The organism is Variovorax sp. GW821-FHT10D07 (genome assembly GCF_059415325.1).
On record NZ_JBWKMZ010000013.1, the window covers coordinates 114,299 to 228,324 of the forward strand.

Sequence of the window (114,026 nt, forward strand, 5' to 3'; positions counted from 1 at the left end):
CCTTCTAGCCCGCGCACTTTTTGCAGCACCCGAGTCGACCATTGGTCAGCGTACAAACCGTGAGACGTCTTACTCCCTCTCAATGCCTGAATATGAGGAGCGTGTACGTGCCCTCCTATCTAGCAGTTATCGCCTCGCCTCTGTAAAAGAGGTTGAGCTGATAAAGTTTGACCGCGTGGCAGGAATATTGTGGGACAGCTATCTACTTGATACCGAAAAAAAGATGGCCAATGGGGGGCTTTATGAGTATATTCGTGGCGCGGCCTCCAAAGCGGCTGAAAATGTGGCCCGCATCGCAGCCATTTTTCAATGCTTTGATAGCTGGGCGGAGGAAAGCACCTTACCCATTTCTGAATCAAATTTATCTCTGGCCATTGAGATAGTAGACTGGTATCTGTTTCAGCAAATAAAATATTTTTCCTATCACACGCCTCCCGAGCAGGAACGGGAAGCAATTCTACTTTGGGCCTGGCTTTGGCGAAATGACCAAAGTCAAAACGTGGTCCGTTACGTGGAGAAATCAAGAATTGCAAAATCTGCTAGCCCCCACTATTTGCGCAAGGCTGCTATCTGGCAGCGTGCACTAGATTTGCTTGAAGAGCGGGGATATATAACTTTAAGATATGAAGGTTCCAGCGAGCTGGTGGTATTCGAGCGTTACGCCCCAGCACCTAATGGTTCCATATTAGAGACGATAGTTTCTAGGTGAGATGGTAAGCTGACTGCCATGACTCGGTCACGTTGCAAAAAATCGACTACGAACACTCGTCGCGTGGCGAAAGTGGCGATTTTCGCCATTTTCGCCAGCAGGCTTTTGACACTTCAGTTTTTTTAGCGGCCAGCTTTTCGTTCCGCGGCGATGCGCTCTCTGCCAAGGGCCCCAATCACACGCAGCCGCGCGGCGCCCAAGTGCCGTTCTGGGTCAGTTGATCGACCTTGGTCTTTGAGGCTCAGTGCGGAAACTTTGATATCGTGACCGCACGCAGCAAGATGGTCATTCTGCAATGCTGCCCAGAGGGCGCGGCGCTTTCTCAAATCTTCCCCCATTTGCTGGGGATGACGCCCGCCAGTTAGCTTCTTGCAGCCCCCGAGTGCGGGGTATTCAGGATTTGCCCTTTTAAAGTACGCCGCCGGCGTACGCTCTATACCATCATCACGTCTGTCGCAAAACATCACGTGTGCGTGCGGTTGCTCGACGCCGCCGATAGAAGCCATAGGTGCGTGGATTGCATATTGGTAGGGCCGGCCATCTGAGCTCATTCGAATGAACGCCTCCAGCAGCGCAATTTGTTGCAGGCGTGTTAGCTCTCGCGGCAGTGCAAGGACGACCTCACGGTAGGCTGAACCGTTAGCACGCTCGTGGATGTCCGCATTCTTCCAAAGTGCTTTAGAAGAGCGGGCCCAGTTAGGAAGATTGCCGGAACCTGTCGCAACAAGGTCCTGCCTTCCGCGCGAATGCTTGCCTTCTCTAGTGATGTAGTCAGCGTGGTTTGCCGCTTGACCTTTTCTTCCGCTTTTTTCGTGGAAATGAAAACTCGCCATTTACTCTTCTTCCTGTTTCAATGGGAGAAAGGTTAAGTGCGCATGCCTTTTCCTTCCCCCCGCTCATGTGCTCTCGCAAGAGAGCTACATGAAGAGCAAGGATGATCTTTTTTTATTGGGAGTCTGACTGTGGTTTCATCCAAACCATTTTGATTGGATGTGAATGATTGCGGAATTTATCCCGCAGTCACTTTGAATCCATGGACTTCAAGTTAAATGTGCAGACTCGAATTTTTCTTTTCGGCACTAGTTCAATGCCGAGAACTGTGCCCTGCACTTAAATTATGGTTTTATCTACGTTCGGACAACAGTTCGGTTCCGCTGTCCGCCCTTAGGCAGCCTAAGCTAATCTGTCTCAAAGCGCAGTGAAAGCTTTTGGTTCACTCATCTTGATTTGCATCTGCAGTGCCTAGGAGTATGGTTGTCACCACGCCAAGTATTCTTGGCGGACAGGTGCATCAGGCCGCAGCTGATTTTGCAACCTGGATCATGTCGTGGACACTAGCATCCGCATTTCGGCCGACATGGCTGACGAACCTCTTCAGATCGCACTTAGCCGCGCCGAAATCCGCGCTGTCGTTGCTTATGCGGCCGCCTGTGCCCGACCCGCCTTGGCAATCTTCGAGCGCGACCACCCTGGTGACCCTCGCCCCCGCGCGGCGATCGACGCCGCGCAGGCATTCGCCGAAGGCGCCGAGCGGACGAAATCAATCCGCGACTGCGCCTGGGCCGCGCATCGAGCCGCGCAAGATGCTCGCGATGCCGGGCGAGCGGCCGCAAGCGAAGCCGCGCGCGCGGCGCTGGCAGCGGCTGGTGCCGCATTCCTTCACCCCCTTGCAAAAGCGACCCAGGTCAAGCACATCCTCGGATCGGCCGCTCATGCGGCACGCGCGCTCGAGCTCTCCGCAGGGGACGCCGCGCACGTCGGTACCGGTCACATCGCGAAATCGCGAGCTCATGCGGACATGGTTGTGGTCGACGTCCTTCGGCGCTACCCCGCGGGCCCGCCTGGGGGCGGACGCGTGGGGGAATTGATGCGCCAGTTAGAAGGATCGCTGAGGCCCGAGGCAGGAACGGGCTAGACGCTTCCGCACGCAGAGACCGTGAGTGGTATACGTAGGCGTTTTGTCTTGACGTGGCCCCGCCAGTTGGTATTGCACCGGCCGTACCACCCACGATAGGCTGTCCTCATCCCCGCTGTCTTGACGGCGCGCACGGCAACTACTTGGTAAACGACTGGCCATTCTCATCTTGACTGACAGCCTTCGGAGGCCGCTAGACTTCCGCGATCGGCCAGGACCGCACATTTCCATTAGCCTCCCACTTCTCACAGGAGCACGAACCTGATGAAGAGCCGCATCATGTACATCGAAGCGAAGTCGGGTGGGCTGACCGGCCCAGCTCGCATCGGCCGAGTCGCCACCTCCAAGTCTGGCGCAACGCTGTACTACGGTGGCAAGGCTTTTCGTAGCCTCAAGGGGAGCGGATTCAAGTCGAACTACTTCGACGTTGAGACAGGCGAGCATTACTGGATTTCAGGACCTCGAAGGGACGGCAAGGACGCTCTGTACGCCACGCATGTTCGGCCCGTCATCGATGACGGTGTCCAGGACGAATACTGGTCGAAGGTCCGCAGGGTTGCCCCACCGTGCGAGGGCCAGAAACAGGTCGCTTGAAAATTGGCGCTCAATGCAAGAGGCAGAATGCGGCCAACAGCGGACACCTCACATGAACGCGCAAGCAGCGACACACCAAGCATCTCCGGGCGGCTGGGTTTCCTTGCTCTGGAATCAGAGCGCGGGGCAGGGGCGAGTTCATCCTGACGACGCAAGACACCTTCCAGCGGCGGGGGTGGGCCCTTCCTATGCCTTGGGCGCGACGCCACCTACGTCACCATTGACACCCCTTCAGGTCCTGCTCGTGTGGAGCCATTCTCTGTAGTCGTGTTACCTCGGCCGCCCGCCTTACTGGTCGGTTCAAAGGCCACTGTGAGGAGTGAGCGGGGCCTGTCGCCGCGTACTGCAACGGTAGTGAGCCTCGGGTGGCATTTCAAAGAGGCGAAGTACACCTATCACCTCGATGGGACGACCAAGCGGTACAGCGAGGACGACCTCGAAGCTGCGGCGTAGACGTCCGCGCCTTCGCCCCACCCCAACCACTGCGAGCGACCGCTTTTCGCCGAGCGCAAGGGCCGCATCGGGCCCGTTCACGACGGCGACGCGACCGGCTACAGTCGGCCAGAAGCAGACTCTCGCCACTGCCTCTCAGTTTTTTGCAGTCAACTTTCCTTGGCGTTCACACCCCGGTTACATTGGCCTTGACAACCTCTAGGCACCATTCGATGCAACGACGCCGCGCTCTAACTGCTCTATTGCTTTTGGCCTCCATCACAGGGCACGCCCAAGATACGACCGCTTCAGCCGAATCAGTCGACAATTTGATGGTTGTCCTGCGAGAGTTGCCGAATCAGAACAGGCAGACTGATGCGCTCGTCGCAATCGGCAAGATCGAAGGGACGTTGCCAAACGGAACCAAATTTGTGGAGTATCCCGCCTGGTTTCAATACATCGGCGATATGCATATCCGGTTTGTCTTTGACAGCCCGACTTCCATGCGTAGCGCATCGATGAAAGACTTGGAGCGCTTCGGTCTCTCACCTGAGAAAGCGGTGGCCGTCGCCATAAATAACGTCAAGAGGGTCTACGGCAATCCTTCGTCCGTCCCATGGAACGACCTGCAGCAAGTTAAAGGTAGAGCCCCTGATTTTGATAGCAGTTATCTTCTGGACCGTGAGTTCTGGAGAGGCATCAGCAGAGACCACCGAGACGGCATCGTCGTCGCCGTCGCCAAGCGCGGTGGCCTGTTGTACGCACCATTATCAGACGCGAAGGCCGTTGCTGGCCTCCGCAAAAGCATTGCCTATTTGCATCGCAGCAGTGAAAAGGCGCGCATCTCCTCAGCGCTCTACCTTTTCAAAGATGACAAGTGGTCGGTATTTCAACCGCCAGTTCAATAGTGAACGACCTGGACTGCAATCTGCCACTACCGGTCCTTCATTCAACATACTCGAACTCATGCAGTTAATCCGAAAGTACTATCGAACGTACAACGAGAGTCATGAAGGAACTCCTGGACTCTTCTATTGCGAAGTCAGTGACGACATGATCACTCGGATGATCAACGGCTTTGAGCATGAGCTGTGGTGGGCAACCCCTAGCGCTCATAACAACGAGCAGTATGACTTCACGACCCGTCCCGAATTTCCAGAGGCCGGTATAGAAAATCTGAAAAGGGATGCTGCCCTCACCGAACTGTCCCTCGCAGAGTTTGAGGACGTATGGCGCCGTGCAACGCGACAGGCTTGAGCCTCTTTAGAGGCCTGCAATCTGCCTCGCCCCGCCACTTGAGCGACCAGGCGAGAGGCCGCTTTTGGGGCGAATCGAACTTCGGCTTCGGGCCCAAAGCTGCCTGTCGCAATGTGCCCGAAGCAGACGTTCAATGAGATGGCACCGCGTCAAATACGCGAAGCTGCTCACGCATCCAATCGACGTACTCTTCGGGCGAAATCGGATCTTCTATGTTTGCCCATTCCGGCCAGACTCTTACTGACATCCTCGCCCAGTCCTCGGCGAGGCTTCGAACTCTCGGGTCAACAGGGTACATCTTCACGGCTTCCTGCAATGCGGCTGCCGCCGCGGAGACGTGCGACCAATGCCGGTCACCGGCTACACACGCTCGCGCTGCATCTATGAGCTCCTTGAATTCCTCAAGGCGACGCGAGGACTGAGGTGATTTCATTTGCTACGTCCGCTTCTGGCCGAATCCTGCTACGAAACCGAGACGGACATTGCACAAAGCGGCCATCGAAGTCGTCCTAGCAGCGGTGATTTTCAGTCTCACACCACTGGGGCCTTTGGAAAGTGCCGCCTGTACTTCTCGACCCATTCCAGGGTCAGTTTGTCTGCCCGGTTTGTCCCGGTCTCGATCACCGCGCCATCGGGGTCGAAGATGGCCCATTCCAGAGCGCGCCCAAACTCACTCAGACGCTTCTTCACAACGACACCATCTTCGTTCCACGTCGTCCCCCAACCGTGCCCCATACCTGCAAACGCAGTCCATTCTTGGCTGAGTTGCCCGTTGTCATGCCACCATCGGCAGTAACCATGCGGAAAACCGTTTAGGCAAGGACGCAACGATTCAACCTGACCGTTGCCGTAGTAGGAGATCGCGATCCCGCTGAAAGGCTCGCCTCGGTAGACAAACCCGTGGTCGTCATCATCGAGCTCGTCGAGGTCGACGGTGAAGTCCGGTACGTCTTTGCTCCAGTCAAACTCATCTGCGTCAGTCATGCAGGTTCCAGTAATCAATGCCCGCTCTTGGCCGTCAGGCGACGTCAGGACTGCGAAAGTATGACGCGTAGAAGTCGTCGGCGTGCTCCCACTCGTCCTCGAAGGCATTCAGGCAGTGCCTGTAGTACGGTTCTCGACGCCAGTCGTTTTGAGCCACCACCTCCCTGTGGCGCTGCTCAAAGGCTAACTTCACCGCTGTCCAGCGAAGAGCATGCATACACACTTCTACGAACTCAGGAGGCGCGTTCGCCGTCATCTCCAAGAAGGCTTGCTCGAAACTTGGCTGGAGGTGGGGGTGGCTACGAATGATGGTCAGTGCTTCCGTGGTGAATGGAAGGACGTCAGGCGCGTTGAACGTGACGTCGAGCTTCACACCAGCAGCCTTGGCTAACTCCACTACTTGCTCGACAGGTGTCACATCGGCCTCTACAACGCGAAATATGAAAACAACCCGGGAACGACAGCTTTTGGCAGATAGCGGAAGTCTAGCCGCATGCGCCTGCCATCGGTCAAGATGGGATGGCCGATCGCTTACTCCTACGTCTCCTTCCCTTCTGGGATCGCCTTGTGTCTAAACTCCCTGCCCTATAGAGCATCAAGTACACCCTTACGCGACATGAACGCTAAGGGAATCGCTGAAGGCCGTTGTCCACAGAATCCAACGTTAGTGCCATGAATCTGACCGAATTTCTTCGATTGATCAAATTTACACCTCACGCGTCCATCGTGAACTCTTGGGATTCGTTCGATGAGTCGGGAAACGTGATGATGCAACTCTGGGAGGAACCAGGGCAGTGGGTTCACAACAGTCACCCGATCCCCGGAGCGTACCTAAGAGTGAATTGTTATGACGAGAAAGAATTCCAGGAGAGCGGGCACCGCGTGCCGGTGGGATACGCAGGCCGCCTCAGAGCGATCGCGGCTATCGAGGCGGGGGCTATCGGGTTTGCGGCGATCTCAGCGGCACCTAAGACTGGACGAGGGCCTGGGGCATGGGGCATGGGCGAAACATGCTAACTTAGAGCGCGTTTATCCTGTCTTGTCCGTCGATCGAACGCAAGACAACGGAGATGTTTTTGTAATTCTTGGCGCCCCAATCCCGACTCGTGAGCTTGGGGGGTTAGCAGCTGCGTCGAATTTTTCTGTTCAGACGCAACGCTAAATCTTCTGGGACGCACTAAGTCTCATCTTGAGACAAGGATTCCCTTCCGGCTGGCCGCTGGCAACGCGGCCGTTTCCCGCCCCTTACGCTGCAAGCTGTTCAGCAGTCTTACCTGCAGCCAGTGCTGCTTTGAACCAAGCCGGTCGAGGGCCGCGCCCGCTCCACACGTTGCCTTGGTCATCCTTGAACTTGGGTCCGCGCGCCGCTCCTGCACCCTTCTTCACCTTGGTCGCCACGCTCTTGGCAGGTCGACCTGGCTTCTTCCGGGCGACCAAACCTAGTTCATCTGCGGTAAAGCCATAGACACCGATCGCCTCCTTAATCCGCGAGAGCACGTCAGCAGCCTCCTTTTTCCGAAGCGATTCAGCCTCTTTTTGGAGTTGAGCAATCTGAGTTTGGATTTGGAGGAATGTTTTCGACATGTGTCCGTTTGGTTGAGTGAGTAAAGAGACTTAATCCCAAACGTATCGCTTGGGTTTAGCCATCCGATCGGCAGCGCCAGATAGCCAATCGTACGACAAGTCTAAGCCCAATTATCCAAACTACAAAAAACGCTATTGAAATTGCCTTCTATAAACCTATCCAAAAGTCCTTGATAGGTTACTAATGTGCTTAACACCTGCTCTCAAAAAGCGCACGATTATGGTGCGCCTATTTTTGCCTACGGTCCACAAATCCTCCCTAGGAGGAAGATTATCCGGACTGTCCTGCTCCAGTGCAAGAAGCCGAGTTAGGGTTGGCGAGCGCAATCTGGATTCGGTTTGATGTGCTAGATCTCACCCGAGTCCCAATGCTGATCGTCAATCGCCAACCCTCACCTGCGGCGCAAGCTGTACAAGCAGAACCGTTTAAGTAACGAAGTTAGGCAGCGACAAATGCCACAAGCAGATGACCGCTGGCACTAAGTCAGTACAGCCTGGCGGGCGCGTTGCACCGCATCGATGACCTCCTCGACGTCAGCCCGCACACGGTAATCCACATCCACATGCGCGTACTGGATCACCCCCCACTCGTCGATCACGAACGTCGCAGGCACCGGCAACACCCACTGCCCGTTGCCATTGAGCACCGGCAGGTTCACACCACCCGCCCCATACAGATCCACCAACTCCGGCGCCAGTGTCATCCCCACGCCGAAGCCGTGCGCCGCCTCAAGGCCCGAGTCGCTCAGCACCGGATACGCCAGGCTGTTCTTGCGCGCCGTGCTCATCGAGTTGTCCGGCGTCTGTGGCGAGATCGCCACCAGCTGCCCTCCAAGCTCCTGCAGCTCGCCCAAGCGACTCTGCAGAGCTCGAAGCTCCAGGTTGCAATACGGGCACCAGCCCCCGCGGTAGAACTTCACAACCAGTGGCCCTTGCCTCCACAGCTCACCCAGACGCACTGGTCGACCCAGTGCATCCGGAACCGTCACATCGGGGGCCGCCTCGCCCACGCGCAGCGCGCGATCCTCCAGCCCCATCGCTCGTAGATCAACGATGAAGGTATCTAGCTGTGCTGCCGTGGGGGCCATGTCGTTCTCCTCGAAGTACTGTCTATCCGCTGTCTATTTTTTAAGCAACCGCGGGGAAGTCCACCGCCGTGTCGTTGATCCGGTTGAACACGTTCGTGAACACCGTCACCGCGATCGCCAGGCTGATGTCCACCAGCTGCGCATCCGTGTAGCCAGCCGCCTTGATCGCGGCGAACTCTTCCTGGCTGATCGTGCCGCTGGTGCGAACCAGCTTCGTCACAAACCGCAGCAGCGCGTCGCGCTTGGCGTCACCCGTCGACACGCCGTCGCGGATCGCCTTGAGCACGTCTTGCGGCAACCCGGTGAGCTTGCCCAGCAGGCTGTGCGCAGCCACGCAGTAGTCGCAGCCGGCCACCTTGCTAACCACCAACTTGATGGTTTCCTGGTCTTGCTTGCTCAGCGAGCCCGCAGCCAGCGCGCTGTCTGCTTGCAGCACCGCCTTCAGCGCCACCGGCCCGTGGGCGCCGATCGTGGCGAACGTGTTCGGCACGCTCCCCGCAGCCTTGCGGATCTGTGCATAGACTTCTGCGGTCGCGCCGGTGGCCGATTCCAGAGCGGGGGTAACGATACGGGTCATGGTGTTCTCCTTGAGAAACGTTGTTGCGATGGGATGTACTGTAGACCTCCAATGTGAGACAGTTAAGAACGCAAAACATCAATAAAAGACGAAATCGTCTCATATCCACGCCCGTCTAGCGATCTCTTGCACTCCTCCCGTGAACACCCAGACGGCAAAAAACCGAGGCCACAGGACTCGGTCTTATCGAATTTCAGAGGGAAGGAATGGCGACCGCCGCGTGGTCTCACCAGATCGCGTCAGATCGATTAGGCGCGTTGAAAGCGAGCGCCTAGCGCGCAGCCTGGCACCAACTTGTCGACTTTCGACACACTCAACAGAACTTGAATGCTGCCAAGCCCATGCAGACGTTCGGAGGACTCAATCCTGGGTTGTTGTCCCGCCGCCAGCTTGGCCAACCTTTGCAGCTTCCATCTCCTCCAGCAAGATGGGCAGCGCAAGTTCGTAGCTCGTCATTCCCATCACGCTCGCGAGCTGCATAACCTCGAGCAACTCAGCCGGCTCAGCTCCAAACTTCAGAGCGTTCTCGATGTGGACATGGGTGCCTGGCACGTACATGTGCGTCGAAGAGACGTCCACGGCGATGTACATGAACTCCTTGACCTTGGGCTCCAGAACACCGCCAACCCATGGAACGGAAGAAAAGGTTGTGAATGCCTGGAAGAACTCCGGATCGAGCGCGAGCGTTCCATCCCAAATCTCGCTCCAATAGCCACGCTTTTGCGTGAACTCCGCCTTGATCCTCGCGCGTGTGGGTTCAGAGTTCGACAAATCCAACGCTTTGTCGGGGTGAGACGCTAGCTTCTGAACCATGATCGGTACCCCAATCACACAGGCATGGACCCCAATGACGCTCACCAACTCGAGCGTCTCCAGGAGTTCGGCCTGGGTCGCTCCGTGTTTCAGCGCAGAGCGAATAGCTTCCCTGATCCCTGGCTTATGAAGGGTCGTCATCGAAGCGTTGAGCGCCAGCCTCACCAGGGCTTTGACTTTTGGCGGCAACGGTCCTGCGACATGAGGCCTCTCCGCGAACTTCACATACGCGGTAACGAAATCTGGTGATGTTTCAAGTAGCGGGTCGAGCGTGGCTGGCCAGTAGCCACCCTTGTCCTTGAAGTCCCGAACCAAGGCTGCAATGTTTGTCTTCATAGAGACAGAATACTGTCGACAGTCGTCAGAGTCAAATTTATGAGCATCACGTATATACTGAAGCGATGGATCTAAAGGTCGAACGCTCACTGACTTTGACCGAGGCGATCATCGAACGCGTCGGCGAAGCGATCATCACAGGCGAGTTCAAGCTTGGCGAGCGCCTCGTTGAAACGGAAGTCTCCAAGCGCTTGGGGGTGAGCCGCGCACCGCTGCGCGAAGCACTGCGCGTGTTGGCCGCGGAGGGATTGGTTAGCCTGACCTCCGGTCGAGGCGCCTTCGTTGCAAGCCCTACCAAGCAAGCCATCGAGGAGATGGGTGTCTTTCGAGGCTTGATCGAAGGAACGGCCGCAAGGCTGATTGCAGCCAAGGGAAGCCCGGTGTCGTTGAAGCGACTCGATGCACTGCGTGTGTCGGTCGAGCAAGCTCACAAGGCGGGCAATCACAGCCTATTCCTGACCCTCCACTGGAAGTTCCATGAGGCACTGTGCGAGGAATCCGGCAATCAGTTTTTGCTCAAATCTTGGCTTGGGGTAAGCAAGCTGGTTCGTCTCTACCTGCAAATGTCGGTCCACCCTCCAAAGAACGACACGCCTGCGATTTTTAGAAACAATAAGGCTTTCCTTCGCGCGTTGACCGATGGTCCACCGGATAGAGCTGAGGCCCTTCTGCGCAGTCAGATTATTCGAGTGGCATACCAGTCACTCGAACTGCCGATCCCATCGGCGGTGCAAGGCTATGTGACGGTGTTTGTGGATGAGGACGGGGAAGTGAAGCCATACATCCACCACCCCCTGCCAGGCGACCAAGCCTAACCCAGCCTTGCGACGATTCCCCGAAGGCTCTCACTGTAGGGTGGAAATCGCAGCAGGACGTCCGGATCATGCCCAGCCACGATGCTCCCGGCAGGTCCTGCGAGCTTACGTAGGGTGTTGTACCCGTCAATCATCTCCATGACGTTTGCCACGACCGTAAACGGCTCGTTCTTCTCAAAGTGCTCGTAGTAGTGCATCGAGTCTGAAGCCAGCACCACCGGCCCTTGTGCAGTTTCCACGCGCACGCATTGCAAGCCCGGTGTGTGGCCGCCGATCCGGTGGACTGTCAAGCCTTTCGCGATTTCCTGTGTGCCATCATGAAAGTTCAGCTGCCCTTGGAAGTTCAGACGAACGACTGTCGTGACATCCTCGCAGTTGTAGCTGTGCCCAAAGCAATGAACCCTCATGTAGCGACCGGTCGCATGAGCCACTTCCTTTTCTTGAACATGGAACTGCGCATTGGGAAACTTGCCGCTGTTGCCGGCATGGTCGTAGTGGAGGTGGGTCAAGACGACGTCGGTTACCTCCGACGCCTTCACGCCAACCAGCTCGAGTGAATCCACCGGGCAACGCAGAAACTGCCGTCCCCGACGTTCAGCTTCTTCGCGAGTGAAACCCGTATCAACGACGACCGTTCGTTTTGGCGACTTGCAAACCCACACGAAGTAATCCATCGGCATCGGCCCGTCGTGGTCGCCGCCACCCAAAAAGTGCGCCGCACGTCGACCCTCGCGGGTGGCGTACCGGATCGCACTCACTTCGAACAAGTCGTCCTGGCTTTCAGACATCTTCGATCACCATGGGGAAGAGAGAAGGCATATCGTCACAATCCATCACGTGATAGAGCTTGAAGCTCCATGCTGGCCCCGCGACCACCTCAGGAGGGGTGAAAGGAAAGGCCAAGTTTCCTCCCGTCGACAGTCTTCCATCGAATCCGAAGTGCAGGAAGTTTTGCTTGACCACCGCCAAAACGGTGATCGCAGTCGCTGCATCGGGAGCAATGCATTCGCCGAGCAGGAAAACCTCGCGCGGAGGAGTGGCAGGAGGTGTCGGAAAGTCAACCACCCCGTCCAATCCATACCGCCGAAAGCTCAATCTGTACTCTCCGACGTCTGCAGGCAGCACCGCACGCGCCTTCGCCAGCACCCCCTCCAAGATCGAGTCGATCTTCTCGATCACTCTCGGATCTGCCGTCGCCGCCAACAGAATGCCCCGTTCGCCTTCGTAGCTCGATCCTTCGATCTTGACAGTGTGCTGCACACTTGGAACCCACTTGGCCCCGCGACCACGCACGCGGCGCTCATCCACCGCCTCAAAACTCACGCTCTCCAGCGTTACCTTCCCGTCGGGCTCATGTATCACGTAAGGGTCGGCCTCCTCGTACAGGCTGTGGGCGGAAGCAGACATCGGAGTGACAACGCGTCGCTCGTCCATGCTCTCGAGAACAAAGGTGTCCCCCTCTAACGTGCCAAGAATGGGATCTGGCCCGCCCGGGATGCAGCACAACGAGGCGCATTCGATGATCTTGGCCAGATGAATAGTGGGTCCGGCCGGATAGCCGAGCATGAGCGGCAGTGCGGCAAAAATGGCCGTGTCGCAGGAACGGCCCGCTACGACCACATCCGCGCCGGCAAGCAGCGCCCGTTGGAACGGTTCGACGCCCATCTGACCCACGATCGCACGACAAGCACCCGGATCTTGCGCGCTGAGCTCAGGCATGGCGCCCAGCGGTCTCACCTTGCCTGCTTGCACTGCTTCGACCACGACAGACGCATCGAGGTCCGCATAGATCCGCGCCATCCGAAAGCTCAAGCCGTGCTCGCGTGCAAGTTCACGCAGCATTGCGACGACTTTGTTTACCTGAGTCGCGGCCCCTGCCGTGCCCGCCGTACCAATCAACAAGGGAATCCCCGCCGCTCGCGAACCCACCAGCACCCGTTCTAAGTCGAGCTTGGCCATCGCGGCCGATGCTCCCATTTCCCCCGAACCCAGGTAGTGAGGACCCGGATCCACGGAGCCCATGTCACAGCCTACCAAGTGCGGCTTGCGCGCGAATCCGGCACTCAGAGAGCTCGTTGGAATGCCGAAACCCAGTGCCCCCGACGCGCACAGGATTCTTAGCGGGGCCAAGCCCTGCGCGGTGACGACCTCAGCATGAATCTTTTCAAACGAATTCACAGCACAACCTCCAGCAAGGGCCCGTGTTGCTGGGCTCCGTAGACATCTCGGTCGCCTGGCGAACCAGCGATGACCTTGCGAGCAAGGCTGATCTTGATGGCAAGGGCTTCCTTGAAATGCATGACGCGGACCTTTGAAGCGTCTACCCCGTACAGCGGCGCAATCCCCTGGCTGGTGAGCGACGCCGATCGGCATGCCAGGTCATAGAGGTCCTGAGTAGGAAACATCAGGTCTAAGGTAAGGACAGAAGGTCCAGCGTTCTTACTGCGCAGGACCTTTGCGGCATCGATCAGCTTCATGAGCATGTGGCTTCCAAAAAGGCGACCAGTGAAGTCTGGTCAGTCGGCAGCAGTATGCTGACTTCTGTCGACAGTCGACCATTCGGGTAAGTCCGAAGAGAAAACCGATTTTACGTCCTTGTAGTCTGTCGACAGCCGACTGTATAGTTTCCACATGGCGGCAAAAAGTTCGCCATCTCTCGCTCGCAACAACAACTTTTAGGGCGCCGAGGGCGCCAGGAGACAAGCAATGAACAGAAGGACTTTCACTGCCACAGCCGCCGCCCTACTCGCGGGGTCCAGCCTCCCCAGTGCGGTCTTCGCAGCCTCCGACTACCCGAACCGCCCGATTCGGCTGGTCGTGCCCTTCGGAGCAGGAGCCGGCGCAGACGTGCCAGCGCGGCGGGTAGCTAACGAGATCTCAAAAACCCTTGGCCAGACGTTCTTCATCGACAACCGGCAAGGCGCTGGCGGAACCATCGGTACGGAGATCGGCGCAAAGGCGCCCCCCGATGGCTACACCCTGCTCATCGGCACCATGAGCACGCACAGTCTCAACGCCGGGCTGTACAAGCGGCTGGCGTACGACCCGATCAAGAGCTTCGTACCGATCACTCGGATCGCTTCGTTCCCTAACGTACTTGTCGTCCCCGCTTCCCTGGGCGTGACAACCATGAAGGATTTGGTTGAGCTAGCCAAAACGTCCTCCAAGCCGCTTACTTTCTCCTCTTCGGGAGTGGGCACCACGCTTCACCTCTCCGGTGAAATGTTTCAACGTGCAGCGGGGCTAAAACTCCTACACGTGCCCTACGCAGATATGGGCCAATATCTTCCCGACTTGGTCGCGGGAAGAACCGACATGACATTCGGGAACCTGCCCCAGGTACTTCCGTTCATCAAGACCGGTAAGCTCGTCCCGATCGCCATCACAACGCCACAGCGCTCCCCACTCATCTCTAACGTCCCAACCATGGAGGAGGTCGGATTCAAGGATGCAGAAATGGCTGTCTGGATTGGCCTTTTCGCCCCTGCAGGAACACCACCCGATATCGCAGACCAGTTGAACAAGGCCGTAATCAGCGCCTTGAACGTCCCTGCCCTGAAGGAAGCCTACGCACAAGACGGCACAAATACCACCTCAGACCCCAGCCCTACAGACTTCGCCAAGTTTCTTCGGGGCGACGTGACGCGTTGGGTCAAGGTTATCGAGGATGCAGGAATTCCCAAGCAATAGCACTATCGACTCAGCATCCGAAGCAAAAACCCATCGGCGATTCAAGCCTCATGCTTCGGCACGGAGTCACAACACGAACCGCCCACAGGTTTACAACGCAAAGACACGGGATGTCCAATGCCCCAGATGCGCCGCATCTCGTCACTCTAAAACTACAACCCTTTTAGAACGGCTTCCAAGATCGGTCCCTTGGGATCCGCCAACCCCTCGAGTACCGAAAAATGGTTGGCGTTCTCAACTACAACCTGGTGCACGGTCTCTCCCGCATCCAGAACAGCGGATGAATACAGTTCAGTATGCCGAACCAGTTCGGGAAGCTCTCCACCGCCCACTGCCACAATCGTCGACGGGCCACGCGCAATCGTGCGAATCGGGCTGAAAGCCTCAATCTCCATTGCTGACAACAGCAACTTCTCATTGAGCCACGACAACCCGATCGGCTCGAGATCCACCAGGGGACTAATCGCCAACACGCTTGCGATGTGACGATTTGATCGGTGAACCAAACTCAGATGTCCTCCAGCAGAATGCCCACTAAGAATAATTGGGCCTGACCCCAAACCTAGCCGAGACCTGTTGTCTGCCACGTACGCCAGCAACCCATCTATCTCGTCGACTATTTGCGTCATCGTTGCCTCTGGAGCCAGCGTGTACTCGGCCAGCAGTACATTCAACCCTGCGGCCAATGGACCTTGTGCAACAAACGCGAAATCCTCTTTGACCAGGGTCTGCCAGTACCCACCATGGACGTAAATCAGTGTTGGAGCGTCTACCTGCCCTGCGCGCACAAGGTCAAAGCGCTGGCGAACCCGATCCCCATACCGAACATCCCGGGCCCATTCGTTCCGTTCGAAAGCAACCGTGCTCCGCGCTCGAAAGTCAGACAAGATGCTCGGAAAATTTGCCACTGCTTTTGTGTTGTTATAAGCGGCGTCCAAAGCCACACGATCCATGCCTCGATAAATCACCGTCATATTCGATTCTCTCGCTCAAGATCTTCTGAAGAAAACATCCCGCCTACGGTCACCGTGCTGCACATGGGCTAGTTCAACGCCTCCAAAACCAGGGCCGTGTCTGTATACATTCGAAAGCAAATAATCTTCCCGTTCTTAACCTGCCAGTGGTGAGCGAAATCTGCGCGCAGTGACTTTCCGGTTTTTCGATACGTACCTTCGTAGAGCCCGAAGGACACTACCCGATCTCCGTCGCACAAGAATTCGCGTGCCCTTACCGAGAACTTTGCCCAGTCAACGGCCAAGTGACTCAACAGTTTGTCGAGCACCGCCTGTGGTCCTCGCAACGTTCCCGCGTAGTAGGGAAACCGGTCGGGGCCAGTCCATTCGACTGCGGGATCCAGCAACGACAGGGCCCCAGACGTGTCGCCAACGGCAAGTGCCTCATAAAAACCGCGCACTACGTCTATCGCGGGCCTTGAGGCGAGTTTGCTCTGCCGACCTCTTGCGGCATAGACCGCCTGCATGATCTCTACTGCGGAATTCATCAAATGCTCCTTATGAGCGACCAAAGCTAGAGCCGGAAATCTCGTGGAGACTTCCGTATCCTTAGCACTTGTTGTGCGGCTTAAGCGAGGTTGTCGAGGACCTGCAAGCCAAGTCCTCCAAGCACTTGCGCTTGCACGGGCGAGACGTAATCATTGATCGCGTCTGCGCCAAACGCCGCTCCGACCACTACACGAGCGGGGCGCTCTCCCTTTTTCGAGTTCACAAGCTGCGAGACCGCTTGGGCGACATCATGAGGATTCGGTGCATCCTTTGATTGAAAAATTCCCATGAACGTCTCAAACATCTTTCCAGGGATCTCGCCGACAGAACCGTAAGAAGCAATACGCACGCCATCTGCAGGTTGCTGAATGCCTTCATACATCGGGGTCGGATAAGCACTCGGCTGCACCAAGGCCACTTCCACGCCAAACTGGGACACCTCATAGCGCAAGCTGTCCGAGATCGCTTCCACTGCGAACTTGCTTGCACCATAGATCCCGAAAAATGGGAATGTGACGCGGCCCAGGATCGATCCGATGTTGATCACCAGGCCAGCGTGGCTTTCACGCATTGCAGACAACACTGACCTCGTCGTACGCAGAAGACCAAACACGTTCACTTCAAACAGCGCGCGTGCCTGCTCGGGAGTGAATGCCTCGGTAACACCGGCCGAGGCGATACCGGCGTTGTTCACGAGCACATCGATTGCGCCGGTTTCGGCCAGGACAGCGCTCACCGCTGCTGCTACCGATGCGTCGCTCGTGACATCAAGCGCCAACACCTTGATACCCTTTGCCGTCAGTGCTTCCGCGCGCTCCTTGTTGCGGCCAGCCGGGTCTCGCATTGAAGCGAAAACCCGATGGCCTTGCTGCGCGAGCGTCACGGCTGTGTCGTTGCCAAAGCCAGTGCTGGCGCCGGTGATCAGAACGGTCTTGGGGCTGAAATTTGCGGTCATCACGATCTCCATGAGTGAATAAAAAGTAGGAATTGCCCTTTGCCAACGTTTGCGTCTCAACTGCGAAACTTCGTCAATCAGCAATCGCTGTCAGCGCTGCTATATTCGGCGCTGGGCTCATCTCTGATAAGCCAGTACTTTTGGTCATCACTATCTCGAAATTCGAGAGTTCATGGATAAGCTCGAGTCGATTCAAGCCTTCGTAGCGGTCGCTCGCTCGGGAGGATTTTCTGCAGCCGCGCGGGCGCTGGGACAGCCACTTCCAACGATCAGCCGAAAAGTTGCCGATCTGGAAATCGCCCTTGGGGTTCGACTTTTCGAGCGCTCTACGCGCCAAGTCACGCTGACTGACAACGCAGCCCCCTACTTCGAGGCATGCACCCGGCTTTTGGACGACCTGCGCGACGCTGACGAGACGGTGGTTGGCGAATACAGGCTGCCCAAAGGAGAACTGACGGTCACAGCGCCGCTAGGTTTTGGCCAATGCCATCTTCAACCGGTGGCCGTCGAGTTTCTGCAGGCCTACCCAGACATCGATCTGAACTTGGTGCTTGCCGATCGGGTGGTAAATCTTCTGGACGAACACGTAGATCTCGCTGTCCGGATCCAGCAGCTACCGGAGAGTGGACTCGCCGCGCGGCTGGTGGGGTCTATCAAGATGGTTGTCTGCGCAAGCTCAAGCTATCTTGAGATACATGGCACCCCTCAGCACCCTTCTGAGCTCACGGAGCACAGCTGTATCGCATGGTCCACTCTGGGTGCGGCCAAGACCTGGCTCTTCGACAATCAAGGTGTCGACGAGATGTTTCCGATTCGGGCGAGAATGACGACCACGACCCCCGAGTCGGCCACGAAAGCGGCAATCGCAGGTCTGGGCCTCACTCAGATCACCTCTTATCAGGCGGAGAATGGTATTCGCGCCGGATCTCTTGTCCCCGTTCTGCGAACGTTCGAGACGAAACCCGTCCCGGTCAACCTTGTGCATCCCAGCAATCGGCGAGTGCCTCTAAAACTGCGCACTTTCATCGACTTCGCGGCGCCTCGCCTGACAGAGCGCCTGATCGCTGTAGCTCAAGTCCTTTGATTGCTCAGCCGCGTCGAGCATCTGGCCGACACCATCGCATTTCGTGACATGCCTTGGCTCGCCCCGCTATTCCAATCCAACGCTCGATCCAACTACACGACCTCGGCAATACAGATCGCCGAGGCCTCCAGCGCACCCAAGCTATCTCGCAAGGCCATCGCGCTAAGCTGACTTTGAATAGTTTGAAGGGTAGAGAGCCCGTTTTGCCTCATCATCCATCTCCGTTTTGAACGAAATTCCCGTGGCAATCTCTCGTGCTCTCTTTGCCGCGGGACGCGCATTCACACTCTCAAACCAACGTCGAAGACCTGCAAAGCCTTCGAGTGCATCACTCTCACGACCAAGGACAAAGCTGGCGCGATCGATCCAACCCCAGGCGGCAATATCGGCGATCGAGTAACCACTTCGCAACACGAATTCGTTCTCACAAAGATGCCGATCGAGCACCGCGTAGTGGCGCTCGGCCTCTCGTACATATCTGTTCACCGCGTAGGGCAACTTCTCAGGCGCAGCTCGCTGGAAATGCACCGCCTGCCCTGAATATGGCCCGAGACCTGATGCGATAAACATCAACCAAGACAGCATCTCCGGACGTTCCGCTGGGTTGCCTAACAGCTTTCCGGTTTTCTCGCCAAGATACAGCAATATTGCGTTGGAATCGAACACGCGTGCGTCAGCTCCGCCAGGGCCTACGGTATCCACGATGGCAGGCAGCTTCCCGTTCGGATTGATTGCTCGGAACTCATCCGTATGCTGCTCCCCCTTTCGGGTATCGACAGGCACAAGGGTGTACTCCAACGCCGTCTCCTCAAGAAAAAGGGCGATCTTCGCCGGGTTGGGGCCAGGGCCGTAGTAGAGATGAATCATCAAAGACCTTTTCGGGAAGAAATCTGTTTGCTCGTTTTAGATCGATCGCTCCATAATACACCCATCGAGTTGCTGATGAACAGGTAGTCACATGGCAAGGCCACGAGAGTTTGACGAAGAAGCGGTGCTTGGCGCGGCAATGACCCAGTTCTGGTCACGGGGCTATGAGGCCACCTCCATACGAGACTTGGCTGATGGGATGGGCCTGACTACTGCGAGCCTGTACAACACGTTTGGAAGCAAACGAGACCTTTATCGTCGTTCGCTGGAGTACTACCTGGATTGCAGTGTGCGTGATCGGATCGCACGCTGTGAGAGCCTACCTCCACGCGAGGGTATAGAAGCATTCCTAGGCGAGATTGTGAAGCGATCTCTAAACGATACTGAATACCGCGGCTGCATGCTGGTCAATGCAGCACTTGAGGTCTCTCCACACGATCCCGAGTTCCGCCTGGTTGTGGGTGAAGAACTCAAGCACATCGAGGCCTTCTTTCTACGTTGCCTAGAGCGTGCCCAAGCCGACGAGCAAATTGATAAGACGGCCGATGTAAAAAACAACGCCCGTCTGCTTCTCGGCGTTCTGATGGGCATCCGCGTCCTGGCTCGTGCTCGCCCGGAGCGCTTACTCCTGGAGGGCGTTGCGAACACCGCAATTGCTAGTCTTGGATGGGCTCCAACCACCCATTGAGTAAATTTGAAGGTTTCACTAAGAATGATTGACCTTTTCTACTGGCCCACGCCAAACGGGCACAAGATCACCATGTTCATGGAAGAGGCAGGAATCGAGTACACGATTCATCCTGTCGACATCAGCGCTGGTGATCAGTTCAAACCAGAGTTTCTAGCTTTTTCTCCAAACAACCGAATGCCTGCGATTATCGACAGGCATCCTGCTGACGGGCAGGGTCAAATTTCAGTCTTCGAATCGGGAGCTATCCTGATCTATCTGGCGGAAAAGACTGGACTGCTCTTGCCGCAAGATGTTCGAGGCCGCAAGACGGTTTTGGAATGGCTTTTTTGGCAGGTTGGCGGGCTAGGTCCGATGGCCGGCCAGAATCACCACTTTGGCCTCTATGCGCCCGAGAAGATACCGTATGCGATCAAGAGATACGTCAACGAAACGAATCGCCTGTACGGCGTACTTGACCGCCGGCTGAACGAGTGCGAGTTTCTAGCTGGAGACGACTATTCGATCGCAGACGTTGCGGCGTATCCATGGATCGTCCCATGGAAGCGACAGCAGCAGGATCTTGATCACTTTCCAAACCTTCATCGCTGGTTCGAATCCATTCGGGCACGCCCAGCCACAGTCCGGGCTTATCAGAGGGGCGAACCTTTTCAGTCTCGACCCACTGTCACTGAGGAAGGGAAAGCCATCCTTTTTGGGCAGACCTCCGCTGGCCCGAAGACCAACTAACAATGGCTGTCGAGAGAGTACTTCGGCATAGTTTTCACAGATTGCGTGGAAAGGAATAGGTATGCGCATAGCGGTAATGGGTACTGGCGGTGTCGGTGGTTATTTTGGAGCTCGCCTGGCGAACGCCGGTCACGACGTCACTTTCATCGCCCGCGGGAAGCAGCTGGCCGCCATACGAAAGGGCGGACTCCGATTGGAAAGCCCGAAGGGCGACTTGCATTTGACAAACGTCAAGGTGACAGACCACCCAACCGATATCGATGCTGTCGATCTAGTGCTCTTCGGCGTCAAGCTTTGGGACACCGAGGGCGCGGCGGAAGCCATCAAACCAATGCTTCAGAACGAGTCGGCGGTGGTCTCCTTCCAGAACGGTGTTGTGAAGGATGACCAGCTTCGCGCCACGCTGGGCGAGTCGCATGTCATCGGCGGGGTTTGCTACATTGCCGCCACCATCGCCGAGCCAGGTCTCATCCGCCACTCTGGAGCCATGCAAAAGCTGGTCTTTGGCGAATATGACGGAAGGCAAAGTGAACGAGTCACGCGATTTAAGGAGGCTTGTGTTAGCGCGGGTATCGATGTGGAACTCGACAGCGATATTCGTCGCGCGATCTGGAGCAAGTTTGTTTTCTTGGTTGGTCTTTCGGGCTCCACCAGCACGGTCCGCACGCCTATCGGTCCGATTCGCTCTCTTTCTCGCTCACGCGCGTTCTTGCATGATCTGATGAACGAGGTTGTTCAAGTAGCGCGCGCCGAAGGGGTGTTGCTTGCCGAGGACTATGCTCAAGATCGGCTCAAGTTCTGCGACCAGGTGCCAGCCACGATGACCTCATCGATGCATCATGACCTCGAACGCGGAAGCCGCCTTGAGGTGCAGTGGCTCAGCGGAGACGTAGTGGCACGAGGGGAAAAGTTCGGAATACCAACGCCTTGCAACCGCGCCGTGTATGACATTCTTTCAGTTCATGCACAGGGGCATGCGGCATGAGCGCGCTTACGGTCCACAGCGTCGAGGCAACTCTCGTAGTGGTCCCGATGCGTCGCGCGCTTGGCACGAGCGTCATGCGCATCACAGAGGCACCGCTTCTGCTTATCGATCTCTTAACGCACCAAGGCGTCACCGGTCGCGCTTACATCTTTTGCTACTTAGCTGGTGCCGGTGAAGCGGCGCTATCCCTCGTGCAGGATGCAAGTGCCACGCTCGCGGGAAAAAGCGCGGCACCAAACGAAGTTCGTAGGGCGCTCGAGGGGCGCTTCCGGCTACTAGGCATGCGCGGTTTGACATCGATGATTTCGGCAGGCATCGATGTTGCCTGCTGGGATGCTCTCGCAATCCAGGCAGGCCAACCTCTTGCCCGCCACCTTGGCGCCGAACTGCGGCCCATTCCGGCCTACAACAGCAATGGGCTTGGCCTACTCGAACCCGGCGCTGCGGCCGACGAAGCGCAGGCACTCGTGGAGGAGGGTTTTCGCGCAATAAAGATGCGATTAGGTCGGAAATCGCCCGCTGAAGACCTTGATGCGGTTCGATCAGTAAGAGCGGCGATTTCGCAAGAGATAGCACTCATGGCGGACTTCAACCAGGGACTCAACCCACGGGAGGCACTGGAGCGTTGTCGGCAGCTCGATGGCGAAGGCTTGTACTGGCTAGAGGAACCCGTCGCCCATGATGCATATGGTGTCACGCGCGAGTTGGCGCGCAATCTTCAGACGCCAGTCCAGATCGGCGAGAACTTTCAGGGGCCTAGAGCCATGGCACAAGCGCTTGCGGAGAGCGCGAGCGACTTTATGATGCCAGACCTTGAAAGGATCGGCGGCGTCACCGGTTGGATGGCCGCTGCGGCTCTAGCCGATGTTGCTCGGATCGAGCTTTCGTCCCACCTCTTTCACGAGGTCAGCGCGCATCTTCTCGCAGCGTCCCCAACAGCTCACTGGCTCGAGTATGTGGATTGGGCTGCTCCGATCCTCCAGGAGCCCGTAGCGATCGTTGATGGCACCATCTCCCCCTCGGATCGGCCGGGGCATGGAATGGCCTGGGATACTGACGCAGTCAAGCACTATCGTAGAAATTCCACCAAACCGGTTTGACGGCTCTTAGCATGAGAGGCACTGTTGGGTGCGCATGAGCAGCTTCAATGCTTCTGCAGAGGCCCGCCTCCAGGCACATCCCCTCGAACGCCATCTCTCAAGCCGCTAGAAGCTCGCGAGCTTGCTTTCGCAGAATAGTGCGCGTCTGTTGGAGCCGGTTCACCGCCATCCTTGGTTGACTTGTCGGCATACAAAGCCTTCATTACCAGACTTTCAGCCACTGTCTCATACAGTGGTCGGCTGATCATTCTTGACAGGATACTGGCAACCATGGCTGAGGCCATCAAGCTCAGCACCATCGAGTGCCCATCAACCATCTCCATGACGATGATGAACGCGGTAAGAGGCGCCTGAGTAACAGCGGCCAAAAAGCTGGCCATGCCCAGCGCGATCAACGCCGGCCCGAGCTCTGGCGACGACAGTTGCGCCACGGAATCGCCAAGCCCTGCTCCGATAGAAAGTGACGGCGCAAAAATTCCCCCAGGGATTCCCGACCAAGCAGTGAGCCAGGTGGCAACAAACTTCAGCAGCGTGTACAGAGGAGCCACCTCTCCCTGGCCGTGCAGCATGTTCTTTACCGCCTCGGATCCAGCGCCAAAGGTCGCACCACCGGTAGCCAATCCAATCGCCGCTACGGCGAAGCCACAAATCGCAGAGAACCGCACCGGGTAGCGTGCGCGCCATCCATTCAACCGTTCCGCCTTGCGGGTTAGTGAAGCGATCATCAATCTCGCAAACACACCGCCGCTCGCACCACATAGCAGAGTGACAAGTACGCCAGGTCCCACCGCTTTCCAGTTGATCGAAGGAACCTCAATGAGGCCAAAATAGCTGTGGTTGCCAAACACGGATACCGACACCAGACCCGCCAACACGATCGCGGCAATGATCAGCCCACTCGATCGCGTCTCAAGACGCCCGCAAAGCTGCTCGATCGCAAAGACCACCCCGGCCAAAGGAGCGTTGAAAGCTGCGGCCACTCCCGCCGCGCCTCCCGCGACCAGCAGGGACCTAGCATCTATCGACGTATTGGGGGACAGCCAGCAGCGAGCGTGCTGCATGAGGCCCGCAGCGATCTGAACTGACGGCCCCTCTCTCCCGAGCGACAAGCCTGCAGCGAATCCCGCGTTGCCTAGCACGAACTTTGCAAAAGTCAGTCGTAAGGATGCGAACTGGAGGCGGCGCTCATCCGGAAGCGATGGATGAAGAATCGCCCTTACTTGCGGAATTCCGGAACCTCCCGCTCCTGGGAAGTAGCGGATGGTGATCCACACCGTTGCGGCCGTGATCGCTGGTGCCACCAACAAGACGCCCCACGGGCAAGATCGGTAGATCCATGTGAAAACGCCAAACGCCCATGTGCTCGTGAATGCGAACGCTACAACCAGAAAGCCGGCCGTGATCGCGTAACCGAGCACAATCGCTCGATCCATCCAAAGCTTGCCCTGCTTGAACTCGCGCTCCACCTGCGTTTTGAAATCGGGGTCCTGGTCGTCCATGAGCATTTTTACTCCAGCATTAATGCATTATGCTGGTTACTAGGCTGCTTACCCGCTTAGCGGACCGCCCAACTCAGGAACACATTCCAGCCCATTCCACACCCTTCCAAAGCGAGCCAAGGCGGGCGAACTCTCGTTTGTCGGCCTTGGATTGGAGTGCCCCTAGGAGCGGCGAAAATCGCTCGCGCGGCGTCGCGAAGGTGCTTAAAGCAAAGTACGGAAGGTCAGCAGTCTCATGTTGACTGGTCACCGCCCTATTGAGCTGACGATCCACGACTTGGCCACCACCACACTCAGTCCTTGCGAGTGACAATTCTTCGGCTGGGGGATACCGGAAATTAAACTTTCGGCGTAAAAAGCGTGGCCCTTCTGCTCAAAGGAACTACGCCATGCCCGAAAGCACTTTCAACCATCCCCTGTTCGGACCCATTCGGTTCCGTACTGCGACCCAGAACAAGTGGGTGCGAGGTGACCACATCTCATTCATCAGCGGGTTTAACGAGGCGAGGATCACCCCACTGACGATCCCCCAGCTTGCTGAGGTGCCTGGCGCGAACGGTGGCCGCCTACGCTTCTATGACAGTGGCCATGCGCAGCTTCTTAAATCCTTTGCCCAGATTCAAGCCCAAGGCCTACTTGGCCTGGTGAAAACCTGCGCAGGCACGCTGAACAAACGATTGCGCAAGCCCGTTGGAGGAGGCCTGAGCAAGCTCCCATCGAATCACTCTTTTGGGATCGCAATCGATCTGAACTCCGACGACGGTAGCCTCGGTGCATCCATCGCGCCCCTCGCTCCCATTTTCCAAGCCAACGGGTTCCTGTGGGGCAAGTCATTCAATGATCCCATGCACTTCGAGGTGAGCCAGTTCCTGTCCCCCACAGTGCCTCAACCCACAGGAAACACCTGGGCACTGAACCAACTCGTCGCCTGCAGACAGAAGGTTCACAATCGAGGAATACCTTCAGACGCATTCCTGGCCGAATTGATTGAATGGGGGCGTGAAGCCGATGAAGAAATTTTTGTCAAGAATGACAAATTTGATATCTATTCAAGCGTCGCACCGATACTAGGTCCCTGGCGCGGAGGCTCGCATCGACGTGCGGTAATGCTGGAAGTGCTACGAGTACTTGGCGGCTTCGAGAGCTCTTGGAAATGGGACGCGGGCAGAGACCTCAACAATCCAGCCTCGAACACGGACTGCACAGAGGAAGCAGGCATCTTTCAATGCTCAGGAAACTCCATCGGCTTTAGTACGGAACTCAAGGAATTGTTATTGAAAGAAGGCGGAGACGGAAGTTGCAGATCGTTCATCACTACGACAAAAGCAAATCACCGTTTTGCCCTTGAATACTGCGCTCGCCTCCTGAGGTACACCATCAAACATCATGGTCCGATCAAGAACGGGCACATCCACTCATGGCTACGACGCGATGCCGTTGACGAACTGATGCGTTGCATCGATAACGGATAGCGCGCTCCGCGGCGCCTCCTTAGGCGAGCGCTAGCTTTATCCAAACTTCGGCTGCTCGGTCGCCCGATCCGGGATCGCTCGGTTGGCGCCGCGCAGCCTCTGTTCAAGGCCCTCGGATTCCAGTGCCCGTGAGCAGCTCTGCCAGGCAACTTGCAGTTCACCGTCGATCAGGTACTGCTGTCTCGTGCTCTGAGAGGGTGGCATCAGCGGCCTCAGAAGCATGTTGTCGGTCTGCGACATCCGCCTCGCATCGCGTCGCAAAACGGTAGGTCTTCGCGGGTAGCATCGGCGTACTAAATTCCGATCTCTGCGTCCCTCGCCCGCTGCGAAGAGCGCTACTCCCAAACGACAGAATGCAAGCCGCGCTCGCTTACCTAGACGCGTACGCCCGAAAACTCGACGCCACCGAATCGCCCACACAGCTTTGGACAGACGTTCTGAGCTGGCAGTTCGAACAGCATTCGAGACAGCCTATCCATGGCACAAGGCCAGTGGGGCAGCATGTTCAACGCAAGGTGTCCGAGGTACTGCTCAATTCTGGTCAGCCTATCACTAGCGATCATCTCAACTACGGGGCACGTCTACGCGATAACCATCTTCCGACAACAGCGATCGGTGGATTCAAAGGTCTGGTTGTGCTTTCGGCCAACCCGCATTTCGTTCACAAGCGAAATGATTTAGAGATGCAATGGAGGAACTCTATTGAGGGAAATCGCAAATTTTGCGAAGCCCCCTTTGTTCATCACCTGGACTACTTCAAGACAAGCAAGTGGTGGAGCAACGTGGCCCGGTTCGCACACTCCTCGCTCGAAGATCCGCTTAGGCCCGGCGATATCTGGGAATGGGCTGCGGATGGAAACGTTGGAGCGGTCGATCTTCTCCCCTTCCACAGTTCGGAAGACCGAATTACAGGTCTGATACACGCAAATCCGCAGCAAGCGGGTGAGGCGGCTCAGATTCGCATTGCCCTTAAGAAATCAGCCGTCAGTACGGTTCATATGGCTCTGCGCTTCCAGCCCAAGGTCGTGCTTGCCGCATCCCGCTCAGGCGCTGCACTGGCCACGCAAGTGGGGATGGATCTAGAGAATGCGGGCCAGGCTAAAAGGCTGCTTGACCTAGAAGTGTTGTGCCCTCGTGTCACCGAAGTCAGCGGCTTCCGATGGAGTCGCCAAGACCTCCACCGCCTGTACTGCTTTGAAATAGAAGGTCAGAATGGCCGCGTTACCTATCTCTTGACTCTACCTGGTCAGATCTTCTCGGCGGCGGCATCGCTTCAGTCGGTGCAAAGGTATTTGCCAGCGAACATCTATAAGCTTCTTCACTCTCGACCGATAGGTTCAGACCGGTAGGGCGCACCCGGGATGGTCGGCGAGCGGTACGCCCGTGCAGGAGGCGCATCGCAACCAAGCAAGTTCGAACGGCGATATAAAAAATAATTCGATATCGCCGCTTGGCTCACAGCTCGTGGGCGCTTCCTATGACCTATCCCCGTGAGAATATCGCAACCGCAAGCTGCTGCGCGCGCTCTTGGATTTCCGCACTGGCGCTCGGCAGCTCAACCCCGTCCTCACCCTGCGCGTACATGGGGCCGCCGACATCGTCGTCGTAGGGACTGCCGTCCTCATTGATCGCGTGATAGTCGTCTTGCATCAGGTCTTTGCCGTGAAGCTTGGCCAAGTGGAACCAGGTCCAGCTCTCGAGCGGGTCGTCATCCTCAAGTAGATCTATCAGTTCGCGCATCGCAAGGAGGCTACCCTGCTCGGCCGCGATTTTCAGCCACGCCGTGGCTTCAACTGTTCGCCCAAGCCGCTCCGCGGTGCGCACTACCTCCATGGGATCTACGAGCACGCTCGGCTGCTTTAGCTCAAAAAACCTTGGATCCCCATAGTCCCTTGCTGTGATTAGAAGCGCGTCCGCTTGGCCGAGATCGGCGGCGGCCATCAGATGCTCTTTGGCCACACTTCGCGCGTTGAGGGCTCGGCCATATGCGTCAGCCCACTCCTGCTCGACGCCTATCAGCTTGTGGCCGCCCTCCTGGCGATCAAACCAATACTTTCCATGGGTCTGCGAAACTTCCAGCGGCTCGTCGTCTTCTCCCGACGCGAGCAGCGCCATGGCAAGGTGCGCGCGGGCATCAGAGCGGTCGATCGCAGCGCGAAGCGTCTCGCGAACCGCCTCGCTATGCAGTGACACGAACTGCATCTGTTGCTCAGCGAAGCGCGCTTCCCATTCCTCATCGTCCATGCTGTCTGTGTGCCAATCGCCGTCGGCATCAACCCCCTCCACCTCATCGGCGCCCGCTTTTGGAACAAGTCGCTCAGCTCCCAGCTCGTCGTAGCCACCCAGTAGCGCAGAGAGCACCACGTTAAGCGGGAGCAGGCGTAAGCAATGGTCGTTGATCGTCTTCACCACTATCTCAGATAGACCAGCGAGAGATGATTCTGGATGTCCGAGGGTGTGTGCTCGCTGCCTAACAGCTTCTGCGTCCAAAGGCAGGCAAACGGCCAGGGAGGCGGGCATTTGGCACAAGCCCCCCTGCGCAAGTAACGAGGCATAGCTCCCTTGCCCGAGAGCTGCCGCTATCAACTCATGCACATGGGAGCGTGCGAAATCTAGCCCAGTCGCAGCCTTAGCGGCGCGATGAATTTCATAGGTAATGGTCTTCACGTTCATCTCTAGCCTTTCCACGGGAATGCGTTTCGAGCGGACGCACACGTTTAAGGCTCCACGCATCCCCGCTGAGGAAGAGTGAAAAGATGATGACGCTTGAGGAGAAAGGTCCTTTTTCTGCTCGTGTGCAAGCAAGGTGGGCACCCGCATCTATTGTAGAGCGACGTTCTTCGAAAGCGAACTCCGACGAAACCTCCAAAAGACGGCTGCACGCCAGCGAAAGTTAACAGTCACTCTCTCCGTGCTCTACAGAACTCGTTCGCGAACGTTAGCCCGGCGTCAGTGGCCGCAGATCGTGGAGTCTCGACACCGCGCGACGTTGCCTTCAGACACCGACAGCGCCATGGCGACGATCACCCGATTCCGTCGTGCCCCCCAAATTAGGTGATTGACGAGATCCAAAATACGAAATAGGTTCCTCCTTGGAGCGGGGACTTCAGGTGTTGAGCTAACGAGTCCTACGTGAGGGGTAAAGACACTCGACGTACCTGAATGCCCGGCCGGCAAGCTGAACACAGAACATGCCCGTCCCACTCTCTCGAGCATAAAGATTGAGGAGAAATCATTGAAAAAAGCCATGATTGCAGTAGGAATAGACCGTACTGCAAGCCCTGAATTTACTCCACTCAAGGCAGCAGCTGCAGGCGCAGACAAGATCGCTGACTGGGGCCAGCGCCAGGGATTCGATGTCGTAAAGCTCACGGACGCTGCCGGCCCGATCACTGTCTCGAAACTATTCGAAGTAGTCGACCGCTTTGTTTCGCTCCGCGTTTACTCTCAACTCGTCGTCTACTTCTCGGGCCACGGAATACTGCTCGCACCTGATACGGAAGCTTGGCTTATGTCGGGCGCCCTCCAAAATCCTAGCGAAGCGGTAAACCTGACCGGCTCGATAGCCGCAGCGCGAACATCCGGCATCCCGCACGTGGTATTCATCTCTGACGCTTGCCGTTCAATGCCGGCGAATTTCCGCTTCGGGCTACTGACGCCGGGTTCCGTCTTTCCTCCACGAAATCCGGCTGGTCCCGGCCCAGAGGTTGACATCTTCTATGCGACGCTTCCGGGCGACCCAGCTCTCGAAGTTCCCCCTGATCAAGCGCAGAAGGATTTCCGAGGACTGCTCACCTCATGCTTGCTGGAGGCCCTTGAAGGTAATCCTCCATCGCTGGTCGAAACCATTGAGGTCGAAAGTCAGAGGCTCGGGGTCGTTACAAGCAGACGCCTCAAACAGCATCTTCTCCAAGCAGTTCCCGAAGCAGCCGCAAAAGTGGCTATCAATCTGATGCAGGATCCGGATATCCGGGTGGAGTCCGCCCTACCTAAGTATCTCGCCTCTCTAAAATCTGTCGGGCCGACGAATATAGACGCGAATGCTCGAGGAGCTGTCAGTCGCGAAATGAAACCTCCCGCCTCGACGAACCTAGACGATATTGTTCGCTCTGTTCATCGAGATACCCCCTTAATCGACGAACTCACCGCCCCCACGGTACCTTTATTCAAAAGCTGGAAGCGCTGGCTAAATTCCGAAAGTACCTCCGATAGAGATGCGGCCCGCCCTTCCATTCCGAACGTACAAGACGCTCAATCCTCTTTCGAAAAAATAATAACATCTTCGTCACGAAGCTCGTTCGAAACGGGTACCGGTTTTACTTTCTATGGCGTCGAAATAGACTACGTTCGCGTTAGCGACCGCACAGAGTTATGCGACGTGTGGGAAGAAAATGGTGCAACCCAAGCGCGCATCTATGCAGAAGAACTTGACACATGGGCCAATGAAAAGCCGCGAGGCGCACTCGCTAGATTCAAGGATGGTTCTGGCACTTTTCTCTCAGTTCTTCCTGGATATGTTGGAAGTGTTGTTTACGAAAACGGTCGAGTGCTAACAGTCAACTACACGCCCTCCAGCCGTAGCAGAGATCGTCAATCGTATTTATCTAGAAGCAGCAAGATTGAAAGCAGCCGCGCGCTCATGGCGACATTGGCGCGTCATGGCTCCCTAAGGTTTGATCCTGAGACTGCAAACTTGACTGCTCACCTTCTCCGACAGCATAAGGCCCTGGATCCGACGCTTGGACTTTTTGCCGCTTATGCCTATATGCAGGCTGGAAACCATGAGCAAGTTTGGTCTGTATTCGACCATATGTCTCAATCGCGATCACCGTTGCTCTTTGACGTCGCTCTGCTCGCTGCTGTTTCTTCGAGGCATAGGCCGTTCATTGACCTCATCAAAGTTCTCGACTTCGCACCTTGGCTTCCGGTCCTTACCCAGGGCTGGATGCTTCTCGGTCCGTTTGAAGAAAAAATGCCCCCCGTGCTTATGGAAGCGCGGAAGCATGTTTTGCCAAGCCTCTGGACGACATTCGCGCCCGAAGGAATTGACATTCTTGAAAACCACATTTTTGGAGGCAAATTGCAATGAGACTAATCTTTGTACACGGCCGCTCTCAGCAAGGAAAAGATGTTGTCGCCCTACAAAAACTCTGGGAGTCGACTTTTGATCTAGGCTTAAGGAACGCAAACTTGCTGCGCCCATCTCCTTTAACGATCTCTTTTCCGTTTTACGGCGACGAATTGGAAAGACTTTTTATTGAAGCCGATGCGCGCCTATCGACTGGAGTTTCCGCCAAAGGAGGAGATGCACCTGACCCAGAACTCGCGTTCAGACTCGAGCTAGCGACAGAGTTGGCCCAGAATGCAGGGCTGTCTACCGAAGCTATAGATAACGAGACTTCCCCCAATTTCGTAAGAGAACGTGGACCGCTCCAGTGGGGTTGGGTCCACGCAATACTGAAAGCTCTTGACAAAAAACAAGGTGTAGGCGACTTCGTTCTAAGTCAATTCACCAGTGATACATATCTATATTTGAAAAACCGAAACGTTGCAAAATTTATTGACGACATCGTGACTGCGGCAATAGTTGGTGATGGACCATGCGTTGTACTGGGCCACTCCCTCGGCTCGGTCGTAGCCTACAGGTCGCTCACGGCACTGAATGGAAAAGCTGACGTACGAGCTTTTATCACCATCGGCTCACCTCTCGGATTGAACGCTATTAGAAATAATCTCCCGGCCCCGCTATCGATGCCGGCCGGCGTTGCAATTTGGAAAAATGCATATGACGAGCGAGACGTGGTGGCGCTCCGAGCACTTGATAAAAAAACTTGGGACATTACTCCAGAGATTGAAAATTTCGGAGGCGTACACAACCAAACGGATAATGCCCATGGTATCGAAGGATACCTAAACGACGCACAAGTAGCTCGCTGGCTATTCGAGGCCGCGCGTTAGGTCTGGCAATGAAGGTCCTCTACATTGCCGGCCGCCCGGATGGGGCGGAAGAACTCGCTCTGGAAAGAGAGATCACCGAACTGCAGCGCCGCACGTTGCAAGCCAGCGGCGAACCTGCTCAATTTGTATTTCTTCCTGCCGTTCCGGTCGAACATCTTCCTATGGAGTTGTCTCGCCATCGCCCGGACATAGTTCATTTCTCGGCTCACGGCGATTTCGGTGAGCTTCACCTAGCCAGTTCTGCCAACAGGCCGGTCAGATTGACAGGAAAGATGTTGCGAGAATTTTTTAACTACGAGCATCCACCAACGCTGGTTTACTTCAACGCCTGCAACTCCGAGGCGCTCGCAGCCGAAGTGATCACGACCGTCTCTGCCGCAATTGGAACCACGGCTCTCATAACAAATTCGACTGCAAGGGCTTCGGCTCTAGTGTTCTACGATCGAATACTGATGGGATCATCGGTCAGAGATGCCTTTGAAATTGGCCGCCAGATGATGGAGGCTCTCCAGGACCAAGCAGTTTCTTCGGTTCTTAAGTGTCGGAAAGGTTTCGATCCGAAGATGCGACTTCACATCATTCCGCGACTCGTCGCTCGTAGCAGTTCCTCAACGCTTGCGTTCAACAAGAGCGGGTTCCTAAACGTCCAATTCAAACTTATCGGATGTCCCGCCAATACATCTCAGGTCATATTTTTTACGGATGACAAGTCTTTCATTGTGCGTGACCCGAACGAAGACGAAGACGAAGACGACGCCGAATTTTTGGCTCGAGAGTTATGTCAAGTCGTTCGCGATCTTCCTCGAAGAGGTGCTGTTGAATCTGATAGTGCTTGGACCACCGACGAAGATTTCCGCATCTATGCATGCGGAACAACTGCCGGTGGCGAAACTTTTACTGTCTCTTCGACGCTTAGTGATGCGATCCTCGACTACGTCAAATATGCAAAAGACGGGTCATTACGCGCGCGCGAGATGGCGCACATAAACACCATCGTATCCCGACTTCGAAATCCTGACCAGCTAATCGACGAAAAGCCTGCCGAGGCAAAGCTCGCGCAGCCTCAAATTACGCGAACTTCCCAGAAGGGGCCCGCCGCCAAGAAAGCGGCATCCTCCCGTACGCAAAAGAAGCCGGCTTCGCCTGCGGCTCGAAAAAGAGTTCCCGCAAGAAAAATCGGAAAACGATAAGCCTTGTGAAGTCCATTCGAAGTGCTAGCAAAAAAGCAGTCATCCAGTTGCAATCGAGCGATCTCCACAAAGTGAATCAACCGAATCACGAAGTCTAAAAGCGGGAGTATCCTAGACAAGGAGTCAGCGATATCCATGAATCTTTGCAGATCGTTTACTCCTTATCTGCCGCGCACTCGGCCGGCAAGGCACCAGTGGCTCATCAAGCAGTCTGACACACGTAACTCAGCATGAAGCCCTGCTAGCTTTGCTTATTCGCAGCTAGTTTTTTTCGAAGTTCACGTTGAACTAAAGAACTCTCCGGAGGGGAAACATGCAATGGACTTTTGTGCGCGGCCGTCATAGCGGTGTTGCGATCCTTGTTGGCGCGTTGGCCATATCGGGCTGCACCAGCAATCAGCTCTATGAAGGTGGCGGGGACTATCGGTACATCGGAGCGACTCAGGGCGTAAAGATCACTCGCTCAGGCAAAGGTGCTGGTTCTGACGTCACTAAAGTGCCCGGAGAGCAGAACGCCCCTCCCTTCAAGCCTACGCCAGTGCGACTCCCGGCCGCAGTTGAGCAAAAAGGATCGGGCCTCAAGCCTTTTGAAAAAGGTGCGACCAAATCAACCCAAGGGGCGCGTGAGATAAAAAATACGATTCAGTCTAAAAAGTCCGCTGGAACTTCTGAGCCGTCAGGATCAGTTCGTTCTGAGCCCGACCAGGTTGATGAAGAGTTTATATCTACCGAATGGTTCGCCGATTGGGTCGACAAATACCAGAGTCCGGCTCAGAGAGCCAAACTCAACGGAAAATTCGAGAAGGGCGACACTATCTCCATCTACCTCAAGTCTGCGGTTTTTTCCTATATCACCGAGGGGATGTTTAAGCGTGCTTGGTCTCGATACACTCGTCCAAGCGGAAAGATTGCAGGAGAGATTGCAATTATTGCAAATGTAAGCACAGATCAGAGCTTGGCGCCCTTGGTATCGCCTGCCGACGCTTCCAACCCCGGCCGAGTTGTTTTTTACTCCGGCGATGTGGAAGAAAATCAGCCCATTAATCAATCCTTTGGCCCGGTTTTCGGACCTGTCAAATGGGAGGGCGGGCCAATCATGCTGGATGTGACTGTCATCGAAATTGACGAAGAGGAGCGCAAGCAGACAGGTGCAATCATCTCCAGTCTCGCAAAGCTCGGAACAGCCCCGGGAATTAATGCCTCTCCCGTGTCATTGGCTCTTTTGAATACGCTCGGCTCCGTATTGGTACAAAGCAATCGTGACGATGTCATGGGTCGATTTAGAATGCTCCTGACCCCGGACGTTCAAAGTAAAGCATATCTTCCAACGCTTCAAGAAGGAGATTTGGCATTAATTAGAAAATCCAAAAGGGATTTCAACTTTCCTTGGAGGCAAGATTGCTCGGAACAACCCCCCTCTAAGCGAACTAAAACCGGGGAATTTTCTAATATCTGCCAGTGGTATACATCCTATAACCCGGGAACCGGGACTTTTGCTCCGTACAATCGGGATGATAATGAAACAAACTACATGATTTTCACTTTTGTGAAAAACATGCCGGGACCAGATTTGACGCCAACCACGACTACGGCTCAGCTTCTAGAAAAGATTAAAGCATCAAATCCAATCGACCTTCAGAAGCCGCTTGAAGAATTCGTCACTGCGAAGAAGAAAGACGCCGCGGAGAAACAACTACAAGAGCAACTTTCAAAACTTGCAGACATCGGGACCACGGCCGCATATCGCCAGCATGTTGCTAGTCAGATTTCGTTGACGGCACAGTGTATATTGATTCAGAGTTCGGCAGATGCGTCTCCAGATGCACCGTCTCTTGCAGCAGCTTCACTCGCTACCGAGCGGTATTGCCGAACCAAAGAGACATTTAGCAATGTCTTCAAGCTATCTGACTTCGACATCTTGATACGGCGGATCGGGGAAATATGCGAGAAAAACCCCGGGAGCGTCCCCGTCAACAACGCTGGGACGGCATTTTCCCGAAGCGCGCTCGTCGGAACCGGGGCCATCGACTTTTCAAAGCTCGATTCCCTCATGCAACCTAGGCTTAACACTGCTATATCGAAGTTGACGGAATGCGGCGTGGCCGCCAGTTTGTAGAAGGATTGGGCTTAGATATCGTGCATTCTTCTTGGCCGAGCAGACCGCGACCTAATCGCTGAGAGATAGATGTCGGATGATCCGTGGAACGGGGTCGTCGCTCAGGCCGAGGGCTCGCGCGACCGCCGCGACCGTGGCACTAGGCTCCGCGCCCGCGGGCAGAACCCGTGCGGCGGCGCCGCCGCCGCCAATCGCCAGTGTGCCGAGGAGCGATAGTGTTCAGGTGTCCACCAAGTCTTATTGAACGTTGCGGGCACCGGCCAGGCAAGGAAATCGTCTCCACCGGGGAGATGGTCAACCGCATCAAGGCTGCAGTTGATGCGCGCTGCGACGAAAGCTTTTTCGTCATCGCGCACACCGATGCGATTGCGGCCTAAGGCCTGGAGGCAGCGTTTGAGCGCGCTGCGCGGTTTACCGAGGCTGGTGCGGATGCAATCTTTGCCGAAGCCGCGCGCGACTTGCCAACATTCCGCCGCTTCACCGAAGCTTTGAATGTACCCGTGCTCGCGAACATCACCGAGTTTGGTCAAACTCCGCTGTTCAGCGTCGCGGAACTCGAGTCGGCGGGCCTTGCAATGGTGCTCTATCCGCTCAGCGCCTTCCGCGCGAAGAACAAGGCCGCGGAAAGCGTCTACACAGCCATTCGCCGCGACGGCACGCAAGAGGCAGTGATCGACACGATGCAAACGAGAGAGGAGCTCTACGAGCGCATCGGGTACCACGCCTTCGAACAGAAGCTCGACGCGCTCTTCCAAGGCTCGACCGACTGAGCTTGGTCTGGCGGCGACGGGCCGCGCCGCGAATACACGATACATGTTCTTGGCCGTGGCTCGTAGGGTCAAGTGCAGAGCGTATTTAACCCGCTCGGCGCGCAATTCATCCACAACCACAAAGCCCTTGCCCATCTCGGCGCACAGAGCTTTGTGTTGTGAACGGTGCGTGTTACTCACGCCTCCAGTCGCTGCATCGGACGACGCGTGGCGCCTCACAACATAGGTGATAGACGCCGCTCTTGGAAAAACCACCTAAGCTCGTTGCCTTCCTTCACCTTCTTCTCGCTCGCAACTGCGACGGCTTGGCGAGCACCTTGTTCAAGCGCTGCCACTGCCTTCGCCGTATCCGCCTTTGTGCCAGATCGAAGATTCACCCGAAGGCCCCTGGCCCCAGTGATATAGAGCCCTCAGGCCGGCGCCCACCCGAGATAGCGATACTCCCGCCACGCTCCCAGCCTGCTGGAAGCGGTCGACAAAAATACCTCCGGTGCTTTCGACCAATTGGAGGTAGAAGCTGACCTTGTCGCCACTAGCCACATACGAACCAGACCGCCCGGCCGCCCAAGCAGGAAGACTCAAAACGGAAAGGACTGCAATCAACGACGCTCTCATTTTGGCTTGGCTGTCCGAATGTAGCCTTGGCGGTCATTGATCCTCAGACCTGATGGCGTGACTATGTAATAGGCCCCATGCTTGTCGCCAACCTTCACGTACGTGTCACCCGCCACCGCAAGCTCATACTCCCCTCGACTGCCATCCCCATTCAACCGCGTGAGGATGACTTTTCCGTTGATTGTTCGAATCGTGAAGGTCGCATTGAGGTAGCGCGGAGACCCCACATCGTCATACCACGAACCAATCGTCTTGGTTGTTTCCGGCGAGGCAGTCGCAGTGGCGGCTTGCTTCGAGCAAAAGGCCCCCGATTGAAGCTCGCCCGTGGCGTTTTCGAGCGCAGCAAACACGACGATAGTGTGTTTTACTAGCAGCGGGAAGAGGCTGGGAGAGCACGCTTTGATTTCCCACGTCTTCGTTCGCGCAAGATTAGCGATAAAGGCTGCCCTGTTTGTCTTCGCATCTGACTCAGACAAGAGGGCCGGCGAGCTCGTAGAGAATACAACCTTGAACGCGGCATCTCCAGTCTTCCGCACCCCTTTGAATCGAATCGCTCGATCTGGCACCGAAGCTTCAAGATTACGCCCCCAAGCGGCCAAGTCCAGTTCCGCTGCCGATTGCGCAAGGGCGCAAGAACTCGCAACGAGGCACAGCAGTCCTAAACCAAGACAACCTCTGATCCTAGCGTTCATAGCTCCCAAGATAATCACTGCGATCTCCATATGCTATTTCGACGGCATGAAGCGCACTGTCACCTGATGACCACCTAGGCGAGCGTGCCAGTCGCGATGATTCACCTCAACAATCCAGCCAGCGACTCTCCACCGAGCACTACGCCCTTTTAAGGTTGACTGTTCGAAGCCCTTAGGAACTGTGCCAAGAATCTTTTTAGCCACTTCCACCGCAGCCGCGCTAAGCCTCAAATAGGACGCAGATGCTTCGGCTGGATTATTAACATTGAGCATCAGGGAAACATAGAGCAGTTTTTCACCCTCACTTGGCACAGGTAGTGAATAGAAGGCCAGAGTGTTGTTGAGATTGTTCTTCCCAGGCGTTGGGCTTGTGATGTAAGGAGGGCTCGAACACCCATACTCTTCATAGGCTCCAGTAGGAAGCCCCGCCTGAGCTCCGAGTGCACAGAAGCTGCGCGCTGAAAGGTCTGGCTTCATCCCCTGTGCTTGCGCCAGTGGAGATGCTATGACGAGCACCGCCATCACCGCTCCTATGGCTTTTACTTCACGTGCCATAACTAAATAAACTCAAAGCGAAAACGTCTCCCGTCATTGCACCTCCTACGAAAATGACGACGCATCTTAAGCAAATGTCAACGACCTGCACAGAAGGCCGAAAGGGAGCTTTCCACCATCTCGAAGGAGAGGCTACAGCGCCACGGTCTCAAGCGGTCAAAACACCGCAGCCGGTTTTTCTCTAGCCGCCTCCAACTATGAGGTACTTGCGGCCGTCTTCGAATCTACCTCGACTGTTGAGGCGAAAACCTCGCCCCCCGCGGCGGCTTCGGCGGTTCATAGTTTGAAGCGTATTTTGAATCATCAGGCATACTCAAACCCGCGCATATCGCCCTGCGTTAAAGTATTCCGGCAAGCCAGCTCACACGATATCCGTCTTGCGCTGCGTAGCGCTCGATTTCGCAGTTGATGGTCGACGCTGCCTTGCGGAGTTTGGCTGCACCGAACGCATCCGATTCACAAATCAAGGCATGGAAGAGTTCTTCCCTCTCTGCTAGGCTCAATCTATTGGCACCACGCCGTCGCTCCCGAGGTCGAATATCACCGATCTTGGACAAGATGTTCTGGATAGAAGTGTGAGGTCTGCCAAACCGTTGGCCGATCTGGTGAAGGGCCCAGCTTTCCCACATCAATGCCTTCTGGCTACTCGTGTAGTAGGTCCGTCTCCGATACCTCATCTGCAACACTCCTTCTGACTAAGCGGTTGTAAGTGCGTTGCATCGGCCGGTTGAGTCCGCCGGCCTTGCTGGCCTGGCGCGTCACAAAACGGTGCGATCGCCTGCGTCCTAGCGCGAGACGATGTTCTCCCTGCCCAGGCGCTTCCTAGAAATCAGTCGCCCTTCCTCCATCACGGCCAGCAACTGGCTCATACGGCCGGCAGTCAGCCCCAATTGGTCGCGCAACGCGGACTGCTTGAGTGGACCGTGAGCGAGCGCATCCAAGATGGGCTGTGCGCGCAGCAACTGGCCCGCGCGTCCTGAGCGCCCTGCATCGGCCGAAAGTCGCTTGACTTCAAGCAAGTCCCGCATGGTCTTCATGCTCATCGCAAAAGCAGCACCAGCCTCATCCTCAGAGGCTCGTCGGCCCGCGATCGCGCACACTTTATCGAGCAGCAACAAGCTTTCTTCATCAGCCACGCGCTCGATGGCCTGGACCACCCAATACACGGTCGCATAGGCGATCGCCTCCTGCTGCGTGGGAATCAAGCGATTCACCGCATGCAGGGTTTCCAACAACTCAGCTGGATCGATCCGACCCGCAAGCGCCTCGGGCCGCAGGTCAAGTAGCTCAGGGGTAGTAGCCATAGGGTCTAGAGCCGGGACCAAAAGCTGAATTTACAACGATCTATATCACTTCACGCAAAGGAGGGATGATCACGGGAGACCAGCCTGAATGGCGACGATTCCGCCTTGCGGACCTAGCGGAGTGCCCTGTGCACTAACTTGAACAGGCACGAATCTCAGGAGAGCCTCTCCCTGACTCAACCCCAGATCACGAATATTCGCGAGCATCAGCGCGCCCAGGACCACGGGCCGCGGTGGATTAGTTTGCCCAGGATATGGGGCTGCTACTTCCGGGAACAATCAATGTCTGCGATGGAGCGCAAAGCTGCCCGGGCGGTGACTCCCCGACAACTCTACCTCCCGAAGAACTTATCCGCCCTCCTCTTCTCGCGTTCTTCCCGAATGACCTCCAGCAGTCGCTTCAGCATTGACCGAAGGTCAACGATGGCGACCGGTTCGTCCCAACTACCCCGCAAGATCTCCGGATCGATGGGCGTGCCACCTTGGTTCAAGGAATCAACAGCCGCCTCACAGAGTTGCCCCACCGTCAGCACCCATCGATAGGCCAGCTTTGCCTTCCTGGGATCGCCAAATGCTTCGAGGGACAACTCGAAGAGCTTCGCCAGCGCTTCCCGATCGAGCCACTCTTCCCCGATTTCCTGCTCAACGGGCTCCAGCATGCTCGACAGTTCGAGCAGGTGCGCCTTGGCTGCCGTGTAAAGCTCTTGGCACAGCGCCGGGTCGTTCCAAGGCATTTCGGAATAGCTTCCCTCCGGCGCGCGCGAAGTGGCGCTCGCCGCAGCAGGGGTTCGCAGCTGGCTCAGGAACTCGCGAACCACCGCGAAAAGACGTTGAAGCTCCGGTTTGTCGACCATCGCACAGTCGGCCACTTGTTGACCGTTCACGAGGAGCGCTGTTCCCCGCACCTCGAGGCTGCGGACGTCTTTCCACTCCCAGTCGATCACCGACACGATGAGCTCCTTGATGCGGATACCCCGATTCGTCAGGATGAGGCCTTCCTTCGCCCCGCCAAACACAGTAGCGTCGATCAAGACGAGGACGTCATCTTCCTTGATGTCCATCGCATAGCTTCCCCGAGCCGCGTTGAGCTTCTTGGCTGGGATGCGTGGAGCAAAGTAGGTCCGTTCGAACCCGCGGTAAGGCGCAAGCCGTTGCTCCAGCACCTCTCGCAGATCGACCTTCGCGGGCTGCGCTTCCTCGGGCTCCGGCTTGCGATTCCCAGGCTGGCGGCCTGCCGCCTGGTGCTCTGTCGGCGCATCGGCGCTCGCCTGATCGGCTGCGCGAGCGCTTTGATCGAAGACCCTTCGCTTGGCGGCATCAGACAGGGCGGCATAGGCAATGTTGACCTCCTGCATCTTCCCCGTCGCCCATTTCACAGTTTCCGCGTCGGCGCTGGCGTACTTATCAGGGTGGTACTGGGTCCGGCGGCTCCTGTAGGCAAGCTCGATTTCCTGATCGGAGGCGTTCGGACGCACACCCAGCACGTCGTAGTAGTTCATGGTGTTGAAATCGCAATGAGTGGGAATAGGCGGTAGCCAGTCAGCAGACTGCCGCCCCGCACTGAGAAAATGCCTCACACAGACCTTGCCAGCAGCGATGGGCGCCGCAGGCGAGGTCCGTCCGAGCTATTCGTAGAGCTCCTGACAGGTGCCGGACTCATAGATGTCTCGGATCTTTTCCGCCTGGCCTGCGGGACTGAGCTTGTACAGCGCCAGGTCGTCGGTCAGCTTGTCCCTCATGGCCATCATGTAGATGCGAGGGTTCTCCTTCTTTTGCTCCAGAAGCGGCGCCACCTTCCGGATCGCGGCATCGGCCTGCGTGTAGCGGCTGAGGATCTTCGCCACGTTGGCACACCTGTAGGCGTCGTAGATCTTGCTGTCGTCGCTCGAACAGGCGGCAAGCCCTAGCATCATCGGTATCACAGCGAAGGCGCACCGGGTCACTCTCGGAGAAGGAGACGGCATATGGCCCTCTCAAGCGAGGTAGATCGCCGCGAGAACGGCAACCAGCAGGATTGCCCCAATGAAGGCCCCCAAGCCAGGAAAGATGACGGCCGGCCAGACAAGGCCCTTGCCCAGCGCGACCCCAAAGCTCGCTTCGGACACGAAGATCCATTGATACAGGAGCACCAGCAGGCCGACGGCGGCATAGCCAGAGATGAGTTTTCCTTTGAGATTCATTTGAATGGTTGATTTGAGGGTTGGGGAGGTTGCGAGGACGTGCGGCCCTGGGCCCGCACTAGGTGCAGATCCGTGGCTCAGGTGCGAACCCGTTCGGGCGGCGAGAAGCCAAGTGGGCCAAATGCCATAGGAAGACCAGCTCAGCACTTGCGCTTTTTGCCAGGAGGTTTGCGAGGGTCCGTACCTAAGACGGCCCCCTCGGGGGTCACGCATACGCCGTCGGCACAGCTGTAGCCAGGCAGCTTGAGCACCGCGCGATCCGCGTCGCCGATCTCACAGCGCAGCTCATCGAAGCCGAACTCCTTGTAGTCGCGGGCGTTCTCGTTGGTCGTGCAGTACACGCCGCTTGCCCCGGCCTGCACCTGGATCGGATACACGGGGAACTTGAGGTCACGGCTCCAGCCTTGGATCTGGATCTCCATGGCTGAGCGTTCGATTCGGTGTTTGACCGCATCAGGGTTGGTCAGCGGGTCGGGACGCGCAAACGCGGTGCTCCCGCCTCCAGCGATCAGGAACAGCAGCGCGGCTCGCGCGAGTTTTATGTTTGGCTTCAAGGGCTCCTCCTCGGTGCTCAGCATCCATTCTGAAGTTTACAGAACGCATCATATATAACGCAGACCAAACACGTCGCGTTCACGAGGCTGGGGCCATGGAATCCCAGAAAATCGCGACCGCACGTGCGGCCGACAAATCACCTAGCCCAGTCAGCAACCTCGGTACGGGTAACGCCCTCTCCCGAGCCTTGGGAGAAAATCTGAAGCGGATTCGCCAGGAGAAGGGACTGACTCAGCAAAACCTGGCTTTTGCCGCCGAGATGGATCGCACATTCGTCTCACTGGTTGAGCGCGGCGGTACGAACCCTTCGCTCTTTAGCTTGGGGACCCTCTGCTGGTGCTTGGAAGTCACCCTGGCGGAGCTATTCACAGGGATCCAACACACCTTGCCGCCCTCCAGCGCCCCTGGCGGCGCACGGCGCCGGGCTAATCAAGCCTCTCACGAATCTCGCCCACCATCCGCAGCAACGTTGAAGCGCGCCGAGACGATGAGACAGAAAAAGCTTGCGTTAGAGGAGTCGGCCGGCAGAGCAGCCCGATCAAAAAGGTGAATCTCGAAGGCCCGCGCTCTGTTCACCTTCGGGGCGAGGCGAAATGCAAGTGTCGCCGCCCGCACCGACTCCGTTAGCGCCGCTCCTGCCGTGACCTCGCGTCTTCTAAGCGTCAGAGCGTCGCGATCGGTGTGATAGACACCGGAGGAGCTTCGCCGAAGGCCACGTCGCGACAGCAGTTGATGCAGTTCGGTCAGGGCGGCGATCAACGCGCGTGGAGCACCAAGGCCGATACCGGCGCAAGAGGCTGCGTCGAGCATCCGTGCTGCCACCACGATGACGGCGCCAGGACTCACCTCAACAACAACAACCTCGCCCGTCGCTCGCTGTACTGACGTCCGGCGCGACGGCGGTAAAGGGCGGGCCGGCAGAAGACTTCGACCTCTTGCCCGACATGGGCAGAATGACCTCGCAATTGCTCTGGACAGGTCGAACTGGCTCTTCGCAGGCAGCCTGCGCGCGGGCAAGCGGGCTGAAGCCATCATGAACTTGCTGCATTCGGCACGCATCAACGGACTTGACCCGTATTCGTATCTGCGCGATGTTTTGGCGCGATTGCCACTGCAGCCTGCTAGCCAGATTGGCGAACTCATACCGCATCGCTGGACCGCAGTTCCGACCAACAGCTGATCTGCACCTCGGTCGTCAAGACGGGTTCGCCGTCTGCTTACGTTCCAAGGCCCAGGAAGCGCAGATATGCGTCTCACCTTGCTTCTACGGAATGGTAGTCAGCTGGACCATTGGCACCAATTCGGACGTGGAATTGGGCGCAGCCATCGAGACGGTGGCCGACACGGCTGACCTGCCTGTGGTTCACTGCGATCGGGGCGGTCAATACCGCTAGCCGGGTTGGCTTTCAAGAATGAGCGACGCGAACTTCATCCGCTCGATGTTGCACAAGGCATGCTCACCTGATAACGATGCCTGCGAAGGCTTCTTCGATAGGCTGAACGATGAGGTGTTCTATCCTCGGGACTGGAAGACCACCACCATTGAGCAGTTCGTCGAGGGGGTTGACGCATACATCCGCTAGTACAACGAGAAGCGGATCAAGATCTCGCTCGGCTCCCTCCGCGCGATCGAATACCGGCTAAGCCTTGGACTTGCGGCATAAAGCAAGCCAAGTTTTATCCGCCCCCCGCGACAGAGACTTGGACTTACGGCGCAAAGCCAGACCGAATTCTGGCTCGTATCTTTTAAAATCTAAAGAGACCCAAAAATTCTTTCGACTGGCAATCGCCCTTCCCACGCCGGAATTTCCTGAAATCCCGCAAAGACCTGCCCACCAACCAAATTGAATTTTTTCAATATTCTGTCTACTTCCTGCAATTCTTCAGGGTGACTTAACAACAGATTGTTGAGTGCCGCTCGGATCTCATATCGAACCCTATCAAGTGAATATTGATTCCAAATTCCATCAGGGGGAGCCACAATATTGTCGATTTCGACCGCGATTACATCAACGCCCGAACAATCTTTCTCGTGATACCACAACCACCCTGGATCACCGCCTCCCAAATCCTGCAGATAGGGAGGAAAAATTGAATTTAAGTACGAATCAAGCTTTACCCCTGCTTCCAACGCATAACCGATCGCAAACATTAGCGGCGCATCGGGGTCATCAAAAGCACAATCAGGCTTCGAAACGAACAAAAACCCTCCTAAGTTAATCTTTTTAACTTCCAATTTCATAAAATCCCCTTTACTGAATTTTATAGGGATAGGCAGTAGGTATATAAGGATCGTTAACCTTCATGCCCCCCAAGGGCACCCGATGATTTCCCACAGTAACCTCCCAAACGATACCTCCGGATCTGATGAGGTACGCCTTGGACAAATCAAAAGGTACACTCTTCGAAAATTGTTAGCCGCCTGCTGCGCAACAATATTAGCATTCTCGATCATAAAGGCAGGCTCTATGGGAAGCATGCAACAAGAGGAACTGGAAACAATTTCGTCGCGAGCATCTGGATCAACTCTTAATTGCATCCGGATCGAAATTGACAGGTCGTCTTCAGGTCGATCCTCCGTTTGATATGTCCGATTTAGACAAAGAACTCCAGGGTGAGTGCTCGTTTGCCTATCGCTGGATGGAAATGCGACTGCACGAGGGAGCTGATCGCGGAGCACTTCTGGCGGCGCTGCTTCATTGGGCAAGCGAAAAGAGCAGCGTTGCGGCCTTGGGCCTGGCTGGGGACATCTACGCAAAGGAAGCGAATCGCGCCGAATTTCATGCATTCATGCAACTTGGCGCCGGGATTTTAGGTAGCGAGCATGTCATTGCGCGCGTACGCTTCGAAATCTTCAATCGGGTACTGAGTTAACTGCCCTTGCCACAGTTGAGGCATCGCTGCGCCTGGGGCTGCGCAGAGGATGCGAGCCGTGGTCGAGTAGGGCCCGGCTGCAGCCGCAGGCTTGAGCCCGCCCTAATCGGCCTCGCGCATCAGATACGCTCGACCTTAAGGCGTCAATGAGCCATTCTTACAGTGCTCATTCGAGAAGTCCTGACTTCAATGGCGTGCCATAAGGGGCGCACGCGCAACTGCCCAAGAGCTTTCCTTCCAAGTTGCTCATGGTGCTCCACAATCGGGCGCAGTGCCGTCTCAAGAGTAGGCCAGTTGCCGAACTCCGGCGCCTTGGCGCGCGCGTCCCAGATGCCCCCTCGGACTTGAGCGCCTTGGCGATCTCGCACTGGGCGCCCTGTACTGCCGGCCGGCTGTGACCGAGCGAGATCGGCAGCACCCCTCGCCCACTCCCATGCCCAGATAAGCGCCAGATGCCGCTGCAGGCGTCAGCCGCGGCAGCAGTAACATGCATTGCACATGCCCAAGCCAACGCGCACCACCAAGCAACTGCAGCAGATGCTGATCCAAAGAATCGAGGCACAGCCAGGCCTTCGAGGTCAACAGACCGACGTACACCGTGGCGGAGTGATCGGCATCCCGTCTGAGGATGGTGGTCCAAACTGGACGGTTCGCGTGGTCACCGACCGAGGCAACCACCGCGGAGACATCGCGCAAATCATCCGCACCCTGCAGATGCAGTACGACCTCGAAGACTGAAAACGTTCGAAAGACGACATGACCAACGATGCTCGGAGCCCTGCCCTGCCCCTCGATGCCGACGTGCTGGCCGCGCTGGAGGCCACAGGCCCTCGCTGGCAGGCGCTCGCGAACACCGCCCTCCGCAAGGCCTTCGTCGAGAAGATCGCCAACGACCAGTCGAGTGGGCTGGATCTGTTCGAGATCCCGGCCATGCCCCGACGCAAGCCTGCCGACAAGTAGGTCACGCGCCGCGCTCGAGCGGCGGGACCCTCGCTCCCCGGCCGCGCTGAAGCGAGGCACGCATCGCGCGGAGCGGTTTCGCCGGCAAGCGGCGCCTCTCTCGGTGGAATGTCGCAGCGGAGGAACGGAGGGTTCGTCGGGATCCGTCGACGCGGGCCTTTGCGATACAGCATCCCGCCCAAGCGGTATCAATCGCGCTGCATTCCGAAACCAAACCCGAACAGTCCGCCCTTCCGCTTGGGTGGCGGCGCCTCTAGGTCCACCTCACGCGGTCCGACCGTTAGGTCGTTAACCAGCCCCTGCAGCTGCACAGGGCCAGCCGCCATTGCCGCGCTGTATGTCTTCTCGGCGCCCTGCTGCTCGTCGACCGCTGTGCAATTGCCGTCAGGGGTGAGCTCTACCAAGCGCCAGCGATACGCCTTGTCGGTGGATTGGACGACAGTGTGTTGATTTCCATGGAATCCTGACCCGGCGGGGGTGCGGACGAAAACTTGGACTACCTGGAGGTAGTTCATGTATTCCTACGAAGATCGGATTCGAGCGGTTGAGCTCTACATCAAGCTGGGCAAACGCGTCAGACCGACCATCCGGCACCTTGGTTATCCAACCAAGAATTCTCTGAAGGGCTGGTACAACGAGTACCAGCAGAAGCTCGACTTGCCAGCGGGTTATGCGGGGCGGCCAGCCAAGTTCTCTAAGGAACAGAAGGCGGCAGCGATCGAGCACTACCTCACTCACGACCGCTGCATTGCGGCCACCATGAGGTCATTGGGCTACCCCTGCAGAGGGACGCTCACCGCGTGGGTTCGGGAGGCCCTTCCTAATGCCAGAAGGCCTGTCGTCGGCAGTACGGGGCGACGAAGGCATTCCGGGGAGCTGATGCAAGCGGGAGTCATGGCGCTTTGCACCCGCGAGGAAAGTGGCCAGACTATCGCCGACAAGTTCGGCGTGTGCCGGCCAACGCTGTACAACTGGAAGAACCAACTCTTGGGACGTGAGGCACCCGCATCCATGAAACGCACCAAATCCCAGTACCACGCCAATTTTCTTAATCCATTGCCACCGCAGCCAAGTAAAAGCGATCATGGAAAAGTACAATGTTGTCGTGAGTCAAAGCGATTACTAAAAAGTAATATTAAAAGAGGAGAACAGGAATGGGAATAGGCACTTGGATTCTGATATTTCTAGGTCTGATCGTAGTGGCGGTTGTCGGTCTAGCAATCGTCACATCCAAGTTGAAAAAACAGATGGAAGCCCACGTTGATGGCCTTACTGACTTCACGCCCACACAAGGAATCATGGGCAGCAATGGTCAGACTGGACTTGCCTTTGACGAACAGCGCAAGAAGATTTGCCTGATCCAGCACGGCAGCAAAATCACAAGCCGAATATTCAACTACAGCGATGTGCTCGCATGTGAAATCTTCCAAGACGGCACGACCATCACCAAAACCCTTCGTTCAAGCCAGATCGGCGGTGCTCTCATCGGTGGACTGGCACTGGGCGGCATAGGAGCCCTGATTGGTGGCCTGAGCGGCAGGACGAAGACAACAGATAAGGTGAGTCGCATTGATCTGCGCATCATCGTCAATGACACGACCAAGCCGCTGCACGATGTGAACTTTCTAGAGAACGAAACCAAACGCGGTGGCTTCGTTTTCAATACTGCCATGCGGCAAGCACGGCACTGGCACGGCATCGTTGAAGTGCTCATTAAACGAGCTGACATGGAAGACAAAGCCAACGTGCCGGAACAGCCAAAGCTTCCACCTTCATCACTGGCTGATGAGCTGCGCAAGCTCGCAGACCTGAGGGATACTGGTGTCCTCAGTGCGAACGAATTTGATGCCCAAAAAGCGAAGCTTCTTGCCTGATGTGCGGCTCACTTCTTCTCGTAGATCTTGAGAACGTCCACAAGGTGGATCTCTCACGACTGGATGACAGCTACCGAGCCATCATCTTCGTTGGAGCCAAGCAGAACCCTCCAAAAGCTGCGAGCAAGAAGGCAACTGCTCACAGATTCACCCGCGTGGATTTCCAGAAGATTGAAGGCTCCGGAAAAAACGCCCTGGATTTCCATATCGCCTTCCAACTCGGCCGCACGTACGAGACTGCGCCGCAGACTGTGTGCATTGTTCTCTCGGGTGACAAGGGGTTTGATCCACTGCTTACCCACCTCAACAAGAACGGCATGGAGTGCAGGCGAATCAACAGCCTGGACGAACTATTCCCGCCTCAGGTTGAGCCCATCGCCGAGCAACCTGCGCCTGTTTCAAGGGTTGAATTGATTGTCTGCAAGCGATGCCACCGAGCCAGCACAGTTGAACATCATGGCGGCCACTGGTGCACCAACTGCGGATGTTTCGCCAGCCCTCCAGATCCGAAATTGCTGCCCTCCCTCCAGCCGGGTTTTGAAGACCGCTCTCGTGAGAGAGACGAGGACTACAACATCTATGCGGTATGTGGCTGGTGCCACCAGAAGACGGATATGACGGGCGGCATCTATGACGATGGCGAGTGGATGTGCGGCGGCTGTATTGACCGATACGCCACTTAACCAAGGAGCTGGCCATGGACGACGAGGCAGAGATATTCAAGAACAAGGTTGTAGGCAAGACCTACATCAGCCCTGTCGTACCCACAATGGCAGGACCTCTTCGGATTGCCTCCAAGGTCATTGACTCCGAAGGCCTGCACTTTGCCAAGGTCAAAGACGAGATCTTGCTTCGCCGCACTGACACGGGACGGACCGAGATTCGTGCGAAGTTTTTGGAGACGGATAGAGACCTCAGGGTGGTCACCATTCAAGCCTTCAACGGCAACACCGGCTCTCCTCACAGCACACACTTCTCATTCATTGGCTCAGAGATCCCCAAGCTGCTGACCTTCTTTCAGAACATCGCAGCTTACGAATTCCAAGGCAAAGACAAGGTAAACATCACGGACGCCGAACTACGCAAGCTGGTGCTGTCCAAGGAACAGGTTTCTACCCTCATCCAAGATAACCCAGATGCATTTGCTGAGGTAATTCAAGCCGAGCTGACCAAGGAAGACATCGTCGCTCTCGGCTATCGCAAGAAGCAGCTCGGCACGTTCAAGAAGCTCCTTGAAGACCACGAGTACTTCGCTCACATCAAGGAGACGAAGAAAGCTTCTGGCGATGAGGCACTCTGGCAGATATTCTTTGAGAAAAACCAATGGGTCTTCGGCTACGGCCTGAGCTACTTCTTCGTCACCGGCTTTGAAGACAGGAAGCTGGAGCAGATTGTCCAAGGGCATGACCTCTTGAGCCACGGCAAGCGTGCTGACGGTCTCATGAAGTCCCGAGGCATCATCAACTCTCTGTGCTTCGTGGAAATCAAGAAGCACAACACCAGCTTGCTGGAGAACAACCCGTATCGGCCAGGTTGCTGGGCACCTTCCAAGGAACTCGCCGGAGCTGTCGCACAGGTTCAAGGAACCGTGGCAGCAGCCATGCATCGGCTCTACGGGCTCATTCGCCCGGATGACAAGGACGGCAACCCGACCGGTGAGGAGGTCTTCAACTTCAAGCCTCGTGCCTTCATTGTTGCTGGAGACCTCTCGGAATTCACGAGTGAGCATGGCGTAAACACGGACAAGCTTCGTTCTTTTGAGCTATATCGCAATAGCATCACTGGCATAGACATCATCACCTTTGATGAACTGTACGAGCGGAGCAAGTTCATCGTTGAGGCATCTCAGAAAAATTAAATGTTCAAGAAGATTGAGTACGACAACCTTAATTCTCGCCAACAGGAGAACTACAACTTCCACAAGATTTCAGCTCACCTTGCTGACTACGGATACAACTGCCTGCGCCTGAGCGACGATTGGCAAGGAGCCGATTTCATCGCCTGCCATATTGATGGCAATACCTTCCTCAAGGTTCAGCTCAAGGGACGGCTGACCATCCAGAAGAAGTACTGCGGCAAGGACATCTACGTTGCCTTCTTCCACAAGGGTGACTGGTATGTCTACCCGCACGACGACATGATGAATCTGCTCATCGCGGCAAAGCTGATGGTGGGCACGAAGTCTTGGGAAGAAACAGGCGGCTATAGCTGGCCTCACCTTTCCGTGCAGATTCTTGCCATGCTGGAGCCCTACAAGGTCTAGCCTCGTTGGGAAGAGAACCCCAGAGCTTCAACACCCTTGTCCGTCAGCCTGAAATATGCCTTGTCCAGTGACACTGTGAGAAGTCCATCAGCTATCAGCTCCTGAATTCCCACACTGGAGCCGACGACCCTTCTATGGAGCTGGAGGGCATTCGCTGAACGCTCCTCGTTCGGCCAATATTCCTGTCGGAAAAACGCGAGAACTCTCTCTGCTTCTGGGGTGGGCATGCTCACTCAGGCTGATTGATGGGAAGCCCATGCTAGCCCGATGAACGCTCCTGTGCAGTCCTGAATTTGTAGGTCAAGACCGAAATCAGAACCCGATCTTCAACGCAGCTTTTTCCATGTGATGGCTCTTGAAGTGGCGCGGCTGTGGGCTGAACGCGATGCTTGCTGAACATTCAACCACCACCTTGGCTACCAGGCACAGCCACCATCGCCGCCGCGTACTTGTAAGCTTACTCGGGTCGTAAGGCTTGAGCGTGGTTAGGGTAATGATAGAAGCAAGGCAACATTACCAACTAGTCATCCCGAGCACCGCGGCGGAGTTGAAATCAGGAAGATTATTTTTTCCAATAAAGCCGTTTTCTTACTAACGATCAAAAGCATTGTGCAAGTGAAATTCTACGGTGACGCTTCATGCGGCGCGCATTGCCAATCTGCCCACGGCGACTCTCGCCACGCCTTCCACCCAATCGGCAAGTCCGCAACAGATGAAAGAGAACTATCAAGATCTAAAACTTCGCCCAACCGAATAATTTTTAACTCATCCGCACCGACAACTTCGTCCGAAGCCCCATGAAATTGCCATGCGCCATCATCTTCGTCATGAAACGCATACGCTATCCAGGTTAGGCCATCAACCACCGCGCGTGTAGTGTAGACCGCAGCAGAAGGTGCGTCCTCAAATTTCCATTCAGTCGTTGCGTTCATTTACTTGATTTAGCCCTACTTCCCCCGCTTGCAAGAATAGCCATATTTCCATGGCCATTCAATATTCGAACCTAACAGAAAACCCCCAATTATCGTCGTCTCTTTGCGAAATCGAGTACGAGACGCCTTTCCAAATTGCCCCATGCAAACGAAAAACATCTGAAAGCTTATAAAGAGCTGAGTAAATTTCGTCAGTCGGAACTACCGGCTCCCTGTATCCTTCAGGGGAAGATATGACGATCTGCATTGTTTCGTGCACACCGTCATCTTGTCTCTCAACAGCCATTTCTGCTGCCCGCCAGTTTTCTGGCGTCGCATTGATAAGTGCGTTCGCGATTTCTTTATCAATTGGAGCTTGATCTTTAATCAAAGAGCTCATATATGCATCAGCCTCTTATTTGTTCAAAATTGAAAGCCCCTTGACCAGCTTCCCATCTTGCGTGACATAGTAGCTGACCGCCAAGGGGCGCGTCTCGCCAATGAGACGAACCGGCTGTGCGATCACTCGCACATCAGACATCGGATTCTGCACTGCCAACCGACTGAGCTCAAGGTCAAGCGCCTTCTTCGGTCCAAGGTTCGATCCACGCGCTTCAGAATTAACGTTATATTTGTTGTTAACAATTGACGGGGTATCTACGCCACCCTCCGGTATCATGTGCCCTCTATGCTCGTTGGAGGCAAGACCTCCGACAGGGATGGGAACGTAGCCCTTCTTGCGCCCTGGATGCGGCCCAGTTACAAGACCATCTGCTTCCAACGTTAACTGTGTCTTTTTGTCAACCACGTAAACCGCATCTCCCTGACCGAGTGAGATTCTTTCCGTTTGGCCACCGCCGACTGGTGGCCGACTGAATGGCTCCCCGATGCCGGACACATTCGCGCCAATCTTCGGGGTCAATACCTCGCGTCTGCGCTGAGCCATCCCTAATACGCCGTTCACTCCGTTGCCAATGCCTCGACCGATACCTCGCGCGATTGCGATGCCTGGATCCGCATGTGTCGCTGGTGTGTTGGCTTCGATTCCTACGCCCGCGACGTTGTCCCAAATCGAGCGGTTGTTATTGCCGGCCTCGATCTCCAGCAGGGCCGCCTTGGTCCATATGCCGTTATAGACGCTGTCGCGCGCAAACTCTGGCCCCATGTATTTCTTAAAATTGCTCGCCTCCGTCCTCCATTGCTCAACCGAAAATGCACCGGCGGGCTGGTTGGACATCGCAATCCATCTAGAAATTGGCGAGGTCGCGTAATTCGACAATCGCCTAGCCTCGTTGAGGTAGCTGTTACTCTGCGTAGCCGTTTGCGCGGCCAAAGACTGCTGGTCAATGTTTAGAAAGCTCAAATCTGGCGCATAGATTGGAAGCTGTCTTTGAGACTCAACCACGATAGCAGGAAGTCCGCCAGGGATTTCACGCGCACCTTGGTATGAGCGGCTGTACCAGGTAGTCCCTTCGTCATCGACGCCCGCGATCCATCCGCCAGCCCTATTGACCGGAGATCCGTTATCCAGCAAGGTTGGGGACGCCAATGGGTCAATGATGTCATTACTAGCTACCAGCTGGGATGAGGCTAGATTGACTCTTCTCAGATTTTCAGCCCAAGAAACTATTGTTCCATCAGGCCGCGTCACACTCTGATCAGATGTCTGAAGTCCTCCGGTTATCAACGCGCCTGAGAGTGCCGAATCACGCATGTCTTCTTGGGCCGAGAACTTTCTCTCGTCATAACCGCCACTACTGCTATTGGCTGCGGCTACGCTATCTGCCAGAAAATTTCCAAAGGCGTCAGAAGCAAAGGAAGCCGCATTGATTCGACCTCCGCGCGCGGCTTGAGCAGCCAAGCTACCGCCAAGGCCAGAAACAGCACTCTTTATAGGATCAAACGTCACCGATGGGTCGTAGTCCATGGCTATATTGAGTCCCTGTGCGACTCCTGCGCTAACCGCACTGGCGGCAACGCTTTTCCAGTTGAAATTTTTCTGCAAGCCGGTTGCAACACCGATGCCCTGCGTCAGCGCATTGCCAATCGCGCGGCTGACTACGGCATTTGCCACTTTCCCCATATCGGGCAAGGCACTGCCGACTCCCTGAGCTACGCCAGCGCTGACCGCAGAGAGAGCGACTTGCTTCCAATCGAAACCATTCTGGGCACCGATTGCAATACCCACAGCTTGGCCGGCAACGTCGCCAATAACTGCAGCCGCAACAGGAGTTGCAGAGCCCAATACTGACGGAAGCACTTCGTACTGCTGCAGTACAACCGCAACCACAACGGCCACAACCGCTACGATGATTTGCCCAAGCCCGCCGCACCCCCCGCCCTGCGCGCCAGCGATGGGCATTGCCGTAGCCGAGTCGGTGTAAACCTTGCTCGGGTCGTAAGGCTTGAACGTGTTCGCGTTGTTCGCGCTGCTGGCGGCCGCGGGAATCCGCAGTACCTGGCCCTGCCGCAGATCACCGTTGTTGCTCAGTCCGTTCGCATCCGCGATCAGGTACCACAAGCCAGAGTCGCCATACACGCTCTTGGCGATGCTCTGCAGCGTGTCGTTGATGCCCACGGAGTACGAACTTGGAGTGTCTCCAGGGTAGCCGCGGTTGATGGGCTGATATCCGAAGCTGAAATCGCTCTTCGGGGCGAAAACCGTACCGCCTGTCACCGCATTGAAGCGATCATCTGCAAGCAGCCCATAGCTCCCCAAAACCTCCCCGTTCACGACCACCTGCTGCTGCCCGTTCACATGCCTATCCGGAGTGCTCGGGTGGGCGTAGTACGAGTACACCACGGTGCCGTTGGCGTCAGTGATGTAGTTGTGCCCCTGTAAATCCGGCTGAGCGACTTGTCCGGGATCTCCTGCGAAACTTAGGTGACCATTCTTGTCGTAGGTATAGCCAACAATTCCTGTAGACATCCACTGTTTCGTGACGGCGTTGCTCGTTGTGCTCGTACTTGTCTGTGTGCGATATCCTTCTGCGCGCTCGATGTTGACCACAGTGTCTGTGACTGTCCCTTGGGAAGTATTGGCGACTTTGTACGAAATCGCATTTCCCACGTTGTCGTAAGTGTAGGCAGTGGTGTGCGACACCTCCAAGAATTCAGCCGTAGATTGAATTGTCAACCTGCCGTTACGGTCATACACGCTGGTGCGCAGCTGAATGGCCTCCGTATTGCTGATTCCCCGGTATTGCTTGTTTAACGCAACATAGTCCGGGCCTAAATTCAAAGGGGCACTAACGATCAATCGGCTCGCTGCATCGTAGCCGCGGGAATCCACCACAGCGCCGTCACGATTCGTCTGGTACAGGCGGTTGAGATTGTCGTAGGTATAGGTCTCTACGATATTCCCGCCGGCGGTTGTCCACTGCCCATTTTGCTGGACGATGCGCACGCCGGAATATTCGTCCGTCTTGCGCGTCCCGTTCTTATAGTAGGTCAGCTTGTGACCCTCCGCCCCCAAAGTGCTACCGTCTGCCGTCGCCGAATCTACTAGCGTCTGACGATTCATCTGGTCGTACGCAAAGTAGCGATCGGTCGTAGTCTGGGGCAGGTCTACTTGACCGAAGATCGGGGTCGAACTCGTGCCAGAGTAGGCCAGCTTGGTCTGGGTTTTTATGCGGTTGCCGACCTTGTCGTAGTCGATGGTGATGTAGACGTTGCCGTCCGCAACCCAGCGCAGGCGCCCCAAGGCGTCGTACGCCATCTGGTTGTCCTGGTAGGTCACTCCACCTTGAGATGTGGTCTCACGAACGTGGCGCCCGGCCAGGTCATAGGCGTAAGTCGTGATCTTGTTTACGCCGGCATCAACGATTCGGACAACCTGCCCAGCCTTGTCATACGAGTAGGTGAGATCTTGACCACCGGTGCTCGTCTGCTTCGTCAGCTGGCGTGCATTGTCATAGGTATAACTGTAGGTCTTCCCGCCGATGTCTTTGTGCGCGGTGACCTGTCCGAAATAGGTATAGCTCCACGTCGCCAACGCGTTGTTGGCATCGTACTCGCCAATTTTTCGGTTCGTGGAGTCGTACGCCGCTCGCGTGACTTGACCCATGTCCTGGGTGGTCGCAATGATGTTGCCGCGCAAGTCGTAGGCGTAGTGAAGCACTTCGCCGGCGCCGTTGGTCTGACTGAGCTTTCGTCCGGCCTGATCCCACGAACTTGTCTCCGTGATTACCTGGTTCGACAGAACGACGGGAGCAGCTAGATTGGTCCAACCCCAGACGTCCACAGCCATATGGGTTGTGGTGGTCAGCCGGCCCAGAGCATCGTATTTGAAGGTGGTCGATTTCCCCTCAGCGTCAACCGTAGCAACCCGCTGACCAAAGACGTCGTAGCTGTTGTTGACGACCCCGGTGTCCGCCTGCAGCTCCTGGATCAGGTTGCCTTGTGCGTCATAGACCTTGCCCTGAACAAATCCCCTTGCGTCTTTCGTTGCAACCTGACGGCCGAGTTTGTCATAGAAAAGCTGAGTGACCGGTGCATCGGAAGTGTTGAGATTCCCGTTCTGATCGGGCTGTTTTTGCTCGATGAGCTGGTTGTTGGCGTTATATCGATAAGTCGTGACCCAACCCGCAGACCTCGGGTCGCTGATCGATACAACGTTGCCCCATCGGTCCGTGTTCTGGTTGACTACCGGCCGCACCGCGCTACCGACACCCTGGACGGCGGTAACAACCGTGGCTGGAGCCGCGTCGGTGTTGGTCTCGCTGATCGCAGAGCTACCCGCAACCGTCGTGACGTTCGCGCCAAAGATCGGCCCCATGGCCGGGATAATGAAGGCAGCCGAATAGGGAGGCGTCGTGTCTTGGATACTTGGCCTTCCAACGCCAATCTGCACACGTACCGTTACCTCAACAGGGACAAGCTGCGTTTCATAGCGCGGTTCATACCGAAGAATGATCGGCTTCTGGACGGGAACGCGCTCCGTATAGTTCTCGTTGTGGTACCCGACAATGGTCCATACATCCCGTGTGACCCAGTGGTAACCCGAGGTTTGAATCTGCTGGTACTGAATGTTTCCCCAAGCATCGCGTTGATAAATGGGTTGCCCCTGCTCATCGTAGCCCAAGACGATCGCAGGGCCTGACACGTAATACCAGTACTGCTCGTACACATCTGTTCGCGCCCACCCCCAGTCGGCAACACTTCGCGTCCGCGGCTGGTCTTCGTATACCGTCTCAGTGAGAATATTTCCACTCTCGTCTCTCGCATACACCGGGTCGGATCCCACCTGAACCCTGACTGGTAGCAATTGAATTTGCTTTCTATCTTCATAGATCGCAGAGCGGCTGTTCACCAATATGCCCGTGGCCTGCCCCACACGAACGGGAGTTCCGTTGTTTTGGGTAGCGACAATCTCGTATTGATATCTTCCCTCTGGAAGCGTGGTGATGTCTACATGCTCGATGCCGATCGGAATTCCAGATTGCGATTCACCACCCGTGATCGGAAGCGTGTTCCACTGACTCGATCCCTCAAGACGATAGCGGAACACCGTCGTGGTGTTCGGTCCAGCGGTCATCAAGGAGTGCGGCCACTCGACCACTACCGCCGTTAGGTCGCCCAACGCGTTACCCTGCTCATCGCTACCAAAGGTGCCAATTGCCCTGACCCCAACACCCCCGATGATCGGATAGTTCTGCTGCGGAACGTATTGAGGAGGTGTGATTCCGGTCGAAGTGATCGATCCAGTCGCGTGCGCGTACGGATACCCCTCCCCGGCGTGGATCCAGAGCAGCTCGTACTGATAGCTGCCAGCGGCGATAGATTGAAGGTCAAGGCCGTCCTTCCCGTTGCCTTGCGCGGTAACGGCACGGGTTTCCCATGCACCCGTACTTCCAGCGGGGCGGAATCTGAACACTTGCTCCACGTCACTGCCTGGGGATGGCCAGGTAAGAAGCCCTCCCGTGTAGGTTCCGATCTGATAGAAGCCGATGGGCACGGTGATGAGAGACAGCGGCGGCGATGTCAGCTTGACCGTACCGGTAGCCGTAACGGTGCTTGTCCCGTTGATCGTGGTTTGTGTGACGCGATACTCGTAGTTGCCCGGCGGCAAATTGCTCGCATCGAAGCGCCGCATATCGCCGAAATTGACCGGTACATACTCGCTCCAGCCGGTATCTCCAGCACTTCCGGCCACGCGAATCTGCAGCTTGATGGTTGTGCTCGGATTGTCCGGTGAGTCGATGTCCAAGACTTGCCCGCTGTACCCAAGGGATCCCTGATTAATGATCGGCTGCCACGTTCCGAACGCATCTTTCTTATAGATGCTTATCTTGCTGATGCGCTCGATTCCGCCATTGCCCTCGTTGCTTGCATCCGCCCAAGCAAGGGTAGTGCCCGTCGCATTCGACGGAAGGTCAGTCAGGATCTTTTCCTGGCGACGCGACCCGCCGCCGAACACTTGAACGGGCCAGCTAGGATCGTCGATCGGAACCCCGTTCTCATCCACCCGTGACGCCCAGGTCTTGGATATGTAGTCCACTACGACCTTGACATCACCGCTGCCAAGGTTACCCATCGCGGACCAGGTCAGATTGATCGTGTTGACGCCAGTCCATCCAACCTTGTTGCCATTCTGGTCGCGCGCGGTCGTGCTTGAGGAAGAAATAGTCCCTTGGCTATACAGCCGACTGACCTGAATTCCGCCTGTGTACTCATCACGCGAAGGCTGCAGCGTCGTGGTCAACCTGCCCAAGACGTCGTAGACCATATCGGTTCTGCGCAGACTTGCGAGCGCGGCTTGGTCTGGCGTTCCGTAGGTCTTGAGATCGGTGTTCCCCGACGTCGCACCATAGCTGGTGATGTTCGCCGTCTGATTCCCCAGCAGATCGTAGAGCGCAATCTTGTCGACGCCGTCGCCGCTGTTCGTACGCCATACACGTCCAGCGTTGTCGTAGTCGAAGTACTCCTGCCGCCCTCCACCGACACCCTTGCGAGTCAACTCACCAAATCCGTTGTATTCGAGCGCGGTATCGACTACGCCGGCTTGAGCCTGCGTCACCGTCGTCACGGCGGTGCCGCTCACCACGCTCGTGGATGCGGGATCGATGATGTGAGTCTGCTGGCCAAGCTTGTCGTACTGGTAGATACGGAACATCGTTCGAGTGACGCCGTCCTCACCAGTAACCCCCTGCCATTCCTTCGCGATATTGCCTCGAGCGTCGTAGGACGAATAATGGTTGTAGCCCTGTGCATCGCGGCTCTGCACGGCATGACCCAGCTTGTCGTACTGGTTGAGCGTGACACGATCGGGATTGATCTGCCAGTTCGCGTCGGTTCCAGAAAACGCTTGGACGACAGCGCCCGAGGCAGTCAGGAGAGCCAGTTTGCCATCGGCTTGGAGGACGAGTTGCGTGCCGCCCTGCCCCGCTTTCCCTGCGGACCAGACAACCTGGGTTCCTGCCAGCAGAACCAGATTTCCATCTGCCTGGAACTGGAACTTGTTGGCTCCGCTGCCACCAGTTCCGCTGGCCCAGAGAACCTGCATGCCATCGTTTCGGTCGTAGACGGCGAGATTGCCGTCACTTTGCAGCGTCAGTTGATAGCGTCCGTCGGGCGAAAACAGACCCTGTCCAGCGACAAAGCTTTGATTGATGGCGAGGGTCGACGATCCGGGTGTGGCGAGCGCGTCAGCCGCAGCCGAAGCCTTATAGACGTGCGTCTCCGTCTTCACCACGACATTGCCGTAGGCATCGCGTTGGAACTTCGTCAGCGCGACGAGATTTCCGGACCCCGTCGCCGGAGCTGCAGTGGCCTGCACTCGGCCGAGGGCGTCGTAGTAGCTGTAGGTGCTTCCTCCAGCCGCATCGATCGTTCGCGTCAGGTTACCAACGGCGTCATAGGCGTAGGAGGTGACCAGGTTGTCCCTGGTCTTCGTCCCATTGCTTGCGGTGCTGTATTCAACGCTGACACGCGTTTCGCTTGTTTTCCTGCCAAGCAGGTCGAACCCGAAATCGGTCCGACGGTCATTCTCGGGGTCGGATGTGAAAGTTGGAACCACGGAAGGTGCCGCAGCACCGTTCCATGCAGCCAAGGCCTTGGCGTACTCGATGTGGATATCGAGCTCGCCAAAACTGTTGTAGTTGTCGACGGTCAGGTAGCCCTTGGCGTCTACCGATGCGACCTGCTGACCCAGCAGGTTGAAGTAGTTATTCGTGTAAGCCCACGTGTTCAGTCCGGAGTTTCGCAGCAGCGCTACGCGCGTGAGATCCCCGAAAGCGTTGTAGGTGTTGACGGTCGTGCGTCCCGCAGTCGCATACTGTGCGCCAAGCGTTGCGGAGGAGTCGTAGACGTATGACTGCGGCTCCACCACCTTCGCGACACGTCCCACGCGGTCGTAGGTGGTGGTGATGACACGATCCTTGCCATGATCGATTCCCGCCGCCTCCACCGCCGCCTTGACCTGCGCCATGGTCAAACTAGCAGGGTTGCTGCTGGCCAGTGTGGTCGCATTCGCATAGCGGGTGAGGTCTGTCACCTCATCCCAGACGTTGTACTGGTAGCCGGTGACGAATCCGAGCGAGTCGACGTCGTAACGCACGCGGCCCAGCACGTCGTACGCCTTGTAGCTGTAGCTGCCCGCTACGTCGCGGTTGGCAATGGCGTTGCCAAAAACGTCATAGGTGGTCAGCGTGTCGAGCGTCTTGGTCAGCTCCGTGCGGGTGGCGGTTCCTGTCGCGCCGTTCGTCGTAACGTTGTCGCCCGCGGGGTTGTAGACGCCCACCGGGGGGAAGACAACGCGAACCTGGTGACCGACTGCATCGTATTCGTAGCTCGTTGTTCGTGCTTCCGGTCGCCCCACAGCTTCCGTGCGCGAGGTCAGATTGCCAAGCGCATCGTAGGTCATCTGAGTGACCAGCGCGGCGTTCGCAGAGTTGGCGGAGTCCACGACGAGATTGCCGTTCGCGTCTCGGATCACCGCCACCATTTCTACAGACGGGGCGGTCTCTTTGATCAGCCTTCCAGCGGCGTCGTAGACGTAGGTCCAGATCGCCCCCTTCTTGTTCGTGAACGAGGTCTTCAGACCCAGGCCGTCGAACCCATAGCTTTCGGTGACACCGAGGCCGTCCGTCGTGCTCGTGACGCGGCCGGCTGCGTCATACACGAAGCTGTCGGACCGATCCCGGACCGGATCGAGGCGGATAGCGGTGGAGATCGCATCTACCGTGTTTGCCGTTGTGGCCGGTATCGAGTATGCGTACCGAGTCGTCTTCGTGATGTGATCGAGAGCGTCGTAGGTCGTACGGGTGACGAATCCGAGAGGGTCGACGCTGAAAATCTGCCGGCCCGCAGCATCGAATGCCCTCTTGGTGATGCGATCGCTCAATGCATTTTGCGACATCAAAGGGCGCAACTTGTCGACACCCGCGGTCAAGTCACTCTTCAATGAAGAGAGATTGATTTGATTCGCGTAGCTTTTCGTGCTTACCGCGTTGCCGAGACCGTCGTAACTTGTCTCCACCACCGCACCCAAGGCGTCGACTTGCAGAATGCGACGATTGGCCTTGTCGTAGGCCGCACGCGTCACTCGATCAGCCGTGTCATAGAGATCGAACGTTCTGGCAGCCTGGGTCTGGGACAGCGTCAGCGCACTCGCCGCCGTCGGTACAGCTACGGCCTTGGAATACTTGTACACGGCAGTGATGTTGCCGTTCTTGTCGTACGCGGTCTCCGTCAAACCACCCAGAGCATCCGTCTCGAAAACTTGGCGATTTGCCCGGTCGTAGACGCGATCGGTAATCCGGTCGCCGGTGGATGCCACAACCGCGGAAGGGTGCGTACCTGGTGCTATCGCCGTCGCGTACTCGATGGACTTGAGCAAGTTTCCATTCTTGTCGTAGACGTTCTTTCGCACCGCTCCGACGCCGTCGGCTTGCAGGATCATGCGTCCCGCGCGGTCATAGACGAAGCGCTCACGGCTTCCGGCAGCCACCGGCACTATGCCTGTCGTGGTGGTTGGCGTGTAGCGACTGGGCGTATCGGCTTGCTCGAGTTGGTAGCCGGAAGCCCGGAAAGCGCGGGCATCGTTGCCCGGATACTTGATGACCCCGAAGTTCAGGCTCACCACGCTCGGCGCGGTGATCGTTGCCGAGACTCTGTAGCGGCCGTTACCCAGATCCTGGACAACGAGCTTCGACGGAGTAACGGCGTTGCCGTACATGACCAGCGCGAACGAGTTGGTCGCTCCGGTCACACTTCCACCGAAGACGGGAGGCTGGCCATCCTCCATTTCCACGATCACCGAAAGCGTGTAGGCTAAGCCCGGGGTGATCGCGTAGCTCTTGTAGGCGTACGTGTACGGGACGGTAGAGTCCGCTCCAAATCTAATCGCCCCGGCCATCCCGGTCATGGTCGTGGCCGAAACCACACCTCCGCTTATTGCATCAGGGAGCCCATTGGCAAATTCACTTTTTGTGAAGAGATTGCTTCCCAACTGCTGAGGGTTTGTCGCCAGTACGATCGCCGCTGCGATCGCAGGAGCCGTCGCCGCCGTCGAAGCGGGAATGGTGACGGCATAGCCTATGCGTTCAACGACGTTGCCGACGGCGTCGTAGATCGTCCGGGTGACGTCGCCAAGTCCATCGATCGTGTAGATCGCCCTGTTGAGCTGGTCGTACACCGTTCGTACACGCAGATCCCGCGTCGAATCCTGAGGCGGCGCGGGAACCGTACCCACAGTCCAGTTGGCCAGGACAATAGGCTTCGCGTAGGCAGTTCGCTCAATGACATTGCCATTGCCATCGTAGGCAAGCTTGACCACTTCGCCCAAGCCGTTGACCGTCGCAACGAGGCGACCGTCTTTGTCGTAGACACGGTGCTCGATGCTGTCGGCGGCGGCGGGCACCGGGATCTTTGCATCCAACTGCGCCACGGTGGGGGCGGCAGGCAGCCCAGACACGTTGATGGGTGTCGAATATCCGATGACCTGAGTAACTCTGCCCTGCGCGTCATAGCGAAGACGCTGCAAGTTTCCCTCGGGATCGAGGGTGTAAACAAGGCGGTTCTCGCCGTCGTACGCAAATCGAGTGACCTTGAGGTTGGCGTCCGTCTTCCCCGTGACATTTCCGTTCTTGTCATAGGCAAACGAGGTCTTGATGTCCAGCCCTGCAGGGTCGATCCGTTCCTGTATGCGACGTCCCAATCTGTCGTAGATGTACTGCGTGGTGACCAAGTTGGGATCGATCACCGTGAGCGTGTTGCCGACACCATCGTAGGTGTACTGCGTCACCAAGTTCAGCCCACTGGGATCGACCTCGCGCCTCGTGAGCTGCCCTTCGAGGTCGTAGTACAGCTTCGTCACCGTCAGGTTCGGATCAGTGATGCTGATCTGCTGACCCTTGGGGTCGTAAGCGTACGTAGTGACCAGGTTCAACCCAGTCTTGTCGACGGTCCTGGTCAGAACACGGTTTGCTTTGTCGTAGGTGAGCTCTACGGTGTTGCCGTTCGCATCGGTGGTCTTGATCAGGCGCGCCTGCGTGTCGTACGCATTGGTAACGGTCGCCAGTGCCGTTCCCGTGGCGATGAGGTTCCCGTTCTTGTCGTATGAATAGGTCGTCGTGTTGTTGTTCGCGTCCAGCACGCTGAGCGTCTGACCGTTGCGCGTATACGTGGTCTTGACCGAGATGTTTTCCGGCGTAGTCACGATCACCGAGCGAGCTACGTCATCGTAGGTATAGGTGGTCGTACGTCCCAGTGCATCTGTCTCAGTCGTTCGACGGCCGAATGCGTCGTAAGAACTCGAGCGTCCAGCATTCGTCCCATCTGTCGTCGTAACGACTCGACCGAGTCGGTCATAGGTTTGCTGCCTGACATTGAGATTGGCATCGACGCTGCGAGTCAGTCGTCCAAAGGCGTCGTAAACCGCACTTGTGATCGCATTCACGCCCGAGGCGTCGCTCACCGTCCCGACGACAAGACCACGCCGATCAACGGACATCGATTGAACAAGCTGCTGCCCAGCGCCGATATCCTGCGTCCGAGTCTTGACCTCCCCAAACGCGTTGTACTCTGTGATGGTATTGAACTGCCCCGCATCCTTGACGCCGCTGACCTCTCCGCGCCCCGTGTAGCTAAACGTCTGCTTGGAGTCTTTGCTGACATCTCCAATGGCCTCGATTGTCGATTTCAGCTCTTGAGTCAGCAGGCCTCCAGTCAAACCGGTCAGGTTCGTAAGAACGGAGCCGTACTGGATCGTGGCTTCGAGCTGGCCGAGCTCGTTGTATTGCCGCTCGCTCACTTCCCCCAGTGCATTGATGGAGAACCTGAGCTGTCCATTTGTGTCATAGAAGAAGAGCGTCTTGGTTCCACCATTGTCAACGGTGGTACTGATGCGACGGCCAGCGGCATCGTAGGCATGCGTCAAACCATACTGCGCCCAAACGGCGTCGATTTGAGCTTGGGTTTGCCCAGCGACGAGCAGTGCGCTTCCCACGCCGCTGAGTTCGCCGACAAGGCGTCCCTGAACGTCGTAGCGAGCGTTGATGGTTCGTAGATCTGCAGTGCCGACGGCTGTCGTGGTAGTCACCACATTGCCGAGCTTGTCATAGACGAACTGGGTGACGGTTCCTTGGTAGTTGGTACGCTGCGTGACTCGATTGAGCTTGTCGTAGACGGAAGTCGTGGCTTGTCGCGGAGTGCCGGCAGCAGGACGCAAGGAATCGACCGTCGTTGCGGTCGTGATCTGACCGAGGACTGCAGTTGTGAGCGCCGTCGCGTAGCGGATGGAAGACGTAACGTTGCCATTCGTGTCGTAGACCGTCTCCGTCAGGAATCCTTCGGCGTCGATCTGCCCCACGACTCGATCCTGCGCGTCGTAGAGCCAGCGCGTCATCTGATTCTGAGCTTGGGTCTGCGTCTGGGCCGACGCGTTGGCAGTCAGCTGAGCAAACGTGCCAGCGGCTCGCAAAGCTGCGTCGATAGGGCTCGCATAGGACAACTGGCCGATCAGCCTGCCTTGTGCGTCATAGCGCGATTCGGTGAAGTATCCCTCTGCGTCCAGCGTCCCGATCAGCAAGCCGTCGTTGTCGTAGAGCCGACGCGTCACTCGATCCGTAGCCGGATTCTTTGCCGGCGTGGTGGCACTGTACGCTGGCGTCGCTGACAACGTCGTGAGATCCAAAGACTTCGAGTACTGCGTCGTACTGAGCAGCCGGGAGGTTCCGTCGTATGCGAGATCGACGACCGCACCCGCACCGTCGACGGTGCGGATGAGCCGCCCGGCACTGTCGTAGAAGCGCCAGGATTTCTGGTCTTCACCAGTCTGCGCCGGTCGCAGCGTCGCCAAGCGGTTGATTGGCGAAGCGTTCGGGTCCGCGAAGTACGCCGTGAGCGCTGGACCATTCACAAAGGTGGCATACACCACCTTCTGCACAAGCTGGTTGCTGGCGTTGTAGACATACTCCGTCAGGCGCCCAAGGCTGTCGACTTCTCCGATCAGTCGATCTGCCTCATCATAGATACGCCCCGTGCGCACGTTCGTCGGGTCGGTCTGCTGATAGAGCCGGCCGCCCTTGTCGTAGGCGTAGGTCGTGGTTCCCAGGTTGGCGACTTGCGCACTGCCCTGCGTGACACTTACCAGTTGCCCGTTTTTATCGTAGGCACTCGTCGTGACCAACCCGTTGGCCAGAGTTACGACCGTCTTGTTGTTCGCATCGTCATAGCTGGTCAAAGACGTCTGAGCGAGGGCGTCCTGCACCGACAGTTGGCGGCCCTTGCCATCGTAGGTATAGGTCGTTGTACCTGCGGTGCTGCTGATGGTGCTCAACAGCAGGCCGGCGCGGTCGTACACATACTGAGTGACCGACTGGGTTCCATTCGCCACGCCATTGCCGCTCGCATCCACACGACTGAACACTGTGGCCTTCTGCACCTGGCCACGCGCGTCATAGATGATGTCGGTGCGTGACGCTTGGGTACGATCTTGAGCGGCAGCCCAAGTCTCCATATCGTTTTGGCTCGGCGTCGCCGTGTCCGCCAGTGCAGCCAGGTTGTATACCCCTCCTGCGTACTCGAGGCTGCTGGTGCGCTGACCGTAGCTGTCGTAGCGATATTCGGTGACTCGTCCCTCCGGAGTCAGCACAAAGCGAAGTTGATTCTTTCCTGCTGCGTCGTAGACGTAGCGTGTCGTTAGCGGTTGCGAGGGCGAGGCACCCGTCGCTATCGCGTCGGGATCGGGAGTCAGGTATACCGTCTCGGTCAACAGCTGATTGCGTGCATCGAAGGTCCGGCTGATGGTGTTGCCGGCGGCGTCGCGTTGCAGCCTTTGATTGCCGCTCGTGTCGTACAGCATATCAAGGGCCAGGCCTTGAGGGTCCGTCACTCGGGTCACATTCCCGTCCGCGTCGTAGGCGAAGTTGGTGGTTTGGGTGATTCCGCCTACGGCTGGTGCTTTCAACTGCACCAGCTGCCCCGAGGCGTCGTATGTATAGACGGTCTTCAGCCCAAGCGGGTCGGTAACGGTGGTTGTGCGATCGGCCAAGTTGCCGTACGCATACGTCGTGGTCTGCCCCAAGCCGTCTTTGACTGTCGCGACGCGATAGTCGGAGCCGACGAGCTGATAGGTGAAAGTGAGGCTCGTGCCATCGCTTTGGGTAACGGACGCAATTCGCTTGCTGGTTCCGTCGTAGGTGTAGTTCGTGACGTAGGTTTTTGCGTCCGCGATGCTGTTGTCTTCGGGCGTCAGATCTACCCTGACGCTTGAGAGTCGGTGCGAAGCGTCGTAGACGTAGCTCACGCGCGTGAGCGTGACTCCGCCTGTTGCTACCGTACGGATCTGCGTAAGATCGGTGCCAGTGCCGTAGTCAAAGTAGGTCGTCTCACCGTTGGCATCCACCATGCTCTGCAGGGTGTCATTGCTGTTGTACGTGTAGGTGATCGAGTTACCGGAAGGATCGGTGACAGAGAGCAAGCGACGTTGCCCACCAGTGTCATAGCGCTCGATCAAGCCCGTGTCGCCGTCGGTCCACACATAGCGCGAGTTCGCGGCGTCGTACGCAATCGTGTCGTACGCACCAGCACCGGCCGTGCTGACGTAGAGGTTCTTGGTGGCGTTCCAGGCGTAGGTGGCAGCAGCGCCATCGCGGTCAAGTCGCACGATCGTGCTGCCGGCCGTCGCAACCGTGCCGCTCAGCGTGACTCGTTGGCCATAGGCACCTACCGTCCAGTTGTCGCCGTTGTCATCGTTCATCAGCCCCTGGCTGTTGTACGTGCGCACGACGCCGATATCGGCACCCCGGGCAACGAGCTTGTCGTCGAGGTCCTGCAGGACCAGATTTCCGTTGGCGATGTTGACGTACGCCAACTCACCGTTGCGCCCCTGTCCTGCCGCGCCAAGAGAGCCGCGTTGACCCAGCGTGCTCAAAGAGGTCAGGCTCAAGCCCAGGCTGTTACCGCTGACGATGGCTACCATGATCGTGTCCGTTCGAGATCAAAAAATTGATGACGAACCGCATGGGCAGCAAGGACGGATCGAGCCGCTTCCGGTCGACCGCCCTACAAGGCGCGCCGACTTCCAACCCTCACCCCCAAAACGCAGTTCTCGCCAACACATCCACGGCGCCTTCGAAGTGTTTAGGGATTTCCGACTGAATTTGTCGGCTACCCGCTAAACAAACCGCTCATCCGCTGGATAGGTTGAACGAGGGGGTTTTGTCGAACCCATCGCTGAGGGATCTGTGTCTTACATTGGTGTCACGCTGAATCATTTCCGGGCTGTCCAGGACTGGGCCGTCGCTCACGACGCAGAGGTCCGACTGGACATGAGAACCTTCGGTCTGGAGATCGAATGGGGACAAGTCCGCTGCCACCTTCACCCCCAGTTCTTTAACGGCGGCAGTACCATGAGCTACGCGACCGCCCTCAGTCCGAACACCACCGGATTCATCGGTTGGCTCCCTTACCGCCCGCTGCGATGGCCGCTGTCGAGCGACAAGCTCATGTTCAAGGACTTCCTGGTCCGTCACGGCTTGCTAGCACCGCAACGCTGGGAACTGACAGAGCCAGTGCCGCAAGACTACTTGCTCAAGCTGTCCTCGGGCTCTTTCGGGAATGCGGTTTTCGGTCCGTATCCTGCTCAGTCTCAAGCGTGGCGCGACCCTCAGCACTCCAGCTTGTCGACGCAAGGACTCTTTGCGGAGCAGTTCATCACCGGGAAGAACCTGAAGGTCTGGTTCTGGGGAGCCCATCCGGTCCACGCGCACTGCCACGATCGCCCAACTATCGTGGGGGACGGTTTGTCAACGGTCGCGGCGCTGGTTGCACGGAAGCTAGGTCGCCTGGATGGCCAAGTGCCCGAGAACACTGACAAGCAGTGGCTGGCCTCATCGCTGGCTTTTCAGAATTTGGAACTGGGAGACGTTCCTGAGGCCGGCAGGGTCGTCTTGATCGAGTACAGGTACGGCCGCAGGTACCAGGACTTCCCGGTACAAGCTCAGTCCGACAGCGATCTGGAAAAGCTCTCAGACCCTGTGCGTGCACAGATCCAACTCATGGGCAACTGCATCAACGACGCGCTTGAGCAGGAGCTTGGACTCCCCGTCTTGTGCGCGCTCGACGCGGTCGTCGACCAGGACGAGAAGGTCTGGTGGCTCGAGGCCAATTCCAATCCCATCCTGCCCCCTTCGGGATACGGCCCCATGCTGGCTTCGCTGCTCGACATCAGGTACACAACGCCGGCGATGAGTGAGCCTTTGCCTCTCGCGACCGCCGAGATCGAAGGGTAACGAATCCCGTGGGTCCAAGCATCTCGTCAAACCTCAGACCGAGATGGCCGGTGGTTGCAGGCCGCTGGACATACCTGCGTACCGGGGTCCAGTGCGAACTCCCCTTGAAGCGTCTGCGCGTCCATGCTCCGCCGGAGTTCCTGCGGGAGGTGGAAAGACACTGCGACGGCAAGACAGCCTGGACGGATGTGCACTCTGGACTCAGCCAACGCTGGCCAGGTGGCGAAGTCGAACGCTCTCTGCAGGCACTGATCGATCAGGGGGTCCTGATCGAGGCCAGCCACGCACTTGCCAACCAGGCGCGAATAGGCTGGGCCCCCCAACCGCTCGGCGCCCCCGCCGGGAGCCTGGAAGCGATGCGGGCACTACGCCAGAAGACGGACGACGAGCTCAATACCGCCGCGGACTCCGGCAGCCTTCTTCGGCCAACAAGGACCAGGCTTCAGGAGGCCCTGCGGCAGCGCAGGAGTACCCAGACGTTCGACGATCGCGCGCTGCCCCTGCAAGCGCTGGTCAACATCCTATGGTCACTCTATGGGGTGCTCGAAGAACACCGCGGGCGAACGCGCCGCACCGTTCCATCGGGAGGTGCGCTGTACGGTCTGCGGTGGTTCATCGCGCTGATGCGCCCGACCGAGCATTACGCGCCAGGCCTCTACGAAATCAAGTACCACGCCACCGAAGAGTTCGGCGGCGCGCTCACACTTTCCAGCTTGCCTGGCGCCATCGACAGCGCGTGGGCAACCCTCCTTGCCCCTCACTCCCTGCGCTACGCACACGCGGCGATCTTCCCGGTGGCAGACCTGCCTTTCATCAGCGAGAAGTACGGCAATCGCGCCCTGACGCTGGCCATGATCGAAGCAGGCCACGCATTGCAGAACGCCGCGCTCGCCGCGCTCGAGGAACAGGCAAGCTCCATCGTTCGCGGCGATACGGTCGAGACCGAAGTCCAGGCGCTTTTCGGGCTTCCCGAAGCGCTCTACCCGCTCCCTGCGCTGTTGATCGGTGCGGCACCGACGCCTGAACAGGAGGCGCTTGCGTTTCAAGCCAACGAACGGGCTCCCGTCCATCCCGTCCCGCAGCACACGCTGGCGCTTCCGCTGGCCGCCCGGATCGCCGTCGCGGGTCCGCTCCTCGCCCCCGGCGCCGAGGGCCAAACGCTTTGGGCGGCTGGCCGCTCGCAGAGCCCCAGAACTGCCGCCATCAAGGCGCAGGCCGAGGCTTGGGAGCGAATAGGCTGGTGCAGCGCCCCACACAGCCTGGAGCACGCGCGGATCGGGGACATCGGCGACGACGCCCTCGATCCCCAGGAGCTGGTAGCTTATTCGGCCGCGCAGCATCGCCGCTCGGGCTTTCCATTTCAGCCGTTCTCTTCCGCCCGCGCATATCCATGGGTTCAAGCCACCGATGCTTCCGATGGGAGATCCAGGTGGGTCATGGCGCAGTGCGTCTACGCTGCAAGCGCGCTGAACGGCGGCAAGTCGCAGACGCCGTTCACCCGATCCAACACCTCGGGGTTGGCCGCATTCAGCGACAGGGAAACAGCGCAAACCCGCGCGCTCATGGAACTCGTCGAACGCGATGCCTTCTGCCGGCAATGGCTGTCCGGAAGCGCCCCCGCAAGGATCAACGAATCCACGATCGCCGCCCCCACCCGCGAGCGTCTCCTCCAACTGCGAGCGGCTGGATACGCCATTTCTTTGCACTGGCTGCCTTCGGATGTGCTGCCGGTGGTCGCGTGCTTCGCTCAAAGCCGCGCCGGAAGCATGACTGCCTTGACAACTGGCGCGGGCCTCGAGTTGGATGAAGCGCTAGACGCTTGCATCGGCGAGGCAGAAAGCCGCATTCAGCAGCACCACGGCAAAGCCGCTGGCGTGGCCCTGCGGGCCAGCCAGGTGATCAGCGCAAACCAGCACGGCGAGTATTTCGCGACGAAATCGTCCTTCGACAAGGCGGACTGGTGGCTACGGAATACTGCGCTCGCGACAACCAAAGAGATCGCTGCCTACGCTCGCGCACAAACCTCAGCCGAACTTCTGGCGGTGCTGCTCGAAAAAGGCCATCACGTCATCTTCTGCGACCTGACGCCACCGGAAGCCGCAATCGATCAGGGGCGCCAGCCCCTGCATGTGGCCAGGGCGTTCGCAACCGGCTTGATCCCATTGTGGTTCGGCTACGGACTGGAGCCTCTGGGCCTCCGGTGCGTGGCGTCCCTCAGGACCTCATCGAAGTTCTCCGCCTCTCACGGCATTCACCCCTGCACCTGACTTCGGAATGCCAGGAGGCCCATATCGAGCACCGCACCCATTTCCTTTCCCCTCACCAATCTTCAACCCGGAGTACCCATGAAAAACCATCTCACCAACAACACCGCAGAGCGTCGCGCCTCCACCCTTCAACTCGAATGCAAAGTGGTGGTCGAAGCCAGAAACATCGACTTTCTGTCTGACCAATCCATCTTCATCGCAGGTTCCGCCACCAACGACTGCGGCGCCATCTCGCCGCTGCCCGACACGCCGCGCGCCAAGCGCCGCGTGCTGCGTACGAGCGCGCACTGATCAAAAGAGTCGACGGAGGCCTCCCGGATGTTCACGTTCCATTGCAAGAATACGGCCGGGAGTGCTGTACGCCTGACGTACGACCCCCACACGAGCGGTCTCACGAATTTTGACGGGACACCCGTTCTCGCGACGGACGCAGCCGCGGCCCGATCAGTGACCTGGGAGGACGCCTTTCGGGTCCATCCAGGGCAGCCGGCCGGCAAGCAGAGCAACCCCTCCGTTCTGAAAATCCAGCTCGGCCTGGCGTGCAACTACAGCTGCACGTACTGCAATCAATCCAGCCAAGTCGGCTCGATGGCGTTGACCAAGACCTCGGACGCTTACGCATTCTTGCGCGACCTCGATTCCTGGATTGAAGGAGCACCCGACCAGATCGAATTCTGGGGCGGTGAGCCGCTGCTCTACTTCCGAAAGCTCGAGATTCTCGTCCCAGAGCTCGACCGACGATTCCCGAATGCGGACTTCTCCATGGTGACAAATGGAAGCCTGCTGACACGGGAGATCGTGGACTTCATTGCACGTTACGACATCAACATCACGCTCTCGCACGACGGCCCCGGCCAGCATGTGCGAGGCGAGGATCCACTCGACGATCCCGACCGCTTCCAGGCGATTCGCAGCCTGTGGGAGGATCGAAAAGCTCACCAACGTATGGTGATCAGCTCAGTGCTCACGCCGCAGAACTGCGATCCAACCGCAATCAGGCGCTGGTTCGTCGAAAAGCTCGGCGACGACTCGATCGTCACATCCTTCGAAGGGGTTGTCGCCACCCATGACGACAAGGCACTCGCGGGTCCGGGCGTATGGTCCGAGGAACAGTATGGGAAGCTCAAGCACGCCGTTGCCGAATCGTTCGAGACCGGCGAGGCACTCAAGATGCCGGCACTCGTCGAGCGAGCGAGGAATTTTCTGAAGTTCATCGAGCTGGAAACCCCGTCTACGTCAATGGGGCAGAAATGCGGCATGGATCGCAGCGATCATCTTGCCGTGGATCTTCACTCCAACGTTCTGACCTGCCACAACACGGGTGGCTCGGGTGAACACCGTCTCGGCTCGGCATTGAATATGGAAGATGTGCGGCTGGATACTTCCACGCACTGGGCGCACAGGGAATGCTGCAGCAACTGCCCGGTGCTGCAGATCTGTGGAGGCTCCTGCATGTATCTCGAAGGAGACCAGTTTGCTCAATCGTGCGAAAACGAATATCAGTTTGGGTTGGGCATCTTGGACGGAACCCTTCGTCGCGCGTTCGGCCTGCGCTTGGAGAGTATCGAAGGTCCGATTCTGCGCCCGACCTTTCGCAAGAAAATTCGCATCCTTGCATCCGTAGACCAGTAGACAACGAGCTTCACCCGATGCGACCACTGGCACTTCGTAAAGTCACCAAGGGGCAATCTGTCCTCGCTTCGTTCTGAACCAACGAGGTCAGCCGAAGCGAGGTGAGTCAAGCTTGCCGAATGTCAGCGGCAGAGAATTCCGGTGCAGTCGTAAGCCGTAGTAAAGATCACGGAAGTCTTCTTTTCAGGTGGCATTGAGCGAATGTCCGTCGGGACAGCCCCTCGAGCTCCTTCCTCGTTGAGAAGAGCCACGATCTTCTTGGCATCTTCAATTCCACCAGTCCATCCGTCCACCGCAATTTCGACCACGTGAGATTTGAAGACCGCCTGCTGCGTCGTGTCCTTGACATAGAGATCCTCGGCGGTCGAACCAAACAGATTTCCCAGCCGGACTTTCCCCTCAGCGCCAAGCTTGTTTCCTATAACAACGCGTTCTTCTCTTGTCGTAACAGCAGGACCGGCGCTGAACGAACACCTTGCAGTGGTCGGCTTTTCTCGCGCCAGATACGCGCGCCATGGGGATGATGCGTTGTCTGAAGACTCAGTTTCGAGGGCGAGCCTGCAGTATCCTTGCTCGCCCAACTTGTTCAACGACGCGATAAATTCGGCTTTGCCCTCTTCTTTCAGCGGAAAAAGCCCCGCATCTGCGAATTCATATGTGCTTTTTGACGTGGTTTCTTTACTGAAAATCGCCGGAAAGCCACCCGTTTCCGAGATAAGGCCCACCGTCGTCGAGTCCAGATAGCCATCTGCACCCATCGCTTTGAGCGTAGAAACTTTGAAAGCATCTACAGACGGGACAACCCGATGCACATATTCGGAGTCGTCGCGACGTTGGTAGACAGCACGATACTTCGGAAGAGCGGAATCAAAAACAGAGGATATTAAAAATATAAATGGCTCCCATTTTGTAAACTTCGCGCTATTGAAATCTGCAAGAAACATCTCAAAATTCTGCACGTCGGCATCGCCCAATATGTAGGAGTAGCGCGCCGTCACCATGGGACGCGCTGGTGGATCCGCCGGTGTCTCAGGTTGCGGTGGATTGGAGTTCGACGTCGGCGTCGTCGTCGACGTCCCGGGCAGAATTGGAATCCCTCCACCACCACCTCCTCCCCCACCCCCGCACCCAGAGATCAACAGGGCAAGGCACAACGAAAGAGCAAAGTGCCCTCTTTTATTCTTCGACATTCAAGTTCCTCAAGTTGCTATGTACACCGACCTTCTCCGTCGGCCTCTGTAGGGCGCTGCCCGCTCGAAATCATCCCGGATCGCTTCCGACGGCTTCTTCCGAGTGATGTTCAAGAGGACCCTGCCCGGCGTTTTAGCCCTGCAGCCAGATATCGCCCTCCCAACTTATCCGTGGAAATCTCGTCTCGTTTAGCAAACCTGACAAAAAACCTCGCGGAGCCCGCCGATTTTTTCGAGGTTTTTGCACACTAGGGGACAATCCCATCCTCTCGGTTCGATCCTTACAGCCAGATTTGAGGCAAGCTCATGCAAGACTCCAACCAACAAGCATTTGAAGCGCTCATGGCCGGCGCCATGGCGGCGAGCCAAGCGAACGACGCTGCTCGAGCGATCGAAGGTTTTCAGCATGCAAGCGCACTTCAGCCGAGTGCCGCACTCCCGCAGTTCATGCTTGGTTCTGAATACGCCGCTCTCGGAGACATGGTCAATGCCGAGGCGGCCTTGGCGAATGCCACGATGCTTGCACCCAACTTTCCCTTGGCGCGTTATCAGCTCGGCTTGCTCCAGTTCAGTTCGGGGCGTGCCGCAGTGGCGTTACTGACTTGGCAACCGTTGCTGGATCTTCCTGCCACTGATCCGCTGCCCCACTTCGTTCGAGGCTTCGCGGCCCTGGCTCAGGACCAGTTCAACGAAGCGCTCGCTTGCTATACCGAGGGTTTGGCACTCAATAGTGCGAACGAAGCGCTCTCCAGCGACATCCAAAAGGTAGTCGCAGGCATTGAAGCGTTGCTGGGCCGATCTGACGCCCCCTCAATGCAGGAGAATCAAGTTCTAGACAGTGGTAGCGAAACGGCAGAGGACTCGCTCGCGCATGTCTTGCTTGCCAACTATGGGCAACACGGCCGGCTGCACTGATCCCCACGGCTCCGTCTTCGGCAATACTTTCGCACCGTCGTTGAATGATCGATCCCACCACGCAGCTCGCATCGATGATCCGCGCTCAATTCAGAGCGCAGTTCCAAGTGCAGTCACGCACGCGCGAAGCTGCTTCGACGGAGATCGCGCGAGGTCGCACAAACGCGGCTGATGATGAAAAATCAAGCCCTCTCGGAACCGGCAGCGCTGACGCGCAGGTTCAGCAGATGGTTGCTCTTCGAGTGCGGGCCTTGTCTCCCGATGATCCTCAGCGTCAACGCAAGGCATTCCGTCTTTTCTTGGAATCTCTCTTGCTCCAAACGCTTGGTCGTGACCGGATCGATGGTCACGCTTTCGATCAACTTGTTGATACGGTGATGCAGCGCATGGAAGCTGATGCGGAGCTGCAAGAGGCCATGCGCGAAGCGGGGGACTTTTTGCTGGCCGACGCTGTCTCTCCAGGAGAGGGCCCGTCTCATACACGCACTATGCGCTAGACGTATACGGCAATTCATCTCGAAGGACTGACAGCACCCCGGCGGCTCGTTGGACTTCGGCTATCGGCCAGGAGCAGCCGTTCGCCGTCGCCGTTCAAATCGGCCAGAACCAATCGAACGGCGTCGCGCGGCATACTGCGGGCGCTTACCGAAAAACCTTCAACGGCACCACCATGACGACCGACGAAATCCGCAGCATCCTTCAGGAGTACAACAAAGGGCCGCTCAGCAAGCTGATGTCGGCGGCCGAAAGGGGCAACGTCAAATTGATGCGCACCGCCATCGACGATGGCGCCTCTGTGCATGAGCGCGACCCGCTATGGAACCGCACGGCACTCCACGCTGCTGCCAGCACGGGGGGAGGAAAGGCAGTCGAATACTTGCTTTCTGTTGGCGCTCCACTCAACGTTCTCGATGGCAACCAGATGACGCCTTTGATGAATGCATGTTCGGCCGGTAAGAAGAAGGGAAGCGCCTCCGCAATAGCCCTCTTAGATAGCGGTGCGGACGCACGCTATAAAAGAGAAGAGGACGGGATGGATGCCATCAAGTTCGCCTTTTGGGGCAACTGCTCACCCGACGTCTTGCAAAAGCTGCTGGACGCGGGCGCCGAACCACCGGAACCCGATTTCCGCGTCGTCCGCTTGGTCTAACTGCTCACAATGAATCAAGCCTGCAGTCGGCCAAGAGCGGTCATTCTGCAAAGCGCAGTTAAAAGGCGTGGTTGTGGCCTCCTGAGGGCTGCAGAGGTCCGCCTTAAACAAGCGGCTTCCGGTAGGCATTCGTGATGACATCAAACCTGATTTTGATCTCTGTTGGTGAGCTGCTCGCTCGAAAGATAGAGATGCGGCCAACGCAGATTGAGGTAGCTCAAGGTTTTCTCATCGTGACCGGGGCGCTTGCTGTCCTCTGTCCTTCAGCGTCCGAAAGACGCACGGGAATTATTGTTCCATTGGACGTCGGCGACTTGACTAGTCAATGGAGTAAGACTATCCCAATGCTCGGCGGCTCAAGAGTGACGTACGCAGGCGAAGCGACAGTCCGTGCGAAATTCGGCGCTTCATGCATCGAGGCGCTTCCACTGATCGCGATCGAGATCGAAGAAGTCGCTTTTAAGCATGACAGTGGACTGAGCGCCCACTATGTACCTTGAAAGGATCATCTTGGACGTAAGCTCCCACTTCACTAATAATCCGAGAACGAGTGTCGCTGAGGGCTCCTAGCCGCCGCTGATACGATAGCCCGCAATAGGCCAGCAGCGGAATTTCCATCAACCTCGTAAAAGAGTTCAGTGTGAGCGCCACCAATGACCCCAAACGTCGCGAGTTGCTTCGAGAGCTGGAAGCTATGGACGTGATGCTGCATGCAGTCATGGCCGGTGAAAGTCTCAACTGCAGCCGCTGTGGTTCACCTCTAGTTTTCCACCGACCAGGTTCGGGAGTGCATCCCAGTGTCTCTTGTGGGCAAGGCTGCACCGAGGTATCTCTCACAATGGCGCCTACAAAGAGCCTCCTAAGGTCCTGAATGGCCACCATCGGTCAGAAGTGAAAGCCGGTACCGGCCACAACCGGCCGTTCACTGCTCCGGCAGAATGCGGCCAACATCGGCCTTTTGAACGCAAACCTAGTATGTCGCAATCGGGATCGCAAGCTTGGGCGTTCTACCGTGAAGTCGCGCGGTCGAGAACGTTGTGGACCGTCAGTGACGATATCGGTTATCCCGCTCCTAAGACTGCCTCGGGGCAGCGTGCGCAGCCCTTCTGGTCGTCGAGGTCTCGTGCAGAAAAGATCATCGCGACAGTTCCAGCCTACTCAGCTTTCCATCCGGAAGCTATTTCCTGGGACGTGTTCTGTAAGAAGTGGATCGCGGACATGGAGCGCGACGGCTTACTTGTGGGGATCAACTGGAGCGGTCCTCGTGCAGTTAGATTTGATTTCAAGCCATCCGAGTTGAAGCGAAACGTCGAAGCTTTGATTCTTGATCGAGATCTTTCTGCAAAATGATCATATGTGCCAGCTTGACCACATATCGGCTTCAATCGGCCAGAAGCTGACCTTCCGACCCACTCTCCAGTAAGACGATGCAACGACACACCCTGTATGCGTACGTAGACGGCGCTGACCTAGAAGACGTCGCCACGTCCATCGAGGAGCGCCTTGTCGAGCTTGCGACTGCGCCAGGCTGAGTCACATCAAGGCCGGCTGTGGTGAATCAGAAGGCAGAGGGGGCCGGCAGCCACCCTGACGACTTACCCGACTGGGACCTTGGTATCAACATGGCACTGCCAGAACCAGGCGACGAGCCTGAAGGATGGTTCGGAGACGTTGAGAGCGTTGCCGGGTACTTGGCGACGCTGCGCTCGACATACGCCCGCGAGTTCGTCATCGGCATTGCCGACAATGTCACCGGTGTCACAGAGGACCTCTTCTTCGTCGACTCCGATGCGCCGGACCTCCGTAGGCTACGGAGCGCCATCGGTGTTCGCGGCGGCTAGCAACCGGCGCCTTCCGGCCAACACCGGAAGTTCAGTTCGGGCGCACGGCGGGCAGGAGCCCTGACTCCGTCAGCACCGAATTTGAGTGCAGCACATTGATGTAAAGAAGCTCATCGAAGTGAGCCAGCCACTCGCCAAGGCCGTGATGGGCTTTTAAGGCCTTCTCCAACCTAACCGGTGCGACACCTTTTCGATGCTGAAGTCTTTCAGCAACGTTGGTCAAGATTGGGAAGCGAATTTTTCGGTCGAATGACTCGGCGATGGTGCCGTCAGGCTCTTCTATCTTGTAGATAGGCTGACTGAGAGCTGTATTGTCGACCCCGCTTCGGAGGATGGGCCAGTCGCCGACAAACAGCTTCGCATCGAGCGAGGAGGACGCCAGCAGCGGTGTCAGCACATCGGTGTTGACGTCCGCTAGCTGCTCGCTTGAGACCGTCTCAGCAAAGAGCACGAGGTAAAGCTCTGAGTGCCAGCTCGCCGCGATGATGCCCAACCCAAAGGCGGCGTCGTTGAGAGGAACACAGAAGAGGTCTCCGGTCTTTACTCGAACGCCCATCAGTGCTTCCCCAGTCCGTCATGTGCCAGCATCGGTGACCGAATCCTACCGCACCACGGCCGGCCAGTGACCGCTTTGGAGCGAGGCGTACAGCCGCTTCGGGCCCGAAGCGGCTGTACGACTTGCTCCGAAGCCGAACTTCAGGGAGAGCGTGGCGGCTCCAAATCCCTCATGAATTCGTCATACTCTTCGAGCGTCAAACGCGCCTGCTTGTAGCGAGTCAGGCGCTCCATGCAGTCGGGTAGGACAAGGGTGGAACTGCGACCCTTCATCGCCTCGACTGCGTAGGACGTCTGCCGGATTCGTTCATCGAGCCACGTTTGAAGCGACGCGAGTTCATTCATTGCCGGGGCCTTCCTCTTTCAAAACGCCATGAATTGTTATGGCCGGCTCCCGCCATGCTACTCGGTCGCCCGAAACGAACCAGATGCGCCAAGGCGAGCGTTCCCCACGAACGACTCCAGATGCGCTGCAACATCCGTGCGCGAGTAGCGACGAGCGTAGTCGAGCGCGGTCATCCCGAGGTTGTCTGTGCCATATGGGTCAGCGCCGCGGGACAAAAGCAACTTAACGACGTCGAGGCTGCCTCGCTTCGCTGCCTTCCAAAGAGGCTTTATGTGCTGGCGAACAGATGCGCCGTTGGGGTTTGCCCCTGCGTCAAGCAACGCGACAACGGTGTCGGTCTGGTTAGCCTCCGCTGCTGCAATCAATGCCCAGTTTCCTACGTCATCATCTCCCTCATCGCGAAGAAGCGCTGACACCTCTGCAAGAAGTTCACCGGTCTCACCGCGCGCCGCGAGGGAATAGAGCCTTGCATAGCGTTGGGAAACATCATGGGATGGCATAGGGTTCTTCTATCAACGACAAGACATTTGCAAAGAACGGTTCGATGTCCGCATCTGGCCGAACGCAGCCGTCGCGAAGAAGCTTATCGCGGAATTTGCAGTACGGAAAAAACCGAGTTCTTGTCGGGAGTGATGCGGCCACTGCGAAGGCGATCACGGCCTTGAAAAATCACTTCGCGGGAAATAGATCACCCATATCTTCTCCCAAGGGACCCGGCATCCCGGCCAGTAGACGTCGACCAAACCGCTGCACATCGCTGGCATCCTTGACGTCACCCGTCAACAGCGCCTGAGCATAGCGACCGGAAAGATTGGCACGATCCAATCGCAGGGCCAGTTCCGCATGCTCCTTCGCCTCACCCTGCCTCTGTTGCATGGCCAACGCAACCGCCAGCCCGCCATGGCTTTCCGCGAAGTTCCGATCCATGCCGAGCGCCGTCTCGAAGCTCTCCTGGGCACCGGCCAAGTCTCCTTGCAGGAGCTGAGTCCAACCCAATCCATGCCAGGTACCGATGTGCTGACCCATGACGGCGAGGGAGCGTCGGAACGCCTGAAACGCTTGCCCCAGTTCTCCGCTCAGCAGGAATGCGAATCCACGTGTCGACCAAGCCCGTCCATCACCTGGATGCCGCTCGAGTGCCGCATCGGCGAGCTTGCTGGCCGCTGCCGCATCCCTTCTGGCCAAGGCCAGTGAGGCACTGGTCGTGAACGCCTCTGGCGGCTGTTCTTGGGGTGTACCGCTTGCGAGACTCAGGTCGGACCATCGTTGCGCCGCTGGGAAGTCGGAAGCGTCGATCGCGATCAGGCTTGCGATTCCTGCTGCTTGCGGGTCGAGCGTTCCATGCTGCTGTGCCGCGAGCGCCCATTTCATCGCCCGCTCGAGTTGGCCGTCGTGATGCAGAGCACGCAGCCATAGCTGCTGCAAGGCACGCGCAGCCACGGGCGGCGAAGAACCCTGTCCAGCTGCCGCCGTGGGAGGCGCTGGTGCTTCCAGGACCTTTGCAAGTCGCTCCACGCATTCGGCGTTGCGGCCTCGGCGCATCGCGATGAATGCCAGGTTGTGCATCAGCACGTCGATGAACCCAGGTGGGGGCTGCGGCATATCCGCAAGCGCTTCCAGCACGGCTTGCGCTTCGTCGTAGCGCTGTTGCGCCAACCAATAGTCACCTTCACGCAAGCGCCATCCGAGCTCGTCGGCACGCAATGCCTGCGCCTGACGCATGTAGAAGTCGGCGCGCTCCCACTCACCGCAGGACAGCGCCGTTTCGAAGGCGGTGATCAGCAGTGCATTGTTCGACGGATCTTCGCGCAGGAAACCCTCCATTCGCTCAAGCCGCTGCCGCGCAGCGATCACGCGCGGCTCAGCCTGCGAGGCAGCCGCAGCTGAAGAAGGCGTCGAAGTATTGCTTGGGTTCGCGGGAATGTCATTCATGGCAGCAGTGGGCGATCAGATTGGTGATGAAGATGAAGGTCTGGCTGAGCAACGAGTTCACAACGACACGTCCAGCCGGGCATCCTTGCCGAGCAACTCGCGCAGCCGCAGCAGCCCTTGTCTATGCAACTGCGAGATCCGTCCGCGAGTGAGGCCCATTCTTGAGGCGATCTCGTCGAACGGGACCTCCTGCAGATAGTGGTATCGGATCACTGTCCTCTGATGATCGCTGAGACGATCCATCAAGCTGCGCAAGAGAGTGCCCAGCTGGACGATCTCGGTTCTGCGGAAATAGCTGACCTCCGGTGAGGGCGCATGCACGGCCTCCTCCCCGTCAAAGGCCTCTGCGTCCACCATGCCGGTATCTTCGAGCAGTATCCCCAGGGCGATACCTATCCCGACCTCCGCCAAGTACTTGAACAGCTTGTCGGCACTGCGCGCCGTGGCGGCTTCCGGGCGCTGCGACGAAGTCGTGGCCTCGGACTCTGTCGTGACATCGGTCTCATCTTGCGCCGCAGCTTCCTTGATCGATGCGAGCCGCTCTTGGCGCAATCGCATCATCACGCTGATCTGTTGATTCTTCTCGGTCAGCCGCACCAAGCCATTCAAGATCGCTCCATGCACGCGTTTCGAAGCGAAGCTGTTGAACTGGTTGCCATGTGTCGGGTCGAACCGATCCACCGCCTCGATCAGACCGACCCTTGCCAGCTGCAGGTAGTCTTCGAACTCCACATCGTTGTGCGAGCGACGACCATAGAGCCCAGCCGCCATCATGCGGGCGTAAGGCAGATAGTGACGAATCAAGGCCTCGCGCGCGCTTTCATCGCCTGCCGTACGCCAGCGTGCCCAGAGCGATGCACTCAGATCTGGCTCTTTCGGCAACTTCTCCCCAACGCCATGCAGCGCAGTGCCGCCAGCCACCGTTTCCGACACGGGAAGCGAAGCGAGCGGGATAACCGCAGCTTTGGGCAGCGAGGAGCTCAAACGTCCCATGGGTTTTCAGTCGCGCATCGACGATGGCCGGTCAGTGAAAGCTGCCAACCAACGCCTTGAGCACCAGACTCCAGCCGTCCACAAGGATGAACATCAAAATCTTCAGAGGCAGTGCGATCGTCGTCGGCGGCATCATCATCATGCCCAAAGCCATGAGCACGCTGGAGACGATCAAATCGATCAGCAGGAACGGCAGGAAGATCACGAAGCCGATCTGAAAGGCCGCGCGCAACTCCGACAGCATGAAGGACGGAATCAGCTGCACGTTGCTGATGTCTTCCATCGACTTTGGCGTGGGTGCCTTGGAGAGTTCAACCATGAGCGCCAGGTCGGCTTCGCGTGTTTGCCGCACCATGAACTCGCGTAGGGGCGCCACACCTTTGCCGTAGCCATCTTCCATCGAAAGCTTCCCTGCCATGAAGGGCTCGAAAGCATCATGGTTGACCTTCTGCAGCACGGGCGACATGGTGAACAGGGTGAGAAAGAGCGCCAGCCCGATCAGCACCGTGTTGGGAGGCGTCTCGTTCATGCCGATAGCGTGCCGAAGCATGGACAAGACGACGATGATCCGCAGGAAGCTGGTCAGGCAAACCAGCAGTGCCGGCAGGATCGCCAAAACCGTCAGGCCGAGCACGACGCGCAACGCCTGCGCGGTCTCCGTCGCTGGCGTAGCCGCGGCCGAAGTCGAACCACCCGACGCGGGACTGCGCGCAGGCTGAGTCGCACCCAAACGCACGGCGCCCATACCCACCGACGGTGCTTTCACGGCACTCGGCGAGCGTTCAACGGAGCCCGATGTCGATAGCCCTTGCGCAGTTGGCAAGGGAGGCGAAGACACCTGCGCCGAGGGCGTCGGCTGCACAGAAGCGTCGCCGCCAGACTCCGGAAGGGCCGACACGTCCGAGGAGGTAGCGTCACGAAGCGCAGCCGTGCTCTGCGGTGGCACCGCGACGGACTCGGCCCCAACGACCTCCTGGGCCCTCGCACTGAAAGCGCAGGCGCAAGCGAAGACGATGAACGTCAGCAGCTGCAGGACGAACCATGCCAGCGAGCGTGATTGACGACAGGTCTTCATTGCCTGCCCTCTCCCTGCATGTTCTCCATCTGCGCGCTCTCTTCCGCAGCCGATGGTGACCCGGATCCAGCCCCGGAGGTCTGAGACAACACCTGGATCGATTGATCCGTGCAGCCCAGCAACAGCCGCTTGCCATCCCAAACCACGACATGGAGGCTGTGCCGCGGCGACAGCCGGGTACTCGCGACACGCTGGATCTCGTTGGACGAGACCTTGTCAATCCATCCACCGAAGCGCAGCCAGGAAGCCGTCGCATTGCCAGGAGCACCGAGCGCATCGCTCGACACTTTGGCACCGCGCCTGCGGCGCCTTATCACTACGCCGTACAACAGCAGGCCACCCAGAGGCAATGCCAGCGCCCACCAGCGGCTACCGAAGTCCGGATCCCCACTGCCTGCGCTGTCCCGCCGCACCGGAATGCTCGAGGGCAGTGACGCGCCCGCGGCGTGTGGCTGCTGCGGGGCGATTTCCTCGGCGGATCGTTCGTGCGCACCTTGCGCCCAACTGGGCGCCGCAAGACAGACACCGACCATCCACATTCCCGCGGCAACGAGTCGCCGCCAAGAGGCGCCGCGCGCACAGGCTCTCTCGGCCGTGGTCGACCACGGTGCCAGTTCAGTCATCCCCTCAGTTCCCGGCAGTCAGGCCCAACGCCACGGGCAGCTCGGTAATGCGAACTGCGAAATGTCCATCCACGGCAACCAGTTGACCGCGTGCGACAACCTTGCCCTCGATGGTCAGGTCCACCGCTTGATCGATCTCGCGGTCCAGGCGCAAGACCTGATGTTCCTTGGCTGCGAGCAGTTCACCCACGGAGATGCTGGCCTCTCCCACCACGACCTGGAGCTTGGCCTTGATCTGGTGGAGCGGATTCCAGTTTTTGAGCACGCCTGCCCCAGTCGACGTCTGCAAACCATCACCTTCCGCGTTCGGATGCAGATCGGGCAAGGCGATGATCTGGGCTGTCGGATGAGCAGAATGGCTCTGGCCCAGGCGGGTTCTGGTATCTGCGGCACTCACGCGAGTGTCTGCCGCAATCCCTTCTACAGCGGTCGTCATTTGAAGTTTCCCTTCGATGTTTGAGTGTTGTTCTGGGGGCGCCCGAACGAGAGCGATGGTGTCGTCTGCTGCGGCGAGCGCGCTGGCTCGGAAGAACCGAGCGAAGGCATGGCAGCGAGCTCCACGGCCAGATGGCCTTCGCTTTGTCCCAACCAGCCGTCGCAGATATGTTCGCCGTCCGTGCCGAGGACCCGTGCGGCCGCATCGAGACGATGCTCGAGAGGAATGACGTCGCCTACGCGCAAGCCCTGGATCTGTCCGAGGTCGAGCTGCGCTCCTTCGAGCATCACATGCAACGTCACGCGATGGTCAGACAGCACGCTGTCGAGCCGTATCTTGGGCTGGCGGCTGTGCGCAGCGGTTGCGCTCGCGCCGACAGGGTGTTTCGAATCGTCGCCGAGCACACCCGCCACCGCTTCCCAAGGCAAGGCAAGCGTCCATTCGCCGCCACACCAAGCTGCGCGAATGAACAGCGCGCCGCACCAGGGTCGCGCAACGGCCGTGTCGAGGCCCGCTCGAGATTGCAGCGGCCGATCCTGCAGAAACACGCCAAGGCGATTCATCCAATCGGACCAAGCCGCGCGCGCCAGGGTCCCCGCCAAGCCGATACCGCCGGGCGCGGTGAGACTGGTCTTGAGCTGACTCGAAGCGCTCGACAGGTTCGCCGAACCGTCCTCCGCCGCAAACATGCGTTCGCCCAACGCGCGAATCGCTGGCAAGGTCGCGTCCGTTTGCGTTGCCGAGGCGCCTTGCGGCCCGGAGAGATTCGCGCGAGCATCACCCGCACGGCGCACAGGATCGAATGCCCAGCACGCGGTCTCAGAAGACTCCAGGCCCCAGATACCGTCGGGCTCCAGCACATCCACGCGCGTTGCGACGACATCGGTACGCACAGGAAGCCATTCCTGGCTCCACGCATCGACCAGCGCCGCGAAGCGCGAGCTCAGGTCGGCTCTGTGTGCTTGCGACCAGCTGCGCAGCGTCCGCGCGTAGCGCATCGATGCATCCGCATCCAGCAGCGCGCTCTTCGGCGCACCTTGGTGCCGCTCCTGAATCGTCGAGGCAATCATCTGCTCTTCATCGAGAACAGTTCCTGCAGCATGTCGTTGGCCGTCGAGATGACCTGCGAACTGGCTTGGTAACCACGCTGCATGATGACAAGGTCGCTGAACTCCTGGGACAAGTCCACGTTGGAGATTTCCACGCGCCCGGATTGGACCTTGCCGAAGGCACCGTCGCTTGCCGAGCCGTAGTGCCAGGCGTTCTGGTCCAGTGCTTCGAACTGGTTGTCGCCAACCGAACCCACGGCGTCCAACGAGTCGAAGCGTGCAAGCGCCAATCGGGCTCCCTTGACGGTCTGCCCATTCGAGTAGGTCATCACCAAGGTCCCGGTGGTGTCGAAGGCAGCGCCGCTGAGCGAGCCAGGTCCGACGCCATCCTGAGAGTCAACCTTGAGGCTGGTTTGGCCGGCGAACAACACGACGTCGGAACTGAAATCCAGCGTGAGGGCCATGGGAGGCTGGCCGGTCGGGGTGTAGGTGGCCTGGATAGTCGCGGTGGCGGCCGTCGGCTTGCCGTTGACGAACACCATCTCGCTGGTGTTGACGACGGCACTGCCATCGAGCAACTCCACCTTCATCGTCGTGCCGGTCGCGTCAGAACTCTTGACGGAGAACTTGACCGACAGTGCGTGACTGGCACCACCGGCGTCGATGACGTTGATTCCAGCCGTTGTCTGCTCGGTGACCGTGTTGGACAAGTTGCCGGAAAAATCCACGCGTGTCGTGGGTTTGCCTAGGTTGATCATCTTGCCGTTCAAAGAGATCGAGGCCAGACTACCGCTGTCGTCCATCGACATGACCTTCTCGCCGTTGATCCGATTCACCAGCGTGCCATCCGTGTCGAACTTGAACTGACCGGCGCGCGTGTAGGTGATCTTTCCTTGCTCGTCCTTGAGCACGAAGAGCCCTTGTCCATCGATGGCCATGTCCAGATCGTTGCCGGTCTGGCGCAACTCGCCTTGCTTGAACGACAAGGTCGTACCGGCCGTATTCAGGCCGAAACCCACGTGCTCACCCTGATTGGCGCTGCCGCTCGCACCGCTGCCGCTGTAGAACATATCGGCGAACTGCAGGCTCGAACTCTTGAAGCCCGGGGTGTTGAGGTTGGCTGTGTTGTTGGCAATCACGCGCAAGCCTTTCGAGTAGCCCAACAGGCCTGTCATGCCAACATAGATCGATTCAAGCATGGGTTTTTCCTTTGGAATGAAGTTGCGATCAGCGGACCGCGGCGAGTTGACTGAGGGACACGTTGTTCAGCGTGGCGCCGGCGGTGGTCTGGACCGTCAGAAGCGGCGCATCGCCCGACAGCGACAACGCGCTGACAGTACCGGTGACCGTGCCGGAGGCGCTGATCACGTCCACGGTCTTGCCGATCAGCCCCACAGACTGCAGCGCTGCCTGATTGGTGATCAGCGTCTCGATCTTGGTGTTGAGCTGCTGCGTCTGCTCCAGGCTCGTGAACTGGGCCATCTGTGCCATGAACTGCTGGTTGTCCACGGGCTTCATGGGATCTTGATAGGTCAGCTGCGTCAGAAGGATCTTCAGGAAGTCCTCCATCCCCAGGCTGTTCGCCTGGAGGTTGGCTGTACCGGAACCGCTCACTGCATCGATGGCCATCACGCCTCCTTGGAATTGATCGAATCGAACATGAATGGGTACGAGGGAGCATTCGCACCCATCGCTGCCCGCACAGGCGCCGACTTGCCGTCACGCCAGACAATCTGACCGTTGCACACGACCTGGTGCAGCCGCTCGCCGCGAGATCGCATCGCGCGTTGCAGATCGTCGATCCACTGGGGGAGCATCGCGGCAAGCGTGGCGTCGTCCGCGCGCATGGCAATCCATACGGCCTGCCCTTTCGGCGTGCTCTCCTCATGCAAGCGGACCGGACTTGGGTTTCGGTTCTGCGAGGCGGGGTGGACGTCCACACCTCGGGCTTGCGTTGACGTCTGTGCACCAACTGGCGCCTCACCCATCGGATTTGCTGCAAGTGCGAAGTCAACGCCCGCTCGCGTCGAAGCGACATCGACCTCTGGGTTGGCAAGCGCGGGCGCCTGTGCAGCCGCAAGCGAAAAAGAAATCTCGACCTGCGCAGGAAGTACCCTCCCTGGTGCATCAAGCATCCCCACAGGCGATGCATCCAGCCCTTCCGATGTCGCAACGGACACAGGCATCGGCGGGACCTGCGTGGTGGCGATGGCTTGCGCGTCGGATGCAACGGTCGCAAGGTTAGACATGCCGAAAGACCTGGGTTCATCGAGCGCGTCGCCGGCGAAATGCTCACCTTGCACGAACTTCTGCGCGGGCAACATACCGGAGTGCTCAACAAGTTCGCTCGCGGAAGCACTGGGCGTCTCCGCCGAGAGGGCCTGAGATGCCGACCGTGAATGTGACGAGGCATCCGTGCGGAGCGCTTTCCGGACATCGTGCTTCGCAGACAACGATTGCGGGAGAGCTTCGCCCTCTCCAGCTTCTTGACCGAGCCGCTCACGTTCCGAAAAAGACCGATCGTAGATTTCGTGGGAAGCTTGCTTCGAAGACTGTGCATCCTCGACTGTCACAAACCGCCGCGACGGCTGTGACAACGCAAAGGACGTGTGAACACCACGCATCGGCCCTGCGCTCGCTGTCCTGGGGACTTCAGGCTCGTTGTTCCTGGGTGCGGCCAGCATCGGCTTGAACCAGCTGTCCAGTTGCGCACGCTCCATTTCACGGGCCCAGGCAAGACGACGTTCGGAGTTGTCGCCGAACCGGGCATCATCCGCAGAGACCGGCCGCTTGAGAAGGCCTGCCGGATTGGGCGTGGCTCCGGTGGGATCGGTCGTGCTCATTGACGGTCCTCCTGAAAATCGGAGCGATCGGCGTTGGCCGGCAGACGCGCCAGCCAGTCACGATCCTGCTCGGTGAGGCTGCGCTGGCGCGCCTCATCACCGTACTGCAAGAGAGCGTCTTCCTTGTGCTGGGTGAGGCCCTCGAGACGCACCTGTTCCTGCAGGCACTGCGCTCGCAACGCGTCACATTCCGCGCGTTGCTCCCTCGCCAACGCGTCCGCCTGGTGCCACTGTCCGCGTAGATCGGTCAAATACGCCAGACTGCGGCGATGCGCGGTCGGATCGAGGCGCTGGACCAGCGCTTGGCTCAGCAGTTGCGCTTGCTCGTCGTGAGACGCCATCAGCTTTGCCATCTTTGCCTCGGTTTCGGAAAGCCTCTTTTGCGCTTGAGCCAGTGCAGCCATCGCTTTGTCGAGGCGCCACTCCTGGCGTTGCCGTACCGGTTCGAGCGCGTAGACGAAGCCTCGTGCATCGATATCGCGCGGCACGCCCGCTTTCTCCACGCTGGATGAGGCCATCATGCGTTGCCTCCGGCAGCACGCTGCACCGCACCTGGATTCGAAGCCAGCGCGGTGCGCAGCGCCTGGATGGCCTGCGCGCGCTCCACGCCACCCTGGCTCTGACGAAGCCAATCCTGCAACGCCGGCTCGATATCCAATGCGCGATCGAGTTCGGCGTTCGAGCCTCGTTCGTAGGCGCCGATGTCGATCATCTGACGGTTGCGCTCCAACAGTGCGAGCTTCTGCACAGCCAGCACCGCAAGCGAGCGCTCCTCCTTACTGGCCAACTCCGGCATCAGCCGGCTGACGCTCTTGAGCACGTCGATCGCCGGATAGTGGCCACGATGGGCGAGTTGACGCGTCAAGACGATGTGGCCGTCCAGGATGGCGCGCAGGGCGTCCGAAACGGGTTCATTGAAATCGTCACCTTCGACCAGCACCGTCAGCAACGCCGTGATCGACCCACCGCCGGGCGCCATGCCGCACCGTTCGCACAGTTCAGGAAGCTCGGCGAACACCGAAGGCGTGTAGCCCCGAGCCGTCGGTGGCTCGCCGGCAGACAGGCCGACCTCGCGGCGCGCCATAGCGAAGCGCGTGATCGAATCCATGGTCAGCAGCACATGGCGGCCCTCGTCGCGAAAGTGCTCGGCAATCGACAGCGCCGCGTAGGCCGCGCGCAACCGCGCAAGCGCGGGTTGGTCTGAGGTGGCCACGATGACCACCGAGCGGGCCAGTCCGTCCGGGCCAAGTTGCTTCTCGATGAACTCGCGCACTTCCCGCCCACGCTCACCAATCAGTGCGATCACGTTGATCCCGCTTGGCTGTGCGACTCCACCCACGGTGCCTTGCGGCTTGACATGACGGGCCAGCAACCCAAGCAATGTGCTCTTGCCTACACCGCTGCCCGCGAAGATGCCTACACGCTGGCCCAGTCCGAGTGTGAGCAACCCGTCGATGCTTCGAATGCCGGTCTCCAGCACCCGATCGATTGGCGGGCGCTGCATCGGATTGATAGGTTTGGCCTTGAGCGAGCGACGCGAAGTCGCCATCGGCCTCGGTCTGCCGTCAAGCGGCTCACCAAAGCCATCGATCACACGCCCGAGCAAAGCGGGACCAACACCGATCTGCGAATCCGCTCCCAGGGCATGAACTTCGCAGCCGGCAGCAATGCCTTCGATGGAGCCGTAGGGCATCAGCGTGACGCGGCCCGGCTTGAGACCGACCACCTCGGCCAGGACACCACCGGCATCGGCACTCCGTCCGGCTGCGCGGTCCGTGCCACCAGCAGACCGAACCACGATTCGACACAACTCCCCCACAGCGGCGTCGGGACCTGAGGCATCGATCGCCAGACCCTGCATCTCCCGCACCCAGCCAATGCGCCGCGACAAGACAGCGGCGCGCAATGCCTGGCGGCTCGTGGCCAATGCATTCATATCAGACCCCACCCTCCGCGGCAGCGGGTCTGACCGAAGACCGCGAATCCTGCAGCAGACCTCCCAACGACTGGAGTTGTACTTCCAGCCGGGCGTCGAGACCGCCCTCGGGCGAGCGAACGATGCAACCGCCCAGAAGGATCTCGGGATCCGCAATCCACTGGATGTCCTCGTTGGCGAGGACCTGCACATGTGCGGACTCGCGCTGCACGGCGGCGAGATCGTCGGGATGCAGATGCACCGCTACCAAGCGCCTTCCACGCAGCGCGCGCACAGACTGCAGCAGTTGGGAACGCAAACCTTCGGGCGTTGCGGCATGTTCCCCAAGGATTCGACACACTGCCTCGAACGACAGTGCCAGCATGTCGTCTTCGACGGCCGCGAGCCGCTCCTCGATGCGCTGTGGCAACGCCTCCAAGAGCTGGGTCAACACCTTGGCACGGGCCTGATACGCGGCCTGCGCCTGCTGTGTCAGCTCGCGGCCCATCTTCTCCGAGCGCTCGGCAAGCTCCTGCTGTGCCTTGGCGCTCGCCAATTCGCTGGCCTGTCGCGCTTCCTCAGCGGCCTTTGCGCGGCCTTCGGCAAGGCCTTGGGCCAGCCCCGCGTCGTATCCGCGGCGAAAGCCCGAGTCCTCCCCCGAAGGGGCGGCAGTCGGCGCTGCACTTGCGGTGGCGAGGCCTGGGACAGACGGGGAAGTGGACGCTGGTGGCGTGGTCGGCAATATCGCCGACGAGGGCGACGCGCTACCAGCCGCAGGAGAGCGCTTGGCCGCCAACTTCAGCGCAGCTTCGTCCTTCGGCGCAGATATCCCAACGGCCGCATGGCGAGGCCTACCGGGCGAGACCTGTCCCTGGAAGACAACATCGCGCAGCACCCGCGCCGCCGGCTCAGGCGCGTCCACCGCGTCGTGGAGCGCTCTGTCGCGAGGAAGCGAAGGTGTCATCGCTGCGTACTCCGACGCGCTCGACGCTGGGCCCAAAGGCTTCCCACCGAGTGCCGGATCTGCTGCCAAGGCGAACGGATGGATTCGGACTCGGGCGCCGATCGCACGTACCGCGCAACCTCGGCGATGAGGGCCGCGCGCATCGCCGGCGGCACGGATTGCCTGACGGTTGGCGGTGTGGACAGCGCCTCTTCCAGGCGCCTGCGCTGCACCGGCTCCAGCGCTTGGATCAACTGGGGCTTCCATGGCCATGGTGCCATGCGCAGCCATTGGACGATCAGTCCGACCGGCTCCGCGCGCAAACAATCAACGGCCCGCTGAACGCCCACCGCGTCGAGCGCCATGAGCCTGGCCTCGTCGGTTTGCTCTGGGGGCTCATCGAAGTCGATGCCCGTCGTGGCCTGCGCAACGAGTGTCGCATCCCGCTCGATGCCCAGCGCCTCGAGTTCCGCCAGCAAACGGTGCATCGACGCCTGCTCGCTTTCCGACAGCGCGTTCAGTACCCACACGCGATCTTCCGCATCCATGGCATGCAACAGCAACGCCGCGTGACGCGCGCCACCCGACTCGGAGACACCCGCACCCAAGTGACGACTGCGCTCGAGGCCGCCCGCTTGTCCGGGCGAACCGACGACCGAGCCTCCAACGAGCGACATCATCCGCGGCCTCCGCGGGTGTTGACCGTCCCACCAGCGGTGATCGCGTCCGGCTCGTTCAGCCATTCGCGCACGCGGCGCAACGCCGCAGCGCGCTCGGCGTCGGTCATTGCCGCACCAGTCGGGGCAACCGTCGGGGCACCTTGAGCCGCACGTCCAGTGCTACGTTGATCACGCGCCCTGGCGCGCCACAGCCATAGGCCTCCCCCCGCCAGCACGGCACCTCCCACGATCCAGCGCAGCCATCCCATATCGCCGGCATCCGTCGCGACAGCGGTTGTGGGCGCAGCGACGATCTCCTCATCGATCGCCACCGGCACGGATCCCGCTCCTGCCTTTGCACCTGCGTCCAATGCCGATGTCATGGGCACGCTAGACGAGGTCGTGGCTGGGTTCGCCAGTGACTGGACGACCACCGTGTCGCCTCGCTCGAGCGAAGCCCCTACCGCTGCGGCGATCACCTTGCGCAGTTGCTCTTCCTGGACGGCATCGAGCGCCTTGCGCACCACGGCAACGACCTGGACACGGCGAATCGAGCCCGGTTGGCTCACGACCTGCTCGACCCGGCGTCCCACCGCGTACTCGACATCACGCTGCGCACTGCCAGCGCGGGGACCGCCCATGTCGACCATCCGGCTGTCGTTGCCCGCGTTGTCGCGCAGCATCTCGCGTTCGCGCACGATCACACCCGTGGACTGAAGGCCGGAGCGCGAAGCGGCAGGCAGCACATCCTCCGTCGTGGTGCGGATCTGATCCATGTTCAGGGTGACGTCAACGCTGGCAAGCGCCTGTCCAGCGCCAAAGCTGCGGTCCAGCACGGCAGTCACCTTGCGGGAAAGATAGGCCTCCGTGTCGCGCTTGAGGTCGAGCCGGGCACTGTTCAAGTCGAACTCGCCGCTGCCAGCCTCGGCCCTGGTGAGCGCCACTCCATGGCCATCGACGATCGTGACGTCCTGCGTCGCCATGCCAGGTACCGCCGCTGCAACCAGACGCTGCACACCCGTGATCTGCTCCGGACGCAAAGCTTGGCCCTGGCGCATCGTGAGTGTGACCGAGGCCTTGGCCTTGGAGGTCGCCTGCTTGAAGAGCCCCTGCTCCGGCAGCGCAAGCAGCACACGGACCTCGCGCACCTCGGACAGCGATTGGATGGTGCGGGTGAGCTCGCCCTGCAGTGCACGCTGATAGTTGATCTTCTGCGCGAACTCGGTCATCCCGAAATCCGTGTTGTTGAATAGCTCCAACCCCACCGCCCCCTGCAGCGGCAGTTCCTTGCCCATCAGCTTGATGCGCGTGGCATGGACCGTCGCCTTGTCGACGAGGATCGCGGTGCCGCTGTCGCCGAGGCGGTACGGGATCTTCAACCGTTCGAGCTCGGTCGTCATCGCCTGCGCATCCTGCGGCTTGAGATCCGAAAAGAGAACCTGGTACTCCGTATGGAACACCCACCACGCGGCTACGCCGACCGCGATAACGATGATCAGGACACCACCGATCAACCCCGCGCGAGCGCGGTGCGTCAAACCTTGCCAGAAGTTCATATCGGCATCTTCATGATGTCTTGATACGCCTCAAGCAGCCGGCTTCTGACCTGCATCATGACCTGAAACGACAGGCGGCTTTCCTCGAGATTGATCATGAGTTGGTGCAGGTTCTGTGCGTCACCGACAGCCAGTTTCTGCAGCCCGATCTCGCCTTCGACCAACTTGCTGTTGATCTGCGTGATGCCGTCGGACACCATGCGGCCAAAGGAACCTGGCGCCGACACGCTGGCAATGTCCTGAGCGCTCGACATATCGACCGCGCCAGCAGCACCGCCTGCCTGTACGGCAGGCAACGCCTGGGTGCCGGCGACCATGGACTGCGCCTGCGGAGAAAGCGCCGACAGGGCTTCGACGGGCAGAAACGTGTTCATGCGTTGCTCCCGATGTCCAGAGCGCGCAACGCGAGCGTGCGCGTTGTGTTCATGGCCGACACGTTGGCCTCGTAGGCACGCGTGGCGCTCATCATGCTGACCATCTCCGTCGCGCTATCCACCGCAGCGTAGGCCACGTAGCCCTTGTCGTTGGCCAGCGGGTGCGTCGGCTCGTAGACCAGGCGCGCAGGTGCATTGGTCGGCACGACCTGCACCGTCGGTGCCGATGCCGCGCTCGTATCGGCATCCAGACCTTGGGCAACAAGCGCGCCGAACGCAGCTGCAACGCCTCCGCCAGAGCCCACCGGCCCGGATCCGCCCGCCTGGGCAATGACGCGAAGTGGCTGATAGCTGACACCTCCCACACCCTGCACCGTGTTGGCATTGGCAAGGTTCAACGCGGCCACATCCACGCGTGTGCGCTCGATGTTCATGCCCACGGCACTGATGGCGAAAGACTGGCTGTAGTCCATGGCTGTACTCACTTCCTGCCGTCGCCGGCAGCCATTGAAAGAATCGAAAAATGCCGCGACAGGCCCTTGACGAGCGCCTGGTAATGGACAGCATTGCGGGCCATCTCGGCGGCCTCCACATCGAGTTGCACCTGCCCCGCAGCACCCGTTTCGTCCACGGCCGGTTCGATGCGCGGGCGAACTTGCGCAAGTGCGAACGCGTCGATGCGACCCGACTGCTCCATGCTGCGCTGGACCTCGACCATCTGAGATTCAAAGCTCACACGCTGCGGTACGTAGCCCACGACGTTCGCGTTGGCGATGTTGGTCGCGATCGCCTGCTGGCGCATGCTGGCTGCGTCGAGCGCGAGCGCGAGCGCCGATCGGGTCACTGCTTCGATTCCGTCAGTCATCCTTGTCTCCACATACCGAGAAAATTCATGAAAGTCTTCGATGGGGTGTTGGGCGGCGAGCGGCGGCTACTGGACAACCAGCTCGCCGTGCAAGGCACCGGCGGCCTTGACTGCCCGCAGGATCGAGATCACGTCACGGGTGCTGGTCTTCAGGCGCGCCAGCGACTGAACCAGGTCCGATACGGTGTTGCTGCCACTGACGAAGCCGGTTCCGTTGGCTTCCTCCACATCGACGCGCGTGTTGGTCACGATCGCCGTGCGAATATCGGGCCCGCCTCCGATCACGTTGTAGGGCTGGGAGGCTGTGTTCTGGCTGGAGATCGCGATCTTGATGTCGCCATGCGAGATCGCAACACGGGAGATTCGCACGTCCCCTCCGGACACCACAGTCCCGGTGCGTTCGTTGATCACAACCTTGGCGCGCCGGTCTGGCTCCACGGTGACGTTCTCGATGCGGGTAAACAAGCTCACGAGTTGGTCGCGCTGGACCGGAGGCACCGCAATCTCGATTCCCGTGGCGTCCCGTGCCTTCGCCAAGCCGCCACCGAGTTGCTGGTTGATCGCATCAGCCACCCGACTTGCCGTCGTGTAGTCAGGCTCCGAGAGAACGAAGGTCACGTTCTGGCGCTCGTCGACCATGTTGGCGTTGACGCCCACCTCGACCGTCGCGCCGTTCGGGACGGAGCCAGCCGTCGGGTGGTTCTTCTGAACCACGTTGCCGTTCGCGTCATAGCGATAGCCCCCCACCGAAAGCGCGCCTTGCGCGAGCGCATAGACGCGGCCATTTGCGCCCTGGAGCGCGGTGACCAGCAGGGTCCCGCCAACAAGGCTGCGCGCATCACCGGCCGAACTCACCGTCACATCCAGGGTGTCGCCCTCGCGCGCAAAGGTGGGCAACGAGGCGCTGACCATCACCACGGCCACATTGCGGCTTTGCACCGCCTCCGGCGGAATGGTCAGGTTGAACTGCGACAGCACGTTGGCTAGAGACTGGCGCGTTGTGCGGTTGGATGGCGAGTCACCCGTGCCCGCCAGACCCGTGACGATGCCTGTGCCGACCAGCGCGTTGTCTCGCCAGCCCTTGAGCTTGCCGAGATCCTTGACACGCACGGCGTCCGAAGCCGTCGCTGCATATGCCGGGACGCCGACAGCCAGCGCGAGGCTGGCCAGCACCAGGCAAGTGCACATCGTGGTCACAACGCCGGAGATCGACTGGCGAGGGGGGAAATGGGCAAATGCCCTCAGGACGAATCGACGCATCACAACCCCAGCCAATCGAGAATTTTTCGCCACGCGCTGCGACGTGCCCGGTCGGAGACATCCCCCTCGCCCACGTAAGTGATGCGCGCGTCCGCCAAGCGCGTCGAGAGCACGACGTTGCCATCGGAGATGTCCTGGGGACGCACACGCCCTTCCAGATTCACCTTCTGCAGCTCATCGTTGACCGTGAGAAGCTGTTCGCCCGCGACGCGCAGCTCTCCGTTGGGCAGCACGTCTTTCACAGTGACAGTCAAGGTAGCGAGCAGCTTGTTGGTGCGTTGCGTGCGCCCACCGCCATCGAATTCGCCGCTGACGCCGATACCCAACGTGCCCACGACGCGGTTGCCTGTCTGGGTCACGGAGCCGGCGATGTCGTTCGCGCGGCGCGTGCCGGTGTTGGCGCTGGTGCTCGCCGAGGAGTTCTCGAAAACCTGGATGGTGAGCGAGTCGCCAACGCGAAAGGCCTTGTTGTCGGCCGTGAGCGGCCGGAAAGTGCCTTCCTGATAAAGGCTTTCCGCCACAGCAGGCAGGTGCACACACGCCATGGCGGTGCAAACCATCGCCACCCGTAGTGCCTGTCGGGATCCGATCCTCATGGCTGGACCTCCACCCGGCCTGGTCCTGTGACGCGCGCAAGCACCTCACCGTTGGAGCCGGGCACCTTCACCCGGACGAACTGACCTGCACGACCGTCCTGGAGCACCTCGACACGGCTTTCGACCGATACGTCGCCGCTGCGCGCCAACAGTTGCGCCCAGTTGCCTCGCGTGACCGAGGGTGCGGCCTGAAGATGGGCGTCGGTCAGTACCTCACCCGCCTTGAGTTGCTTGCGCAGCCGTTGTGCGCTCACGGCAGATTCGGCTGCAGACTCTGCACCCTCGATGCGGACGGCCCGTCCTCCCTGAACGGCCGTGAGGTCCACCTCACGTGTCTCGGTCGCGCCCCTCAGCACGACGCCATCGACTTGCGCACCTCCCGCCATGGGAGCGGTAGCCACGGTGGCCTGCGCCCAGGCATTGACCTCGAACGCAACAGCCGTGCTCCGGATGAAACGGTCGTCGACCCAGGCGTCGACCCAGACGAGCATGCGACGCGAGGGCTGCGCCTGGTCCGCGATGGGACGCACGCGCAGGACCGGCTGCCCCGCCGGCAGCACCAAGTCTCGCGCCGTGGAAACGGCCTGGACCTGCGCACGAACGCTGCGCTGCTTGAGCCAGTTCAGCAACGACGCCTGCGCGGCGGCGACCACTGCCTCTCCAGCCAGATCCTGCGCCGCACTCTCGATCACGGTTTCGCTGGCGCCACCCCATTGAACGAAAGGCAACCCGTCGGCGTTGGCCTGTGCGCCACTGCGGAGCTCCACCCAGCGCACGATCGTGTCGCGATCGACAGCCACGGGAGAACCCGGCCGCGGCGCGGAACCGATGGGCAGCGCCATAAGTCGACGCAGCGACGCCAGATCCGGACTCGTCAGATACGCGATATCGCCAAGCCGCACGTTGACATGGTCCACCTGAACCCTGGGGCGCAGCTCGATCGAAACGATCGGATTGACCTGGGGGCCGGCAATCGCGCAGCCGGCCGTCATCATCCAGATCGCGGCGACCGAACTCAAAGCGATGCCCAACGCGCCGCAGCGCCACGTCATCGGACTACTTGCGAAGGCCATTGATCATCCCGAGCATCTCGTCGGACGCCTGCATCACCTTGACGTTGGCTTCGTACACGCGCTGAGCCACCATCAGATTGACCATCTCTTCATTCAGCTTGACGTTGGAGCCTTCCAGAAAACCCTGTGCAAAGCTGCCCATACCGTCCTCCGCAGCCTTTCCCGCGATCGCATCGCCCGAACCGGTGCTCGAGCGATAGAGGTTGTCGCCCTGGGGCAGCAGCGCTCCTGGACTCGTGAAACGCACCAAGTCGAGCTGGCCGACCTCCACGGGCGTGCTCTGACCGGCGACCTGTACACGGACGCGACCGTCGGCATCGATCTGCATGCTCTGTGCGTTGTCGGGCACTGCAACGTTGGCCTTCAGCGGATAGCCAGCGGATGTTGCAAGAAGCCCGTCCTTGTTCACCTTGAAGGTGCCGCCTCGCGTGAAGGCGCTCGAACCATCAGGCATGGTCACTTCCAGGAAGCCTTCCCCCTGGATCGCGAGGTCCCAGGCCGACTCGGTCTTCTTCAGGTCACCCAAGTCGAACAGCTTGGACACCGACGCGATCCCAACGCCTGCCCCAAGACGGTTCTCGGCGCCGAGGATGCCCGCTTCGTCCGCCACGGGTTGCAGCCTGCCGGCTTCTCGAACCATCAGGTCCGAGAAACCGACCTTGCCCTTTTTGAAACCGGCCGTGTTTACGTTGGCCAGGTTGTTGGCGATGGTGTCGACGTTGAGCTGCTGCGCCTGCATGCCAGTCGCGCTGATGTAGAGGGCATCAAACATGAAAGATGGACCTTGAGGTGAATGGGTGAACGTGCGGACGGAATTCAGGACAGGTCGCCGAGCTTGCGCACAGCGGCGCCGATCATTTCGTCATAGCCCAGCGCCACGCGCTGCATCGACTCGAAATGCCGCATCGACTGGATGAGTTGGGTCATTTCCTGCATCGAGTTGACGTTGGAGTTTTCGACAAACCCTTGCCGCAGCTGTACATCGGCATCGGCGACCTGTACCGGTGCCGCATCCGTTCGCAGCAGGCCGCTACCCAGGTGCTCGAGATGGACCGCTCCTTCAAAGCGCACGACCTTCAACTGGCCAACGGGGGTGGTCTCCAAGCCACCACCCGGCTTGCTCTCGAAGACCTGGCCGTTGGCATCGATCACCGGGTTTGGACGACTCAGCACGATCTCGCCGCCCACGCCCATCACCGGCTGGCCCTGTGCCGTCACCAGCCTGCCGCGTGCGTCGAGCTGCCAGCTCCCGAGTCGCGTGTACGCTGGGCCGGCATCGGTGGAGACTTCGAAGAAGCCCGGCGCCGTGAGTGCCACGTCGAGGCTCTGGCCCGTGGTCTTGAGCGTCCCCGCATGGTCGTCGGTCTGAACCATCAAGGAGCCGGCCACCGCCAGCGCTCCCGGAATGGAGCCCGGTGTGGCCGTTGCGCCAGTCCCGCCGGCGCGCCGTGCCGCATCCGCACCGCGCATGGCGCCGGCAAAGCCGCCAGCACCCACGGGAAGGCTGCTCGCCACTTCCCGCTTGTAGCCCGGGGTCGTGGCGTTCGCCATATTCATGCTGATGCGCTCCAGGCGCGCCATGTCCTGCTGCATGCCGTTGAGGGTGATGGCCAGAACGTCGCTCATCGGATTTCTCTTGTCTCGATCAAAGTTGCACGATGCTGAAGGACTTCAGCTCGACGGTGTGGGGGACCTCGGACATCGACAGGACGCGCAGGTGCGGCATCACCCGCTCCGACAGCGCACGCACGTGACGACGAAGCTCCGGTGCGCACAGCAGCACCGGGAGCAGATTGCTCTTCATCATTCGCTCGGCCTGCTGAACCAGGCGCTTCATCAACTGCTCGGACATGCGAGGGTCGAGCACGAAGCCCTGTGCGCCTGCCGAGTCGGCAGCGGCATGGATGCTTTGCAGGAACTGGCTCTCAATGGCGGGATCGAGCGTCAGCACCTGCAAGGCATTGGCCTCGCCCAGAAGGCCCTGGCAGATGGCATGACCGAGGCGCTGCCGCACGATCTCGGTGAGCTGCCCCGACTCGCGCGTGGTTCGACCGGCGTCCGCCAGCGTTTCCAGGATCGCTTCGACATGGCGAATCGACACCTTCTCGCGCAGCAGGTTCTGCAGCACCTTCTGGACATCGCTGGAGGACAGCACCGTCGGGATGAGTTCCTCGACGAGCCCGGGCTGGTTCTGACGCACGCGTGCGAGCAACCGATCGACCTCCGCACGGGTGAGAAGCGTCGCCGACTCACGCCGCAGCATCTCCGTGAGGTGCGTCATGAACACCGTAGGCGCGTCCACCAGCGTGTAGCGCGCCTGCGTGGCGGCTTCGCGCTGGTTCTCCTCGATCCAGAGCGCCGGCAGTCCATAGGTCGGATCCCGGGTCGGCTCACCCGGCACGGACTTGGTGTCGCCGGAGGGATGGATTGCCAGCAGCCGATCCGCTCGAGCCTCTCCCTTGCCCACCATCACGCCGTCCAGATGGATTTCGTACCGGTCGGCCGACAGGCGTGCGGAATCCTTAAAGCGCACGCGCGGCAGGACCAATCCGAGCTCCTGCGCATGCTGCTTGCGAAATGTGGCAACGCGCTCCATGAAGACGCTGCCGGGCTGGTTGATCACAGGCACCCAGTTGCTGCCGATATGCACCTCGATCGGCTCCACCTGCAGTTGGGCATAGGGATCATCGGATTTGGCGTCGTTGGCGCCATCGCCGTCTTCCGACGCACTCACTCCATCCGCGCCAGTTGCCGAGGCCCCTTCGTCGGCCTTCAGGCGAGCGCTTCGGTAGAGCATCATCGACGCGAAGAGAAAGCAGACGGCCAGAGCCAGCGTGGGCACCGCGGGAATGCCGGGCAGCAAGATCAACCCGCCCAGCGCCATCGCCACCAGCATCAGGGTCTTGGGAAAGGAACTCACCTGCCGCAGCGCTTCGCGGCTGAGGTTCACGTCCGAAGAGGAGCGCGTGACGATGATGCCGGTACCCACCGCGATCACGAGCGCCGGCACCTGGGTGACGATGCCGTCTCCAATCGTGAGCAAGGTATAGGTCTGCAGCGCCTGCCCCCAGGGAAGGCCATGCTGCATGACGCCAATCACCAAGCCGCCAATGATGTTGATCAGCAAGATGATGATGCCGGCGATGGCATCGCCCTTCACGAACTTGCTCGCGCCATCCATGGCACCGTAGAAGCCCGCTTCCTTTTCGATGTTCTTGCGTCGACGTTGGGCTTCGGCCTGGTCGATGAATCCCATGTTGAGGTCGGCATCGATGCTCATCTGCTGGCCCGGCATGCTGTCGAGCGTAAAACGCGCCGCCACCTCCGAGACGCGCTGGGCACCGCTGGTGACCACCACGTACTGGACCACGATGAGGATCAGGAAGACGATCAGCCCGATGACGTAGTTGCCGCCCACTACGAAGGCACCGATGGCGCCAATGACCCGACCGGCATCGCCATCCGAGAGGATCAGGCGCGTGGCTGCCACGTTCAGCGACAAGCGAAACAACGTCGCGATCAGCAGCAACGATGGAAACGTCGAGAATTCGACCGGGCGCGCCATGTAGAAGGTCAGCAGCAGCACCAGGAAAGCGAACCCGAAGTTGCTAAGGATCAGGAAGTCCAGCAGGCCACTGGGGATCGGTGCAAAAAGCACCACCAGAACACCCAGCACCAGAACGACGAGCGCGATGTCGCTGTGCTTTCCGATGACGCGACCCAGGGCGTTCACGCATGCGCTCCTGTGGCGGCGGCGCGCCCCTGGCGCTGCTCGCGCATGGCGAAGACCCACACGATGATGCGCGCGACTTGCGCGTACAGCTCCGGCGGGACCATGTGATCCACCGCGAGTTCCTTGTACAACCTGCGCGCGAGCGGCGGGTTCTGTACGACCGGGATCTGATGCCGTGCCGCGATCTCACGCATGGCAGCAGCCATGTTGCCCGCCCCCTTGGCGAGCAACTGCGGGGAGACCATGCGGCCATGCTCGTACTTGAGCGCGACAGCGATATGGGTCGGGTTGGTGATCAGTACGTCCGCATTGCGGGTCTGCCGCAACGCGACACTGCGCTTGAAGGTTTCACGGCGAAGTTCACGCAGGCGCGCCCGGATGCGCGGATCGCCTTCGCGCTGCTTGATCTCTTCCTTCATCTCTCGCTGGCTCATGCGCATCTTCTTGGCGAACTCGCGCTTCGTGTACATGAGATCGAGCAGTGCGATCAAGCCGAGAACCAGCGCCATCTTCAGTCCGATGCTCGACAGGTCATCGATCAGCATTCGTAGGTAGCCGACCGGCGACAGCGAAGCGAGCGCATAGAACTGCCCCGTCAGCGCCTTCAATGCGACATAGGCCACGAATACAAGCAGCACCAACTTGATCACGGCACGCGCGGTATCGAACAGCACGCGCATCGAGAAGACGCGCTTGAGCCCCTGCACCGGGTTGATGCGGTTGAAATCGATCTTGACGGGCTCCATGGAGAGGATCGGCCCCGTCTGCATCACATTGCCGATGATCGCCGCGAGCATGAGCGCCGCGAAGAACGGCGCCGCCAACGACAGCGCCGCACGCAACGAGTGCTCGACGAGAAACCACAGACCCGCACCCGAGGGATCCATGCGGGCAGCCTGGATCAGGAGGGCCATGTCGAATCGGAACTGGCTCTCGATCGACCCGAAACCACGCCAGGTCAGGTAGACGACCGCCACGCAGAAGACCAGCGCGGACACCACATCCACGCTCTTGGCGGCCTGGCCCCGCTCCTTTGCGCGCTTGAGCTTGAAAGGCGTCGCCGCCTGGTTGCGATCCAGATCCTGCTCGGCCATCAGCGCGCTCCCTGCGTCTTGGCGGGAGCGGCCTGGAAGATCCCGTCCCACGTTACGGCGATGCCCGAATACACCCGAGCCATGACGGCTCCGACACCTGTGAACCAGAACGACAGAGCCACCAAGCCGACAACGATCTTGACGGGAATGCCCATCGCGAACATGTTCATCTGCGGAAGGTTGCGTCCGATCACGCCAAGTGCGAACTCGATCAACAGGATGCAGAACACCACAGGGGCGACGAGGGCGAAGCCAAGGCTGAAGAGCCCTGCTGCCTGCTTGAGCAATGGGGCAACGGCGTACCCCACCGACCAGGACGCACCCACCGGAAACTTGTCCAGGCTGTAGGCGATGCCTCGCAGCAACGCGTGATGGCCGTTGAGAAGGAAGAACACCAGTACGGCCAGGTAGTTGAAGGCCGAAGTCAGGACCGGAATGGGTCTGTTCGTCACCGGATCAACGATCTGAGCCATCCCGAAACCCAGCTGAACGTCAAGAAGCTGGCCGGCAACAGAGAAAGCGCCGAAGGCCAACAGGATGCCCAGGCCGAGGGTGACCCCGAGCGCTAACTCACGCAACGCGGCAAGGAGCAGCTCGCTCCATCCCGCCCATTGCTCAGGCGGCGCGTTGAATCCACAGGCAAGAGCGATGGCGAGTCCGAGGATCAACAACGAGCGAACGCTCGCGGGAAGCGGCAACGCGTAGAAGACGGGTGTCATCGCAAAGGTCGCTGCGATGCGCAAGGCCACCAGACCGACGCCGGTGATCCATGCGGCGCCCACGCCGGGGGCCAGCACCGCCGCAGCGGATTGCAAATGAAGGGGGGTCACAAGAGATCCGCAGCGTCAGAACATCGCGGGAATCCCGCTCCAAAGCTGAACTGTGAATTGAGTCAGCTTACGGAGCATCCAGGGTCCAGCCACGATCAACACCGCACCCGCGGTGAACAGCTTTGGCACGAAGGTCAGGGACATTTCCTGAACTTGGGTGACCACTTGGATGATGCTGATCGCGATGCCTACCAGCATGGTCAGCCCCAAGAGAGGTAGGCACAGCAGCAATCCGGTCCAGAACAAGTCGGACATCATTTTCAAAGCCAGATCTGCATGCACCCCAGTCTCCCTATAGAACGAACTCGCTCGCGTCTGTCAGACAAGGCCGCATCACGAGATGTTCGAAGCGAATCCTAACATTCTTGCTCACATCGATTTGCAACACTTACATTTTAGAACTTTTCGATTACATTTTTGAGCGGATCAAACTTGCATCAAGGCGTCCTGCCCCTTCCGCGACCATGCGATGGGGCGCCCCGGCTGAAGGAGGTAGCACGATCTACCTAAACGATTTACATGTCATCCAACCTTTGGGGGGTTGCAGACCAGACCCAGCTCGGCCTGAGAAATCAGAAGGAGCGCGAATCTGGACAACGACGCGGCTTCGCCCCCCGGCACCGTCAAGCCGCTTGTCGGGCCCACTCATCGCCGGAGAGCACCTGGAACCATGAGTGGGCATTCGTTTGCTCGAAGTGCCACGTGATTCACCTAAAGTCGGAGAAAAGAGGGACGCTTTCAGCTAACCCATCTTCGTGAGGCAGGCCAGGCGCATCCGCATCCGGCGGAGATCTAGCAGGTAGGCGACGAGCGCTTCCTCGCTCTACCGGGCATCGATCAGAAGCGGGAATTACAAGCTCAACGTCCACAACCCCTCGATATCGGAAGATCGTGACGACCTAAAGAAAGAGAGCCTTGGCCTTCAACTCATCGCACACTCCTGCGACAGCACCCAGAGTTTCTTCACCCGCTTACTTGCGCTTCGCCTGCCAGCCGCGCTTCAATCGGCCTTCGTCATCTATTCATCAATGGGTATGGCCGCGCCGCCACGAACGCGAGGCGCCGCAGACACATACTTAGGCATTGACCACTGGATGGGCGCGCAGTCACCAGTACGGAGGGCGAAGGAAGCGCTTTTTTGCTCGGGGCAAAGTGACTCGAAACCTAAGATCAACAGAAAGTAGGATCAGGATGAGCAAATCTCACGAGGATGACCCCTTCGGGGTTGCCGCATGGACATCGGCGCAAATGGCGCAAATGATGCTGCGCGATACCGGGACTGTCCCTCCGTTTGGCATCGCATTCATCGACTCTGAGCTCAAGGTCGAAACTGTATTTCCTTTGAATGGAGCGCCCAAAGATTTCACGGTTAGTTGGCTCTTCGAACAAATACGTGAGCGCCTTTGTGCAATAGTCGAGCAGCACAACGTTCTGGCGGTCTCAACGACGTTGATCGATCCGGAAAGTGGTCGAGTGTTCGTTCAGGTTGAGCTCCCCGACGGCCCAAGGCGACCGTTTGTTTTTTTCCCCACCAAGATTGATGGCGAATGGTTCATAGGCGAGCCTGGGACAGAGTCGCCCGATCACCTTGTCGCAGCTCCGATATTCCAGCCCAGAACTGCGCATTAGCAGCAAGCGCTCGACTGCACCACATCTGCATAAGTCACAGGGACTGTGACCGCAGCGAGCGAGGGATCCCAAGGCCTGCTCGGCCAAAGATGGCTTACCACCTCGCTTGCATCGACCCTAGTACGACGGCACGGATGAGAGCATTGCTCAAAAGGACGATCCCGGCGAATTCGTCTGGCGGCGCTTGAATTGCCTGCTCTACGGCCCAATTGCCATTCACAAAAAAGATGCCCCGCTACACAGATTCGCCGAGCGTCCCCGCCGAACGACGCTCTCGGTGCAATTCGTCGAGGATGTCCAGAAACAGTTCGACACGCGTCGTCATCGGCCTGGAGGCTTCGGTGATGGCGGCGATGTTGTTGCTGTAGATGGGCCCTCCGGGCACTTCGGCCAGCGGATGCCGCTTCGCCACCAACTGCGCGTAGTGTTCAGGAAGAAGGCCGGCGTAGTTCCCAGTGGCGATCAGGATGCCGATGGCCTCCAGCCCGCCGGCATCCGGCCCGCGCTCGAAGCCGTGCTCCTCGAGCGTCTGCTCGACGAAGGGATGTGGCCGGTAGACCAGTGGCAAGGCGGCCTTACGGTTTCGCACTGCCCCCTTGGCGACGTACATGCGATGCTCTTCGACGAAGAGCTCGCGGTAGTCGAAGAGCCGCTCTTTCTTGTAGGTTCCGCGAATCGCCACCTCCACACTGCGCTCGCGTAACGCTTCACTCAATTGGCCATAACCAGAAGTTGAAGGGCGGCCAATGAAACGTGATGAGGTTCTTGCTGCCGTGGTCCAGTCGGCAGACCGCTTCGGAGCGGACAACCCCCAGCAACTCGCTTTTCTCAGGTCGCGACTGAGCCGGTGTGCACCCGCTGAGGTTTTTGCAGGCCTGTTCGGGGTCTTCGTCGAGAGTGCGCCCAAAGAATTTCGGTCTCAGAGGCAAGAGCTGGCTGGCAGATTGCTCGATACAGCAGAGCCGACCAAGGAATTTGACTTGGTCGAATGCATGCGAGCGTCTCTGCCAAGCTACGACCTCAGCGTCGAGCAACTTCCCCAGTATTTCGCCCGAGTGCTTGGGAAGCAGGCGGCAATCGATGCGCTCGCGTCTGTGCAAGCGACTGAAGGCCTGAGTGACTGCGAAATTGCTGCCGCGCGCACCATGCGATGGTGGCTGGGAGACCCGACGGCTAGGGACCAACCGTAGGCCCCTCCGTCTTCACCGGTCGCGGCCAAAGTCCGCTTGCATCGCGCCAATTTGAGGGTCAGGTTTGGAGAAATCCGCATAGCCGGTTTGGGCCCGTTCGCGATGCTGTCGCGACCGGCTACAGTCGGCCAAAAGCTGTCGTTCGCCGATCGCTCACAGTTGAACTCGCAATGAACCTCTCAAGGCATTTTGTCTCCCTATTTCTTCTCACTTTCTCGATAGCAGGACACGCCGTGGAGCCAACAGCGCCGCTCACAGAGCTTGAGGTCGGGGAATACGTCGCACTTGCGAAGCGTCCCAATCCCAAACACCTTGTGCTTCAGTATGTTCCGTCGCTCGCGGCGCTTTTGGCTCGCGCTGAGACCCTCAAGGGTGCACCACTGATGCAAGCTGAGGTTGAGAGGATCAGGGACCACGCCTCCGTGATGGTGGGAAATCTCCAGGCCGCACAAGCGGTCGAGGAGAAGCGGGGTTACAAAGATGTTCGCCCTGAATCAGCGTGGGAAGAGTGGAAAGTCCTCCGCACACAGCTTTCGCGTTGATCATCGCAGGAACACGATGACGGCCTGGTGCGGAACAACACTGTTCTTTCATCAACCCGCCATCGCGCTTACGTCGCGCGACGTGACTGGTTGCCGGTAAGCGCTGCAGCCAGGCACGGCACCGGCAGAATGCGACCACCGGCCAGAAGCGATCACTCGGTCATCCACGCAATCAAAAAGGAGCGAACGTGGTCTTCCTTGCGATCATCCCCACTGGCCTGACGGAAGTGCGTCTTGCAGCGGGTTCGGCACGTTTGACCTGATGCCGCTACAGAAGAAGGCTACGGCGCGCTAGAGGAGAAAAGCTTGCATACCCGAACAGCTAATTATTCGAAATTGAATTCAAACATCTGGAAAGACATTTTTTCTCATCTCGCTCCAGTAGGCAGAGTTTTTGCAGAGTGGAAAACAACCTCGGGGGAAATTTCCTACATGATTGTCCCTGACGCATCCAAGCTCGGAGATGAAACAGTGACAGACGATGATGACCTGCGATTTGATGAGATAGAGAGCTTGAAGGTCATGCAGACGTTGCGACCAATGGGGCAGTTAGTTGTCGCGAACGATGTTGATAGCTGTCGTCGAATACTAGTGTCGATACCCTATGTGCATGTGATGGAAATTCATGGCGGTATCGAGATAACTTTGAAAAATTAAAGGGCGGCACTGTCAGGGATTTTCGTCATTACTCAGGAAATTTGACTTGACAAGCTATGCACCACAAGGCGCTGGTGGGGCGTTAGGGAGCTTCGCTACGAATGTTCGCTACCGCAGATCGCGAATGACCGCAATGGGCCCGAAGCCGAGGTTCGATTCGCTCCAAAGCGGCCTATCGCCTAGTCATTCGAGTGGCGAGGCGAGGCAGATTGCCGACCTGTAAAAAGCCTCAAGCCTGGCGAGTTGCACGGCGCCATAAGTCCTCAAACTCTTCGAGGGACAGTTCGGTGAGGGCTGCATCCCTTTTCAGATTTTCTATACCGGACTCCGGAAATTCGGGACGGTTCGTGAAGTCATACTGCTCGTTGTTATGAGCGCTAGGGGTTGCCCACCACAGATCATGCTCAAAGCTGTTGATCATCCGAATGATCATGCCGTCATTGACTTCGCAATAGAAGAGTCCAGGAGTCCCTTCATGACTCTCGTTGTACGTTCGATAGTACTTGCGGATTGGCTGCATGAGTTCGAGTATGTTGAATGACGTACCGGTGATGGCCGAATTTTGCCCCACAGCGCGACTGACCGGTTGAATCCGCCGCCAACACCGGCCCTTCGCGAGGCACCTCAAGTGAGCGGCGCGCCAAAGCCCTTTTCCCACTCGCCAGCCCTGCGCCAGTGCAAAACTGTTGTCCGCACACTGCAGGCGCCATGACAATCCGGGCATGACGCATAACCCCCGCCGCTCGCGTGTCACGGCGGCACTCACCGCGACTTTCTTCCTTCCCGGTGTGCCCGGCATCGCCCAGGCTCAAGACACGCCGTATGGGGAGACTCTCCTAACCCCCACTCCCCCTTTTTCGAAGAGCACAGTGGTTGGAGAGTGGGACTTGCGTGAAGGCGTAGTTCCTGGGACCAAGTGTGGCTGGGCCATCCTGCAAGGGCCCCAGCCGAGCGAGCCTGTCCTGGTCCAAAATTGCGACATCTCCAGTGGCGTGGGCAATGGTTTGGGCCAACCGCTCAAGGAGGTGGCGCCACAGGTCTACCGCCTCGACAACTGGGGCCTTCGCCTCGCGCTCCAAGCGGATGGCCGGCTTGAAGTGCGGAGCGCCGATGGCCGGGTCTCCTACCTCGACCCGACTCCTGCGGCCAACAGACTGAAGGCGGGGCTGCTACCCTTCCCGATGCAGGAATAGCGACGCATAGCACCCAAGGGGGGCCGCACAGACTCACCGTGCGGGACGAAAGACCAGCTAGGAGCAATGGCAAAGTCTGTGCGGAGCCCCTTCGCGAAGGCTGCGCGTCGGGCTACATTCGGCCAGAGTCGGTCCTTCAACTATCACGCTCTGTAACGGAGGAATGATGCCCCGATGAAATCGTTTGCCGTTAAAAAATGGATGGTCGTGCTTGCCACTTCGCTTGTTTCGATCGAGGTGCTTTCGTACTTTGATCCATTGATGTTGCAAGCATCTGATTCCGCGACGATCGCTTGGCATCAAGTCGCCGCGCCCAGCGACAACGTTCTGCTAATCCGCGGCGACGAGGGCACTTGCGCGATTCGATTCACATCATTTCGAGCGGCCAGTGTCGCAAAGGCTCCCACCACGTTCAATTCAGGTGAGGAAACTTATTGGGCAGACTACGAATGGAGCTTCACTGACAGGCGGTCTAATACGGACACCCAGCGCGGAACTGGTCGTGCCACCAAGGGCGCACTTTTGGGGATCGGACGGTTCGCATTTGGTGGTGGTAGCCCTCACGTTCGGTGCGGACCGATGAAAGCGGCTTGGCTACCCCGTGGGTCGGTCTCTTTCTCAGACAAGGTGGCTTGCAAGTACGCTTCTTATCGTCTTGCTCCAACGCGATGGAAAAGCCTCTCAGAAGTCAAGCTTGACGACCCAACGATAAGGTGGTTCGAATGCGATGAACATCGAAAAACGTTCTACATTTCTAGTGGTGATCTTTGAGACCTGCGTCCCAACGACGGCTCTCTGGGTAAGACATCGATAGCCCGCTTTGGGCTCCTTCGCGACATCTGCGCGACCGGCTACAGTCGACCAGCCGCAGCCATTGCCGTGGCCGGGCCCCAGAGAAACTGGAAGTTCATGGAGATCATGAAATGGTTGGACGCCTGATGGGACGCCTTTTCTTATCGCTCGCAGCAACGATCCCTTTGGTTGCATTCGCGACTTTGCCGCTGCAAATGTCGCTCGCCGAAATGGCGGCGGGAGCCGATCATGTGCTCGTTGGCCACGTCGTCCACGTTGACATGGTCGACGGAAATGGCCTTCCCATCGTGGATGATCAAGCCCGTACGGGACCCGGTTTGAACAATGTCATACGTCTTCATGTAGCCGTCGACGAGACTCTGATTACGACCGCCGCACGAGTTCCAGAGAAATTGCTCGTACTACCGCTCGATCCGCTCATGCACTACAGCCTCGGGCAGGTTCGGTCCGCTCACCAGAACGATACAACCCCGCGATTGCTACTTTTGAAAGGCACGGATTTTTCCATCCTCAAGCCGGGCATCTTCTTTCTTCCATTGCAGGAAAAAGAAGAGGTGCTACGAGCGTATGGTGCGGCACACAGATAGGTGCGCAGTGTGCGACGGGCGGATATCGGCTACGACCAGGCGATCAAAAGCCTGCCCATTATGGTCTAAAGCCGAATTCAATTTGTGATATGGAAGCGTCTTCAATGAAGAATGAAAAGCCTCTTCTGGGGATGGCAACACCATCTTGGCTCATGTTGCTGCTCGGGATGCTGCTGCTCGCTGCTTGCGCCCATAGTGACAAGCTAGGAAAAGCCCCGGAGTGTGCTGCGCTCCTGCCTGCCTCTGGCTATTACCCTGCTGGAGCACTTGAACCTTCCGATGGGCGCGCGGATCGGTTCTATCGAGAGTGGTTTAGCGCTCATTTGACGGCCATGGGTGAGTTACCGATCACGTGCAACGATGCTGCAACGGAGTACCGCTTTCTCTGGCTGCGAACTTTCCATCATCCAATCGTCATAACGGTAACTATTGCAGACCGTCACGCCACGTTGCACGCCGTTGAGTTGGACGGCCAGGGCGGCTACGAACCAGGGCAGGTGCTGCGCCAAGTGACGCGCTTCTTTTCGGTAACAGAGCTGCAGACGCTGGAGCAAGTAGTTGCAGTTTCGAACTTACGCCAAATCCCTAGCGTCGAACCCTCTGGCATGCAGGTGACTGACGGGGCGCGATGGGTGCTCGAAATACGCGACCAAACAGGCTATAGCGTGATAAATCGCCAGTCCCCTGCCTCCGGCGCGATCCGGGACTTTGGGATGCACCTGCTCTCCCTGACTGGCTGGTCCTCCATAGGGCCCGTGTATTGATCCCTCCCGAATGAAGTTTGACTTTTTGCCGGCTAGCGAATGACGGCTTACGGCGACCGCTAGTCCAGCTTCGGGCCCAACTACGACCGTTGGGAGCTACTGCGACATGAAGTCGAATGCACTTCCGAACAAGGCGAACGGCCGTGCGCGTCGCTTGGCCCTCGGTCAGCATGCTCACTTCCATCGTCGCTTCCTCTGCTCGTATGGTGTTAGAGGCATTGCGTTCCGTGTAGTTCTACGTACCTGAGCTGTCGCAGACGAGCGGGACACAACGCCTCGATGCAAGCGCTGTCGGAAGCCAAGCTGCCACCCGAGGCAGTCGAACACTGAACTCTTGACGCCGGAAGCGCCAAGCATCATTTAGTGAGAAGGGAGTAGGAGAGCTCGGGAAAGTCCGATCCTAGCCAATAACGAAAGTCTAGCTGCGTGAGACCGCTTTCGAGTCAGAGTAGGAAGGCTGACCGGCTACCGGCGTCCTCGCGCACGGTGCTGACTACTCCTGCCCGACTGCGATTCCAGACCATGGTCTTGTACGCAAGCGGGCCGGCGGCGCACAGTTCGTCCTCCACACTACAAAGAACGAAGAAACTCCAGCAGCGCCGTGTTGACCGCTCCCGGCGCCTCCTGTTGCAGCCAATGGCCCGCGCCCGCAATGACGTGCGAACCCACTAACTTCGGTGCCAACGCTGGCATGGCAGCAACAATGCTGTCCATGCCCGGCATTGCGCGCCCCGGATCGCGCTCCCCAACCAAGTACAGCGCCGGTACCTCAACCTTCATCCCCTCGAAAGCCGCTTGCAGCTCCCAGTTCCGATCAAGGTTGCGGTAGTAGTTGAGTCCACCCCGAAAGCCGCTGCTCTCGAAACTGGCAACAAACTCTGCCAGGTCATCTGCGCCAAGCCAGGATGGCAAGGTCTGCGGATTTGGGATGCCGTCCAGCATTCCACCTCTGCGAGAGAGCATGCCAAACGGATTCGGCGTACAGGGATCCTCTCGTGGGCCAGCGTCTGCGGACGCGGCGAAGTAGATCTTGCGCAGTGTCGTTGCCACATCACGTTCGAACTCCTCCTCTGCAAGGCCTGGCTGTGCGAAGTAGTGCGTATAGAACCATGCGTCGTCGGTCTGCGGGAACAACTTGCTCGGCAGCAACGGAGCTCGCCCCATCAAAGGGACGCCCAGCGCAGCCACCGCTCGAAAACGATCAGCGCGAAGCAACGCGGCCTGCCAAGCAATGGTGGCGCCCCAGTCACCACCAACAATCACGGCTTGTCGCTCACCCAGGGCGTCAACCAATCCCACCAGGTCTGCGACCACATCCAGCGTGGTGTAGGCATTGACATCGGCTGGAGCGTCGCTGTGCCCATATCCACGGAGGTCGGGTGCCACCACATGGAAGCCCGCCTCAGCCAGCGCCGCGCGCTGATGCCTCCAAGCGTACGCCGTCTCCGGAAACCCGTGGCACAGCAGTACCAGCGGCCCCTCCCCTTGCTCGGTCAGATGCAGATGGAGGCCATTGACCTCTAGCATGTGTTCGCGTGCGGGCTTCATGATGCGATGAGCGATAGTGTTGGAAAGCCAAGAATACCGTAACTCTTGAAGTTACGCAAAATACCTCTATGACCCAGGACACCCGACTGGCCCGTTTGCTGCACGTGTTGGTTCACATGCATCTGCGTGGCGGCACCACTACCTCGGAGACGATCGCCCAGATGCTGCACACCAACGCTGTGGTGGTGCGTCGAACCATGGCTGCGCTACGCGATGCGGGACTCGTTACGTCGACCGGTGGGCGCGGTGGCGGCTGGACGCTCTCATGCGACTTGGGCAGCGTCAGCGCTCGCGATGTCTATGAAGCTATTGGTCACGGGAACGTCTTTGCGATAGGGCCGGCGGACGACAACCCGGAATGCCCAGTCGAAGCAGCAGCGAACCGCCTCGTCGGCACCGCCCTGCAAAAGGCGGAAGGCCTGCTGCTGCAAACTCTAAGCTCTTGTCCTCTGTCGGCACTCGTTGTAGAGGTTGAGATGCGCGAAAAGACCACAAGTAGCTTGTCTCGCCCTATGTGACAACGGCTCGGCCCGTGGCGCCTGACTCGAGGCATACGCGCTGAGCTTCGGCGACGATACGCGCCCCCGACTGAAGGAGCCGCTTTCAGCACAGTGCTTGGGAAGTCGATCGGTCGGCGCTCTGCCATCCCATCTTGACGATCTGGGTGTTGACTCACCGTACTATTGCGACATCACTTTGACAGGAGCTGGGGATGATCACCTGGTTGACTCGCATTGGATGGTGCACGGTAGTGCTGGGAGCAATGCTCTGCACGCCGTCGGCTGACTTGCTTCCAGTGGACCTGTAGATGCACCTGCAGCAGTTTTTGTCGGATACGCCGCCTCGCGCAGGGCACACCTTTCTGCAGGTGACCTCGGCGCCAGAGGGTTCTGTAGATCAGACAAAGATCGCCGGGGCGGCGCTGATCGTCCTGGGTTTTTTGCTTGTGGCCGGGGCGTGCTGGTTGCGCTCGAGGCGCTGAGCAGTCCTGACTATCAGAGATCCTAGCTTTGACACTGGATGTGGCCGCAGTTCTGCAATGCTGCCGGCCGGGCGCGTGGACAGCCACTCGAGAACATCCTCTAGATATGCATCCGGTTCGTGGCCGTTTGGGACCTGCAATCATGAACATCGTTGATCGCATCAAGCGCTCAGTGTTCAAGCGCAATGCTGATGTGTTCCTGCGCGCGGAATTCGACAGCTTCGGAAGTCCCGCACAGGCGGGGCGCGCTCTCGCAGAGATGCGGCGCAAGCGCACGCCCGTCAAACTCGGCGTTGACGTGTACGCCAAGGTAGAGCAAAGCATCCTACCAGGCAAGCCCATTCCCGTTAAGCCGCCGGAGGTCTTGGCGCCCGAGGTCTGACAAAATGCGGCCTGAACGTAGGGGAGTTGCGTCTCATCCACGAGTACAACTCCGGCCACAGTACACCGATTCCCGCGGGCGCCGTGTTGAACATCGGGAAACGGCGTTTACAGCGCGAGCTAGGATGGTGGCAAAAGCTCGCCATCGGCGCAGACAAACAAAGTCCAACTGTACGGACAGAACTTGCCACAGCTCGTCTGCGGAAACTCCAAAGCTCACCTACATGTCTGAAACATCGACCGACCCCGACAAGCCATATACCTGGGAGTTTTTGATAGAGGTGTACGACTACCGCTGGCAGGTTGCTGAGCGTCGCCAATTGTTCCTCGAAGTCGAGGGCCTCCACGAAGCGAAGGCAAAGGCGGTTTCGGACGAGCTCGATGCCGCCTTGGCAGCAGCCGACCCACAGGAGCACGGTGATGTCGTTGGCGACTTTGCATCAGAACTGCGGTATGTCGATCATGAACTCCCGAGCATCCAGCGTGCTGCAACCTTCATCATGCTCATTCACTTCGCAGAAGCACGCCTCGCTTCAATCTGTGAGGGTATTAGCAAAGAGTTGAAGATTTCAGCTCGTCTCGCTGACTCTCGCGGATCTGGCGTCGGGCCTGCACTTTCCTTTCTAAAGAAGCACAGCCAGCTCGACTTGGCTGAGCTGGCACCTAGCTTCAATTTCTTGCGAGGCTGCAAGCACCTACGTAACGCCCTCGTACACACCGGGGGGCACCTTCTTGAAACGAATACCAGAACCGTCGAATTCGTTAAGAACGAGCCGACCTTAGACGGCCAATCAACCGGTGAAATCTACGTCACGGCTGCGCTTGTGGCCAAGTTTCTAGACTGCCTCGAAAGAATTTTCATTGGTATTCACATAGCGATGGAATGCTTCATGCGCCAGGTGGGCAATACAGGGCATGTCTTCCTCATCGCAGAGAGGGGGAGAACGCCATTCTTCGGCCCGGACCCGCAGAGGCCCAACGCGCGATAAATGCGGATCTGCCCCTGCTGCGCCCACCGTGTGACATCCGTATCGAGCTCACACGAGTCGATGTCTCGATCACCGTCACCTTGCCGTTGAGCACGGCAGCGCCCATCAGCGACGCACTCGTCAACTTCTACAGCTTCTCAGCGTCTTGCGCCAGCCGAACTTGATAGTTCAAGTTCAAGATGGCGTCATTGTCCCCAACTGACATTGCAAGAAGGCTTACATTCGTTTTTCCAGAAATCCAGTCGGCCGTCGCAGTGTTTAGCATTCCCCGCTGATTTCTATTGCTAATTTCTTGACCATACTTGACTCTAAGTGCATCAACCAACCGGTTGTAGGTCAACATTGACGAAGAAAACTTTTCCTGCGCGTCAAGCTTCAGCGTCACTTGAACCAGCTTTTCACTTGAAAAGAAAAAAGTTGCCTTGAATCTTCTTCCGACAAGATCTACCTTCGGAATCTCCAACAGGCCTTTCGCCCCACTTTTTATCGCTTCTGGTGTTCCGACTGGTTCTACTGCATCAGGAATACTCTGACGGACTTGCTCTGGAGACATCCCGTATGTCGCGCCCTGCCAAAGTGCTTGAGCGAAACTAGGCGCAGATAGAAAACCTAAAAGACAGAACGAGAGTGTTTGAATTAGTATTCGCATAAATTTACTATCTAATGAAGATATTATTTGCAGTACCATTTAAAAAATGGCAGCCAGAGAATACAGGGATATTTCCACGAAACCTTTCATCGCAGTGGACAAACAAGCTCGCGGAGACAAGAAGCGCATCGCCCAATCTCTCGCGGCTATCTATTGTGAGATTCGGCCGCTGGAAGATTTCCTTCTATCGTCCCGCTTGTAGTCACACCGAGGGAAAGTGCTACACGCCAAGAATGGACCGAACTTCGAAACCCTGGGCCTTAAGAACCCTCGTCCGCACTTGGGGCAAAGCTCGCTCTTTCCCTCTTCACCATCCACAGTACGAATTTTCAGACTTTGCTCTTTGACAAGCTCGCTAATGAAGCTCGATTCCGCATGTTGCACCGTGACTAGTGTGACCGTCTCTTTGGCCCGAGTGAGCGCGACATAGAACAAGCGACGCTCTTCTGCGAACGCAAACGGGTCCCCATCGGGCATAGCAAGCTGCAACACCGGATCATCGGCAACCTTGCACGGGAAGCCCAGTATCTCTGAGGTGACACGGGGAACGATGACGTGATCGGCTTCAAGGCCCTTCGACCGGTGCACGGTAAGAAACACCACCTCTACCCAGCTCGCGTCGTACATCGTTGGCATGAAGCTACGATCTCGTTGGTATCTCGCCAACAGATAGACGGAAGCCTTCTTACCTGCCGCCGCGGCCGCTTGGCCAATCTCTCTTACTCGCCTTTCCACCGCCGCCTTAAGAAGACTTTCATTCTCCACCTGGAGGATACGCACGGACTCTGCAATATCAGCCCTGGGCGAACGGACCTGCTTAGCGATCTGAGCAGGGTTCCTCTGAACAAAGGCACTACTGATTTCGCACAGCGAGGGCGGGCACCGGAAAGTAGTCTCGAGTTTAAGTGTGGTGGCCTTGCCGAACAGCTTTTCGAAACTGGTCATCACCGTGAGATCCGCGCCGGCAAAGCGATTGATCCCCTGCCAATCGTCACCCACGGCGAACAGATACTTGTCTTCCCCATGCACCAAGGCCGCTACCATTCGTGCGCGAGCTTGGCTTGCATCCTGAAACTCATCCACCATGACGAGCTCGTATGGGCTGTGCCATTTGCCCGACTCCATGCAG

Annotated in this window: 109 protein-coding genes and 4 pseudogenes (2 of these 113 running past the window's edge); 49 read left to right on the forward strand and 64 right to left on the reverse strand. The window is 58.4% G+C overall.

Annotation, left to right across the window (positions count from 1 at the left end; translation table 11 throughout):
• A protein-coding gene (locus AC07PU_RS31150; RefSeq protein WP_495322150.1) for a YfjI family protein crosses the window boundary here: on the forward strand, positions 1–709 show its 3' portion. The gene continues 680 nt to the left of window position 1, outside the view; the window shows 709 of its 1,389 coding nt (coding positions 681–1,389); its start codon lies beyond the left edge, outside the window; the stop codon is at positions 707–709.
• Between the two features lie 122 nt (positions 710–831).
• Here the strand turns inward: AC07PU_RS31150 and AC07PU_RS31155 are convergent, their stop codons facing one another.
• Positions 832–1,542, reverse strand: a complete 711-nt coding sequence (locus AC07PU_RS31155; RefSeq protein ID WP_495322151.1) for a MobA/MobL family protein — start codon at positions 1,540–1,542, stop codon at positions 832–834.
• Positions 1,543–2,036: 494 nt separating this feature from the next.
• Between AC07PU_RS31155 and AC07PU_RS31160 the strand changes: the two genes are divergently transcribed.
• The 4 genes from AC07PU_RS31160 (at position 2,037) to AC07PU_RS31175 (ending at position 4,907) form a co-directional block, all read left to right on the forward strand.
• Positions 2,037–2,624 (forward strand): putative immunity protein, encoded by a 588-nt coding sequence (locus AC07PU_RS31160; RefSeq protein WP_495322152.1) that lies wholly within the window; start codon positions 2,037–2,039, stop codon positions 2,622–2,624.
• Between the two features lie 264 nt (positions 2,625–2,888).
• On the forward strand, positions 2,889–3,218 hold the full coding sequence (locus AC07PU_RS31165) for a 1-deoxy-D-xylulose-5-phosphate synthase (protein WP_495322153.1): 330 nt from the start codon (positions 2,889–2,891) through the stop codon (positions 3,216–3,218).
• A gap of 665 nt (positions 3,219–3,883) precedes the next feature.
• A complete protein-coding gene (locus AC07PU_RS31170; protein ID WP_495322154.1) occupies positions 3,884–4,558 on the forward strand; it encodes a DUF1444 domain-containing protein in 675 nt (224 codons plus the stop codon).
• A gap of 58 nt (positions 4,559–4,616) precedes the next feature.
• On the forward strand, positions 4,617–4,907 hold the full coding sequence (locus tag AC07PU_RS31175; RefSeq protein WP_495322155.1) for a hypothetical protein: 291 nt from the start codon (positions 4,617–4,619) through the stop codon (positions 4,905–4,907).
• Between the two features lie 531 nt (positions 4,908–5,438).
• On the opposite strand, the gene AC07PU_RS31180 is transcribed toward AC07PU_RS31175, so the two are convergent.
• From AC07PU_RS31180 to AC07PU_RS31205, 6 genes are all read right to left on the reverse strand, one after another.
• Positions 5,439–5,891, reverse strand: a complete 453-nt coding sequence (locus tag AC07PU_RS31180) for a toxin-antitoxin system YwqK family antitoxin (protein WP_495322156.1) — start codon at positions 5,889–5,891, stop codon at positions 5,439–5,441.
• Between the two features lie 34 nt (positions 5,892–5,925).
• Positions 5,926–6,264, reverse strand: coding sequence for a hypothetical protein (locus tag AC07PU_RS31185; RefSeq protein ID WP_495322157.1), 339 nt, complete (start codon positions 6,262–6,264; stop codon positions 5,926–5,928).
• Positions 6,265–7,136: 872 nt separating this feature from the next.
• A complete protein-coding gene (locus AC07PU_RS31190) occupies positions 7,137–7,475 on the reverse strand; it encodes an H-NS histone family protein (RefSeq protein WP_495322158.1) in 339 nt (112 codons plus the stop codon).
• Positions 7,476–7,954: 479 nt separating this feature from the next.
• The gene (locus tag AC07PU_RS31195) at positions 7,955–8,563 is read right to left on the reverse strand and encodes a peroxiredoxin-like family protein (protein WP_495322159.1); all 609 of its coding nucleotides are present in this window, start codon (positions 8,561–8,563) and stop codon (positions 7,955–7,957) included.
• A gap of 40 nt (positions 8,564–8,603) precedes the next feature.
• A complete protein-coding gene (locus AC07PU_RS31200; RefSeq protein WP_495322160.1) occupies positions 8,604–9,140 on the reverse strand; it encodes a carboxymuconolactone decarboxylase family protein in 537 nt (178 codons plus the stop codon).
• Positions 9,141–9,500: 360 nt separating this feature from the next.
• Complete coding sequence (locus AC07PU_RS31205; protein WP_495322161.1) at positions 9,501–10,289, reverse strand: carboxymuconolactone decarboxylase family protein; 789 nt, start codon at positions 10,287–10,289, stop codon at positions 9,501–9,503.
• A gap of 65 nt (positions 10,290–10,354) precedes the next feature.
• Between AC07PU_RS31205 and AC07PU_RS31210 the strand changes: the two genes are divergently transcribed.
• Complete coding sequence (locus AC07PU_RS31210; protein ID WP_495322163.1) at positions 10,355–11,104, forward strand: GntR family transcriptional regulator; 750 nt, start codon at positions 10,355–10,357, stop codon at positions 11,102–11,104.
• On the opposite strand, the gene AC07PU_RS31215 is transcribed toward AC07PU_RS31210, so the two are convergent.
• The 3 genes from AC07PU_RS31215 to AC07PU_RS31225 form a co-directional block, all read right to left on the reverse strand.
• Positions 11,101–11,892, reverse strand: coding sequence for an N-acyl homoserine lactonase family protein (locus tag AC07PU_RS31215; protein WP_495322164.1), 792 nt, complete (start codon positions 11,890–11,892; stop codon positions 11,101–11,103). The two genes, AC07PU_RS31210 and AC07PU_RS31215, sit on opposite strands and share 4 nt — an antisense overlap.
• Positions 11,885–13,063: an acyclic terpene utilization AtuA family protein gene (locus tag AC07PU_RS31220; protein ID WP_495322165.1), complete on the reverse strand. Its 1,179-nt coding sequence runs from the start codon at positions 13,061–13,063 to the stop codon at positions 11,885–11,887. Before AC07PU_RS31220 ends, AC07PU_RS31215 begins: the two co-directional genes overlap by 8 nt.
• Positions 13,064–13,278: 215 nt before the next feature.
• The gene (locus tag AC07PU_RS31225; RefSeq protein WP_495322166.1) at positions 13,279–13,581 is read right to left on the reverse strand and encodes a DUF4387 domain-containing protein; all 303 of its coding nucleotides are present in this window, start codon (positions 13,579–13,581) and stop codon (positions 13,279–13,281) included.
• Positions 13,582–13,810: 229 nt separating this feature from the next.
• Between AC07PU_RS31225 and AC07PU_RS31230 the strand changes: the two genes are divergently transcribed.
• On the forward strand, positions 13,811–14,794 hold the full coding sequence (locus AC07PU_RS31230) for a Bug family tripartite tricarboxylate transporter substrate binding protein (RefSeq protein ID WP_495322167.1): 984 nt from the start codon (positions 13,811–13,813) through the stop codon (positions 14,792–14,794).
• 152 nt (positions 14,795–14,946) lie between these two features.
• On the opposite strand, the gene AC07PU_RS31235 is transcribed toward AC07PU_RS31230, so the two are convergent.
• The 3 genes from AC07PU_RS31235 to AC07PU_RS31245 form a co-directional block, all read right to left on the reverse strand.
• Positions 14,947–15,768 (reverse strand): alpha/beta hydrolase, encoded by an 822-nt coding sequence (locus AC07PU_RS31235; protein ID WP_495322168.1) that lies wholly within the window; start codon positions 15,766–15,768, stop codon positions 14,947–14,949.
• Between the two features lie 68 nt (positions 15,769–15,836).
• Positions 15,837–16,295 carry a nuclear transport factor 2 family protein gene (locus AC07PU_RS31240; RefSeq protein WP_495322169.1) on the reverse strand — a complete coding sequence of 153 codons (459 nt, stop codon included), beginning with the start codon at positions 16,293–16,295 and terminating at the stop codon, positions 15,837–15,839.
• A gap of 80 nt (positions 16,296–16,375) precedes the next feature.
• The gene (locus AC07PU_RS31245; protein ID WP_495322170.1) at positions 16,376–17,251 is read right to left on the reverse strand and encodes an SDR family oxidoreductase; all 876 of its coding nucleotides are present in this window, start codon (positions 17,249–17,251) and stop codon (positions 16,376–16,378) included.
• A 172-nt stretch (positions 17,252–17,423) separates the two neighbouring features.
• Between AC07PU_RS31245 and AC07PU_RS31250 the strand changes: the two genes are divergently transcribed.
• Positions 17,424–18,335: a LysR family transcriptional regulator gene (locus AC07PU_RS31250; RefSeq protein ID WP_495322171.1), complete on the forward strand. Its 912-nt coding sequence runs from the start codon at positions 17,424–17,426 to the stop codon at positions 18,333–18,335.
• 162 nt (positions 18,336–18,497) lie between these two features.
• Here AC07PU_RS31250 and AC07PU_RS31255 read toward each other — a convergent pair whose 3' ends face one another.
• Positions 18,498–19,202 carry a glutathione S-transferase family protein gene (locus tag AC07PU_RS31255; RefSeq protein WP_495322172.1) on the reverse strand — a complete coding sequence of 235 codons (705 nt, stop codon included), beginning with the start codon at positions 19,200–19,202 and terminating at the stop codon, positions 18,498–18,500.
• Positions 19,203–19,293: 91 nt separating this feature from the next.
• Here AC07PU_RS31255 and AC07PU_RS31260 point away from each other — a divergent pair, with 91 nt between their 5' ends.
• The 4 genes from AC07PU_RS31260 (at position 19,294) to AC07PU_RS31275 (ending at position 22,704) form a co-directional block, all read left to right on the forward strand.
• The gene (locus AC07PU_RS31260; protein ID WP_495322173.1) at positions 19,294–19,890 is read left to right on the forward strand and encodes a TetR/AcrR family transcriptional regulator; all 597 of its coding nucleotides are present in this window, start codon (positions 19,294–19,296) and stop codon (positions 19,888–19,890) included.
• Between the two features lie 24 nt (positions 19,891–19,914).
• On the forward strand, positions 19,915–20,619 hold the full coding sequence (locus AC07PU_RS31265; RefSeq protein ID WP_495322174.1) for a glutathione binding-like protein: 705 nt from the start codon (positions 19,915–19,917) through the stop codon (positions 20,617–20,619).
• A 61-nt stretch (positions 20,620–20,680) separates the two neighbouring features.
• Entirely contained in the window at positions 20,681–21,604 is a 924-nt protein-coding gene (locus tag AC07PU_RS31270) for a 2-dehydropantoate 2-reductase (protein ID WP_495322175.1), read from the forward strand.
• A complete protein-coding gene (locus AC07PU_RS31275; protein WP_495322176.1) occupies positions 21,601–22,704 on the forward strand; it encodes an enolase C-terminal domain-like protein in 1,104 nt (367 codons plus the stop codon). The genes AC07PU_RS31270 and AC07PU_RS31275 overlap by 4 nt, the downstream gene beginning before the upstream one ends.
• A gap of 44 nt (positions 22,705–22,748) precedes the next feature.
• On the opposite strand, the gene AC07PU_RS31280 is transcribed toward AC07PU_RS31275, so the two are convergent.
• Positions 22,749–24,203, reverse strand: a complete 1,455-nt coding sequence (locus AC07PU_RS31280) for a chloride channel protein (protein ID WP_495322177.1) — start codon at positions 24,201–24,203, stop codon at positions 22,749–22,751.
• Positions 24,204–24,592: 389 nt separating this feature from the next.
• On the opposite strand from AC07PU_RS31280, the gene AC07PU_RS31285 reads away from it, so the two are divergent.
• Together AC07PU_RS31285 and AC07PU_RS31290 are read left to right on the forward strand one after the other, a co-directional pair.
• Positions 24,593–25,675 carry a M15 family metallopeptidase gene (locus AC07PU_RS31285; protein ID WP_495322178.1) on the forward strand — a complete coding sequence of 361 codons (1,083 nt, stop codon included), beginning with the start codon at positions 24,593–24,595 and terminating at the stop codon, positions 25,673–25,675.
• A 353-nt stretch (positions 25,676–26,028) separates the two neighbouring features.
• On the forward strand, positions 26,029–27,024 hold the full coding sequence (locus AC07PU_RS31290) for a hypothetical protein (RefSeq protein ID WP_495322179.1): 996 nt from the start codon (positions 26,029–26,031) through the stop codon (positions 27,022–27,024).
• Between the two features lie 133 nt (positions 27,025–27,157).
• Here AC07PU_RS31290 and AC07PU_RS31295 read toward each other — a convergent pair whose 3' ends face one another.
• On the reverse strand, positions 27,158–28,084 hold the full coding sequence (locus AC07PU_RS31295) for a hypothetical protein (RefSeq protein WP_495322180.1): 927 nt from the start codon (positions 28,082–28,084) through the stop codon (positions 27,158–27,160).
• An 826-nt stretch (positions 28,085–28,910) separates the two neighbouring features.
• Between AC07PU_RS31295 and AC07PU_RS31300 the strand changes: the two genes are divergently transcribed.
• The 5 genes and pseudogenes from AC07PU_RS31300 to AC07PU_RS31320 form a co-directional block, all read left to right on the forward strand.
• A complete protein-coding gene (locus AC07PU_RS31300) occupies positions 28,911–30,764 on the forward strand; it encodes a caspase family protein (RefSeq protein ID WP_495322181.1) in 1,854 nt (617 codons plus the stop codon).
• A gap of 101 nt (positions 30,765–30,865) precedes the next feature.
• A complete protein-coding gene (locus AC07PU_RS31305) occupies positions 30,866–31,633 on the forward strand; it encodes a lipase family protein (protein ID WP_495322182.1) in 768 nt (255 codons plus the stop codon).
• 8 nt (positions 31,634–31,641) lie between these two features.
• Positions 31,642–32,823 (forward strand): CHAT domain-containing protein, encoded by a 1,182-nt coding sequence (locus AC07PU_RS31310; RefSeq protein WP_495322183.1) that lies wholly within the window; start codon positions 31,642–31,644, stop codon positions 32,821–32,823.
• A gap of 313 nt (positions 32,824–33,136) precedes the next feature.
• The gene (locus tag AC07PU_RS31315) at positions 33,137–34,939 is read left to right on the forward strand and encodes a hypothetical protein (RefSeq protein ID WP_495322184.1); all 1,803 of its coding nucleotides are present in this window, start codon (positions 33,137–33,139) and stop codon (positions 34,937–34,939) included.
• Positions 34,940–35,181: 242 nt separating this feature from the next.
• Positions 35,182–35,709: pseudogene (locus AC07PU_RS31320) on the forward strand (isocitrate lyase/phosphoenolpyruvate mutase family protein); the annotation flags it as partial.
• Between the two features lie 611 nt (positions 35,710–36,320).
• On the opposite strand, the gene AC07PU_RS31325 reads toward AC07PU_RS31320, so the two are convergent.
• The 7 genes from AC07PU_RS31325 to AC07PU_RS31355 all read right to left on the reverse strand — a co-directional run bounded on the left by AC07PU_RS31325 (position 36,321) and on the right by AC07PU_RS31355 (position 41,633).
• The gene (locus AC07PU_RS31325) at positions 36,321–37,046 is read right to left on the reverse strand and encodes a hypothetical protein (protein ID WP_495322185.1); all 726 of its coding nucleotides are present in this window, start codon (positions 37,044–37,046) and stop codon (positions 36,321–36,323) included.
• A 3-nt stretch (positions 37,047–37,049) separates the two neighbouring features.
• Positions 37,050–37,538, reverse strand: a complete 489-nt coding sequence (locus AC07PU_RS31330) for a hypothetical protein (protein ID WP_495322186.1) — start codon at positions 37,536–37,538, stop codon at positions 37,050–37,052.
• Between the two features lie 818 nt (positions 37,539–38,356).
• Positions 38,357–38,875, reverse strand: a complete 519-nt coding sequence (locus AC07PU_RS31335) for a helix-turn-helix transcriptional regulator (protein WP_495322187.1) — start codon at positions 38,873–38,875, stop codon at positions 38,357–38,359.
• Between the two features lie 332 nt (positions 38,876–39,207).
• Positions 39,208–40,374 carry a J domain-containing protein gene (locus tag AC07PU_RS31340; protein WP_495322188.1) on the reverse strand — a complete coding sequence of 389 codons (1,167 nt, stop codon included), beginning with the start codon at positions 40,372–40,374 and terminating at the stop codon, positions 39,208–39,210.
• A gap of 126 nt (positions 40,375–40,500) precedes the next feature.
• The gene (locus tag AC07PU_RS31345; protein ID WP_495322189.1) at positions 40,501–40,719 is read right to left on the reverse strand and encodes a hypothetical protein; all 219 of its coding nucleotides are present in this window, start codon (positions 40,717–40,719) and stop codon (positions 40,501–40,503) included.
• 129 nt (positions 40,720–40,848) lie between these two features.
• Positions 40,849–41,055 (reverse strand): hypothetical protein, encoded by a 207-nt coding sequence (locus tag AC07PU_RS31350; protein WP_495322190.1) that lies wholly within the window; start codon positions 41,053–41,055, stop codon positions 40,849–40,851.
• Between the two features lie 140 nt (positions 41,056–41,195).
• Complete coding sequence (locus tag AC07PU_RS31355) at positions 41,196–41,633, reverse strand: hypothetical protein (RefSeq protein ID WP_495322191.1); 438 nt, start codon at positions 41,631–41,633, stop codon at positions 41,196–41,198.
• Positions 41,634–41,704: 71 nt separating this feature from the next.
• On the opposite strand from AC07PU_RS31355, the gene AC07PU_RS31360 reads away from it, so the two are divergent.
• Positions 41,705–42,160, forward strand: a complete 456-nt coding sequence (locus tag AC07PU_RS31360; RefSeq protein WP_495322192.1) for a helix-turn-helix domain-containing protein — start codon at positions 41,705–41,707, stop codon at positions 42,158–42,160.
• Here the strand turns inward: AC07PU_RS31360 and AC07PU_RS31365 are convergent.
• Positions 42,049–42,420, reverse strand: coding sequence for a hypothetical protein (locus AC07PU_RS31365; RefSeq protein WP_495322356.1), 372 nt, complete (start codon positions 42,418–42,420; stop codon positions 42,049–42,051). The two genes, AC07PU_RS31360 and AC07PU_RS31365, sit on opposite strands and share 112 nt — an antisense overlap.
• Positions 42,421–42,577: 157 nt before the next feature.
• Between AC07PU_RS31365 and AC07PU_RS31370 the strand changes: the two are divergent.
• Together AC07PU_RS31370 and AC07PU_RS31375 are read left to right on the forward strand one after the other, a co-directional pair.
• Positions 42,578–42,790 (forward strand): annotated as a pseudogene (locus tag AC07PU_RS31370) (transposase domain-containing protein); the annotation flags it as partial.
• A gap of 79 nt (positions 42,791–42,869) precedes the next feature.
• Positions 42,870–43,274 (forward strand): annotated as a pseudogene (locus AC07PU_RS31375) (IS3 family transposase); the annotation flags it as partial.
• 89 nt (positions 43,275–43,363) lie between these two features.
• On the opposite strand, the gene AC07PU_RS31380 reads toward AC07PU_RS31375, so the two are convergent.
• Entirely contained in the window at positions 43,364–43,852 is a 489-nt protein-coding gene (locus tag AC07PU_RS31380; RefSeq protein ID WP_495322194.1) for a hypothetical protein, read from the reverse strand.
• A gap of 344 nt (positions 43,853–44,196) precedes the next feature.
• Here AC07PU_RS31380 and AC07PU_RS31385 point away from each other — a divergent pair, with 344 nt between their 5' ends.
• From AC07PU_RS31385 to AC07PU_RS31395, 3 genes are all read left to right on the forward strand, one after another.
• Positions 44,197–44,484 (forward strand): hypothetical protein, encoded by a 288-nt coding sequence (locus AC07PU_RS31385; protein WP_495322195.1) that lies wholly within the window; start codon positions 44,197–44,199, stop codon positions 44,482–44,484.
• A 498-nt stretch (positions 44,485–44,982) separates the two neighbouring features.
• Complete coding sequence (locus tag AC07PU_RS31390) at positions 44,983–45,222, forward strand: hypothetical protein (protein WP_495322196.1); 240 nt, start codon at positions 44,983–44,985, stop codon at positions 45,220–45,222.
• 18 nt (positions 45,223–45,240) lie between these two features.
• On the forward strand, positions 45,241–45,444 hold the full coding sequence (locus AC07PU_RS31395; protein ID WP_495322197.1) for a BrnA antitoxin family protein: 204 nt from the start codon (positions 45,241–45,243) through the stop codon (positions 45,442–45,444).
• 188 nt (positions 45,445–45,632) lie between these two features.
• Here the strand turns inward: AC07PU_RS31395 and AC07PU_RS31400 are convergent, their stop codons facing one another.
• Positions 45,633–45,959, reverse strand: a complete 327-nt coding sequence (locus tag AC07PU_RS31400; RefSeq protein ID WP_495322198.1) for a hypothetical protein — start codon at positions 45,957–45,959, stop codon at positions 45,633–45,635.
• On the opposite strand from AC07PU_RS31400, the pseudogene AC07PU_RS31405 reads away from it, so the two are divergent.
• From AC07PU_RS31405 to AC07PU_RS31425, 5 genes and pseudogenes are all read left to right on the forward strand, one after another.
• Positions 45,958–46,470 (forward strand): annotated as a pseudogene (locus tag AC07PU_RS31405) (transposase); the annotation flags it as partial. The gene AC07PU_RS31400 and the pseudogene AC07PU_RS31405 overlap by 2 nt on opposite strands.
• 128 nt (positions 46,471–46,598) lie before the next feature.
• A complete protein-coding gene (locus AC07PU_RS31410) occupies positions 46,599–47,318 on the forward strand; it encodes an SHOCT domain-containing protein (protein ID WP_495322199.1) in 720 nt (239 codons plus the stop codon).
• A complete protein-coding gene (locus tag AC07PU_RS31415; RefSeq protein ID WP_495322200.1) occupies positions 47,318–48,001 on the forward strand; it encodes a PIN domain-containing protein in 684 nt (227 codons plus the stop codon). The genes AC07PU_RS31410 and AC07PU_RS31415 overlap by 1 nt, the downstream gene beginning before the upstream one ends.
• 14 nt (positions 48,002–48,015) lie before the next feature.
• Positions 48,016–49,176 carry a Shedu immune nuclease family protein gene (locus AC07PU_RS31420; RefSeq protein ID WP_495322201.1) on the forward strand — a complete coding sequence of 387 codons (1,161 nt, stop codon included), beginning with the start codon at positions 48,016–48,018 and terminating at the stop codon, positions 49,174–49,176.
• Positions 49,177–49,581 carry a hypothetical protein gene (locus AC07PU_RS31425; RefSeq protein ID WP_495322202.1) on the forward strand — a complete coding sequence of 135 codons (405 nt, stop codon included), beginning with the start codon at positions 49,177–49,179 and terminating at the stop codon, positions 49,579–49,581.
• 623 nt (positions 49,582–50,204) lie between these two features.
• On the opposite strand, the gene AC07PU_RS31430 is transcribed toward AC07PU_RS31425, so the two are convergent.
• Genes AC07PU_RS31430 through AC07PU_RS31440 form a run of 3 tightly spaced genes read right to left on the reverse strand, consistent with a single transcriptional unit; the run spans position 50,205 to position 65,916 of the window.
• On the reverse strand, positions 50,205–50,513 hold the full coding sequence (locus tag AC07PU_RS31430) for a hypothetical protein (RefSeq protein ID WP_495322203.1): 309 nt from the start codon (positions 50,511–50,513) through the stop codon (positions 50,205–50,207).
• A 58-nt stretch (positions 50,514–50,571) separates the two neighbouring features.
• Positions 50,572–50,892: a hypothetical protein gene (locus AC07PU_RS31435; protein ID WP_495322204.1), complete on the reverse strand. Its 321-nt coding sequence runs from the start codon at positions 50,890–50,892 to the stop codon at positions 50,572–50,574.
• A 15-nt stretch (positions 50,893–50,907) separates the two neighbouring features.
• The gene (locus tag AC07PU_RS31440; RefSeq protein ID WP_495322205.1) at positions 50,908–65,916 is read right to left on the reverse strand and encodes a LysM peptidoglycan-binding domain-containing protein; all 15,009 of its coding nucleotides are present in this window, start codon (positions 65,914–65,916) and stop codon (positions 50,908–50,910) included.
• Between the two features lie 430 nt (positions 65,917–66,346).
• On the opposite strand from AC07PU_RS31440, the gene AC07PU_RS31445 reads away from it, so the two are divergent.
• The 4 genes from AC07PU_RS31445 to AC07PU_RS31460 all read left to right on the forward strand — a co-directional run bounded on the left by AC07PU_RS31445 (position 66,347) and on the right by AC07PU_RS31460 (position 71,127).
• Positions 66,347–67,228 carry a hypothetical protein gene (locus AC07PU_RS31445; RefSeq protein WP_495322206.1) on the forward strand — a complete coding sequence of 294 codons (882 nt, stop codon included), beginning with the start codon at positions 66,347–66,349 and terminating at the stop codon, positions 67,226–67,228.
• A 104-nt stretch (positions 67,229–67,332) separates the two neighbouring features.
• Positions 67,333–69,495: a YcaO-like family protein gene (locus tag AC07PU_RS31450; protein WP_495322207.1), complete on the forward strand. Its 2,163-nt coding sequence runs from the start codon at positions 67,333–67,335 to the stop codon at positions 69,493–69,495.
• Positions 69,496–69,573: 78 nt separating this feature from the next.
• The gene (locus tag AC07PU_RS31455; RefSeq protein WP_495322208.1) at positions 69,574–69,786 is read left to right on the forward strand and encodes a hypothetical protein; all 213 of its coding nucleotides are present in this window, start codon (positions 69,574–69,576) and stop codon (positions 69,784–69,786) included.
• Positions 69,787–69,813: 27 nt separating this feature from the next.
• Complete coding sequence (locus AC07PU_RS31460) at positions 69,814–71,127, forward strand: radical SAM protein (protein ID WP_495322209.1); 1,314 nt, start codon at positions 69,814–69,816, stop codon at positions 71,125–71,127.
• Between the two features lie 122 nt (positions 71,128–71,249).
• Here the strand turns inward: AC07PU_RS31460 and AC07PU_RS31465 are convergent, their stop codons facing one another.
• Positions 71,250–72,128, reverse strand: coding sequence for a hypothetical protein (locus AC07PU_RS31465; protein WP_495322210.1), 879 nt, complete (start codon positions 72,126–72,128; stop codon positions 71,250–71,252).
• A gap of 495 nt (positions 72,129–72,623) precedes the next feature.
• Between AC07PU_RS31465 and AC07PU_RS31470 the strand changes: the two genes are divergently transcribed.
• The 6 genes from AC07PU_RS31470 (at position 72,624) to AC07PU_RS31495 (ending at position 76,223) form a co-directional block, all read left to right on the forward strand.
• On the forward strand, positions 72,624–73,232 hold the full coding sequence (locus AC07PU_RS31470; protein ID WP_495322211.1) for a hypothetical protein: 609 nt from the start codon (positions 72,624–72,626) through the stop codon (positions 73,230–73,232).
• Between the two features lie 44 nt (positions 73,233–73,276).
• Positions 73,277–73,729: a hypothetical protein gene (locus AC07PU_RS31475; protein ID WP_495322212.1), complete on the forward strand. Its 453-nt coding sequence runs from the start codon at positions 73,277–73,279 to the stop codon at positions 73,727–73,729.
• 173 nt (positions 73,730–73,902) lie between these two features.
• Complete coding sequence (locus AC07PU_RS31480; protein ID WP_495322213.1) at positions 73,903–74,382, forward strand: ankyrin repeat domain-containing protein; 480 nt, start codon at positions 73,903–73,905, stop codon at positions 74,380–74,382.
• 134 nt (positions 74,383–74,516) lie between these two features.
• Positions 74,517–74,882, forward strand: a complete 366-nt coding sequence (locus AC07PU_RS31485; RefSeq protein ID WP_495322214.1) for a hypothetical protein — start codon at positions 74,517–74,519, stop codon at positions 74,880–74,882.
• A gap of 391 nt (positions 74,883–75,273) precedes the next feature.
• A complete protein-coding gene (locus AC07PU_RS31490) occupies positions 75,274–75,732 on the forward strand; it encodes a DUF2750 domain-containing protein (protein ID WP_495322215.1) in 459 nt (152 codons plus the stop codon).
• Between the two features lie 203 nt (positions 75,733–75,935).
• The gene (locus tag AC07PU_RS31495; RefSeq protein ID WP_495322216.1) at positions 75,936–76,223 is read left to right on the forward strand and encodes a hypothetical protein; all 288 of its coding nucleotides are present in this window, start codon (positions 75,936–75,938) and stop codon (positions 76,221–76,223) included.
• A gap of 31 nt (positions 76,224–76,254) precedes the next feature.
• On the opposite strand, the gene AC07PU_RS31500 is transcribed toward AC07PU_RS31495, so the two are convergent.
• From AC07PU_RS31500 to AC07PU_RS31640, 29 genes are all read right to left on the reverse strand, one after another.
• Positions 76,255–76,779, reverse strand: a complete 525-nt coding sequence (locus AC07PU_RS31500) for a hypothetical protein (RefSeq protein WP_495322217.1) — start codon at positions 76,777–76,779, stop codon at positions 76,255–76,257.
• 140 nt (positions 76,780–76,919) lie between these two features.
• The gene (locus AC07PU_RS31505; RefSeq protein ID WP_495322218.1) at positions 76,920–77,123 is read right to left on the reverse strand and encodes a hypothetical protein; all 204 of its coding nucleotides are present in this window, start codon (positions 77,121–77,123) and stop codon (positions 76,920–76,922) included.
• A gap of 57 nt (positions 77,124–77,180) precedes the next feature.
• Complete coding sequence (locus tag AC07PU_RS31510; RefSeq protein ID WP_495322219.1) at positions 77,181–77,624, reverse strand: ankyrin repeat domain-containing protein; 444 nt, start codon at positions 77,622–77,624, stop codon at positions 77,181–77,183.
• Between the two features lie 169 nt (positions 77,625–77,793).
• Positions 77,794–79,056, reverse strand: coding sequence for a tetratricopeptide repeat protein (locus AC07PU_RS31515; RefSeq protein ID WP_495322221.1), 1,263 nt, complete (start codon positions 79,054–79,056; stop codon positions 77,794–77,796).
• Between the two features lie 57 nt (positions 79,057–79,113).
• A complete protein-coding gene (locus tag AC07PU_RS31520; RefSeq protein WP_495322222.1) occupies positions 79,114–80,049 on the reverse strand; it encodes a sigma-70 family RNA polymerase sigma factor in 936 nt (311 codons plus the stop codon).
• A gap of 31 nt (positions 80,050–80,080) precedes the next feature.
• Positions 80,081–81,124, reverse strand: coding sequence for a flagellar type III secretion system pore protein FliP (gene fliP / locus AC07PU_RS31525; RefSeq protein WP_495322224.1), 1,044 nt, complete (start codon positions 81,122–81,124; stop codon positions 80,081–80,083).
• A complete protein-coding gene (locus AC07PU_RS31530) occupies positions 81,121–81,747 on the reverse strand; it encodes a flagellar biosynthetic protein FliO (protein WP_495322225.1) in 627 nt (208 codons plus the stop codon). Before AC07PU_RS31530 ends, fliP begins: the two co-directional genes overlap by 4 nt.
• Before the next feature lie 4 nt (positions 81,748–81,751).
• Positions 81,752–82,183 carry a FliM/FliN family flagellar motor switch protein gene (locus AC07PU_RS31535; RefSeq protein ID WP_495322226.1) on the reverse strand — a complete coding sequence of 144 codons (432 nt, stop codon included), beginning with the start codon at positions 82,181–82,183 and terminating at the stop codon, positions 81,752–81,754.
• On the reverse strand, positions 82,180–83,253 hold the full coding sequence (locus tag AC07PU_RS31540) for a FliM/FliN family flagellar motor C-terminal domain-containing protein (protein ID WP_495322227.1): 1,074 nt from the start codon (positions 83,251–83,253) through the stop codon (positions 82,180–82,182). The genes AC07PU_RS31535 and AC07PU_RS31540 overlap by 4 nt, the downstream gene beginning before the upstream one ends.
• The gene (locus tag AC07PU_RS31545; protein WP_490875172.1) at positions 83,250–84,431 is read right to left on the reverse strand and encodes a flagellar hook protein FlgE; all 1,182 of its coding nucleotides are present in this window, start codon (positions 84,429–84,431) and stop codon (positions 83,250–83,252) included. Before AC07PU_RS31545 ends, AC07PU_RS31540 begins: the two co-directional genes overlap by 4 nt.
• Before the next feature lie 28 nt (positions 84,432–84,459).
• Entirely contained in the window at positions 84,460–84,861 is a 402-nt protein-coding gene (locus tag AC07PU_RS31550; RefSeq protein ID WP_495322228.1) for a flagellar hook capping FlgD N-terminal domain-containing protein, read from the reverse strand.
• Positions 84,861–86,075: a hypothetical protein gene (locus tag AC07PU_RS31555; protein ID WP_495322229.1), complete on the reverse strand. Its 1,215-nt coding sequence runs from the start codon at positions 86,073–86,075 to the stop codon at positions 84,861–84,863. The genes AC07PU_RS31550 and AC07PU_RS31555 overlap by 1 nt, the downstream gene beginning before the upstream one ends.
• Positions 86,072–86,596, reverse strand: a complete 525-nt coding sequence (locus AC07PU_RS31560) for a hypothetical protein (RefSeq protein ID WP_495322230.1) — start codon at positions 86,594–86,596, stop codon at positions 86,072–86,074. The genes AC07PU_RS31555 and AC07PU_RS31560 overlap by 4 nt, the downstream gene beginning before the upstream one ends.
• Positions 86,593–88,011, reverse strand: coding sequence for a FliI/YscN family ATPase (locus AC07PU_RS31565; RefSeq protein WP_495322231.1), 1,419 nt, complete (start codon positions 88,009–88,011; stop codon positions 86,593–86,595). Before AC07PU_RS31565 ends, AC07PU_RS31560 begins: the two co-directional genes overlap by 4 nt.
• 1 nt (position 88,012) lies before the next feature.
• A complete protein-coding gene (locus AC07PU_RS31570; protein ID WP_495322232.1) occupies positions 88,013–88,954 on the reverse strand; it encodes a FliH/SctL family protein in 942 nt (313 codons plus the stop codon).
• A complete protein-coding gene (locus AC07PU_RS31575) occupies positions 88,951–89,613 on the reverse strand; it encodes a hypothetical protein (RefSeq protein WP_495322233.1) in 663 nt (220 codons plus the stop codon). The genes AC07PU_RS31570 and AC07PU_RS31575 overlap by 4 nt, the downstream gene beginning before the upstream one ends.
• The gene (gene fliF / locus AC07PU_RS31580; protein WP_495322234.1) at positions 89,610–91,148 is read right to left on the reverse strand and encodes a flagellar basal-body MS-ring/collar protein FliF; all 1,539 of its coding nucleotides are present in this window, start codon (positions 91,146–91,148) and stop codon (positions 89,610–89,612) included. The genes AC07PU_RS31575 and fliF overlap by 4 nt, the downstream gene beginning before the upstream one ends.
• Complete coding sequence (gene fliE, locus AC07PU_RS31585; protein WP_495322235.1) at positions 91,145–91,522, reverse strand: flagellar hook-basal body complex protein FliE; 378 nt, start codon at positions 91,520–91,522, stop codon at positions 91,145–91,147. Before fliE ends, fliF begins: the two co-directional genes overlap by 4 nt.
• Positions 91,519–91,995 carry a flagellar basal body rod protein FlgC gene (flgC, locus tag AC07PU_RS31590; protein ID WP_495322236.1) on the reverse strand — a complete coding sequence of 159 codons (477 nt, stop codon included), beginning with the start codon at positions 91,993–91,995 and terminating at the stop codon, positions 91,519–91,521. Before flgC ends, fliE begins: the two co-directional genes overlap by 4 nt.
• A gap of 8 nt (positions 91,996–92,003) precedes the next feature.
• Positions 92,004–92,387, reverse strand: a complete 384-nt coding sequence (locus tag AC07PU_RS31595) for a flagellar basal body rod protein FlgB (RefSeq protein ID WP_495322237.1) — start codon at positions 92,385–92,387, stop codon at positions 92,004–92,006.
• Between the two features lie 66 nt (positions 92,388–92,453).
• The gene (locus AC07PU_RS31600; protein WP_495322238.1) at positions 92,454–93,560 is read right to left on the reverse strand and encodes a flagellar basal body P-ring protein FlgI; all 1,107 of its coding nucleotides are present in this window, start codon (positions 93,558–93,560) and stop codon (positions 92,454–92,456) included.
• Positions 93,561–93,646: 86 nt separating this feature from the next.
• A complete protein-coding gene (locus AC07PU_RS31605) occupies positions 93,647–94,243 on the reverse strand; it encodes a flagellar basal body L-ring protein FlgH (protein WP_490875184.1) in 597 nt (198 codons plus the stop codon).
• Positions 94,240–95,316, reverse strand: coding sequence for a flagella basal body P-ring formation protein FlgA (locus tag AC07PU_RS31610; RefSeq protein WP_495322239.1), 1,077 nt, complete (start codon positions 95,314–95,316; stop codon positions 94,240–94,242). The genes AC07PU_RS31605 and AC07PU_RS31610 overlap by 4 nt, the downstream gene beginning before the upstream one ends.
• Complete coding sequence (gene flgG / locus AC07PU_RS31615) at positions 95,300–96,088, reverse strand: flagellar basal-body rod protein FlgG (RefSeq protein ID WP_495322240.1); 789 nt, start codon at positions 96,086–96,088, stop codon at positions 95,300–95,302. Before flgG ends, AC07PU_RS31610 begins: the two co-directional genes overlap by 17 nt.
• Before the next feature lie 44 nt (positions 96,089–96,132).
• Positions 96,133–96,942 (reverse strand): flagellar hook-basal body protein, encoded by an 810-nt coding sequence (locus AC07PU_RS31620; protein ID WP_495322241.1) that lies wholly within the window; start codon positions 96,940–96,942, stop codon positions 96,133–96,135.
• Between the two features lie 19 nt (positions 96,943–96,961).
• Positions 96,962–99,049: a flagellar biosynthesis protein FlhA gene (gene flhA / locus AC07PU_RS31625; protein WP_495322242.1), complete on the reverse strand. Its 2,088-nt coding sequence runs from the start codon at positions 99,047–99,049 to the stop codon at positions 96,962–96,964.
• Positions 99,046–100,143 carry an EscU/YscU/HrcU family type III secretion system export apparatus switch protein gene (locus tag AC07PU_RS31630; RefSeq protein WP_495322243.1) on the reverse strand — a complete coding sequence of 366 codons (1,098 nt, stop codon included), beginning with the start codon at positions 100,141–100,143 and terminating at the stop codon, positions 99,046–99,048. Before AC07PU_RS31630 ends, flhA begins: the two co-directional genes overlap by 4 nt.
• Positions 100,143–100,973 (reverse strand): flagellar biosynthetic protein FliR, encoded by an 831-nt coding sequence (locus AC07PU_RS31635; protein WP_495322244.1) that lies wholly within the window; start codon positions 100,971–100,973, stop codon positions 100,143–100,145. The genes AC07PU_RS31630 and AC07PU_RS31635 overlap by 1 nt, the downstream gene beginning before the upstream one ends.
• A gap of 15 nt (positions 100,974–100,988) precedes the next feature.
• Complete coding sequence (locus AC07PU_RS31640) at positions 100,989–101,255, reverse strand: flagellar biosynthetic protein FliQ (protein WP_490875191.1); 267 nt, start codon at positions 101,253–101,255, stop codon at positions 100,989–100,991.
• A 909-nt stretch (positions 101,256–102,164) separates the two neighbouring features.
• Between AC07PU_RS31640 and AC07PU_RS31645 the strand changes: the two genes are divergently transcribed.
• Positions 102,165–102,602, forward strand: a complete 438-nt coding sequence (locus AC07PU_RS31645; protein WP_495322245.1) for a hypothetical protein — start codon at positions 102,165–102,167, stop codon at positions 102,600–102,602.
• 235 nt (positions 102,603–102,837) lie between these two features.
• Here the strand turns inward: AC07PU_RS31645 and AC07PU_RS31650 are convergent, their stop codons facing one another.
• Positions 102,838–103,509: a LysR substrate-binding domain-containing protein gene (locus tag AC07PU_RS31650; RefSeq protein ID WP_495322246.1), complete on the reverse strand. Its 672-nt coding sequence runs from the start codon at positions 103,507–103,509 to the stop codon at positions 102,838–102,840.
• 453 nt (positions 103,510–103,962) lie between these two features.
• Between AC07PU_RS31650 and AC07PU_RS31655 the strand changes: the two genes are divergently transcribed.
• Together AC07PU_RS31655 and AC07PU_RS31660 are read left to right on the forward strand one after the other, a co-directional pair.
• Positions 103,963–104,334: a hypothetical protein gene (locus AC07PU_RS31655; protein WP_495322247.1), complete on the forward strand. Its 372-nt coding sequence runs from the start codon at positions 103,963–103,965 to the stop codon at positions 104,332–104,334.
• Positions 104,335–104,640: 306 nt separating this feature from the next.
• Positions 104,641–104,991 carry a hypothetical protein gene (locus AC07PU_RS31660; protein WP_495322248.1) on the forward strand — a complete coding sequence of 117 codons (351 nt, stop codon included), beginning with the start codon at positions 104,641–104,643 and terminating at the stop codon, positions 104,989–104,991.
• Positions 104,992–105,220: 229 nt separating this feature from the next.
• Here the strand turns inward: AC07PU_RS31660 and AC07PU_RS31665 are convergent, their stop codons facing one another.
• Complete coding sequence (locus AC07PU_RS31665) at positions 105,221–105,757, reverse strand: hypothetical protein (RefSeq protein ID WP_495322249.1); 537 nt, start codon at positions 105,755–105,757, stop codon at positions 105,221–105,223.
• Between the two features lie 601 nt (positions 105,758–106,358).
• Between AC07PU_RS31665 and AC07PU_RS31670 the strand changes: the two genes are divergently transcribed.
• The 3 genes from AC07PU_RS31670 to AC07PU_RS31680 all read left to right on the forward strand — a co-directional run bounded on the left by AC07PU_RS31670 (position 106,359) and on the right by AC07PU_RS31680 (position 108,348).
• Positions 106,359–106,955, forward strand: coding sequence for a hypothetical protein (locus AC07PU_RS31670; RefSeq protein ID WP_495322250.1), 597 nt, complete (start codon positions 106,359–106,361; stop codon positions 106,953–106,955).
• 152 nt (positions 106,956–107,107) lie between these two features.
• Positions 107,108–107,584: a hypothetical protein gene (locus AC07PU_RS31675; RefSeq protein WP_495322251.1), complete on the forward strand. Its 477-nt coding sequence runs from the start codon at positions 107,108–107,110 to the stop codon at positions 107,582–107,584.
• Between the two features lie 104 nt (positions 107,585–107,688).
• On the forward strand, positions 107,689–108,348 hold the full coding sequence (locus tag AC07PU_RS31680) for a hypothetical protein (protein ID WP_495322252.1): 660 nt from the start codon (positions 107,689–107,691) through the stop codon (positions 108,346–108,348).
• 570 nt (positions 108,349–108,918) lie between these two features.
• On the opposite strand, the gene AC07PU_RS31685 is transcribed toward AC07PU_RS31680, so the two are convergent.
• Entirely contained in the window at positions 108,919–109,896 is a 978-nt protein-coding gene (locus tag AC07PU_RS31685) for an alpha/beta fold hydrolase (protein ID WP_495322254.1), read from the reverse strand.
• Between the two features lie 68 nt (positions 109,897–109,964).
• Between AC07PU_RS31685 and AC07PU_RS31690 the strand changes: the two genes are divergently transcribed.
• The 3 genes from AC07PU_RS31690 to AC07PU_RS31700 all read left to right on the forward strand — a co-directional run bounded on the left by AC07PU_RS31690 (position 109,965) and on the right by AC07PU_RS31700 (position 112,248).
• Positions 109,965–110,414: an RrF2 family transcriptional regulator gene (locus AC07PU_RS31690; protein WP_495322256.1), complete on the forward strand. Its 450-nt coding sequence runs from the start codon at positions 109,965–109,967 to the stop codon at positions 110,412–110,414.
• Between the two features lie 606 nt (positions 110,415–111,020).
• The gene (locus AC07PU_RS31695; RefSeq protein WP_495322258.1) at positions 111,021–111,260 is read left to right on the forward strand and encodes a hypothetical protein; all 240 of its coding nucleotides are present in this window, start codon (positions 111,021–111,023) and stop codon (positions 111,258–111,260) included.
• Positions 111,261–111,483: 223 nt separating this feature from the next.
• Positions 111,484–112,248, forward strand: coding sequence for a hypothetical protein (locus AC07PU_RS31700; protein WP_495322260.1), 765 nt, complete (start codon positions 111,484–111,486; stop codon positions 112,246–112,248).
• Between the two features lie 127 nt (positions 112,249–112,375).
• On the opposite strand, the gene AC07PU_RS31705 is transcribed toward AC07PU_RS31700, so the two are convergent.
• Both AC07PU_RS31705 and AC07PU_RS31710 read right to left on the reverse strand, forming a co-directional pair.
• On the reverse strand, positions 112,376–112,801 hold the full coding sequence (locus AC07PU_RS31705) for a hypothetical protein (protein ID WP_495322262.1): 426 nt from the start codon (positions 112,799–112,801) through the stop codon (positions 112,376–112,378).
• A 246-nt stretch (positions 112,802–113,047) separates the two neighbouring features.
• On the reverse strand, positions 113,048–114,026 hold the final stretch of the coding sequence (locus AC07PU_RS31710; RefSeq protein ID WP_495322264.1) for a UvrD-helicase domain-containing protein. It continues 1,784 nt past the right edge of the window; 979 of the gene's 2,763 nt are visible here — the last part of the coding sequence; its start codon lies off the right edge, out of view; it ends in the stop codon at positions 113,048–113,050.

Bases quoted from the DNA above. Each gene is read 5' to 3' on its own strand.
- AC07PU_RS31155 (WP_495322151.1), bottom strand. From the start codon at position 1,542: ATGGCGAGTTTTCATTTCCACGAAAAAAGCGGAAGAAAAGGTCAAGCG.
- AC07PU_RS31165 (WP_495322153.1), top strand. From the start codon at position 2,889: ATGAAGAGCCGCATCATGTACATCGAAGCGAAGTCGGGTGGGCTGACC.
- AC07PU_RS31170 (WP_495322154.1), top strand. From the start codon at position 3,884: ATGCAACGACGCCGCGCTCTAACTGCTCTATTGCTTTTGGCCTCCATC.
- AC07PU_RS31175 (WP_495322155.1), top strand. From the start codon at position 4,617: ATGCAGTTAATCCGAAAGTACTATCGAACGTACAACGAGAGTCATGAA.
- AC07PU_RS31180 (WP_495322156.1), bottom strand. From the start codon at position 5,891: ATGACTGACGCAGATGAGTTTGACTGGAGCAAAGACGTACCGGACTTC.
- AC07PU_RS31190 (WP_495322158.1), bottom strand. From the start codon at position 7,475: ATGTCGAAAACATTCCTCCAAATCCAAACTCAGATTGCTCAACTCCAA.
- AC07PU_RS31195 (WP_495322159.1), bottom strand. From the start codon at position 8,563: ATGGCCCCCACGGCAGCACAGCTAGATACCTTCATCGTTGATCTACGA.
- AC07PU_RS31200 (WP_495322160.1), bottom strand. From the start codon at position 9,140: ATGACCCGTATCGTTACCCCCGCTCTGGAATCGGCCACCGGCGCGACC.
- AC07PU_RS31205 (WP_495322161.1), bottom strand. From the start codon at position 10,289: ATGAAGACAAACATTGCAGCCTTGGTTCGGGACTTCAAGGACAAGGGT.
- AC07PU_RS31210 (WP_495322163.1), top strand. From the start codon at position 10,355: ATGGATCTAAAGGTCGAACGCTCACTGACTTTGACCGAGGCGATCATC.
- AC07PU_RS31215 (WP_495322164.1), bottom strand. From the start codon at position 11,892: ATGTCTGAAAGCCAGGACGACTTGTTCGAAGTGAGTGCGATCCGGTAC.
- AC07PU_RS31220 (WP_495322165.1), bottom strand. From the start codon at position 13,063: ATGGCCAAGCTCGACTTAGAACGGGTGCTGGTGGGTTCGCGAGCGGCG.
- AC07PU_RS31225 (WP_495322166.1), bottom strand. From the start codon at position 13,581: ATGAAGCTGATCGATGCCGCAAAGGTCCTGCGCAGTAAGAACGCTGGA.
- AC07PU_RS31230 (WP_495322167.1), top strand. From the start codon at position 13,811: ATGAACAGAAGGACTTTCACTGCCACAGCCGCCGCCCTACTCGCGGGG.
- AC07PU_RS31235 (WP_495322168.1), bottom strand. From the start codon at position 15,768: ATGACGGTGATTTATCGAGGCATGGATCGTGTGGCTTTGGACGCCGCT.
- AC07PU_RS31240 (WP_495322169.1), bottom strand. From the start codon at position 16,295: ATGAATTCCGCAGTAGAGATCATGCAGGCGGTCTATGCCGCAAGAGGT.
- AC07PU_RS31245 (WP_495322170.1), bottom strand. From the start codon at position 17,251: ATGACCGCAAATTTCAGCCCCAAGACCGTTCTGATCACCGGCGCCAGC.
- AC07PU_RS31250 (WP_495322171.1), top strand. From the start codon at position 17,424: ATGGATAAGCTCGAGTCGATTCAAGCCTTCGTAGCGGTCGCTCGCTCG.
- AC07PU_RS31255 (WP_495322172.1), bottom strand. From the start codon at position 19,202: ATGATTCATCTCTACTACGGCCCTGGCCCCAACCCGGCGAAGATCGCC.
- AC07PU_RS31260 (WP_495322173.1), top strand. From the start codon at position 19,294: ATGGCAAGGCCACGAGAGTTTGACGAAGAAGCGGTGCTTGGCGCGGCA.
- AC07PU_RS31265 (WP_495322174.1), top strand. From the start codon at position 19,915: ATGATTGACCTTTTCTACTGGCCCACGCCAAACGGGCACAAGATCACC.
- AC07PU_RS31270 (WP_495322175.1), top strand. From the start codon at position 20,681: ATGCGCATAGCGGTAATGGGTACTGGCGGTGTCGGTGGTTATTTTGGA.
- AC07PU_RS31275 (WP_495322176.1), top strand. From the start codon at position 21,601: ATGAGCGCGCTTACGGTCCACAGCGTCGAGGCAACTCTCGTAGTGGTC.
- AC07PU_RS31280 (WP_495322177.1), bottom strand. From the start codon at position 24,203: ATGGACGACCAGGACCCCGATTTCAAAACGCAGGTGGAGCGCGAGTTC.
- AC07PU_RS31285 (WP_495322178.1), top strand. From the start codon at position 24,593: ATGCCCGAAAGCACTTTCAACCATCCCCTGTTCGGACCCATTCGGTTC.
- AC07PU_RS31290 (WP_495322179.1), top strand. From the start codon at position 26,029: ATGCAAGCCGCGCTCGCTTACCTAGACGCGTACGCCCGAAAACTCGAC.
- AC07PU_RS31310 (WP_495322183.1), top strand. From the start codon at position 31,642: ATGAAGGTCCTCTACATTGCCGGCCGCCCGGATGGGGCGGAAGAACTC.
- AC07PU_RS31315 (WP_495322184.1), top strand. From the start codon at position 33,137: ATGCAATGGACTTTTGTGCGCGGCCGTCATAGCGGTGTTGCGATCCTT.
- AC07PU_RS31325 (WP_495322185.1), bottom strand. From the start codon at position 37,046: ATGGAGATCGCAGTGATTATCTTGGGAGCTATGAACGCTAGGATCAGA.
- AC07PU_RS31330 (WP_495322186.1), bottom strand. From the start codon at position 37,538: ATGGCGGTGCTCGTCATAGCATCTCCACTGGCGCAAGCACAGGGGATG.
- AC07PU_RS31335 (WP_495322187.1), bottom strand. From the start codon at position 38,875: ATGGCTACTACCCCTGAGCTACTTGACCTGCGGCCCGAGGCGCTTGCG.
- AC07PU_RS31340 (WP_495322188.1), bottom strand. From the start codon at position 40,374: ATGAACTACTACGACGTGCTGGGTGTGCGTCCGAACGCCTCCGATCAG.
- AC07PU_RS31350 (WP_495322190.1), bottom strand. From the start codon at position 41,055: ATGAATCTCAAAGGAAAACTCATCTCTGGCTATGCCGCCGTCGGCCTG.
- AC07PU_RS31355 (WP_495322191.1), bottom strand. From the start codon at position 41,633: ATGCTGAGCACCGAGGAGGAGCCCTTGAAGCCAAACATAAAACTCGCG.
- AC07PU_RS31360 (WP_495322192.1), top strand. From the start codon at position 41,705: ATGGAATCCCAGAAAATCGCGACCGCACGTGCGGCCGACAAATCACCT.
- AC07PU_RS31365 (WP_495322356.1), bottom strand. From the start codon at position 42,420: ATGCTCGACGCAGCCTCTTGCGCCGGTATCGGCCTTGGTGCTCCACGC.
- AC07PU_RS31380 (WP_495322194.1), bottom strand. From the start codon at position 43,852: ATGAAATTGGAAGTTAAAAAGATTAACTTAGGAGGGTTTTTGTTCGTT.
- AC07PU_RS31385 (WP_495322195.1), top strand. From the start codon at position 44,197: ATGTCCGATTTAGACAAAGAACTCCAGGGTGAGTGCTCGTTTGCCTAT.
- AC07PU_RS31390 (WP_495322196.1), top strand. From the start codon at position 44,983: ATGCCCAAGCCAACGCGCACCACCAAGCAACTGCAGCAGATGCTGATC.
- AC07PU_RS31395 (WP_495322197.1), top strand. From the start codon at position 45,241: ATGACCAACGATGCTCGGAGCCCTGCCCTGCCCCTCGATGCCGACGTG.
- AC07PU_RS31400 (WP_495322198.1), bottom strand. From the start codon at position 45,959: ATGAACTACCTCCAGGTAGTCCAAGTTTTCGTCCGCACCCCCGCCGGG.
- AC07PU_RS31410 (WP_495322199.1), top strand. From the start codon at position 46,599: ATGGGAATAGGCACTTGGATTCTGATATTTCTAGGTCTGATCGTAGTG.
- AC07PU_RS31415 (WP_495322200.1), top strand. From the start codon at position 47,318: ATGTGCGGCTCACTTCTTCTCGTAGATCTTGAGAACGTCCACAAGGTG.
- AC07PU_RS31420 (WP_495322201.1), top strand. From the start codon at position 48,016: ATGGACGACGAGGCAGAGATATTCAAGAACAAGGTTGTAGGCAAGACC.
- AC07PU_RS31425 (WP_495322202.1), top strand. From the start codon at position 49,177: ATGTTCAAGAAGATTGAGTACGACAACCTTAATTCTCGCCAACAGGAG.
- AC07PU_RS31430 (WP_495322203.1), bottom strand. From the start codon at position 50,513: ATGAACGCAACGACTGAATGGAAATTTGAGGACGCACCTTCTGCTGCG.
- AC07PU_RS31435 (WP_495322204.1), bottom strand. From the start codon at position 50,892: ATGAGCTCTTTGATTAAAGATCAAGCTCCAATTGATAAAGAAATCGCG.
- AC07PU_RS31440 (WP_495322205.1), bottom strand. From the start codon at position 65,916: ATGGTAGCCATCGTCAGCGGTAACAGCCTGGGCTTGAGCCTGACCTCT.
- AC07PU_RS31445 (WP_495322206.1), top strand. From the start codon at position 66,347: ATGAGCTACGCGACCGCCCTCAGTCCGAACACCACCGGATTCATCGGT.
- AC07PU_RS31455 (WP_495322208.1), top strand. From the start codon at position 69,574: ATGAAAAACCATCTCACCAACAACACCGCAGAGCGTCGCGCCTCCACC.
- AC07PU_RS31460 (WP_495322209.1), top strand. From the start codon at position 69,814: ATGTTCACGTTCCATTGCAAGAATACGGCCGGGAGTGCTGTACGCCTG.
- AC07PU_RS31465 (WP_495322210.1), bottom strand. From the start codon at position 72,128: ATGGTGACGGCGCGCTACTCCTACATATTGGGCGATGCCGACGTGCAG.
- AC07PU_RS31470 (WP_495322211.1), top strand. From the start codon at position 72,624: ATGCAAGACTCCAACCAACAAGCATTTGAAGCGCTCATGGCCGGCGCC.
- AC07PU_RS31475 (WP_495322212.1), top strand. From the start codon at position 73,277: ATGATCGATCCCACCACGCAGCTCGCATCGATGATCCGCGCTCAATTC.
- AC07PU_RS31480 (WP_495322213.1), top strand. From the start codon at position 73,903: ATGACGACCGACGAAATCCGCAGCATCCTTCAGGAGTACAACAAAGGG.
- AC07PU_RS31485 (WP_495322214.1), top strand. From the start codon at position 74,517: ATGACATCAAACCTGATTTTGATCTCTGTTGGTGAGCTGCTCGCTCGA.
- AC07PU_RS31500 (WP_495322217.1), bottom strand. From the start codon at position 76,779: ATGGGCGTTCGAGTAAAGACCGGAGACCTCTTCTGTGTTCCTCTCAAC.
- AC07PU_RS31505 (WP_495322218.1), bottom strand. From the start codon at position 77,123: ATGAATGAACTCGCGTCGCTTCAAACGTGGCTCGATGAACGAATCCGG.
- AC07PU_RS31510 (WP_495322219.1), bottom strand. From the start codon at position 77,624: ATGCCATCCCATGATGTTTCCCAACGCTATGCAAGGCTCTATTCCCTC.
- AC07PU_RS31515 (WP_495322221.1), bottom strand. From the start codon at position 79,056: ATGAATGACATTCCCGCGAACCCAAGCAATACTTCGACGCCTTCTTCA.
- AC07PU_RS31520 (WP_495322222.1), bottom strand. From the start codon at position 80,049: ATGGGACGTTTGAGCTCCTCGCTGCCCAAAGCTGCGGTTATCCCGCTC.
- fliP (WP_495322224.1), bottom strand. From the start codon at position 81,124: ATGAAGACCTGTCGTCAATCACGCTCGCTGGCATGGTTCGTCCTGCAG.
- AC07PU_RS31530 (WP_495322225.1), bottom strand. From the start codon at position 81,747: ATGACTGAACTGGCACCGTGGTCGACCACGGCCGAGAGAGCCTGTGCG.
- AC07PU_RS31535 (WP_495322226.1), bottom strand. From the start codon at position 82,183: ATGACGACCGCTGTAGAAGGGATTGCGGCAGACACTCGCGTGAGTGCC.
- AC07PU_RS31540 (WP_495322227.1), bottom strand. From the start codon at position 83,253: ATGATTGCCTCGACGATTCAGGAGCGGCACCAAGGTGCGCCGAAGAGC.
- AC07PU_RS31545 (WP_490875172.1), bottom strand. From the start codon at position 84,431: ATGCTTGAATCGATCTATGTTGGCATGACAGGCCTGTTGGGCTACTCG.
- AC07PU_RS31550 (WP_495322228.1), bottom strand. From the start codon at position 84,861: ATGGCCATCGATGCAGTGAGCGGTTCCGGTACAGCCAACCTCCAGGCG.
- AC07PU_RS31555 (WP_495322229.1), bottom strand. From the start codon at position 86,075: ATGAGCACGACCGATCCCACCGGAGCCACGCCCAATCCGGCAGGCCTT.
- AC07PU_RS31560 (WP_495322230.1), bottom strand. From the start codon at position 86,596: ATGATGGCCTCATCCAGCGTGGAGAAAGCGGGCGTGCCGCGCGATATC.
- AC07PU_RS31565 (WP_495322231.1), bottom strand. From the start codon at position 88,011: ATGAATGCATTGGCCACGAGCCGCCAGGCATTGCGCGCCGCTGTCTTG.
- AC07PU_RS31570 (WP_495322232.1), bottom strand. From the start codon at position 88,954: ATGACACCTTCGCTTCCTCGCGACAGAGCGCTCCACGACGCGGTGGAC.
- AC07PU_RS31575 (WP_495322233.1), bottom strand. From the start codon at position 89,613: ATGATGTCGCTCGTTGGAGGCTCGGTCGTCGGTTCGCCCGGACAAGCG.
- fliF (WP_495322234.1), bottom strand. From the start codon at position 91,148: ATGAACTTCTGGCAAGGTTTGACGCACCGCGCTCGCGCGGGGTTGATC.
- fliE (WP_495322235.1), bottom strand. From the start codon at position 91,522: ATGAACACGTTTCTGCCCGTCGAAGCCCTGTCGGCGCTTTCTCCGCAG.
- flgC (WP_495322236.1), bottom strand. From the start codon at position 91,995: ATGGACTACAGCCAGTCTTTCGCCATCAGTGCCGTGGGCATGAACATC.
- AC07PU_RS31595 (WP_495322237.1), bottom strand. From the start codon at position 92,387: ATGACTGACGGAATCGAAGCAGTGACCCGATCGGCGCTCGCGCTCGCG.
- AC07PU_RS31605 (WP_490875184.1), bottom strand. From the start codon at position 94,243: ATGAGGATCGGATCCCGACAGGCACTACGGGTGGCGATGGTTTGCACC.
- AC07PU_RS31610 (WP_495322239.1), bottom strand. From the start codon at position 95,316: ATGGCCTTCGCAAGTAGTCCGATGACGTGGCGCTGCGGCGCGTTGGGC.
- flgG (WP_495322240.1), bottom strand. From the start codon at position 96,088: ATGTTTGATGCCCTCTACATCAGCGCGACTGGCATGCAGGCGCAGCAG.
- AC07PU_RS31620 (WP_495322241.1), bottom strand. From the start codon at position 96,942: ATGAGCGACGTTCTGGCCATCACCCTCAACGGCATGCAGCAGGACATG.
- AC07PU_RS31630 (WP_495322243.1), bottom strand. From the start codon at position 100,143: ATGGCCGAGCAGGATCTGGATCGCAACCAGGCGGCGACGCCTTTCAAG.
- AC07PU_RS31645 (WP_495322245.1), top strand. From the start codon at position 102,165: ATGAGCAAATCTCACGAGGATGACCCCTTCGGGGTTGCCGCATGGACA.
- AC07PU_RS31655 (WP_495322247.1), top strand. From the start codon at position 103,963: ATGAACCTCTCAAGGCATTTTGTCTCCCTATTTCTTCTCACTTTCTCG.
- AC07PU_RS31670 (WP_495322250.1), top strand. From the start codon at position 106,359: ATGAAATCGTTTGCCGTTAAAAAATGGATGGTCGTGCTTGCCACTTCG.
- AC07PU_RS31675 (WP_495322251.1), top strand. From the start codon at position 107,108: ATGGTTGGACGCCTGATGGGACGCCTTTTCTTATCGCTCGCAGCAACG.
- AC07PU_RS31680 (WP_495322252.1), top strand. From the start codon at position 107,689: ATGAAGAATGAAAAGCCTCTTCTGGGGATGGCAACACCATCTTGGCTC.
- AC07PU_RS31685 (WP_495322254.1), bottom strand. From the start codon at position 109,896: ATGAAGCCCGCACGCGAACACATGCTAGAGGTCAATGGCCTCCATCTG.
- AC07PU_RS31690 (WP_495322256.1), top strand. From the start codon at position 109,965: ATGACCCAGGACACCCGACTGGCCCGTTTGCTGCACGTGTTGGTTCAC.
- AC07PU_RS31695 (WP_495322258.1), top strand. From the start codon at position 111,021: ATGAACATCGTTGATCGCATCAAGCGCTCAGTGTTCAAGCGCAATGCT.
- AC07PU_RS31700 (WP_495322260.1), top strand. From the start codon at position 111,484: ATGTCTGAAACATCGACCGACCCCGACAAGCCATATACCTGGGAGTTT.
- AC07PU_RS31705 (WP_495322262.1), bottom strand. From the start codon at position 112,801: ATGTCTCCAGAGCAAGTCCGTCAGAGTATTCCTGATGCAGTAGAACCA.